The organism is Dermacoccus sp. Ellin185, assembly GCF_000152185.1.
In the GTDB taxonomy this organism is placed as follows: domain Bacteria; phylum Actinomycetota; class Actinomycetes; order Actinomycetales; family Dermatophilaceae; genus Dermacoccus; species Dermacoccus nishinomiyaensis.
The window spans coordinates 1-111,346 of sequence record NZ_AEIQ01000088.1 but is presented as its reverse complement, the minus strand read 5'-3'; the positions used below and the strand labels follow the sequence as shown (position 1 = coordinate 111,346).

General features: G+C 67.7%; 111 protein-coding genes, 4 tRNA genes and 1 pseudogene. 82 read left to right on the top strand and 34 right to left on the bottom strand.

The window, feature by feature from the left end; translation table 11 throughout:
* Nucleotides 1–49: 49 nt before the first annotated feature.
* From HMPREF0321_RS09940 to HMPREF0321_RS09925, 4 genes are all read right to left on the bottom strand, one after another.
* Nucleotides 50–502 (bottom strand): MaoC family dehydratase, encoded by a 453-nt coding sequence (locus HMPREF0321_RS09940; protein ID WP_006946159.1) that lies wholly within the window; start codon nucleotides 500–502, stop codon nucleotides 50–52.
* Nucleotides 503–522: 20 nt separating this feature from the next.
* On the bottom strand, nucleotides 523–1,275 hold the full coding sequence (gene fabG, locus HMPREF0321_RS09935) for a 3-oxoacyl-ACP reductase FabG (RefSeq protein WP_006946283.1): 753 nt from the start codon (nucleotides 1,273–1,275) through the stop codon (nucleotides 523–525).
* Between the two features lie 106 nt (nucleotides 1,276–1,381).
* A complete protein-coding gene (locus HMPREF0321_RS09930; RefSeq protein ID WP_006946150.1) occupies nucleotides 1,382–2,143 on the bottom strand; it encodes an SDR family oxidoreductase in 762 nt (253 codons plus the stop codon).
* A gap of 54 nt (nucleotides 2,144–2,197) precedes the next feature.
* Nucleotides 2,198–3,727: an AMP-binding protein gene (locus HMPREF0321_RS09925; protein WP_006946288.1), complete on the bottom strand. Its 1,530-nt coding sequence runs from the start codon at nucleotides 3,725–3,727 to the stop codon at nucleotides 2,198–2,200.
* 258 nt (nucleotides 3,728–3,985) lie between these two features.
* On the opposite strand from HMPREF0321_RS09925, the pseudogene HMPREF0321_RS17430 reads away from it, so the two are divergent.
* Nucleotides 3,986–4,159, top strand: a pseudogene (locus tag HMPREF0321_RS17430) (cysteine hydrolase family protein); the annotation flags it as partial.
* Nucleotides 4,160–4,218: 59 nt separating this feature from the next.
* Nucleotides 4,219–4,518 (top strand): isochorismatase family protein, encoded by a 300-nt coding sequence (locus tag HMPREF0321_RS17070; protein ID WP_006946100.1) that lies wholly within the window; start codon nucleotides 4,219–4,221, stop codon nucleotides 4,516–4,518.
* Between the two features lie 154 nt (nucleotides 4,519–4,672).
* On the opposite strand, the gene HMPREF0321_RS09915 is transcribed toward HMPREF0321_RS17070, so the two are convergent.
* Entirely contained in the window at nucleotides 4,673–5,827 is a 1,155-nt protein-coding gene (locus HMPREF0321_RS09915; protein WP_006946057.1) for an acyl-CoA dehydrogenase family protein, read from the bottom strand.
* Between the two features lie 239 nt (nucleotides 5,828–6,066).
* On the opposite strand from HMPREF0321_RS09915, the gene HMPREF0321_RS09910 reads away from it, so the two are divergent.
* Both HMPREF0321_RS09910 and HMPREF0321_RS09905 read left to right on the top strand, forming a co-directional pair.
* A complete protein-coding gene (locus HMPREF0321_RS09910) occupies nucleotides 6,067–7,116 on the top strand; it encodes a hypothetical protein (protein WP_006946190.1) in 1,050 nt (349 codons plus the stop codon).
* Nucleotides 7,117–7,215: 99 nt separating this feature from the next.
* A complete protein-coding gene (locus HMPREF0321_RS09905; RefSeq protein WP_006946299.1) occupies nucleotides 7,216–8,904 on the top strand; it encodes a TIGR03767 family metallophosphoesterase in 1,689 nt (562 codons plus the stop codon).
* A gap of 82 nt (nucleotides 8,905–8,986) precedes the next feature.
* Here the strand turns inward: HMPREF0321_RS09905 and HMPREF0321_RS09900 are convergent, their stop codons facing one another.
* Nucleotides 8,987–9,487 (bottom strand): YajQ family cyclic di-GMP-binding protein, encoded by a 501-nt coding sequence (locus HMPREF0321_RS09900; protein ID WP_006946198.1) that lies wholly within the window; start codon nucleotides 9,485–9,487, stop codon nucleotides 8,987–8,989.
* Between the two features lie 222 nt (nucleotides 9,488–9,709).
* Between HMPREF0321_RS09900 and HMPREF0321_RS09895 the strand changes: the two genes are divergently transcribed.
* Nucleotides 9,710–9,793, top strand: a tRNA-Tyr gene (locus tag HMPREF0321_RS09895).
* Between the two features lie 78 nt (nucleotides 9,794–9,871).
* Here HMPREF0321_RS09895 and HMPREF0321_RS09890 read toward each other — a convergent pair.
* The gene (locus HMPREF0321_RS09890; RefSeq protein ID WP_006946117.1) at nucleotides 9,872–10,225 is read right to left on the bottom strand and encodes a DUF952 domain-containing protein; all 354 of its coding nucleotides are present in this window, start codon (nucleotides 10,223–10,225) and stop codon (nucleotides 9,872–9,874) included.
* Nucleotides 10,226–10,256: 31 nt separating this feature from the next.
* Between HMPREF0321_RS09890 and HMPREF0321_RS09885 the strand changes: the two genes are divergently transcribed.
* Nucleotides 10,257–11,141: an SDR family oxidoreductase gene (locus tag HMPREF0321_RS09885; RefSeq protein ID WP_006946298.1), complete on the top strand. Its 885-nt coding sequence runs from the start codon at nucleotides 10,257–10,259 to the stop codon at nucleotides 11,139–11,141.
* 160 nt (nucleotides 11,142–11,301) lie between these two features.
* On the opposite strand, the gene HMPREF0321_RS09880 is transcribed toward HMPREF0321_RS09885, so the two are convergent.
* Both HMPREF0321_RS09880 and HMPREF0321_RS09875 read right to left on the bottom strand, forming a co-directional pair.
* Nucleotides 11,302–13,344 carry an acyl-CoA dehydrogenase gene (locus HMPREF0321_RS09880; RefSeq protein ID WP_006946147.1) on the bottom strand — a complete coding sequence of 681 codons (2,043 nt, stop codon included), beginning with the start codon at nucleotides 13,342–13,344 and terminating at the stop codon, nucleotides 11,302–11,304.
* Between the two features lie 71 nt (nucleotides 13,345–13,415).
* The gene (locus HMPREF0321_RS09875; protein WP_006946275.1) at nucleotides 13,416–14,267 is read right to left on the bottom strand and encodes a TetR/AcrR family transcriptional regulator; all 852 of its coding nucleotides are present in this window, start codon (nucleotides 14,265–14,267) and stop codon (nucleotides 13,416–13,418) included.
* Between the two features lie 130 nt (nucleotides 14,268–14,397).
* On the opposite strand from HMPREF0321_RS09875, the gene HMPREF0321_RS09870 reads away from it, so the two are divergent.
* From HMPREF0321_RS09870 to HMPREF0321_RS09830, 9 genes are all read left to right on the top strand, one after another.
* Entirely contained in the window at nucleotides 14,398–15,678 is a 1,281-nt protein-coding gene (locus tag HMPREF0321_RS09870) for an acetyl-CoA C-acetyltransferase (RefSeq protein ID WP_006946239.1), read from the top strand.
* Nucleotides 15,678–17,042, top strand: coding sequence for a 3-oxoacyl-ACP reductase (locus HMPREF0321_RS09865; protein ID WP_040014812.1), 1,365 nt, complete (start codon nucleotides 15,678–15,680; stop codon nucleotides 17,040–17,042). The genes HMPREF0321_RS09870 and HMPREF0321_RS09865 overlap by 1 nt, the downstream gene beginning before the upstream one ends.
* Before the next feature lies 1 nt (nucleotide 17,043).
* Complete coding sequence (locus tag HMPREF0321_RS09860) at nucleotides 17,044–17,904, top strand: MaoC/PaaZ C-terminal domain-containing protein (protein ID WP_006946143.1); 861 nt, start codon at nucleotides 17,044–17,046, stop codon at nucleotides 17,902–17,904.
* A 249-nt stretch (nucleotides 17,905–18,153) separates the two neighbouring features.
* A tRNA-Thr gene (locus HMPREF0321_RS09855) sits at nucleotides 18,154–18,226 on the top strand.
* A 32-nt stretch (nucleotides 18,227–18,258) separates the two neighbouring features.
* Nucleotides 18,259–18,335, top strand: a tRNA-Met gene (locus HMPREF0321_RS09850).
* A gap of 60 nt (nucleotides 18,336–18,395) precedes the next feature.
* Nucleotides 18,396–18,566: a 50S ribosomal protein L33 gene (gene rpmG / locus HMPREF0321_RS09845; protein WP_006946127.1), complete on the top strand. Its 171-nt coding sequence runs from the start codon at nucleotides 18,396–18,398 to the stop codon at nucleotides 18,564–18,566.
* Between the two features lie 233 nt (nucleotides 18,567–18,799).
* Nucleotides 18,800–19,255: a MaoC family dehydratase N-terminal domain-containing protein gene (locus HMPREF0321_RS09840; RefSeq protein WP_006946228.1), complete on the top strand. Its 456-nt coding sequence runs from the start codon at nucleotides 18,800–18,802 to the stop codon at nucleotides 19,253–19,255.
* Nucleotides 19,252–19,686: a MaoC/PaaZ C-terminal domain-containing protein gene (locus HMPREF0321_RS09835; RefSeq protein WP_006946241.1), complete on the top strand. Its 435-nt coding sequence runs from the start codon at nucleotides 19,252–19,254 to the stop codon at nucleotides 19,684–19,686. The genes HMPREF0321_RS09840 and HMPREF0321_RS09835 overlap by 4 nt, the downstream gene beginning before the upstream one ends.
* 11 nt (nucleotides 19,687–19,697) lie before the next feature.
* The gene (locus HMPREF0321_RS09830) at nucleotides 19,698–20,810 is read left to right on the top strand and encodes a UDP-N-acetylmuramate dehydrogenase (protein ID WP_006946263.1); all 1,113 of its coding nucleotides are present in this window, start codon (nucleotides 19,698–19,700) and stop codon (nucleotides 20,808–20,810) included.
* 77 nt (nucleotides 20,811–20,887) lie between these two features.
* Here HMPREF0321_RS09830 and HMPREF0321_RS09825 read toward each other — a convergent pair whose 3' ends face one another.
* The gene (locus tag HMPREF0321_RS09825; RefSeq protein WP_006946103.1) at nucleotides 20,888–21,940 is read right to left on the bottom strand and encodes an adenosine deaminase; all 1,053 of its coding nucleotides are present in this window, start codon (nucleotides 21,938–21,940) and stop codon (nucleotides 20,888–20,890) included.
* A gap of 145 nt (nucleotides 21,941–22,085) precedes the next feature.
* Between HMPREF0321_RS09825 and HMPREF0321_RS09820 the strand changes: the two genes are divergently transcribed.
* From HMPREF0321_RS09820 to rplA, 5 genes are all read left to right on the top strand, one after another.
* Nucleotides 22,086–22,158 (top strand) — tRNA-Trp (locus HMPREF0321_RS09820).
* Between the two features lie 30 nt (nucleotides 22,159–22,188).
* A complete protein-coding gene (secE, locus tag HMPREF0321_RS09815) occupies nucleotides 22,189–22,440 on the top strand; it encodes a preprotein translocase subunit SecE (RefSeq protein WP_006946054.1) in 252 nt (83 codons plus the stop codon).
* A gap of 113 nt (nucleotides 22,441–22,553) precedes the next feature.
* The gene (gene nusG / locus HMPREF0321_RS09810) at nucleotides 22,554–23,387 is read left to right on the top strand and encodes a transcription termination/antitermination protein NusG (RefSeq protein ID WP_006946230.1); all 834 of its coding nucleotides are present in this window, start codon (nucleotides 22,554–22,556) and stop codon (nucleotides 23,385–23,387) included.
* A 126-nt stretch (nucleotides 23,388–23,513) separates the two neighbouring features.
* Nucleotides 23,514–23,942 carry a 50S ribosomal protein L11 gene (rplK, locus tag HMPREF0321_RS09805; protein ID WP_006946271.1) on the top strand — a complete coding sequence of 143 codons (429 nt, stop codon included), beginning with the start codon at nucleotides 23,514–23,516 and terminating at the stop codon, nucleotides 23,940–23,942.
* 466 nt (nucleotides 23,943–24,408) lie between these two features.
* Nucleotides 24,409–25,128: a 50S ribosomal protein L1 gene (rplA, locus tag HMPREF0321_RS09800; protein WP_006946194.1), complete on the top strand. Its 720-nt coding sequence runs from the start codon at nucleotides 24,409–24,411 to the stop codon at nucleotides 25,126–25,128.
* 130 nt (nucleotides 25,129–25,258) lie between these two features.
* On the opposite strand, the gene HMPREF0321_RS09795 is transcribed toward rplA, so the two are convergent.
* From HMPREF0321_RS09795 to HMPREF0321_RS09785, 3 genes are all read right to left on the bottom strand, one after another.
* Nucleotides 25,259–27,661, bottom strand: a complete 2,403-nt coding sequence (locus HMPREF0321_RS09795) for a lamin tail domain-containing protein (protein WP_006946262.1) — start codon at nucleotides 27,659–27,661, stop codon at nucleotides 25,259–25,261.
* A gap of 223 nt (nucleotides 27,662–27,884) precedes the next feature.
* Nucleotides 27,885–28,400 carry a hypothetical protein gene (locus HMPREF0321_RS09790; protein WP_006946155.1) on the bottom strand — a complete coding sequence of 172 codons (516 nt, stop codon included), beginning with the start codon at nucleotides 28,398–28,400 and terminating at the stop codon, nucleotides 27,885–27,887.
* Between the two features lie 409 nt (nucleotides 28,401–28,809).
* Nucleotides 28,810–29,577: a DUF6318 family protein gene (locus tag HMPREF0321_RS09785; RefSeq protein ID WP_006946119.1), complete on the bottom strand. Its 768-nt coding sequence runs from the start codon at nucleotides 29,575–29,577 to the stop codon at nucleotides 28,810–28,812.
* 397 nt (nucleotides 29,578–29,974) lie between these two features.
* Here HMPREF0321_RS09785 and rplJ point away from each other — a divergent pair, with 397 nt between their 5' ends.
* From rplJ to tuf, 9 genes are all read left to right on the top strand, one after another.
* Nucleotides 29,975–30,565, top strand: a complete 591-nt coding sequence (gene rplJ, locus HMPREF0321_RS09780; RefSeq protein WP_040014839.1) for a 50S ribosomal protein L10 — start codon at nucleotides 29,975–29,977, stop codon at nucleotides 30,563–30,565.
* A gap of 105 nt (nucleotides 30,566–30,670) precedes the next feature.
* Entirely contained in the window at nucleotides 30,671–31,057 is a 387-nt protein-coding gene (gene rplL / locus HMPREF0321_RS09775) for a 50S ribosomal protein L7/L12 (protein WP_006946083.1), read from the top strand.
* Nucleotides 31,058–31,255: 198 nt separating this feature from the next.
* A complete protein-coding gene (locus tag HMPREF0321_RS09770) occupies nucleotides 31,256–34,726 on the top strand; it encodes an ABC transporter ATP-binding protein (RefSeq protein WP_006946251.1) in 3,471 nt (1,156 codons plus the stop codon).
* Nucleotides 34,727–35,120: 394 nt separating this feature from the next.
* Entirely contained in the window at nucleotides 35,121–38,606 is a 3,486-nt protein-coding gene (rpoB, locus tag HMPREF0321_RS09765; protein ID WP_006946069.1) for a DNA-directed RNA polymerase subunit beta, read from the top strand.
* A 165-nt stretch (nucleotides 38,607–38,771) separates the two neighbouring features.
* Nucleotides 38,772–42,668: a DNA-directed RNA polymerase subunit beta' gene (locus tag HMPREF0321_RS09760; RefSeq protein WP_006946156.1), complete on the top strand. Its 3,897-nt coding sequence runs from the start codon at nucleotides 38,772–38,774 to the stop codon at nucleotides 42,666–42,668.
* 381 nt (nucleotides 42,669–43,049) lie between these two features.
* Nucleotides 43,050–43,424 carry a 30S ribosomal protein S12 gene (gene rpsL / locus HMPREF0321_RS09755; protein WP_006946105.1) on the top strand — a complete coding sequence of 125 codons (375 nt, stop codon included), beginning with the start codon at nucleotides 43,050–43,052 and terminating at the stop codon, nucleotides 43,422–43,424.
* On the top strand, nucleotides 43,424–43,894 hold the full coding sequence (gene rpsG / locus HMPREF0321_RS09750; RefSeq protein ID WP_006946238.1) for a 30S ribosomal protein S7: 471 nt from the start codon (nucleotides 43,424–43,426) through the stop codon (nucleotides 43,892–43,894). The genes rpsL and rpsG overlap by 1 nt, the downstream gene beginning before the upstream one ends.
* A gap of 103 nt (nucleotides 43,895–43,997) precedes the next feature.
* Nucleotides 43,998–46,112: an elongation factor G gene (gene fusA, locus HMPREF0321_RS09745; RefSeq protein ID WP_006946174.1), complete on the top strand. Its 2,115-nt coding sequence runs from the start codon at nucleotides 43,998–44,000 to the stop codon at nucleotides 46,110–46,112.
* A 117-nt stretch (nucleotides 46,113–46,229) separates the two neighbouring features.
* Entirely contained in the window at nucleotides 46,230–47,426 is a 1,197-nt protein-coding gene (tuf, locus tag HMPREF0321_RS09740) for an elongation factor Tu (protein ID WP_006946303.1), read from the top strand.
* A gap of 98 nt (nucleotides 47,427–47,524) precedes the next feature.
* On the opposite strand, the gene HMPREF0321_RS14950 is transcribed toward tuf, so the two are convergent.
* Nucleotides 47,525–48,379, bottom strand: coding sequence for a hypothetical protein (locus HMPREF0321_RS14950; RefSeq protein ID WP_139023619.1), 855 nt, complete (start codon nucleotides 48,377–48,379; stop codon nucleotides 47,525–47,527).
* A gap of 208 nt (nucleotides 48,380–48,587) precedes the next feature.
* Between HMPREF0321_RS14950 and HMPREF0321_RS09730 the strand changes: the two genes are divergently transcribed.
* The 33 genes from HMPREF0321_RS09730 (at nucleotide 48,588) to truA (ending at nucleotide 68,059) form a co-directional block, all read left to right on the top strand.
* On the top strand, nucleotides 48,588–49,856 hold the full coding sequence (locus HMPREF0321_RS09730; RefSeq protein ID WP_006946274.1) for an aminotransferase: 1,269 nt from the start codon (nucleotides 48,588–48,590) through the stop codon (nucleotides 49,854–49,856).
* Nucleotides 49,857–50,193: 337 nt separating this feature from the next.
* Nucleotides 50,194–50,502 carry a 30S ribosomal protein S10 gene (rpsJ, locus tag HMPREF0321_RS09725; RefSeq protein WP_006946210.1) on the top strand — a complete coding sequence of 103 codons (309 nt, stop codon included), beginning with the start codon at nucleotides 50,194–50,196 and terminating at the stop codon, nucleotides 50,500–50,502.
* A gap of 15 nt (nucleotides 50,503–50,517) precedes the next feature.
* Nucleotides 50,518–51,174, top strand: a complete 657-nt coding sequence (gene rplC, locus HMPREF0321_RS09720; RefSeq protein WP_038567101.1) for a 50S ribosomal protein L3 — start codon at nucleotides 50,518–50,520, stop codon at nucleotides 51,172–51,174.
* Between the two features lie 2 nt (nucleotides 51,175–51,176).
* The gene (rplD, locus tag HMPREF0321_RS09715; protein WP_006946139.1) at nucleotides 51,177–51,821 is read left to right on the top strand and encodes a 50S ribosomal protein L4; all 645 of its coding nucleotides are present in this window, start codon (nucleotides 51,177–51,179) and stop codon (nucleotides 51,819–51,821) included.
* Nucleotides 51,818–52,117, top strand: coding sequence for a 50S ribosomal protein L23 (rplW, locus tag HMPREF0321_RS09710; RefSeq protein ID WP_006946188.1), 300 nt, complete (start codon nucleotides 51,818–51,820; stop codon nucleotides 52,115–52,117). The genes rplD and rplW overlap by 4 nt, the downstream gene beginning before the upstream one ends.
* 51 nt (nucleotides 52,118–52,168) lie before the next feature.
* A complete protein-coding gene (rplB, locus tag HMPREF0321_RS09705; RefSeq protein ID WP_006946059.1) occupies nucleotides 52,169–53,005 on the top strand; it encodes a 50S ribosomal protein L2 in 837 nt (278 codons plus the stop codon).
* A gap of 15 nt (nucleotides 53,006–53,020) precedes the next feature.
* The gene (rpsS, locus tag HMPREF0321_RS09700; protein WP_006946113.1) at nucleotides 53,021–53,302 is read left to right on the top strand and encodes a 30S ribosomal protein S19; all 282 of its coding nucleotides are present in this window, start codon (nucleotides 53,021–53,023) and stop codon (nucleotides 53,300–53,302) included.
* Between the two features lie 46 nt (nucleotides 53,303–53,348).
* Complete coding sequence (gene rplV / locus HMPREF0321_RS09695) at nucleotides 53,349–53,717, top strand: 50S ribosomal protein L22 (RefSeq protein ID WP_006946292.1); 369 nt, start codon at nucleotides 53,349–53,351, stop codon at nucleotides 53,715–53,717.
* The gene (gene rpsC, locus HMPREF0321_RS09690; RefSeq protein WP_006946142.1) at nucleotides 53,717–54,544 is read left to right on the top strand and encodes a 30S ribosomal protein S3; all 828 of its coding nucleotides are present in this window, start codon (nucleotides 53,717–53,719) and stop codon (nucleotides 54,542–54,544) included. The genes rplV and rpsC overlap by 1 nt, the downstream gene beginning before the upstream one ends.
* Nucleotides 54,544–54,963 carry a 50S ribosomal protein L16 gene (gene rplP, locus HMPREF0321_RS09685; protein ID WP_006946267.1) on the top strand — a complete coding sequence of 140 codons (420 nt, stop codon included), beginning with the start codon at nucleotides 54,544–54,546 and terminating at the stop codon, nucleotides 54,961–54,963. The genes rpsC and rplP overlap by 1 nt, the downstream gene beginning before the upstream one ends.
* Complete coding sequence (rpmC, locus tag HMPREF0321_RS09680; RefSeq protein WP_006946167.1) at nucleotides 54,963–55,199, top strand: 50S ribosomal protein L29; 237 nt, start codon at nucleotides 54,963–54,965, stop codon at nucleotides 55,197–55,199. The genes rplP and rpmC overlap by 1 nt, the downstream gene beginning before the upstream one ends.
* 2 nt (nucleotides 55,200–55,201) lie before the next feature.
* The gene (gene rpsQ, locus HMPREF0321_RS09675; protein ID WP_038567110.1) at nucleotides 55,202–55,492 is read left to right on the top strand and encodes a 30S ribosomal protein S17; all 291 of its coding nucleotides are present in this window, start codon (nucleotides 55,202–55,204) and stop codon (nucleotides 55,490–55,492) included.
* Nucleotides 55,493–55,680: 188 nt separating this feature from the next.
* Entirely contained in the window at nucleotides 55,681–56,049 is a 369-nt protein-coding gene (gene rplN / locus HMPREF0321_RS09670) for a 50S ribosomal protein L14 (protein WP_006946197.1), read from the top strand.
* 3 nt (nucleotides 56,050–56,052) lie between these two features.
* Nucleotides 56,053–56,415 carry a 50S ribosomal protein L24 gene (gene rplX, locus HMPREF0321_RS09665; protein ID WP_006946282.1) on the top strand — a complete coding sequence of 121 codons (363 nt, stop codon included), beginning with the start codon at nucleotides 56,053–56,055 and terminating at the stop codon, nucleotides 56,413–56,415.
* A complete protein-coding gene (rplE, locus tag HMPREF0321_RS09660; protein ID WP_006946222.1) occupies nucleotides 56,415–56,978 on the top strand; it encodes a 50S ribosomal protein L5 in 564 nt (187 codons plus the stop codon). Before rplX ends, rplE begins: the two co-directional genes overlap by 1 nt.
* A gap of 2 nt (nucleotides 56,979–56,980) precedes the next feature.
* Complete coding sequence (locus HMPREF0321_RS09655) at nucleotides 56,981–57,166, top strand: type Z 30S ribosomal protein S14 (protein ID WP_006946078.1); 186 nt, start codon at nucleotides 56,981–56,983, stop codon at nucleotides 57,164–57,166.
* A 91-nt stretch (nucleotides 57,167–57,257) separates the two neighbouring features.
* Nucleotides 57,258–57,656, top strand: coding sequence for a 30S ribosomal protein S8 (gene rpsH / locus HMPREF0321_RS09650; protein WP_006946236.1), 399 nt, complete (start codon nucleotides 57,258–57,260; stop codon nucleotides 57,654–57,656).
* Nucleotides 57,657–57,679: 23 nt separating this feature from the next.
* Nucleotides 57,680–58,219, top strand: coding sequence for a 50S ribosomal protein L6 (gene rplF, locus HMPREF0321_RS09645; protein WP_006946061.1), 540 nt, complete (start codon nucleotides 57,680–57,682; stop codon nucleotides 58,217–58,219).
* Between the two features lie 3 nt (nucleotides 58,220–58,222).
* Nucleotides 58,223–58,597, top strand: coding sequence for a 50S ribosomal protein L18 (rplR, locus tag HMPREF0321_RS09640; protein ID WP_006946162.1), 375 nt, complete (start codon nucleotides 58,223–58,225; stop codon nucleotides 58,595–58,597).
* A gap of 37 nt (nucleotides 58,598–58,634) precedes the next feature.
* Nucleotides 58,635–59,282: a 30S ribosomal protein S5 gene (gene rpsE, locus HMPREF0321_RS09635; RefSeq protein WP_006946277.1), complete on the top strand. Its 648-nt coding sequence runs from the start codon at nucleotides 58,635–58,637 to the stop codon at nucleotides 59,280–59,282.
* Nucleotides 59,282–59,464 carry a 50S ribosomal protein L30 gene (rpmD, locus tag HMPREF0321_RS09630; protein WP_038567114.1) on the top strand — a complete coding sequence of 61 codons (183 nt, stop codon included), beginning with the start codon at nucleotides 59,282–59,284 and terminating at the stop codon, nucleotides 59,462–59,464. Before rpsE ends, rpmD begins: the two co-directional genes overlap by 1 nt.
* Nucleotides 59,465–59,466: 2 nt before the next feature.
* Complete coding sequence (gene rplO / locus HMPREF0321_RS09625; protein ID WP_006946289.1) at nucleotides 59,467–59,931, top strand: 50S ribosomal protein L15; 465 nt, start codon at nucleotides 59,467–59,469, stop codon at nucleotides 59,929–59,931.
* Between the two features lie 197 nt (nucleotides 59,932–60,128).
* Complete coding sequence (gene secY, locus HMPREF0321_RS09620; RefSeq protein WP_006946158.1) at nucleotides 60,129–61,442, top strand: preprotein translocase subunit SecY; 1,314 nt, start codon at nucleotides 60,129–60,131, stop codon at nucleotides 61,440–61,442.
* Nucleotides 61,442–62,020 carry an adenylate kinase gene (locus tag HMPREF0321_RS09615; protein ID WP_006946273.1) on the top strand — a complete coding sequence of 193 codons (579 nt, stop codon included), beginning with the start codon at nucleotides 61,442–61,444 and terminating at the stop codon, nucleotides 62,018–62,020. Before secY ends, HMPREF0321_RS09615 begins: the two co-directional genes overlap by 1 nt.
* The gene (locus HMPREF0321_RS09610; protein ID WP_006946128.1) at nucleotides 62,020–62,943 is read left to right on the top strand and encodes a M24 family metallopeptidase; all 924 of its coding nucleotides are present in this window, start codon (nucleotides 62,020–62,022) and stop codon (nucleotides 62,941–62,943) included. The genes HMPREF0321_RS09615 and HMPREF0321_RS09610 overlap by 1 nt, the downstream gene beginning before the upstream one ends.
* 216 nt (nucleotides 62,944–63,159) lie before the next feature.
* Nucleotides 63,160–63,381: a translation initiation factor IF-1 gene (infA, locus tag HMPREF0321_RS09605; protein WP_006946284.1), complete on the top strand. Its 222-nt coding sequence runs from the start codon at nucleotides 63,160–63,162 to the stop codon at nucleotides 63,379–63,381.
* Between the two features lie 88 nt (nucleotides 63,382–63,469).
* The gene (rpmJ, locus tag HMPREF0321_RS09600; RefSeq protein ID WP_006592630.1) at nucleotides 63,470–63,583 is read left to right on the top strand and encodes a 50S ribosomal protein L36; all 114 of its coding nucleotides are present in this window, start codon (nucleotides 63,470–63,472) and stop codon (nucleotides 63,581–63,583) included.
* Between the two features lie 267 nt (nucleotides 63,584–63,850).
* Nucleotides 63,851–64,225 (top strand): 30S ribosomal protein S13, encoded by a 375-nt coding sequence (rpsM, locus tag HMPREF0321_RS09595; RefSeq protein ID WP_006946278.1) that lies wholly within the window; start codon nucleotides 63,851–63,853, stop codon nucleotides 64,223–64,225.
* A gap of 65 nt (nucleotides 64,226–64,290) precedes the next feature.
* Nucleotides 64,291–64,698 (top strand): 30S ribosomal protein S11, encoded by a 408-nt coding sequence (gene rpsK, locus HMPREF0321_RS09590; RefSeq protein WP_006946182.1) that lies wholly within the window; start codon nucleotides 64,291–64,293, stop codon nucleotides 64,696–64,698.
* A gap of 44 nt (nucleotides 64,699–64,742) precedes the next feature.
* A complete protein-coding gene (gene rpsD / locus HMPREF0321_RS09585) occupies nucleotides 64,743–65,351 on the top strand; it encodes a 30S ribosomal protein S4 (protein ID WP_006946058.1) in 609 nt (202 codons plus the stop codon).
* A gap of 155 nt (nucleotides 65,352–65,506) precedes the next feature.
* Nucleotides 65,507–66,526: a DNA-directed RNA polymerase subunit alpha gene (locus HMPREF0321_RS09580; protein WP_006946192.1), complete on the top strand. Its 1,020-nt coding sequence runs from the start codon at nucleotides 65,507–65,509 to the stop codon at nucleotides 66,524–66,526.
* Nucleotides 66,527–66,604: 78 nt separating this feature from the next.
* Nucleotides 66,605–67,120: a 50S ribosomal protein L17 gene (gene rplQ / locus HMPREF0321_RS09575; RefSeq protein WP_006946084.1), complete on the top strand. Its 516-nt coding sequence runs from the start codon at nucleotides 66,605–66,607 to the stop codon at nucleotides 67,118–67,120.
* A 90-nt stretch (nucleotides 67,121–67,210) separates the two neighbouring features.
* Nucleotides 67,211–68,059, top strand: a complete 849-nt coding sequence (gene truA, locus HMPREF0321_RS09570; RefSeq protein WP_006946202.1) for a tRNA pseudouridine(38-40) synthase TruA — start codon at nucleotides 67,211–67,213, stop codon at nucleotides 68,057–68,059.
* Nucleotides 68,060–68,180: 121 nt separating this feature from the next.
* On the opposite strand, the gene HMPREF0321_RS09565 is transcribed toward truA, so the two are convergent.
* The gene (locus HMPREF0321_RS09565) at nucleotides 68,181–68,750 is read right to left on the bottom strand and encodes a helix-turn-helix domain-containing protein (RefSeq protein WP_006946201.1); all 570 of its coding nucleotides are present in this window, start codon (nucleotides 68,748–68,750) and stop codon (nucleotides 68,181–68,183) included.
* 285 nt (nucleotides 68,751–69,035) lie between these two features.
* On the opposite strand from HMPREF0321_RS09565, the gene rplM reads away from it, so the two are divergent.
* The 4 genes from rplM to HMPREF0321_RS09545 all read left to right on the top strand — a co-directional run bounded on the left by rplM (nucleotide 69,036) and on the right by HMPREF0321_RS09545 (nucleotide 72,844).
* On the top strand, nucleotides 69,036–69,485 hold the full coding sequence (gene rplM, locus HMPREF0321_RS09560) for a 50S ribosomal protein L13 (RefSeq protein ID WP_006946227.1): 450 nt from the start codon (nucleotides 69,036–69,038) through the stop codon (nucleotides 69,483–69,485).
* Nucleotides 69,486–69,516: 31 nt separating this feature from the next.
* Nucleotides 69,517–70,026 (top strand): 30S ribosomal protein S9, encoded by a 510-nt coding sequence (gene rpsI, locus HMPREF0321_RS09555; RefSeq protein WP_006946115.1) that lies wholly within the window; start codon nucleotides 69,517–69,519, stop codon nucleotides 70,024–70,026.
* A gap of 115 nt (nucleotides 70,027–70,141) precedes the next feature.
* Complete coding sequence (glmM, locus tag HMPREF0321_RS09550; protein ID WP_006946295.1) at nucleotides 70,142–71,497, top strand: phosphoglucosamine mutase; 1,356 nt, start codon at nucleotides 70,142–70,144, stop codon at nucleotides 71,495–71,497.
* 162 nt (nucleotides 71,498–71,659) lie between these two features.
* Nucleotides 71,660–72,844, top strand: coding sequence for an aminotransferase class I/II-fold pyridoxal phosphate-dependent enzyme (locus HMPREF0321_RS09545; protein WP_040014837.1), 1,185 nt, complete (start codon nucleotides 71,660–71,662; stop codon nucleotides 72,842–72,844).
* A gap of 140 nt (nucleotides 72,845–72,984) precedes the next feature.
* On the opposite strand, the gene HMPREF0321_RS09540 is transcribed toward HMPREF0321_RS09545, so the two are convergent.
* From HMPREF0321_RS09540 to HMPREF0321_RS09530, 3 genes are all read right to left on the bottom strand, one after another.
* A complete protein-coding gene (locus tag HMPREF0321_RS09540; protein WP_006946296.1) occupies nucleotides 72,985–73,968 on the bottom strand; it encodes a malate dehydrogenase in 984 nt (327 codons plus the stop codon).
* Nucleotides 73,969–74,190: 222 nt separating this feature from the next.
* On the bottom strand, nucleotides 74,191–74,811 hold the full coding sequence (locus tag HMPREF0321_RS09535; RefSeq protein WP_006946116.1) for a carbonic anhydrase: 621 nt from the start codon (nucleotides 74,809–74,811) through the stop codon (nucleotides 74,191–74,193).
* 30 nt (nucleotides 74,812–74,841) lie between these two features.
* Nucleotides 74,842–76,575 carry a fumarate hydratase gene (locus tag HMPREF0321_RS09530; RefSeq protein ID WP_006946265.1) on the bottom strand — a complete coding sequence of 578 codons (1,734 nt, stop codon included), beginning with the start codon at nucleotides 76,573–76,575 and terminating at the stop codon, nucleotides 74,842–74,844.
* A gap of 267 nt (nucleotides 76,576–76,842) precedes the next feature.
* On the opposite strand from HMPREF0321_RS09530, the gene HMPREF0321_RS09525 reads away from it, so the two are divergent.
* From HMPREF0321_RS09525 to HMPREF0321_RS09510, 4 genes are read left to right on the top strand one after another with little or no spacing between them, the layout of a single operon-like run.
* Nucleotides 76,843–78,156 (top strand): extracellular solute-binding protein, encoded by a 1,314-nt coding sequence (locus tag HMPREF0321_RS09525; RefSeq protein WP_040014836.1) that lies wholly within the window; start codon nucleotides 76,843–76,845, stop codon nucleotides 78,154–78,156.
* Between the two features lie 14 nt (nucleotides 78,157–78,170).
* Nucleotides 78,171–79,127 (top strand): carbohydrate ABC transporter permease, encoded by a 957-nt coding sequence (locus HMPREF0321_RS09520; protein WP_006946255.1) that lies wholly within the window; start codon nucleotides 78,171–78,173, stop codon nucleotides 79,125–79,127.
* Complete coding sequence (locus HMPREF0321_RS09515) at nucleotides 79,127–79,993, top strand: carbohydrate ABC transporter permease (protein ID WP_006946055.1); 867 nt, start codon at nucleotides 79,127–79,129, stop codon at nucleotides 79,991–79,993. The genes HMPREF0321_RS09520 and HMPREF0321_RS09515 overlap by 1 nt, the downstream gene beginning before the upstream one ends.
* Nucleotides 79,994–80,020: 27 nt before the next feature.
* Nucleotides 80,021–81,289 (top strand): ABC transporter ATP-binding protein, encoded by a 1,269-nt coding sequence (locus HMPREF0321_RS09510; protein ID WP_006946297.1) that lies wholly within the window; start codon nucleotides 80,021–80,023, stop codon nucleotides 81,287–81,289.
* A gap of 260 nt (nucleotides 81,290–81,549) precedes the next feature.
* Here HMPREF0321_RS09510 and HMPREF0321_RS09505 read toward each other — a convergent pair whose 3' ends face one another.
* Together HMPREF0321_RS09505 and glpX are read right to left on the bottom strand one after the other, a co-directional pair.
* Nucleotides 81,550–82,482 (bottom strand): carbohydrate kinase, encoded by a 933-nt coding sequence (locus HMPREF0321_RS09505; RefSeq protein ID WP_006946224.1) that lies wholly within the window; start codon nucleotides 82,480–82,482, stop codon nucleotides 81,550–81,552.
* Nucleotides 82,483–82,535: 53 nt separating this feature from the next.
* The gene (glpX, locus tag HMPREF0321_RS09500) at nucleotides 82,536–83,540 is read right to left on the bottom strand and encodes a class II fructose-bisphosphatase (RefSeq protein ID WP_006946101.1); all 1,005 of its coding nucleotides are present in this window, start codon (nucleotides 83,538–83,540) and stop codon (nucleotides 82,536–82,538) included.
* A 188-nt stretch (nucleotides 83,541–83,728) separates the two neighbouring features.
* Between glpX and HMPREF0321_RS09495 the strand changes: the two genes are divergently transcribed.
* Nucleotides 83,729–84,289: a DUF4245 family protein gene (locus HMPREF0321_RS09495; RefSeq protein ID WP_081873592.1), complete on the top strand. Its 561-nt coding sequence runs from the start codon at nucleotides 83,729–83,731 to the stop codon at nucleotides 84,287–84,289.
* A gap of 75 nt (nucleotides 84,290–84,364) precedes the next feature.
* Here HMPREF0321_RS09495 and HMPREF0321_RS09490 read toward each other — a convergent pair whose 3' ends face one another.
* Both HMPREF0321_RS09490 and xseA read right to left on the bottom strand, forming a co-directional pair.
* Complete coding sequence (locus HMPREF0321_RS09490) at nucleotides 84,365–84,706, bottom strand: exodeoxyribonuclease VII small subunit (RefSeq protein ID WP_006946291.1); 342 nt, start codon at nucleotides 84,704–84,706, stop codon at nucleotides 84,365–84,367.
* Nucleotides 84,703–86,142 carry an exodeoxyribonuclease VII large subunit gene (xseA, locus tag HMPREF0321_RS09485; RefSeq protein WP_006946237.1) on the bottom strand — a complete coding sequence of 480 codons (1,440 nt, stop codon included), beginning with the start codon at nucleotides 86,140–86,142 and terminating at the stop codon, nucleotides 84,703–84,705. Before xseA ends, HMPREF0321_RS09490 begins: the two co-directional genes overlap by 4 nt.
* Nucleotides 86,143–86,306: 164 nt before the next feature.
* On the opposite strand from xseA, the gene HMPREF0321_RS09480 reads away from it, so the two are divergent.
* A complete protein-coding gene (locus tag HMPREF0321_RS09480; RefSeq protein WP_040014810.1) occupies nucleotides 86,307–87,332 on the top strand; it encodes a 4-hydroxy-3-methylbut-2-enyl diphosphate reductase in 1,026 nt (341 codons plus the stop codon).
* Nucleotides 87,333–87,430: 98 nt separating this feature from the next.
* Here the strand turns inward: HMPREF0321_RS09480 and HMPREF0321_RS09475 are convergent, their stop codons facing one another.
* Both HMPREF0321_RS09475 and HMPREF0321_RS09470 read right to left on the bottom strand, forming a co-directional pair.
* Nucleotides 87,431–88,630 (bottom strand): DNA recombination protein RmuC, encoded by a 1,200-nt coding sequence (locus HMPREF0321_RS09475; RefSeq protein ID WP_006946157.1) that lies wholly within the window; start codon nucleotides 88,628–88,630, stop codon nucleotides 87,431–87,433.
* A gap of 115 nt (nucleotides 88,631–88,745) precedes the next feature.
* Nucleotides 88,746–89,762: a DUF389 domain-containing protein gene (locus tag HMPREF0321_RS09470; RefSeq protein WP_006946074.1), complete on the bottom strand. Its 1,017-nt coding sequence runs from the start codon at nucleotides 89,760–89,762 to the stop codon at nucleotides 88,746–88,748.
* Between the two features lie 84 nt (nucleotides 89,763–89,846).
* On the opposite strand from HMPREF0321_RS09470, the gene ychF reads away from it, so the two are divergent.
* Nucleotides 89,847–90,920 carry a redox-regulated ATPase YchF gene (gene ychF / locus HMPREF0321_RS09465; protein ID WP_006946293.1) on the top strand — a complete coding sequence of 358 codons (1,074 nt, stop codon included), beginning with the start codon at nucleotides 89,847–89,849 and terminating at the stop codon, nucleotides 90,918–90,920.
* 97 nt (nucleotides 90,921–91,017) lie between these two features.
* Here ychF and HMPREF0321_RS09460 read toward each other — a convergent pair whose 3' ends face one another.
* Nucleotides 91,018–91,962: a DMT family transporter gene (locus HMPREF0321_RS09460; RefSeq protein WP_006946079.1), complete on the bottom strand. Its 945-nt coding sequence runs from the start codon at nucleotides 91,960–91,962 to the stop codon at nucleotides 91,018–91,020.
* The gene (locus tag HMPREF0321_RS09455; protein WP_006946191.1) at nucleotides 91,959–92,525 is read right to left on the bottom strand and encodes a TetR/AcrR family transcriptional regulator; all 567 of its coding nucleotides are present in this window, start codon (nucleotides 92,523–92,525) and stop codon (nucleotides 91,959–91,961) included. The genes HMPREF0321_RS09460 and HMPREF0321_RS09455 overlap by 4 nt, the downstream gene beginning before the upstream one ends.
* Nucleotides 92,526–92,953: 428 nt before the next feature.
* Between HMPREF0321_RS09455 and HMPREF0321_RS09450 the strand changes: the two genes are divergently transcribed.
* Entirely contained in the window at nucleotides 92,954–94,294 is a 1,341-nt protein-coding gene (locus tag HMPREF0321_RS09450; RefSeq protein ID WP_006946161.1) for a DUF262 domain-containing protein, read from the top strand.
* A gap of 1 nt (nucleotide 94,295) precedes the next feature.
* Complete coding sequence (locus HMPREF0321_RS09445; RefSeq protein WP_006946302.1) at nucleotides 94,296–96,341, top strand: DUF262 domain-containing protein; 2,046 nt, start codon at nucleotides 94,296–94,298, stop codon at nucleotides 96,339–96,341.
* Nucleotides 96,342–96,494: 153 nt separating this feature from the next.
* Here the strand turns inward: HMPREF0321_RS09445 and HMPREF0321_RS09440 are convergent, their stop codons facing one another.
* Entirely contained in the window at nucleotides 96,495–97,655 is a 1,161-nt protein-coding gene (locus HMPREF0321_RS09440) for a cation:proton antiporter (RefSeq protein WP_006946151.1), read from the bottom strand.
* A 13-nt stretch (nucleotides 97,656–97,668) separates the two neighbouring features.
* A complete protein-coding gene (locus HMPREF0321_RS09435; protein ID WP_006946179.1) occupies nucleotides 97,669–97,968 on the bottom strand; it encodes a hypothetical protein in 300 nt (99 codons plus the stop codon).
* Nucleotides 97,969–98,426: 458 nt separating this feature from the next.
* On the opposite strand from HMPREF0321_RS09435, the gene HMPREF0321_RS09430 reads away from it, so the two are divergent.
* The 5 genes from HMPREF0321_RS09430 (at nucleotide 98,427) to HMPREF0321_RS09410 (ending at nucleotide 105,639) form a co-directional block, all read left to right on the top strand.
* A complete protein-coding gene (locus HMPREF0321_RS09430; protein WP_006946148.1) occupies nucleotides 98,427–98,735 on the top strand; it encodes a nucleotidyltransferase family protein in 309 nt (102 codons plus the stop codon).
* 232 nt (nucleotides 98,736–98,967) lie between these two features.
* The gene (gdhA, locus tag HMPREF0321_RS09425; RefSeq protein ID WP_006946086.1) at nucleotides 98,968–100,317 is read left to right on the top strand and encodes an NADP-specific glutamate dehydrogenase; all 1,350 of its coding nucleotides are present in this window, start codon (nucleotides 98,968–98,970) and stop codon (nucleotides 100,315–100,317) included.
* 90 nt (nucleotides 100,318–100,407) lie between these two features.
* Nucleotides 100,408–102,177 (top strand): circularly permuted type 2 ATP-grasp protein, encoded by a 1,770-nt coding sequence (locus tag HMPREF0321_RS09420; protein WP_006946063.1) that lies wholly within the window; start codon nucleotides 100,408–100,410, stop codon nucleotides 102,175–102,177.
* Between the two features lie 89 nt (nucleotides 102,178–102,266).
* Nucleotides 102,267–104,366 carry a prolyl oligopeptidase family serine peptidase gene (locus HMPREF0321_RS16785; protein ID WP_006946135.1) on the top strand — a complete coding sequence of 700 codons (2,100 nt, stop codon included), beginning with the start codon at nucleotides 102,267–102,269 and terminating at the stop codon, nucleotides 104,364–104,366.
* A complete protein-coding gene (locus HMPREF0321_RS09410; protein WP_006946214.1) occupies nucleotides 104,359–105,639 on the top strand; it encodes an amidohydrolase in 1,281 nt (426 codons plus the stop codon). Before HMPREF0321_RS16785 ends, HMPREF0321_RS09410 begins: the two co-directional genes overlap by 8 nt.
* A gap of 134 nt (nucleotides 105,640–105,773) precedes the next feature.
* Here HMPREF0321_RS09410 and HMPREF0321_RS09405 read toward each other — a convergent pair whose 3' ends face one another.
* From HMPREF0321_RS09405 to HMPREF0321_RS14945, 6 genes are all read right to left on the bottom strand, one after another.
* Nucleotides 105,774–106,838 (bottom strand): acyl-CoA dehydrogenase family protein, encoded by a 1,065-nt coding sequence (locus HMPREF0321_RS09405; protein ID WP_006946075.1) that lies wholly within the window; start codon nucleotides 106,836–106,838, stop codon nucleotides 105,774–105,776.
* 3 nt (nucleotides 106,839–106,841) lie between these two features.
* Nucleotides 106,842–108,002: an acyl-CoA dehydrogenase family protein gene (locus HMPREF0321_RS09400; protein WP_006946290.1), complete on the bottom strand. Its 1,161-nt coding sequence runs from the start codon at nucleotides 108,000–108,002 to the stop codon at nucleotides 106,842–106,844.
* 122 nt (nucleotides 108,003–108,124) lie between these two features.
* Nucleotides 108,125–108,298 (bottom strand): hypothetical protein, encoded by a 174-nt coding sequence (locus HMPREF0321_RS16525; RefSeq protein WP_175282484.1) that lies wholly within the window; start codon nucleotides 108,296–108,298, stop codon nucleotides 108,125–108,127.
* A gap of 17 nt (nucleotides 108,299–108,315) precedes the next feature.
* A complete protein-coding gene (locus HMPREF0321_RS09390) occupies nucleotides 108,316–108,627 on the bottom strand; it encodes an MBL fold metallo-hydrolase (RefSeq protein ID WP_006946233.1) in 312 nt (103 codons plus the stop codon).
* Nucleotides 108,628–108,648: 21 nt separating this feature from the next.
* A complete protein-coding gene (locus HMPREF0321_RS09385; protein WP_006946085.1) occupies nucleotides 108,649–108,933 on the bottom strand; it encodes a hypothetical protein in 285 nt (94 codons plus the stop codon).
* A 116-nt stretch (nucleotides 108,934–109,049) separates the two neighbouring features.
* Complete coding sequence (locus HMPREF0321_RS14945) at nucleotides 109,050–109,928, bottom strand: siderophore-interacting protein (protein ID WP_006946106.1); 879 nt, start codon at nucleotides 109,926–109,928, stop codon at nucleotides 109,050–109,052.
* A gap of 130 nt (nucleotides 109,929–110,058) precedes the next feature.
* Here HMPREF0321_RS14945 and HMPREF0321_RS09375 point away from each other — a divergent pair, with 130 nt between their 5' ends.
* Nucleotides 110,059–110,841 carry an NAD-dependent deacylase gene (locus HMPREF0321_RS09375; RefSeq protein WP_006946279.1) on the top strand — a complete coding sequence of 261 codons (783 nt, stop codon included), beginning with the start codon at nucleotides 110,059–110,061 and terminating at the stop codon, nucleotides 110,839–110,841.
* Nucleotides 110,842–110,876: 35 nt separating this feature from the next.
* Nucleotides 110,877–111,346, top strand: a 470-nt coding sequence (locus HMPREF0321_RS09370) for a transposase (RefSeq protein WP_006946130.1), incomplete at its 3' end; no start/stop codon positions are given.

Genomic DNA, 111,346 nt, shown 5'->3' with positions numbered 1-111,346 from the left:
GTCACCCGCCATCGTGTGCGCTCGAACACGAGCGCAGCGGCGCCGATCGTCAGGGCACGATGACGCTCAGCGTCTGCGCGACGCACGCGGGTCGCTCTTGACCCTCGATCTCGACGGTCAGCGTCATGGCGACCTGGGCGCCCTTGGGGCTCTCGTCGACGCTGTCGAGCACGATGCTGCCGCGCACCCGCGATCCCACGGGCACGGGCTGCGTGAAGCGCACCTTGTTCGAGCCGTAGTTGACGGCCATCGTGATGCCTTCGATCGTCCAGATCTCCGACGACAGCATCGGCGCGAGCGACAACGTCAGGTAGCCGTGCGCGATGGTCGTGCCGAACGGGCCGCTCTTGGCGCGTTCGGGGTCGATGTGGATCCACTGGTGGTCGCCGGTGGCGTCCGCGAACTGGTCGACCATCTTCTGCGTGATCTCGTGCCACTCGCTCGTGCCGAGATGCTCGCCGACAGCCGTCTTGAGCTCGTCGAGTCCGTTGAACGTTCGCATGGTGTTCTCCTCGTCCCGGTTCAGCAGAGCGGTCCGCCGGCGACGTACAGCACCTGCCCGGAGACGTACCCGGAGCGCTCGTCGCAGAAGAACGACGCCGCGTTGGCGATGTCGTCGGGCTGTCCGGCCTTCTTGACGGCCGTCATCTCGGCGGCGCCCTTGATGAAGTCCTCGAACGGCACGCCGACACGCTCCGCGGTCGCAGCCGTCATGTCCGTCTCGATGAAGCCCGGGGCGATGGCGTTCGCCGTCACGCCGAACTTGCCGAGCTCGATGGCGAGCGTCTTCGTGAAGCCCTGCAGCCCCGCCTTCGCGGCCGAGTAGTTCGCCTGGCCGCGGTTGCCGAGCGCGGAGCTCGACGACAGGTTGACGATGCGGCCGAAGCCTTCCTTCGTCATGTGCGCCTGGCACTCGCGCGACATGAGGAACGAGCCGCGCAGGTGCACGTTCATCACCATGTCCCAGTCGTCGGCCGACATCTTGAACAGCAGGTTGTCGCGCAGGATGCCGGCGTTGTTGACGAGGACGGTCGGCGCGCCGAGCTCGTCGGCAACGCGGGCGACGGCGCCCTTGACGCTCTCCTCGTCGGCGACATCGCAGCCGACGGCCAGGGCGTCGCCGCCGGCGGTCTTGATGGCCTCGACCGTTGCCGCGCAAGCGGATTCGTCGAGGTCGAGGACGGCGACCTTCATGCCGTCCGCAGCGAGGCGCTTGGCGACGGCGGCGCCGATGCCGCGCGCGGCTCCGGTGACGATGGCGGTTCGCTGGGTCATGGGGAAGTCCTTTCGTGGAGCGGGGGGTCGTTCAGGTTTCGTGGCTCATCTACTCGCGTGCACGTGCACGCAAACAGCGACGGCCAGCAGTAGCCGGCAGCAGGTCTCAGACGAGCCCGCCGGTGACGGTGATGCCGCCGTCGACGACGAGCGTCTGGCCCGTCATCCACGCGGCGTCGTCGGAGGCGAGGAACGCGACGGGCCCCGCGATGTCCTCCGGCGCGCCGAGGCGCTTGAGCGGGTAGGGCTTGGCGACGGATTCCTCGCGGCCCTCGTACAGGGCCTTCGCGAAGTCGGTCTTGACGACGGCGGGGGCGACGGCGTTGACGCGCACCTTCGGGCCGAGTTCGGCGGCGAGCTCCTCTGTCATGTGGATCACGCCGGCCTTCGTCACGCCGTAGAACGCGATGCCGGGTGCGGCGCGCAGCCCGGCGATGCTCGCGAGGTTGACGACCGAGCCGCCGTTGTCCTTCATCCACGCGTTCCAGACGGCGCGCGTCCACGACAGCGTCGCGAGCAGGTTGACGTCGGCGATCTTGCGCGCCGCGTCGTCGTCGAGGTCCATGAGGCCGCCGTAGACGGGGTTGATGCCCGTGTTGTTGACGAGCACGTCGATGCGGCCCCAGCGCTCCATCGCGGTGCGCACGACCTCGTCCTGGTGCGCCTTGTCTTGCGCCTTGCCGGCGACGGCGACGGCCGCGTCGCCGAGCTGCGCGACGGCCGCGTCGAGCGTCTCCTGGCCGCGCGCGGTGATGATGACGTTCGCGCCCTCGTCGACGAAGCGCTGGGCGATGGCGAGGCCGATCCCGCGGCTCGCGCCGGTGACGATCGCGACCTTGCCGGTGAAGCGGCTGGCCTGTGCAGTCATGAAGCATTCCTCTCGAAAGACGCACGCAACGCTATTGAGCGTTGCTCAACAACACTATGCCCCTTCGGCGTACCTCGTGCGAAGTTCGCGCTTGAGCACCTTCATGCTCGGCCCGAGCGGCAGCGCCTCGACGATGTCGACGCGGCGCGGGTACTTGTGCGATCCGAGCTGCTCCCGGCTCCAGGTGACGAGCGTCTCCGCGTCGAGCGCAGCGTCGTCGGACGGCACGACGACGGCCATGATCTCCTCGCCGTACTGCTCGTCGGGCACGCCGATCACGGCGACCTGCGCGACGCCGTCATAGCGCATCAGCGTCTCCTCGACCTCGCGCGGGTAGACGTTGTACCCGCCGCGGATGACGAGATCCTTCGTTCGGTCGACGATGCGCATCCGCCCCGTCTCGTCCTGGATGCCGATGTCGCCGGTGCGGAACCATCCGTCCTGCAGGGCTTCGGCGCTCGCGGCCGGGTTGTTCCAGTAGCCGGCGAAGATGGCGTGGCCGCGGCAGACGACCTCGCCGCGTTCGCCCGGCGGCAGCAGCTCGACGCGTTCGGGCACCGTCAGGTCGGCGATGCCCATGTCGATGCCCCACAGCGCGTGTCCGACGGTGCCCGGTTCGACGCCGAGCGCCTCCTGGTTCGACGTGATCGACGGCGAGGTCTCGCTGAGGCCGTAGCCCTCGTGGATCTTCGTCGAGAACACCCTCTCGAACTTCTCGAGCACGGCTACGGGCAGCGACGCGCCGCCGCTGATGGCATCGGCGAGCTGCGGGACGGGGATCTCGGGGTGCTCGCCGACTGCCTTGAGGAGCTGGATGTACATCGTCGGGACGGCGCAGATCATCGTCACGCCCTCGGCGTTCATGAGGCGCAGCGCCTCCGTCGCGTCGAAACGCGGCTGCAGGACGACGGTGACGCTGCGCCGGAACGCCGCGTTGAGCGAGACGGACTGACCGAAGATGTGGAACAACGGCAGGCACCCCAGGACGACGGCGCCCGCCGCGACGCCGTTGCCGTCGAACGCGCTGACCGTGCAGTTCATCACCAGGTTGAGATGGGTGAGGATCGCACCCTTGGGCTTGCCCGTCGTGCCGCTCGTGAAGAAGATGACGGCGGGGTCGAGCGGCTCGCGTGCCACGAAGTTGCTGATGGGTTCGGCGCTGGCCGCGTACGTCGTGATGTCGACCGCGGGGACGCCGGTGATCTCCGACGCCTTCGTCGCCGTCGCCGCGACAGCCGGGTGGTGGAGCAGGCGGCTCACCTCGGCCGTCTCCAGGAGGTAGGCGGCCTCGCGCCCTTGCAGCAGCGTCGGCACGGGGACGACGACGCCACCCGCCGCGAGGATGCCGTAGTAGCTCGTGACGAACTCGACGACGTTGGGCGCCAGCAGCGCGACGCGGTCGCCGGGCGTGACGCCGTCCGCGATGAGTTGCGCGGCGACCGTGCGCGCCTCGCGCCAGACCTCCGCGTACGTGAGTCGACGCTCGCCCTCGATCAGGGCAAGAGCGTCAGGGGTGCGGCGCGCCGGTTCGGCGAGCACGCTGGCGAGGGAGAGCGTGGTGGAGACGAGGGGCAGCTCGGACATGTGCACTCCAGACGTTGATTGTGCTGTGCATCACATCACACCACACCGACAACGCTCCTGGGGCATCTTGTTGAGCATTGCTCAACAACTGGATGGCGTTGTCCTGCGCACTGCCCGTCAGGCCTGATGACTTCCCCACATGGCGCCACCTGACATGAAGTGGGACGTCCGCGGGCCGCCGCGTCCCCACCTGGCGTCGTTCTGCATCGAGTGGGACGTCCGGGCAGCGTTGTCACCGGGGCCACCTACGCTGACTGCATGAGCGAAACAGCACTTCTCGTCGTCGATGTGCAGAACGATGTCATGGCCGAATCCGTCAACAGCGACGACGTCATCGCGAAGATCTCATCGCTCGTCGATCGGGCGCGTGAGCAGGGTGTGCCCGTCTTCTGGGTGCAGCACTCCGACCCGGGGATGCCGCGTGACAGCGACGCATGGCAGGTCGTCCCGCAGCTTGTTCCGGCACCTGGCGAACTGGTCGTCCACAAGACGTGGGTGATGCGTTCGTCGAGACCGACCTCGCCGAACGTCTGCAGGAGCGCGACGTCAAACGCATCGTCCTCTGCGGCGCCCAGACCGACGCCTGCATCCGCTCGACGTTCTACGGCGGCATCCACCGCGGCTACGACATGACGCTCGTCGAAGACGCGCACACGACCGCCGACATGCGCGAAAATGGCCTGCCCTACGGCCCGGACGAAGCCATCCGCGTCCTCAACGCCCAAGCGTCCTGGACGAAGCAGCCTGACGCGGTGGGCTCGACGACGACAGCCGCCGACGCGTTCGCCTGACGGGTGGCAGCCGCTCCCACGAGGGTTGTGGAGGTTCGTGCTCTGGGTAGCACGAACCTCCACAACCCTTCGCCGGACGCTCACCTACGGTCGAGGGCCATGGCGATCGCGCTGCGCGCGATCGCCATGGCCCTCGACCTTCGGTATTCGCTCGTCACAAACCCAGGTCACGCCCGATGATCATCTTCATGATCTCGTTCGAACCGGCCCAGATCTTGTGCACGCGAGCGTCACGCCACGCACGTGCCACGCGGTACTCGTTCATGTAGCCGTAGCCACCGTGCAACTGCACGCACTCGTCGAGCACGTCGCACTGCACCTGGGCGGCCCACCACTTCGCCTTTGCGGCGTCGACGGCCGTCAGCTTGCCCTCGGCGTGCGCGGCGACACAGTCGTCGATGTACGCCTCGGAGACCTCGATCTTCGTCACCATCTCGGCGATCTTGAACGTGTTGTGCTGGAACGAGCCGATCGGCTGACCGAACGCCTTGCGGTCCTTGCAGTACTGGATCGTCTCGGCGAGGATCTGCTTCGCGTTCGCGATGTTCGCGATGGCGTTGCCGATGCGCTCTTGCGGCAGGTGCTTCATCATCGCGATGAAGCCGAGGTCCTGCGGGCCGAGCAGCGCGTCGGCGGGCAGGCGCACGTTGTCGAAGAACAGCTCGGAGGTGTCGGACTCGACCTGGCCGACCTTGTCGAGCTTGTTGCCCTTCGTGAAGCCCTCCGTGCCGGCCTCGACGAGGAACAGCGAGATGCCCTTGGCGCCCTTGCTCGGGTCCGTGCGTGCCGCGACGACGGCGACGTCGCACTGGTGGCCGTTCGTGATGAACGTCTTCGAGCCGTTGAGGATCCAGTCGCCCGAACCGTCGTCAGCCTTGACGGCCGTCGACTTGAGGTTGGCGAGGTCCGAACCGCCCGACGGCTCCGTCATGCCGATCGACAGGATCAGCTCACCCGTCGCGACGCGCGGCAGGTACTTCTGCTTCTGCTCCTCGGTGCCGAGGCTGACGATGTACGGCGCGGTGACATCCGAGTGGATGCCGAAGCACGACGCGACGGCGGCGGTGAACTTGCTGATCTCTTCGGCGAAGATCGCGTTGAAGCGGTAGTCGTCGATGCCGGCGCCGCCGTACTCCTCCGGGATGCACAGGCCGAAGAAGCCCTGCTTGCCGGCCTCGAGCCAGATGTCACGCGCGATGACGTGATCGCGGATCATCTCCTCGGCACGCGGGGCGAGGGTGCGCTCGACGAACTCGCGGGCGGAAGCGCGGAACGCCTCGTGGTCTTCGTCGTAGATGTTGCGGGGCATGGGACGCCGCCTTTCTCAACTCATGGGTAGCTTGATCGCTCTTTGCATGGTACGCCCCGTCACAGGTACTTGTCGCCGGGCTGCGATGCTTACCTTTACGTAACCGCTGTGATGGTCTCGGCGCCGTCGCGATGCGCACCTCATCCACGGTTCGAGGAACGCCGTAGGAGCTGGCCGTCAGGCGCGAGCATGAGAAAAAGTGTGGACGGGGTGAGCAGGCGCCCCATAGCGTCAATGCCATGACCCGGGACGAGACGCGAAGCGCTGACTACCTCATCGACTGGCGATCGTGGCGCGGCCCGAAGCAGTTCGGGTGGCACGAACTGTCAGCCCCGCGATGGTGGCCGCGCGGCGAGCGGGCCCGCTTCCCACTTCTCTTCGTGACGGCGCTCGCCGTCAAGACCCGGTTCGCGCTCTTCCCGCCCACGCCGGATGTCACGGAGGACGACGTCGACGAGGCAGAGCTCGAGGCCCTTCTCGACGAGATGCTCGGAACCCTGCCGATGGAACTGGCCCCGGCTGGGCAGCGTGCCGGCGCGGTGAGAGTCGGTTTCTCCGTCGATCCCGACGCCGATCTCACGCCGGCGCAGCGCCTCGTCGCAGAGCGAGGCGTCCGAGTTCGCGCGGATCACTGGAGCGACGGGTTCGCCCTTCACCCCGTCGATGTGCTGGCCTGGCAACCGTCCTTCGGCGGGTTCTCGACGGTCGACGGGCTCGTCGGGCGCGGATTCGACGCGTATGCCCGCATCCTGCACCCGATCGAGAAGCGCGACGGCGACATCACGCGCCTGCGATGGAGTGCCCTGCCCGACGCCCGACTCGACGAGCCGGGCTGGCGCCCCGATCGTCGTCCTGATGGTTCGATCGACTTCGACTTCGAGAGCGAACGCGGCGTCGAGCTCGTCGAGGGGGTCATTCCGGAGCCCGAGCGCCGTGTCATCCATCAGCTGTTGCGCGACGATCTCAGGCGGCGTGCCGATGCGTCCCGCATCGTCCAGGGGATCTGGGCCGGCATCGGCGGGTTGGGCGTCGAGGGCGCCACACAATGTCGCATCGACCAACCGGAGCGAGAGATCGTGCCATTCACCGGCGCTTTCGACGAGATCGTCCTCGTCGACGACTGGCACACGGTCTCGATCGTCTACCCCGAGAGCGGCGCGTGGTGCCTGGCGAACGACACCGATCTCGTGAGCACCTACCTCGCCGCCGACGCGTCGTTGGCCCAGCGGTTCCTCGATGATCCGCGCCTCGAATGCCTCGTCGTCGGGCCCGAGAATCAGGTCGGTTGAGGAGCTACGAGTTCACGCCCCATTCAGACGCCCGTCACGTGCGCGCCGCTGGCCGTGGGCACCCTGGCACCTCCTGACCCCCGACGGAGAGTTGTCGTCATGCCTCGCCCCACACGTCGCGCGTTCCTCAAGGGCGCCTCCGGCTCCCTCGTCACCGCAGCGCTCGCCGCGACGAACGCCCAACTCGCGCAGGCCGCGGGTCGTTCGGTCTATACCCGCGGCACGACGCTCGAGCAGGCTGCGGCCCCGCTCGCGACGAGCGGCTACACGCGTCTGACGGCCGGGCCGGGCTACCCCCTCGTCGTGCGGGCCGACCTCGCCGAGCCGCGTCCTTCTCGCGACGACACCCGCACAGGCCTCGCGAGCATCGTCCAGTTCACCGACCTGCACGTCGTCGACGCGCAGAGCCCGGTGCGCTTCGAGTTCCTCAACACGGTCAACTCGAGCGCGTGTCGCCCGCAGGAGGCTCTCGGCACGCAGGGCGCGGCTCAGTTGGTCAAACGCATCAACGACCTCGCGAAGGGCCCGTTCACCGGGCGCCGGTTCGACTGCGTCGTCTCGACGGGTGACAACACCGACAACCACGAGCACGTCGAGCTCGAGTGGTACCTCGCAGTCATGAACGGCGGCGTCATCACCCCGAACACGGGCGCGAGCGACCGGTGGGAGGGTGCGCAGACGAGCGGCAACCCGCAGTACTACAACGTCGAGAATGCCTCCGTCCGCGACCGGTACGTCAGCGCAGGCTTTCCGGTCCTCGACGGCTTCTTCCGCCGCGCCACGGCAGCGCACCGCAGCCCGGGGCTGAACGTGCGATGGTTCTCGGTCTTCGGTAACCACGACGACTCCGTCAGCGGCGTCCTGCCGTCCGACTGGGGTGCACTGGCCGCGATGTACACCGGCGACGTGAAGTTCACCGGCTTCACCTCCGGCACGTCCGATGCGGCACTGCGACGCACCTTCACGAACGGCAGCACGGCGATCAAGGGCGTCAGCAGCAGCACCAAGAACACCTGGCACGTCACACCCGATGAGCGCCGTAGGCCGTTCACCCCGACGGAGTACATGCGCGCGCACCTGCCGAGCGGCGGCCACGGCTTCACGGACGAGAACGTGGCGACCGGGCGCGGCTACTACACGTTCCGCATCGCCGACGGTGTCACGGGCATCTCGCTCGATTCGACGAACCGCGCCGGATTCACCGAGGGCAGCCTCGGGCACGAGCAGTTCCTGTGGTTGCAGCGTGTCCTCACCGCGGGCAGCAGCACGTACGTCGACTTCTGGGGTCGCACACAACGCCATGCCGTGGCCGACGAGATGTTCGTCATCTTCAGCCATCACACGAGCACGACGATGACGAACGTGCTGCTCGACCCGGCCACGCCCGAACTGCGGCACGCCGGGCGCGAGGTGCGCGACACGCTCATGCGCTTCCGCAACGTCGTGGCGTGGGTCAACGGGCACACGCACGAGAACCGCATCACTGCGCATCGTCACGCCGATCCGCGACGGTCGTTCTGGGAGATCAACACGGCGAGCCACGTCGACTTCCCGCAGCACGCGCGCATCATCGAGCTCTGTGACAACGCCGACGGCACGCTCAGTCTGTTCACGACGCTGGTCGAGTCGGCCGCGCCGTACGCAGCGTCGACGACAGGGCAGGACCAGGCGGATCTGGCGTCGCTGTACCGCGAGCTGTCCTACAACGATCCGAACCGCTCGGCCGCCCTCACGGGCGCCGACGCCGACCGCAACACCGAACTGATCCTGCGCCACCCCTGGCGCTGACGTCGAGGATGCCGACGACGAGGCCCCGCGCCGAGCGAATCGGTGCGGGGCCCTCGTCCATCGGGTCGGTGAAGTACGCCGGTCAGCGGTAGTTCGTGAACTGCAGTGCGACGTCGAGGTCGGAACCCTTGAGCAGGGCCTGCACCTCCTGCAGGTCGTCGCGGCTCTTGCTCGTGACGCGCAGTTCGTCACCCTCGATGCGTGCCTTGACGCTCTTGGGGCCCTCGTCGCGGATGATCTTGCTGATCTTCTTCGCGTTCTCGCTCGAGATGCCCTCCTTGAGCTTCGCCTCGAGGCGGTATTCCTTGCCGGAGAGTTTCGGCGTCGGGTCGTCGTCGCCGTAGTCGAGTGTCTTGAGCGAGACGCCACGCTTGATGAGCTTCGTCTGCAGCACGTCGAGGACGGCGAGCGTGCGCTCCTCGGAGTTGGCCTTCATGACGATCGACTCGCCGGAGAGTTCGACGGACGCGCCGACGTTCTTGAAGTCGTAGCGCGAACCGATCTCCTTCGCGGCCTGGTTGACCGCGTTGGCGACCTCCTGCTTGTCGATCTTGCTGACGATGTCGAACGAGCTGTCTGCCACGGTTTCTCCTTCGTTGAACGCGGGCGCTTCCTGCGCCTCATTATGCCGTGACGCCGATCCCGTGCTGTCGCGCCACCGTCCCGCCCGCGGTCGAGCCGACGTCCCAGCCAGCGTCATGCCTTGACGGCGATGCCGCCACGCCGCCGTCACCTCGCGCACCCGCGCGTGTCCTGCCGATTGGCTCAACGGCGCGTGCTCTTGCTATGGTTTCCGAGCACGCGCGCCAGGTTGCCCGAGCGGCCAATGGGAGCGGACTGTAAATCCGTCGCGAAAGCTACGAAGGTTCGAATCCTTCACCTGGCACCACAGGTGCACCGAGAGCCCTGCAGATTCGTCTGCGGGGCTCTTGCCATGTCCAGGCCGTGCGTCGACCGGGTGCGGCGCTCACGCAGCCGGCGGCTGCTCGATCGGCTCGACGTTGCTCACGCATGACGTCGGCAGGGCGCCACCGTAGACGTGCGGAAACTTCTCGCTGTCGTCCTCGCCCGGCACCGCGGGTTCGACGCGAACCTCGAGCCCCGCCGCGACGATGGCGTCGGTGTCCAACGTCAGCAGCACGAGCGGAGCGTCGACGTCCGCGTAGAACCGCTCGAGCGTCGGTCGCACCTGCTCGGGAAAGCTCGCATGCAGGTAGCCAACCTGTTCGATCGTCATCCCGCGCGTCGACCAGATGTACTCGCCGCTCTCGAGCGCGTCCTGCCACTCGTCGGCCACCGCGATGTGCTGAATCGTTCTCATGCGCGCCACGATAGACGGGCATGATGGGCACATGGCCTTTCGCGCAGATTCCACCACGCTTCCCCGCATCGGTGTCACCGGTGTGACGGGTGCCGTCGGCGGCGCCGTCGCGCGCCTCGTCTCGGCGCCGGGGCGTCCGGTTCGCTTTCTCCTGCGCGACGTCTCGCGCCTGCCACATCTCGGTGACGTCGACGGTGAGAGCGAGGTCGCCGTCGCCGAGTACGGAGCCTCCGACGCGGCCGCAGCGCTCGAAGGCGTCGGCACCCTGTTCATGGTGTCGGCGGCCGAGAGCCCCACGCGCGTCGAGGAGCACCGCAACTTCGTCGACCAGGCCGCGAAGGCGGGCGTGCAGCACATCGTGTACACCTCGTTCCTCAATGCGGCGCCTGATTCGACGTTCACGCTCGGGCGCGACCACTTCGCGACGGAGGAGCACATCAAGGCCTCCGGCATGGTGTGGACGTTCCTGCGAGACAGCTTCTACGCCGACGTCTTCGAGCACTTCGCCGACGAGGACGGCGTCATCCGTGGCCCGGCGGGTGACGGACGCGTCGCGCCCGTCGCCCGAGCGGACGTCGCCCGTGCCGCGCACGCGGTGCTCCTCGCACCGGGCGAGCACGCGGGCCGCACGTACGATCTCACCGGCCCGCAGGCCCTGACGCTGGACGAGATCGCCGCCATCCTCAGCGCGGGTCGCGACCGCGACTTCCGCTACGAACCCGAGACGATCGAGCAGGCGCGCGCGTCACGGCAGAAGTACGACCCGCAGCCGTTCGAGATGGACGCATGGGTGAGCACCTACACGGCGATCGCCGCGGGGGAGCTCGACGTCGTCAGCAACGACGTGCGACTGCTCACCGGGCAGAAGGCGATGACGTTGGAACAGCTCGTCGCCTCCAGCGAACCGGTGCGCTGAGCCCCGGGACGCCCCCGCGTGCGGCCAGGCACATCACCAGACGCGCGGACAGAACGCCTGACGGGCGCCCCACCAGCCAGGTGAGGCGCCCGTCAGCATTCGCGCCGCGATGCGTCGGCCGCCGAAGCGCCCTGTAACCCGCGACGCGTCGAACCCGTCGTCAGGCCGTCACACCCGCGCGGTCCTGACCGAGGTCGATGAGGTCGTTCTCGAGCCACGACTCGGGGATTCCGAACGCCTTCGTCAGGTCGACGGCGTGGGGACGCAGCTCGGCGCACAGCTCGTTGATGCGCGTCGTGACGGCCTTCGAACGTGACGTCGTGATGCGACCGTGCTCGATGAACCAGCCCTTGTCCTCCTCGATCGACGCCAGTGCGTAGAGGTCGAACACCTTCGCCATGAGCTTGCGCGCCTCGCCCTCGGGCATGGCCTCGAGGCCTTCCTTGAACGCTTCGAAGATCCGCAGGTCGATGTCGGCCTTCGCCGCGGCGAGGATGTGATCCTGGGCCGCGTTGAACACGGCGAACCCGTCGCTCTTGCCCGCCTTGCGCAGCCGCATCGCGGCCGTCTCGAGCAGGTGCGACGCGCGCTCGGAGAACATCGACTCCTGCCAGCCGCGCGAGTCGAGCGCCGTCTCGTCGTTGCGCGGCGTCGCGCCGTCGATGAGGCGCTGCAGGCCGGCACGCTTCAGCGTGTTCTCGACGAGTCCCTCGACGGTCTGCGCGGTGACCTTCGCGATCGTCCCCGCGATGTCGAGATCGCCCCACTGGTCCTTGTACTCCGTCAGCAGCCCCTTCGCGACGAGCTGCATGAGGACGGTGTTGTCGCCCTCGAACGTCGCGAACACGTCGATGTCCGCGCGCATCTGCGTCAGCCCGTTGGTCGCCATGTACCCGGCGCCGCCGCACGCCTCGCGGCACGCCTGGATCGTGTCGAGCGCATGCCAAGTCGTCTGCGCCTTCATGCCGGCGACCCACGCCTCGAGCTCACGCTGAGCGTCCTCGTGGTCGGCGCCGGGCGTCTCCTTCTCCGACGACGTCGCTGCGTCCTCCAGTTCCTGCAGGCGCGCCGTCATGGCGTTCTGCGTGAAGCGCAGCGCGAACGACTTCGCGAGGCGCGGCAGCAGCTTGCGCTGGTGCGCGAGGTAGTCGAGGACGACGAGTTCGTCGGGCGAGCCGGGAGCGGAGAACTGACGCCGCTGTTCGCCGTAGCGGACGGCGATGGCGAGCGCCTTCTGCGCCGCCGCACCCGCGCCACCGCCGACGCACACACGGCCGCGCACGAGCGTGCCGAGCATCGTGAAGAAGCGCCGGTTGATGTTGTCGATCTCCGAGACGTAGGTGCCGGTCTCGTCGATGCCGCCGAACTTGTCGAGCAGGTTCTCGCGGGGCACACGGACGTGGTCGAACGCGATCGTGCCGTTGTCGACGCCGGGCAGCCCGCCCTTGACGCCGTTGTCGCCGATCGTGACGCCCGGCATCGGGTTTCCGTCTTCGTCGCGGATCGGCACGACGACGACATGGACGCCCTTGCTCGGGGTCTCCTCCTCGCCGTCGGCGACGTCACCGACGCTCGGGACGACGAGCTGCGCGAACACGGCGGCCGCGCGTCCGTCCTTGGCGGCGTTGCCGATGTACGTCTTCGTCGCGGAGACGGTGGGGGAGTGCACGACGATCTCGTCGGTCTGCGCGTCGTATGTCGCGGTCGTCTCGACGGCGGCGACGTTCGAGCCGTGCCCGACCTCCGTCATCGCGAAGCAGCCCATCAGTTTGCCGCTCATGATGTCGGGCACGTACGCGGCGAGGTGCTTGTCGGTGCCGAGGCGCGAGACGGCGCCGCCGAACAGACCGAACTGGACGCCGTTCTTGATGAGCAGCGACAGGTCGCCGTACGCCTCCATCTCGAACGCGACGCAGGACGCGCCGTAGTCGAGCGTGCCGCCGTACTGCGTCGGGAAACCGATCGAGCCGTACCCCTTGTCGGCGAGCGCGAGCACCTGACGCGTCACTCGCTCGCGCTGGGCCTCGATCGACTCGCCGGGCGTGCCACTGATGGCCTCCCACGGCAGCTCGCCGCGGATCCGCTCGCGCAGGTCGCGCCACGGCCCGTCGAGCGCGATGCGCATCTGCTCGACGACGTCGTTCGTCGCGGGCGCGGGCGCGGGCGGAGTGTTCTCGGTCGTGGTCTCGGGAGTCGTGCTCATGTCGTCCTCCTTGTCGGCCGCGGGCGCCGCGGTGCGGCCTGCGGGTGAGAGCTGCCTCGGAACGGATCGTGTCATCCGGCCGGGTCGAACGTCGGTGTTTCGTCGGATCGGGCAGTGTCGTCGTGGATGCTTCGCTCGTCGCGTCCGGTGTCGGCGGGGCGGTCGGGTCGGTCGACGCCGCCGGGGCCATCAGTAGCGATGTGCGCATCGGCCGGCCCTGGCACGTCTCGCGCCAGCGCCCCGGCGAGGCCGCCGTGGGCGAGCGCGGCGAGGTGGGCGGCGAGCTGCGCGCGACTCAATCCGCCGGGGTTCTCCAGCCACCGGTCGGCCGATTCCTTGACGAGGCCGACGACGCCCCACGCGAACGCTCGCGCTCTCCCGCGAGCTTCCTGGGTGCCGGGGCCGAAGGCCAGCAGGAGGTCGAAGAGGTTGTCGGCGATCCGTCCCGAAAGGCCGGTGACGGGATCGCCAGGACCCTCCGGCAGCGTCACGTCCGGGCGCCTCACGACGAACCGGTACACCTCGGGATCGCGTTCGACGAGGCGCAGGTAGGAGTCGATGACGGCGCCGAGCATCGCGGGCCCGGGCGGCGTGCGTCGCGCGGACGAGCCGGTGGCGCGGGCCTCGCCGTCACCATCCGACGTGGCGCTCGCGGCGGCGTCGATCTCGGCGAGGATGAGCGCGTCGACCGATTCGCACACGGCGAGGTAGAGCCCCAGCCGGTCGCCGAGGTGGCGGTAGATGACGGTCTTGCTCGTGCCGGCCTCGGCCGCGATCTCGTCCATCCCCACTCCGGCGCCGTGACGGCGGATGGCGCGCAGGGCGGCGTCGACGAGCTCGCGACGGCGGGCGACGCGATGGGCGGCCCAGCGCGCGTCGCGTCCGTCGGGTTGGGCGCTCGTTGCTCGGGTGGTGGTGGACATGCCTGACACGGTATCGCGTACGCGTCGTACCTGCTACTGTCCGTATCGGTAAGTTTTGACGAGTGCTCACGTCCGCGCGGCCTCGTCATCGGCTCGCGCACGACCCACCACGACTCAACCGGAGCGATTCATGACCACGATCCGTGACGCCTACGTCATCGGCGGCAACCGCATCCCGTTCGCCCGCTCGGGCGGCGCCTACCTCAAGGCCTCCAACCAGGACATGCTGACGGCGGCCCTCGACGGCCTCGTCTCGCGCTTCTCCCTCTCGGGTGAGCGCCTCGGTGAGGTCGTCGCCGGTGCCGTCATCAAGCACTCGCGCGACTTCAACCTCACCCGCGAATCCGTCCTCGGCAGCCACCTCGCGCCGACGACGCCGGCCTACGACATCCAGCAGGCCTGCGCGACGGGTCTCGAGGCCGCGATCCTCGTGACGAACAAGATCAAGCTCGGCCAGATCGACTCGGCGATCGCCGGTGGCACGGACACGACGTCCGACGCGCCGCTCGCACTGAACGAGGGTCTGCGCAAGACGCTCATGAAGGCGAACTACGCGAAGACGACGCCGGATCGCCTCAAGGCGTTCGCCTCGATCCGCCCGAACCAGCTCGCGCCCGAGCAGCCCCGCAACTCGGAGCCGCGCACCGGCCTCGCGATGGGCGACCACATGGCCATCACGGCCAAGGAGTGGGGTATCACGCGTGAGGCTCAGGACGAGCTCGCCGCCGCGTCGCACCAGAAGATGGCCGCCGCCTACGAGCGTGGCTTCTTCGACGACCTCGTCACGCCGTTCCTCGGCCTCGCCAAGGACAACAACCTGCGTCCCGACAGCACGGTCGAGAAGCTCGCGAAGCTCAAGCCGGTCTTCGGCAAGGGCGAGGGCCTGACGATGACCGCCGGCAACTCGACGCCGCTGACGGATGGCGCCTCGGCCGTGCTGTTCGGCAGCGAGGCGTGGGCGAAGGAGCGCAATCTGCCGCTGCTCGCCCGTTTCGTCGACGGTGAGGCCGCCGCGGTCGACTACGTCGACGGCAAGGAGGGCCTGCTCATGGCCCCCGCGTACGCGGTGCCGCGCCTGCTCGCGCGCAACGGTCTGAGCCTGCAGGACTTCGACTTCTACGAGATCCACGAGGCGTTCGCCTCGACGGTGCTCGCCACGCTCAAGGCCTGGGAGAGCCCCGAGTTCTGCAAGGACAAGCTCGGTCTCGACGCGCCGCTCGGCTCGATCGAGCGCAGCAAGCTCAACGTCAACGGAAGCTCGCTCGCCGCGGGCCACCCGTTCGCGGCCACCGGTGGCCGCATCATCGCGCAGCTCGCCAAGCAGTTGCACGAGAAGGGCTCCGGCCGCGGCCTCATCTCCGTGTGCGCCGCTGGTGGCCAGGGCGTCGTCGCGATTCTGGAGGCAGTGTGATGGCTGACGGTTACTCGAACTTCGTCAACAACGGTTTCGGCAAGAAGCTCGCCAAGCAGATCGGGCTGCCGCAGCCTCCCGTCCTGCGCCGCTACGAGGTCGGTCAGGACCTGCTCGACGGCCCCGCCGCCGTCGGCACGGTCGGTTCCGGCGTCGTCGGTTCGACGGCCGCGGCGATCCTGCGCGGCTCCGGCGCCGACGTCGTCGACGCCACCGCAGAGGCGACGTACTCCGACAAGCTCGGCGCGTTCGTCATCGACGTCACCGCGGCGACGAAGCTGAGCGACCTCGAGACGTTCCGCGAGATCGCGATCCCGGCGGTCAAGGCGCTCGGCAGGTCGGCGCGCGTCATCGTCATGGCGACGACGCCGTCCGCGCTCGACGACGTCGAAGCCGCCGCGACGGCGCAGGCGTTCGAGGGCATCACGCGCTCGATCGGCAAGGAACTGCGCGCCGGCGGCTCGGCGAACCTGTTCTGGATCGACCCCGACGCCCAGGGCGACGCGGCCGTGCTGGAGGCGCCGCTGCGCTTCTTCGGCTCGAGCCGCTCGGCGTACGTGTCGGGTCAGCCGATCCGCATCCGCAAGCACGCCGTCACCGAGGTCGCCGACTGGCACCAGCCGTTCGCAGGCCAGGTCGCCGTCATCACGGGTGCGGCGCGCGGCATCGGCGCGCAGATCGCGCGCGTGTTCGCCCGCGCCGGTGCACACGTCATCGCCGTCGACATCCCGGCCGCCGGCGACGCGCTGAGCAAGGTCGCCAACGAGATCGGCGGCACCTCGCTCGGGCTCGACATCACCTCACCCGACGCGGGCGCGAAGATCGCCGAGGCCGTCGCCCGTCACGCCGACAAGCTCGACGTCATCGTCCACAACGCTGGCATCACGCGCGACAAGCTGTTCGTCAACACCGACGAGGCGCGCTGGAACTCGGTCGTCGACGTCAACCTCGGCGCGCAGTTCCGCATCAACGCGGTGCTGCTCGACCCGGCGACGAAGGGTGGTCTCAAGGACGGCGGACGCATCGTGTCGGTCGCCTCGACCTCCGGCATCGGCGGCAACCGCGGTCAGGCGAACTACGCGGCGTCGAAGGCCGGCGTCATCGGCATGGTGCGTGAGCTCTCGGAGAAGCTGGCCGACCGCGACATCACCGTCAATGCCGTCGCGCCCGGCTTCATCGAGACCGACATGACGTCCAAGATTCCGATGGCGACGCGCGAGGTGGGCCGCCGCCTCAACTCGATGATGCAGGGCGGCAACCCGATCGACGTCGGCGAGGCCATCGCGTTCTTCGCCGAGCCGGGCTCGGCGGGCGTCACCGGCCAGGTGCTGCGCGTGTGTGGGCAGAGCCAGATCGGAGCCTGACATGACGCGCATGATCGAGCTGAAGGGCGAGCCGAAGCTCGGCCCCATGTTCGCGAAGGCCGTCGTCACCGGGTCGAAGCGCAAGGGGCGGACGCTGCCCGACCTCGAGGTCGTGCGACGCGACGTGACGCCGAGCGTCGCGGACGTCGCCGACTACGACGCGGTCTGCGGGTTCGCGCTGAGCAACCGGGTGCCGAGCACGTACCTGCACGTGCTCGTCTTCCCGCTGCAGGTCGCGCTCATGTCGGATCCGGGTTTCCCGTTCGCCCTCATGGGTTCGGTGCACCTCGAGAACACGATCCGTCAGCACCGTCCGGTGCTGTTGGGCGAGACGCTGGAGCTGCGCGCGCGGGTCGAGAACCTGCGTCCGCACTTTCGTGGTGCGCAGGCCGACCTCGTCGGTGAGGTGTACGTCGACGGCGAACTCGTGTGGGAGGACCGCTCGACGTACCTCTTTCGCGGCGCGAAGGTCGACGGAGAGGTGCCGCCGAAGGTCGACGAGCCGGACGCCATCGACGGTTTCGGTGCGACGTGGCGCCTCGCCGGCGACCTCGGACGCCGATACGCGAAGGTGTCGGGCGACGTCAACCCGATCCACATGAACCCGCTCGCAGCGAAGGCGCTCGGCTTCCCGACGACGATCGTGCACGGCATGTGGAGCAAGGCCCGCATGCTCGGCGCGCTCGAGAACCGGTTGCCCGACGCCTACGAGGTGAACGTTGCGTTCAAGAAGCCGGTGCTCATCCCGTCGACGGTGCGTTTCATCGCGCAGTCCGCGGGCGGGCCGGGGTCGTTCGACCTCGCGCTGCGCAACGCCAAGAAGGGCACGGAGCACGCTCGGGGCACGATCCGTCCGCTGTGAGGCACACCCCTGAGACGCGGGATCCCGAGGCATGACGTGCCGTCGGGATCCCGCGTCTCAGGGGTGACACGTCTCGGCGCCGGGACGGTGACGACGACCCGATCCCGCCGTCGTGGGGCGAGCCGCGGCGGCACCGCGTCCGTAGCCGTGGGCTCGTCGATTTCGTGTTCGTTCGGGCGCCGTGTAAGGTGTTCCTCGCGCCTGAAACGCGCCGAGCAGCTGAAACAGCCTCGGCGGCAGTGGCGTGAGGCCCCTATAGCTCAGTCGGCAGAGCGTCTCCATGGTAAGGAGAAGGTCAACGGTTCGATTCCGTTTGGGGGCTCGCGTGAGCGCCGGAGACGGCGATCATGGCATGGCGGGGTAGCTCAGCTGGTTAGAGCGCACGACTCATAATCGTGAGGTCGCGGGATCGAGTCCCGCTCCCGCTACCAAGTTTTTCCCGACAGTCTGTCTCGCGACAGTTTCGACTTTTTTGAGAGTAGGTGTAGGACATGGCCTCGAAGAGCGCTGACGTTCGCCCGAAGATCACGATGGCTTGCACCGAGTGCAAGGAGCGCAACTACGTCACCAAGAAGAACCGTCGGAACAACCCCGACCGTCTCGAGCTGGCGAAGTACTGCAAGCGCTGCACGAAGCACACGGCTCACCGCGAGACCCGCTGATCTCGTCTGAACCACACGTCACGGCCGTCACCCCTCCAGGGTGACGGCCGTTTCGCAACCCCGCCCATCTGCGATTCACGTCCCCATCGGCGAATCCTGCCCACCTTCGCGGTTCTCGTCCCCATCTGCGATTTTCGGTCACATTCGTCTGACGTCCGTCGTGCTGCCGACTGCCAGCCTCGGCGCGCATCGCCGACTTCCGAGTAACGCCGAAGCACCTCTAGCGTCGAGACATGCCAGTGAACCCGGCGGTCGAGGGCCGCACCTACCGCATGCCGCAGGCGCACGTCGTCACGCGCGATGAGATCGTGACGTTCGCCCGCGCCGTCCGCGCGAGCGACGACCGTTGCCTCGACGTCGACGCCGCCCGCGTCGCGGGCCACACGAACGCCGTCGCGCCGACGACGTTCGCCGTCACGCTCGCCCAGCAGGCGGAGGCGCTCTTCATGCGCGATGAGGAGGCCGGCGTCGACTTCTCGCGCCTCGTCCATGGCGAGGAGACGTTCACGCATCACGCGCCGATCGTCGCGGGGGAGGCGCTCATCGCCGAGACGACCGTCGCGCGCGTTCGGTCGGCCGGTGGACACGACATGGTCACGCTCGCCACCGCCGTCACCACCGCTGACGGGTCGCGTCGAGCTGACATGACGAGCGTCGTCGTCATCAGGGCAGAGGAGACGCACGCATGAGCGAGCACGAACACCGCAGCGTCGACCTCACGTCCGCGAGCGCGGGCGACACGTTGCTCGAGACGAGCGAAACGCTTCGACGCGCCGATCTCGTCGCCTACGCCGACGCCAGCGGCGATCAGAACCCGATCCACCAGGACGAGGCGTTCGCCAAGAGCGTCGGCCTGCCCGACGTCATCGCCCACGGCATGCTGACGATGGGGCTGGTCGCCTCACGCATCGAGGAGCTGGCGCAGGGGCACTTGATCGTCTCCTTCGGCACCCGCTTCGCCGCGCCCGTCGTCGTGCCTGCCGGCGGCGATGCACGCGTCGACATCGTCGTCTCGCTGTTCTCGCGCGACGACGACGCGGGCAGGGTGACGCTGGACGCGGCGGTGTCGGTGGCAGGCACTAAGGTCTTGAGTCGAACGAGAGCAGTCATCCAACTCTGATCGAGGTCTTCATGCAGGAGCAGTTCGACGTCCCGCTCGCGAGCCTGACGACGATGCATGTCGGTGGCCCTGCTCGACGTCTCGTGGTCGCGGAGACGATCGACGAGATCGTCGACGTCGTGCGCGAGGTCGATGACGCCGAGGAGCCGCTGCTCGTGCTCTCGGGCGGTTCGAACCTGCTCATCGCGGACGAGGGTTTTCCCGGCACGGTCGTCAAGATCGCGAACGACACCCTCGAGGTCGAGCACGACTCCGACTGCGGGGGCGTGACGGTTCGTGTCAGTGCCGGCATGGTGTGGGACGAGTTCGTCGCGTACGCTTGCAGCCACGACTGGTCCGGCATCGAGGCGTTGTCGGGTATCCCGGGGCTCGTCGGCGCGACGCCCGTGCAGAACGTCGGCGCGTACGGCCAGGAGGTCGCGCAGACCGTCGCGAGCGTACGGACGTACGACCGTGTCACCCAGCAGATCAAGACGTTCGCCAACGCCGACTGCGACTTCACCTACCGTCACAGCATCTTCAAGAACACCCCCTTCCGTGACGGCGACGCGAGCGGTCGCTACGTCGTGCTCGACGTGTCGTTCCAGCTGCGCAAGGCCGATCGCAGCCAGCCCATCGCGTACGCGGATCTCGCCGCGGGGCTCGGCGTCGAGCAGGGCGATCGCGTTCCGCTCGCCGACGCCCGCGAGGCCGTCCTCGCCCAGCGTTCCAAGCGCGGGATGGTCGTCGTCGAGGCCGATCATGACACCTGGTCGTGCGGTTCGTTCTTCACCAACCCGATCGTCTCCGAACGCGTCATGGCGCGCATCCGCGAGCGAGCGGCCGAGCGCCTCGGCGCCGACGGACCCACACCGCCCGAGTTCCCCGCCGGCGCGGCGCACCCGGGGTTGCTCAAGACGTCGGCGGCCTGGCTCATCGACAAGGCCGGCTTCGGCAAGGGGTACAACATGCCCGGCCCGGCGGCGTTGTCGACCAAGCACACGCTCGCTCTGACGAACCGTGGCGATGCCAGCGCATCGGACGTCGTGGCCCTCGCCACCGAGATCGTCGACGGCGTCGAGGCCGCGTTCGGCGTGCGTCTCGTGCCCGAGCCCGTGTGGGTCGGGCTCGAACCGATCGCCTGACCCGCTCCGCCCACCTCCGGCGTCCGCGCACTCGATGCTCGAGCGCGACGCAGCAATCTGGGAGGCCGGCTGAGCGCTCAAGCAGGCGGTGCGGCGAGCCAGGCGTCGATGTCGGCGTCCGCGGCCGCGACGACGTCCGCCGGCGCGTTCGAGATCGTGAAACTGTCGCGCGCGAGCTGGGCGAGTTCGGCGTCGCTGAATCCGTGGACGTCGCGCGCGGTGCGGTACTGATCCGTGAGGCGTGAGCCGAACAGCAGCGGGTCGTCGGCGCCGAGCGCCATCCGCGCGCCTGCGTCGAACAAGGGACGCAGGGGCACCTCCGGGGCGCTCTCGTACACGCCGAGTGCCACATTGCTGCCGGGGCACACCTCGAGCCCGACGCCGGCATCGACGACGCGCGCCAACACCTCAGGCGATTCCGCGGAACGCACCCCGTGCCCGAGCCGCGTGGGGTGCAGCGCGTCGAGCGTCTCGCTCACGGCGTCGGCGCCGAGCAGTTCGCCCCCGTGGGGCAGTGAGGCGAGGCCCGCGTTGCGCGCGATGCGGAACGCCGGCGCGAACGCGGAGGTGTCGCCGCGGCGTTCGTCGTTGCTCAATCCGAAGCCGACGACACCGCCGGCGTTCTTCGCCGCGAGCCGGGCCAACGTCCGCGCGTCGAGGGGATGCCGTAGCCGTGACGCCGCGACTACGACGCCCACCCCGATGCCGTGACGCTCACCGGCCCGCGCAGCTTCGTCGAGCACGATCTCCAAGGCGGGTGTGATGCCGCCGACGAACGGTGCGTAGGACGTGGGGTCGACCTGGATCTCCAACCATCGTGAGCCCTCACGCGCATCGCTCGCGGCGGCCTCGTCGACGATGCGGCGCATGTCATCCTCGCTACGCACGCAGGCGCGGGCGGCGTCGTAGAGGCGTTGGAAGCGGAACCAACCCCGCTCGTCGCGGGCCGATGCGAGCTGAGGAGGCCAGCTGCGCCTCAGGCTGTCCGGCAGCCGGACGCCGTGCGTCACGCTCATGTCGAGCAGGGTGTCGAACGCCATCGAGCCGGTGAAGTGCAGGTGCAGGTGCGCCTTCGGCAGGGCGTCGAGGTCTCGCCGGGAGCGGCTGGGGGAGGTGTCGCGACTCGTCACCCGCTCATCCTGTCACCGCCCTCGCGCGACGGCTGCCGCGCATCACGCACGGGGGAGGGCCAGATTTCCGTTCGAGCGTCGTCGTCCCGTACAGTTGGGGGTCGACACGGCACTCAACCGCCGCGTCGCGCGGGTTCGCTCGCGAAGGGCACTAGCTCAATTGGCAGAGCACCGGTCTCCAAAACCGGGGGTTGGGGGTTCAAGTCCCTCGTGCCCTGCACAGCGTATTGATCCGAGAGGGCGGGGCCGTGGCAGATTCCGATGTCGTGACGGGGGCTTCCGTCGCGGGTGAATCTGAGCGCCGCGGTTTCTTCGGCCGCATCCTGTTGTTCATCCGGCAGGTCATCGGCGAGATGCGCAAGGTCGTTTATCCGACGCGTGACGAGTTGACGACGTACACGATCGCGGTCCTGGTCTTCCTCGCCGTCATCATGGCGTACGTCAACGGTCTAGACTGGCTGTTCACGCGTGCGGTCTCCTGGGTCTTCGGTTCGAACTGAGTCCCGGGCCCATCTCGAAGATTCGCCGCCTGAGCGCCCCCGCGGGGGCCGCGCGGGCGGCGTTCGTGTGAGAGCACGCGACGTACGTCCCCACATGTGAAGGAAGCAGGTCGATGACCGAGCAGAACCCCGAGCAGCTTTCGCCGGCTGCGGCGGAAGAGGCCGAATTCGCGGCGGGCGCTGTGCGCACGCCTGACGCTGACCTGGCGCCCGAGCAGGGCGAGGTCGGCGAACTGCCGAGCGCCGCCGAGGCCCACGCCGACGACGCCGAGCGCGAGGTGGAGCAGGAGGCCGTCGTCGACGCCGAGGTCGCCCCGGCCGAGCAGGCTGACGCGGTCGACCCTCGCGAGGCGTTCATCGCGGAGCTCAAGTCGCAGTTCGGTGACTGGTACGTCATCCACTCCTACGCGGGCTACGAGAAGCGTGTGAAGACGAACCTCGAGCAGCGCATCACGAGCCTCAACATGGAGGATTACATCTTCCAGATCGAGGTTCCGATGGAGGACTACACCGAGATCAAGAACGGGCAGAAGAAGTCGGGTACGCGCGTGCGCATCCCGGGTTACGTGCTCGTGCGCATGGATCTGACGGACGAGTCGTGGGGCGCAGTGCGTCACACCCCGGGTGTCACGGGCTTCGTCGGCAACGCGCACCAGCCGTACCCGTTGTCGATCGACGAGGTCGTCACGATGCTGAACCCGACGTTCGAGGAGCCGGAGGCTTCGGCTGAGGGTGCGGCCGCGTCGAGTGGCTCCGCGTCGTCGGCGTCCGCGGATGTCGACTTCACCGTCGGCGAGTCCGTCACCGTCATGGAAGGCCCGTTCGAGACGTTGCCCGCGACGATCTCCGAGATCAACGCGGACACGCAGAAGATCAAGGTGCTCGTGTCGATCTTCGGTCGCGAGACGCCGGTCGAACTGGGCTTCAACCAGGTCGCGAAGATCTGATCCTTCGACCTGCCGCGCGTTTCGTCGCGGCGGTCGTCATCAACCTCTCATCGCCTGTCCGGGTGGTGAGGATGCAACCGGGTCATCGCCCACGGCGTCGGCCCATGACAGGAAAGAGGTGGCTTCATGCCTCCGAAGAAGAAGGTTTCCGGTTTCATCAAGCTGCAGATCCAGGCCGGTGCGGCGACGCCGGCTCCGCCGGTCGGTCCGGCGCTGGGTCAGCACGGTGTGAACATCATGGAGTTCGTCAAGGCGTACAACGCTGCGACGGAGTCCCAGCGCGGCAACGTCATCCCGGTCGAGATCACGGTCTACGAGGACCGTTCGTTCACGTTCATCACGAAGACGCCGCCGGCTGCTGAGCTCATCAAGAAGGCTGCGGGCGTCCAGAAGGGTTCCGGCGAGCCGCACAAGACGAAGGTCGCGCACCTGTCGGCGGATCAGGTTCGTGAGATCGCGCAGCAGAAGATGCAGGACCTCAACGCGAACGATCTCGACATGGCGTCGCGGATCATTGCGGGTACGGCGCGTTCGATGGGGATTACCACCGACTGAAAGTGCACCGCCGGTACGGGCAGTGATGTTCGTACTGCCGTGACGTTCCGGCGGGGTGCGTTCAGTCGAGGAAAAGTGTCTGAGAGTGCATCCTCGGTACGGGCAGTGATGTTCGTACTGCCGTGACGTTCCGGCCGGGGTGCGTTCAGTCGAGAAGAAGTGTCTGAGAGTGCACCTTCGGTACGATCGATGATGTTCGTACTGCCGTGACGTTGCGGCGGGGATCGATCAGTCGAGAAGAAATTGTCTGCCGGTTCGACGCAAGCCCCTGGCCCTCACCTGGGTCAGGGGCTTCGTGCGTCCGTCGCCGATTTCACCCCACCCCCGCACGTCACGTAGAATCGTCTGGTTGCCTGTGTGGCATCGCGGCGTCAGGATCGACCTGGTGTCGGGGGCGCGGAGCCCGAAAGTGGTTGGGCCGGCGCTGGCTCGTAGAACCACGATCTCCCTGTTGAAGGAGTTTGAGATGAAGCGCAGCAAGACGTACCGCGCGGCGGAAGAGAAGATCGAAGAAGGCAAGCTGTACTCGCCGCTCGAGGCTGTTCGCCTCGCGAAGGAGACGGCCGGCACGAAGTTCGATTCGACGGTCGAGGTTGCGATGCGCCTCGGTGTCGACCCGCGCAAGGCGGACCAGATGGTTCGTGGCACGGTGAACCTGCCGAACGGCACGGGTAAGACGGCTCGCGTCCTCGTGTTCGCCAACGGTGACAAGGCTGCGGCGGCCGAGGCTGCCGGCGCCGACTTCGTTGGTTCGGATGACCTGATCGCCAAGGTTCAGGGTGGCTGGACGGACTTCGACGCCGTCGTCGCGACGCCCGACCTCATGGGCAAGGTCGGTCGCCTGGGTAAGGTGCTCGGTCCGCGTGGTCTCATGCCGAACCCGAAGACGGGAACGGTGACGATGGACGTCGCGAAGGCCGTCGGAGACATCAAGGGCGGAAAGATCGAGTTCCGTGTCGACAAGCACGCGAACCTGCACTTCATCATCGGCAAGTCCTCGTTCGACGAGAAGGCTCTTGTCGAAAATTATGCGGCTGCGCTCGATGAGATCCTGCGTCTGAAGCCGTCGGCGTCGAAGGGTCGTTACATCACGAAGGCCACGATGGCCACGACGATGGGCCCTGGCATCCTGATCGACCAGTCGCGCACGCGCAACCTCATGGAGGACGGCGCCGAGCAGGCCTGATCGGCTTCTCGCTCGATCGCTCTACGTGAGCGGTCGACGCTTCTCGACGGGCGAGGCCCGCATCCCGATTCGTTCGGGGTGCGGGCCTCGCCTGTTGTGCCGTCCAGATCACATGGCCGGCCGCATGACCTCAGAACGGGGTGACGGTCATGCGGACGATCTGCGGGTCGTGGTCGGAGTCCTGGTCGGGGAACTCGCTGTTGGTGTGGACGATGTCGTAGTTGAACAGCGGCTTCGCGAGGCCGAGCCAGGGCTGGGCGAGCTTGGGGCTGAGCAGGATGTGGTCGAGGATCTGGCTGTTGCCCTCGTACACGTACGAGTACCGCTCGTTGGCGGGCAGGGTGCGCGGCAGGTCCGTCATCGCTGTCTTGCGGTTTCCGACGAGGATGTCGGTGGTCCGGCTGAACTCGAAGTCGTTGAGGTCACCGAGCGTCACGATGCGAGCGTTGGGGTCGGCGGCGAGCAGCTTGTCGATGAATCCGCGCACGACGGTGGCCTGCGCGTGGCGCTGCGTCTCGGACGAGCGCACGGGCTGCTGCCAGCGGCCGAAGAGCGGGTCGTCGCCGCCCTTGCTGTTGAAGTGGTTGGCGATGACGTACACCTTCGTCCCGCGGAACTTGAACTCGCCGACGAGCGGCTTGCGCGAGTCGGTGAAGGCGGTGTTCGTCGGGTCGATGCGGCCGGGCGAGACGGTGAGGTCGGTGAACAGGCCACGCCCGGTGACGCCGGTGGCCGTCGTCGCGCCGGGGGTTCCCTTGTCGACGAACGACGTGCCGCGGTCGGTGCGGTAGAGGAACACCTGGCGGATGTTGCCTCCGGGCTGGCCTCCGTCCTTGCCGTTCTCGGGGTCGACCCAGCGCGCCTGGTACGTCGGGCCGCCGGCGGCCTTGATGGTGTCGACGAGCTTCTTGACGGTCGTGGACGAGTCGACGGTGCCGTCGTTCTGGGCGCCGTTGTTGTCCTGGATCTCTTCGAGCGCGAGGACATCGGGGGAGTGCAGGTTGCCCGTGATCTGGCCGGCGAGGCGGTCGTACTTCGTCTGGGGGTCGCTGGGTGCGAGGTTCTCGACGTTGAATGTCGCGACGGCCATCTCGAACAGGCCCTGGGCCTTCGTCGTCTCGCGCTTCAGGCCGGCGCTGCGGTGCCCCGCGACGTCGGTGACGTGCACGTGCGGCATGGCGAAGGAGTAGTCCATGATGCCGGTGGTGCGGCCGGTGTAGACGTCACCTACGGTGCTGACGGGCAGCGGGTTGGCGGGCTTGGCCTGGTCGTCGAGGATGACGCGCATCGCGTTCGGGTGGTCGTAGCCGGAGTAGAGCACGCCACCGCGCGGCGTGGTCAGCGCGTCGACGTTCTGGCCGGGCACGACCGGGGTCTCGCGGTACTTGGGGTTGGTCGGGCCGACGGCGCGCGCATCGTCGAGGGCGACGCGCATGCCTTCGAGCGACTCGTCGAAGTCGATCGCGTTCTTCGTCGGGTCGAAGGTGGCCGCTGCCGATTCGACGTTCTTCGGGTCGCCCGACTCGACGTTCTGCTGTGGGGCGATGCGGTCCTTGCCGAGGACGGCAGGCGCCGGCAGCGCTTGCCCGGACGCGGTGACGGTGACGACGGGGCTCGTCAGCTGCGTCGTCGTCAGGTTGTCGTTGCCCGAGGCGCCGCCCGGTCGGAATTCGGAGACGGTGGCGTCGACGCTGACGGCGTCACCGACGACGGCGGTGGGCGCGGTCTTGGTGTAGACGAAGACGGCGTCGCTCGTCGCGTCGTCGTCGTCGCTCGGGGCCTGCATCCAGAACCCGGTGGCATTGATGGCGGTGACGACACCGCTGACCTTGCTGACGCGCTCGTCCCTGAGCGGCGAGAGGTGCGAAAAACCCTGGATCTGCTGGATCGTCACCGTCGACGGCTCGTGCGGCGCCTGCGGGGTGCAGGCCGTCGCGCCGGCCGCCGACGACGTCGGCGTCGGGGTGCCGACGGTGAAGTCGACAGCGTTGTCGTCGGTGTCGGTGCACTCGCTCTTGCGGAAGACGGATGTCGAGTTCGTCGTCGCGGGGGCAGGGGAACCCTCCGCGACGCTCGCCCCGCCCCAGCCGACGAGGTCGACGGTGGCGCCGTTCGGGTCGACGATGGCGACGCGGCCCGCGGTGCCCGACATCGCGATCGTGCCCGTCACGTCAGGATTCTCCAGGGCGGGCGCGGACGCGTTCGCGCCGTCGGCTTCCTTGACGAGGAAGTGGTGTCCCGGTGCGACCTGGCCGCTGAGCGGAGTCTTCTGGGCGCTCGTGCCCGACGCGGACCAGTACTGGACGCTCCAGCCGGTGAGGTCGACGGGCGCGCTCGAGGTGTTGTAGAGCTCGACGAAGTCGCTGCGCAGCGGTGCGCCGCTGTTGCCGCCTCCGCCGAACACCTCGCTGATCGTGACGGTGGTCGACGCAGCCTGCGCCGAACCTGCGGTGGACAGCGAGAACGACGTCAGCCCCGCGACGGCTGCGGCGACGGTGACGATGGCGGTGGGGCGCTGGGGAAGCAGTGGCATGAGGGGCTTTCGTTAGTTCAGCAACAGGACGAGCTGACAGTAGGCGGCGGGCCGCGGCGCGCAGGGTGCGTCATCGTGGCCAGTGGGTGAACAGTTGGTGCAGCGACTCTGCTGGGGACTTGTGCACCCACACGGGGAACGTGCGCGCAGTCGCGCATTCGTGGTGCAGCTGGCGGGTGGGTGCGAGCGGTCGGGCGGCGGGTGTGTTCTCTGGGTGCGGTGGTCAGTGGTGGAGGCGTGATTGGAGGGTGGCGATGGTGAGCCGTTGAGGCTGTCCCGTGATCGTCGTGGCGCCGGGGATGGTGCGCCAGGGGCCGTTGTTCTCCTGGTACTGGCCGCTGAGGGTGGTGTCGATGCGGGTGGTGACGGTGCCCTTGGTGGGGTAGGTGTGAGTGACATTGCCGGTGGGGTAGGGCCCGCCCGCGTCGGTGGTGGGGCCGTAGGTGGCGGTGTCGCCGTAGTGGTAGGTGTAGGTGACGTCGGTGGGGCGCAGGGTGATGGTGTGTCCGAGCAGGGTGACTGTGGTCGTCTCACCGGGGGCGAGACCATCGGGGCCGTAGGTCGCCTGGAAGTAGGTGGGCAGGCCCGTGAGCGTGGTGTTGCCGGCGGGTTGGATGGCGACGGTGGCCTTCGTGAAGGTCTGAGTCGTCCAGGCCTGGGTGGCTGCTTGCTCGGCGGTGTAGGTGGGCGCGGCCGGAGCTGCTGGCGCTGTGGCGGTTCCTGATGCGGGGGTGGTCATCGTGGGTGCAGGTGGCGCGGGGGTGTAGTTGACGCACGACAGCTTCGGGGTCTGCCCCTCGCCCGTCGCGCACGGCGTGTCAGCGGGGCGTGCGTGGACTGACGTCGTTGAGATGCCACCTGTTGTGGCCCAGAGCGGAACGGTAGGTTCATGACTGCCTGCGGGCGGTGGTGGCGGCACAATGCGGGATGGCTTTGATGAGCCGCCGCTTTCTGGATCGGTGTCGCGGGGGCCGGGTGGGCGTGGAGCCGCGGTCGCGATGCCCCCACCTTTCTTTACGACGACGGAGACCGTGTCGCCATTGTGGCAAGCCAGAGCCTGCTGGCAGGGCAGGTCCGCGGACGCCGTAATGGGCTCCGCGATCAACAGCGCCCATCCGGTGAGAGGTAGCAAGGCCAGCTTGCAGAGGTCAGTTCTGGTCAGCACCAGACTCACCGAGCCTCCAGGTGTTGCCAACCCAGTCCGCTCGTGCCGCCACCTTTAGACTCGTCTTGGGCAATATCGCGCGCTTACCGTCGGCTGACACCTTGGTCGCCGGGGGAGCCGCCTGATGGAAGGTCACGATGACAGAGTCGTTGGTGGAATCGCTCCGAATCGACACATTGCTCAGGTGAGGGCTGGCGGCATCGATGTGACTGCCATCGCGCACCATGGTCGCGATCGTATTGCGCTGCGAGATGCACGACTGGCAATCAGACGCGGCCAATTGCTCTAACACGCCGACTTTGGGTGCCGCGTCCAGTTTGTCGAGGGTTTCCCAGTAGAACTTCACGAAGGCCTTGGCGCCGTCTTTGGTGTGGGCCTTGGCGGCGTCGGGGATGACGACTGCGGCGGCGCCGGCCTTGGATGTCGTCCCGGATGCGCTCGACGCGACCGAAGCACTCCGCGAGGTCGCGGGCGCAGACGAGGCGGCGCTGCGCAACGACGTAGAAGGGTCAGTCGAACTGGAACGCGGCGTGTTGCCGGCCGCGATGCGGCTCATGTCGGAGGGGGCGATGGTGCTCGTCGAGGCATCGGCCGTCGAGTCGTCGCCGCACCCACTCACCGCCGTCGTCACGGCCGCGGCCAGGGCGATCGCGGCGACCCCACGTGGCGCGAGATGGCGCCCGGCAAGTCCACGACGTGCGGTCGCGCCATCGTCGGGTAGAGCAGCTGCGGGGGTGGGTGCGTCGGGCATGCTTGGTCCTTCGGTAGGCGGTGAGGCAGCGCCCGGTGCGTCACCGGCCACTCCTCGAGTCTCACCAGCCCGGCGCGTGTCGCACCCGATCGCGACGGTAAGTTTTTCGTCAGGTTTCCGCGGCCTGTGCACCAGTGCCCACCGGCGTCGATCGCACCGATTTGGCCGCCCGCCGCCCGCCCGGTACATTGGGAGGACCAATGACCGCCGGTTGTTGCACTCTGCCTCTGGGTGGATGTGACCGAAGGCCTCACGTCAGTGAGCGTCCGGCGCAGGTGAGCTTCAGTCGATGATCGTGCTGTTCGTCAGCATGTTTTCAGAGCCTCAGCGCGCCTGCGCCGAGGCTCTTTTTTCGTGTCGCCCGAGCGACTGGCACTCACCACCGAAGGAGGCGCGCATGGCTACCGCCGCTAAGGATGCAGCCATTGCCGAGCTTGCGGACAACTTCCGCAACTCGGATGCTGCCGTGCTGACGGAGTACCGCGGTCTCACCGTGGCGCAGATCACCGATCTGCGTAACTCCATTCGTGAGCACGCCACCTACGCCGTGGTGAAGAACACGCTGACCGCCCGTGCGGCTGCCGAAGCCGGCGTGACGGCTTTCGACGGCCAGCTCCAGGGCCCGTCCGCTATCGCCTTCGTCACCGGTGACCCGGTGGAGACGGCGAAGAAGCTGCGTGACTTCGCCAAGGCCAACCCTCTCCTCGTCATCAAGGGCGGCGTCCTTGACGGCAAGGCCATGTCGGCCGAGGAGATCAACAAGCTCGCGGACCTCGAGTCCCGCGAGACCCTGCTCGCCAAGCTGGCCGGGGGCCTCCAGGCCTCGCTCAGCCAGGCTGTCTACCTCTTCGCGGCCCCGCTGTCGCAGGCCGCTCGCACCGTCGACGCCCTGCGTGCGAAGGTCGAGACCGAGGGACCGGCCACCGACGCAGCCCCGGCTGCCGAAGCGGCCACCGCAGACGTCGCCGAGGGTGGCGACGAGGCCTGATCCGGTCCCGACCGGCATCAGCGCAAACCCACCACAACGCCACTCACGGCACGGATCCCACGACCACATCGGTCCGGGTCCGACAGAACAGAAAGGACGCCCATCATGGCGAAGCTCTCCAACGACGAGCTCCTCGAGGCTTTCAAGGAAATGACGCTCATCGAGCTCTCCGAGTTCGTGACGCTCTTCGAAGACACCTTCAACGTCACCGCTGCTGCTCCGGTTGCTGCCGCGGCTGCTCCGGCTGCAGGCGGCGGCGACGCCGGCGCTGCCGAGGAGAAGTCCGAGTTCGACGTCATCCTGGCCTCGGCCGGTGACAAGAAGATCCAGGTCATCAAGGAGGTGCGCGCCCTCACGTCCCTCGGTCTCAAGGAGGCCAAGGACCTCGTCGACGGCGCCCCGAAGCCGGTTCTCGAAGGTGTCGCCAAGGACGCTGCCGACAAGGCCAAGGAAGCCCTCGAAGGCGCCGGCGCCACCGTCGAGGTCAAGTGATCTCTGCCCGGGCACTGCCTGGGCACTGATCGCGAGACATCGCGTCGAAGCGGGTCGCACCATCACGGTGCGGCCCGCTTTCGCATGCCGGCAGACCTGGCGTCGCGCCAAAGGAACCCTGCCGAGGCCGGTGCCGCCGATGACGCGCGCGATATTCGAGTGCGGTTGTCGGTGTTCACCCGTAGCCTGTGACGTGCCATGACGACACCACCCGCGCCGCACGCCTCGCCATCCCGCCAGATCGGATGGCGACGCATCGCCGTCCCCAGTACGTGGGCCGCCGTCATCCTCGCGGCCGTCACAGCGTTGGCGACGACGGCGGCGTCCGTCATCGCGGGCCGGCTGGCCGAGCACACGAGCGCTCGCCTCGTGACGCTGCTGGCCGTCACCGTCCTCGGTGGGGCGCTCGTCGACACCGCGGGGCGCTTCCTGTGGGCGGGCATGGTCGATCGTGCCGCCGGGCAGCTGCGTCGCGACCTCGTCGACGCGGTGCTCGCGCAACCGCTCGAGGCCCTGTCGGAGCAGGCGGGCGGTGAGATCCTCGACCGTGTCGACGACGACACCCACGAGATCTCGAACCTGCTGCGACAGCAGATCTGGATGGTGCTGCGGATGACGCTCGCCATGGTGCCGATGTGGATCGTCGCGGGTATCACGTGGTGGCCGGCCTGGGTGCTCTTCCCGCTCTTCGCGGCGCTGACGTGGGTGCTCATGCGTTCCTTGCTCGCCCCGATCGCGGCGGGCAAGGTGCTCGAGGAGGCCGCCTGGACGGAGCACGCCGCCATCTTCGAGGAGGGCGTCGCGGGCCGCGACGACATCCGCACGAGCCTCGGCCAGCCGTTCGTGGTCGCGCGCCTCGCCAAGCTGTCGGCGCGCGTGCACGAGCGGTTCCTGGCCGTCGTGCGCCTCGAGGTCAAGCTGCTGCTGCGCACCGGCCTGTCGCTGCACCTGCTGCTCGTCCTCGTCGTGCTCGCCGGTGTCGCGCTCGCCTCGCGCACGTCGATGTCGGTCGGTGATCTCGTCACGATGTTCCTCGTCACGAGCACGTTCGTCGGCATGCTGGCACGGGTCGCCGAGCAGTTCCCGGACATGCAGGCGGGCCTCGGCGCCATCGTGCGCCTGCGCGCCCTCCTGGCCGTTCCGGCCGAACCCGAGGGCGGACGAGCGCTGCCGGAGGGCCCGCTGGATCTCGACGTACGTCACCTCGACTTCAGCTACGGCACCGGCACGTTCGCGCTGCAGGACGTCGACCTGCACGTGCCGGCCGGGTCGACTCTCGCCCTGGTGGGACGCACCGGATCCGGCAAGTCGACGTTGGCCTCCCTCGTCTCGCGCGCCGTCGAGCCGCCGCCCGGTTCGCTCTTCCTCGGCGGCGTCGACGTGCGCGACCTCGACCTGGAGGCGCTGCGCGGGGGCGTCGGTGTCGTCACGCAGCGCACCGAGATCCTCGCCGGCACGCTGGCGGAGAACATCACCGTCTTCGAGCCGCTGCCGCGCGCTCAGATCGAGGACGTCGTCGAGACGCTCGGTCTCGGCCCGTGGGTCTCGACCCTGCCCGACGGCCTCGACACGGTGCTCGGCCCGGGTGGCGTGAGCCTGTCGGCCGGCGAGGAACAGCTGCTGGCGTTCGCCCGTCTGCTCGCACGCGACGTGCGCGTCATCGTGCTCGACGAGGCGACCGCCCGCATGGATCCGGTGACGGAGGCCCGCGTCGTCGCGGCCTCTGCACGGTTGCTCGAGGGGCGCACCGGCATCCTCATCGCGCATCGTCTCGGCACCATCGAGCGGGCCGACTTCATCGGCGTCATGGAGCGCGGGCGCCTCGTGCAGTTCGGTCGCCGTGACGAACTGCTCGAGACACCCGGTTACTTCCGCGACCTCACCGAAGCCGCCGGCGCGTCCGCCGTCCCCGCCCCGGACCACGAGGCCCCGCACGTCGCGCACGCGCGACGCACGGGCGCGGCGCCCGTCACGCGCGACATCCCCGAGGGTTCGTCCCTCGCACGCGCGATCATCAACGCGCTGAAGGTGCGGCCCGAGTGGGGCGTCGTGGCCATCTTCGCGTTCCTCGCGTTCTCCATCTTCGGTGCCATCGGCAGCGTCACGGGCTGGGCTTGGGGTCACACCGTGCAGGCCCTGGCGGACGGCACCCCCGCATGGGGTTGGGCCGCAGCGGTCGCGGTGTGCGTGATGCTCGGCCCGGTCTCGCTCGCGGTGGCCGTCATCCGTTACCCGCGGTGGTGGATCGAGATCTCCCTGCGGGTGCGCATGCGCGTGCTCATCGGACAGACGGGGCAGCACCGGCTGCCGCGCACGCCTCCCGGCGAGGTCGTCGCGCGCGCGATGGATTCGGATCGCTTCGTCCGCTATGCCGACCGGTGGATCGACTTCACCAACGGTTTCGTCATCGTCGTTCTCACCGCTGTGCTCGGTGGCACCTGGCTCGCGGGTCTCGTCCTGCTCGTCATCATGGTCGGCTCGGCGCTGGCCTCCGCCCTCGGACGGCGCGTGGCGGGCCGCTCCGCCGCGCGGGCGTCGGCGTCCCGTGCCCAGTTCGGTCGCGCCCTCGTCTCCTCGCTCGAAGCAGCGCGCACCATCAAGCTCGCGGGTCGCACCGGGCGCATCCGCGAACACCTCGCCGCCGTCGACCGCACGCGCGTCGAGGCCGCGGTGCGCGAGCACCGAGTCGCCGCCGTGCTCGACGGCGTCCCGACGCTCATGGTGCAGGCAGGCATCGTGGCAGCCTGGGCGGGGGCGCTGTACGGCACCTGGGGCCTTGCGACGGCGCTGCTCGTCGTCAACGCGGCGTCCAACTTCGACTGGTTCGGCCGGGTCGCCGGGTCGGTCGTCACCGAGGCGCCCGGAACGCGGGCCTGGCTCAGGGCGACGAGCGAACTCGCCGGCGGGGCCGATCTCGTCGACCTCCCGGCTGGCCTCGACCTGCCCTCCGGTGCGGCACCTCAGGTACCTGAGACGCCGAGGGAGCCCTTGCGCGAACTGGCGTTGCGCGACCTCGCCGCCCTGCACGATGACGGGACGGTCGGCGTCGAAGGCGTGGATCTCACCGTCGGGCAGGGCGAGCTCGTGCTGCTCCTGGGCGCCGTGGGCTCCGGCAAGTCGAGCCTGCTGGCGGCACTCGCGGGGCTCGTGCACCACACCGGCTCGCTCACGTGGAACGGACGAGAGGTGAGCGAGCCAGAGCTCTTCCTCCGCCCCGGCCAGGTCGCCTACGTCGCCCAGACGCCCCGAGTGCTCTCCGGCTCCTTCGCCGAGAACGTGCTCCTCGGTCACGAGCGCGAGTTCGACACTTCCGTCGACGCTGCGCGTCTCACCCCCGACATCGACAACGCGGGCGGCCGGGACAGTCTCGTCGGCCACCGCGGGGTGCGCCTGTCCGGTGGGCAGGTTCAGCGGCTGGCGCTCGCGCGAGCCCTGTCGACGGAGGCCGAACTGCTCCTGGCCGACGACGTCTCGAGCGCGCTCGACGCGCGCACCGAGCTCGAGCTGTGGGACGCGTTGCGTGCGCGTGGCAGCGCCGTCGTCGGGGCGACGTCGAAGCGTTCGGCTCTCGCCCGGGCCGACCGCGTCGTCGTCCTGGAGGCGGGCAGGGTTGCGGACGCCGGCCCGTGGCGTGAGCTCGAGACGCGCTGGTCGCACCTGGCGGGGTGACGGGCGACCGGCGCGTCGCTGCTTGACTGTGCGCCCGCCCTGCGTCATTCTCGTGGGGTCAAGACGGCGCCGGGGGAGGCGCCGGATCATAGCGGTCGATGCGGTCCACCCGGGCTCGTCAGGATGGGCGCGCGGTGCGACAGACTCGGGTTCCGAGTTCGTCGGCTTGCATCCTTCTTCTCTGGGTACTATCCTGCTATTTTGCGCTGCCCTGTCTGCGCCTGCCCCCGACACCCGATCCGGATTCCGCGTCAAGACGCCACCACGAAGAGCTGCCCGCTCTGCTTGGTCGCGACATCATGACGCCGGCCGTCCGAGGAGCGTCGAGGGGGGAGGACCCGTACGGCAGGTGGCGCGCACTGCCGATCTGTAAGGCCTCTGGAAGGGACCCTCCTTGGCTGCCTCGCGCACCGCGACCCAGACTCTGTCCTCGGCGAAGACTGCCTCCGGCCGTCTCACCTTCGCCAAAATTCGTGAGCCCCTCGAAATCCCGGATCTGCTCGCGCTGCAGACCGAGAGCTTCGACTGGCTTCTCGGCAACGAGAAGTGGCAGGCCCGCGTGGCCGCCGCCAAGTCGGAGGGCCGTGTCGACGTGCCCGAGCGCTCCGGTCTGGAGGAGATCTTCGAGGAGATCTCGCCGATCGAAGACTTCTCCGGCTCGATGTCGCTGAGCTTCCGCGACCACCGATTCGAGGACGTCAAGTACTCCATCGAGGAGTGCAAGGAGCGCGACATGACGTACGCGGCTCCGCTGTTCGTCACGGCTGAGTTCATGAACGCCGAGACGGGCGAGATCAAGAGCCAGACGGTCTTCATGGGCGACTTCCCGCTCATGACGGACCGCGGCACGTTCGTCATCAACGGCACCGAGCGCGTCGTCGTCTCGCAGCTCGTCCGTTCGCCGGGCGTCTACTTCGAGCGCTCCATCGACAAGACCTCCGACAAGGAGATCTACACGGCGAAGGTCATCCCCAGCCGTGGTGCGTGGCTCGAGTTCGAGATCGACAAGCGCGACATGGTCGGTGTCCGCGTCGACCGCAAGCGCAAGCAGTCCGTGACGGTGCTGCTCAAGGCGCTGGGCTGGACCGAGGCTCAGATCCTCGAGGAGTTCGGCCAGTACGAGTCGATGCGCGCCACCCTGGAGAAGGACCACACGGCCGACCAGGACGCCGCGCTGCTCGAGATCTACCGCAAGCTGCGCCCGGGCGAACCGCCGACGCGTGAGGCTGCCCAGCAGCTGCTCGACAACCTGTACTTCAACGGCAAGCGCTACGATCTCGCGAAGGTCGGCCGCTACAAGGTCAACAAGAAGCTGGGCGTCGACGGCGGGCTCGAAGACTCGACGCTCGGCATCGACGACATCGTCGCCACCATCAAGTACATCGTCGCGCTGCACGCCGGCGAGGAGACGATGAAGGGCACGCGTCACGGCGAAGAGATCGACGTCCGCGTCGAGATCGACGACATCGACCACTTCGGCAACCGCCGCCTGCGCAACGTCGGTGAGCTCATCCAGAACCAGGTTCGCACGGGCCTGTCCCGCATGGAGCGCGTGGTTCGTGAGCGCATGACGACGCAGGACGTCGAGGCCATCACGCCGCAGACCCTGATCAACATCCGCCCCGTGGTGGCGTCGATCAAGGAGTTCTTCGGAACGTCGCAGCTGTCGCAGTTCATGGACCAGAACAACCCGCTCGCCGGTCTGACGCACAAGCGTCGTCTGTCGGCGCTGGGCCCCGGTGGTCTCTCGCGGGACCGCGCAGGCATGGAGGTCCGTGACGTCCACCCGTCGCACTACGGCCGCATGTGCCCGATCGAGACGCCGGAAGGCCCGAACATCGGTCTCATCGGTTCGCTCGCGTCGTTCGGTCGCATCAACCCGTTCGGTTTCGTCGAGACGCCGTACCGCAAGGTCGTCGACGGCCAGGTCACCGACGACGTCGACTACTTGTCGGCGGACGAGGAGGACACGTTCGTCATCGCGCAGGCGAACGCGCCGCTGACGCCGGACAACCACTTCGCCGAGGACCGCGTCATGGCGCGCACCAAGGGCGGAGAGGCGAGCGACGTCGCGATCGAGGACGTCGACTACATGGACGTCTCGGCGCGTCAGATGGTGTCGGCCGCGACCGCACTCATCCCGTTCCTCGAGCACGACGACGCCAACCGCGCCCTCATGGGTGCCAACATGCAGCGTCAGGCGGTGCCGCTCGTTCGTTCGGAGGCTCCGCTCGTCGGTACCGGCATCGAGTACCGTGCGGCACTCGACTCGGGTGACGTCGTGCGAGCCACGAAGGCGGGTGTCGTGCAGGAGGTCTCCGCCGACCTCGTCACGGTCGCCAACGACGACGCGACGTACTCGACGTACCGCATCGCGAAGTTCACGCGCTCGAACCAGGGCACCTGCTACAACCAGCGTGTCGTGGTCAACGAGGGTGAGCGCCTCGAGGAGGGCGCCGTCATCGCTGACGGCCCCGCCACCGACGGCGGCGAGATGTCGCTCGGCAAGAACCTGCTCGTGGCGTTCATGCCGTGGGAGGGCTACAACTACGAGGACGCGATCATCCTGTCGCAGCGCCTCGTGCAGGACGACACGCTCTCCTCGATCCACATCGAGGAGCACGAGATCGACGCCCGCGACACGAAGCTGGGCCCGGAGGAGATCACGCGGGACATCCCGAACGTCTCCGACGAGGTGCTGGCCGACCTCGACGAGCGCGGTATCATCCGCGTCGGCGCCGAGGTTCGTGACGGCGACCTGCTCGTCGGCAAGGTCACGCCCAAGGGTGAGACCGAGCTGACGCCGGAGGAGCGCCTGCTGCGCGCCATCTTCGGTGAGAAGGCCCGCGAGGTCCGCGACACGTCGATGAAGGTTCCGCACGGTGAGACCGGCACGGTCATCGGCGTCAAGGTCTTCGACCGTGACGAGGGCGACGAGTTGCCCCCGGGCGTCAACCAGCTCGTGCGTGTCTACGTGGCGAACAAGCGCAAGATCACCGACGGTGACAAGCTCGCCGGCCGTCACGGCAACAAGGGCGTCATCTCGAAGATCCTGCCGGTCGAGGACATGCCGTTCCTCGAGGACGGCACGCCGGTCGACGTCGTGCTCAACCCGCTCGGTGTTCCCTCGCGAATGAACCCCGGTCAGGTGCTCGAGCTGCACATGGGCTGGGCCGCCTCGCGTGGTTGGAAGATCGAGGGTGACCCGGAGTGGGCGGCCAAGATCCCGGCCGATGCACGTGAGACGGGCCCGAACACCCGTATTGCGACGCCCGTGTTCGACGGTGCGCGCGAGACGGAGATCCGTGGCCTGCTCGAGTCGACGAACACGACGCGCGACGGCGTGCGCCTCATCGGCGACTCCGGCAAGGCGCAGCTGTTCGACGGCCGCTCGGGTGAGCCGTTCCCGGAGCCGGTCTCCGTCGGGTACATGTACATCCTGAAGCTGCACCACCTCGTCGACGAGAAGATCCACGCGCGTTCGACGGGTCCGTACTCGATGATCACGCAGCAGCCGCTCGGTGGTAAGGCGCAGTTCGGTGGTCAGCGCTTCGGTGAGATGGAGGTGTGGGCCCTCGAGGCCTACGGCGCCGCATACGCCCTGCAGGAGTTGCTGACGATCAAGTCGGACGACGTGACGGGCCGCGTCAAGGTGTACGAGGCCATCGTCAAGGGCGAGAACATCCCCGAGCCGGGCATCCCGGAGTCGTTCAAGGTCCTCATCAAGGAGATGCAGTCGCTCTGCCTCAACGTCGAGGTCCTGAGCAGTGACGGCACCGCCATCGACCTGCGCGACTCGGAGCAGGAAGTGTTCCGGGCCGCGGAGGAGCTGGGCATCGACCTGTCGCGCCGCGAGCCGAGCAGCGTCGAGGAAGTCTGATCACGGCGCCCGACACGCGGTGGGTCGATCGAGATGATCGCCCGGCCCACCGCGTGTCGGATCAGCCGGCGCAGACGTAGGTCCGCGGCTCGAACGAGCCGACCGGACAACCACAACAGCAACGATCAGACTTTTCAGATTTAGGCGAGAGAAGGAATCAGCAACGTGCTGGACGTCAACTTCTTCGACGAGCTTCGCATCGGCCTCGCGACCGCGGACGACATCCGCGAGTGGTCGCACGGCGAGGTCAAGAAGCCCGAAACCATCAACTACCGCACCCTCAAGCCCGAGAAGGACGGACTCTTCTGCGAGAAGATCTTCGGCCCGACGCGCGACTGGGAGTGCTACTGCGGCAAGTACAAGCGCGTCCGTTTCAAGGGCATCATCTGTGAGCGCTGCGGCGTCGAGGTCACGCGTTCCGCGGTTCGTCGCGAGCGCATGGGCCACATCGAGCTCGCCGCGCCGGTCACGCACATCTGGTACTTCAAGGGTGTCCCGAGCCGTCTGGGCTACCTGCTGGACCTCGCGCCGAAGGACCTCGAGAAGGTCATCTACTTCGCGGCCTACATGATCACCTCGGTCGACGAGGAGCAGCGTCACGCCGACCTGCCGTCGCTCGAGAACCAGATCGAGGTCGAGAAGAAGGAACTCGAGAACCGTCGCGACGCGGACATCAACACGCGTTCGACGAAGCTCGAGGCCGACCTCGCCGAGCTCGAGAAGGAGGGCGCCAAGGCTGACGCCCGCCGCAAGGTCCGCGAGTCGGCCGAGCGCGAGATGACGCAGATCCGCAAGCGCGCGGATCAGCAGATCGAGCGCCTCGAGCAGGTCTGGGATCGTTTCAAGAACCTCAAGGTCCAGGACCTCGAGGGCGACGAGATCCTCTACCGCGAGATGCGTGACCGTTTCGGTCTGTACTTCGAGGGCGGCATGGGCGCTGCGGCGCTGCAGAAGCGTCTCGAGAACTTCGACCTCGACGCCGAGGCGGAGCTGCTGCGCGAGATCATCGCGACGGGCAAGGGCCAGAAGAAGACGCGTGCGCTCAAGCGTCTGCGCGTCGTCACGGCCTTCCAGCAGACCGAGAACAAGCCGGCCGGCATGGTTCTCGACTGCGTCCCGGTCATCCCGCCGGACCTGCGCCCGATGGTGCAGCTCGACGGTGGCCGTTTCGCGACGTCCGACCTCAACGACCTGTACCGCCGTGTGATCAACCGCAACAACCGACTCAAGCGTCTGCTCGACCTCGGTGCGCCGGAGATCATCGTCAACAACGAGAAGCGCATGCTTCAGGAGGCCGTCGACGCGCTGTTCGACAACGGCCGTCGTGGTCGACCGGTGACCGGTCCGGGCAACCGCCCGCTCAAGTCGCTGTCCGACATGCTCAAGGGCAAGCAGGGTCGTTTCCGTCAGAACCTGCTCGGCAAGCGAGTCGACTACTCGGGTCGTTCGGTCATCGTCGTCGGTCCGACGCTCAAGCTGCACCAGTGCGGTCTGCCCAAGCAGATGGCGCTCGAGCTGTTCAAGCCGTTCGTCATGAAGCGCCTCGTCGACCTCGAGCACGCGCAGAACATCAAGTCGGCGAAGCGCATGGTCGAGCGTGCCCGCCCGGTCGTGTGGGACGTCCTCGAAGAGGTCATCCGTGAGCACCCCGTGCTGCTCAACCGCGCGCCGACGCTGCACCGTCTGGGCATCCAGGCGTTCGAGCCGCAGCTCGTCGAGGGCAAGGCCGTCCAGATCCACCCGCTCGTCTGCTCGGCGTTCAACGCCGACTTCGACGGTGACCAGATGGCCGTCCACGTGCCGCTCAGCTCCGAGGCGCAGGCCGAGGCCCGCATCCTCATGCTCTCGAGCAACAACATCCTCAAGCCCGCCGACGGTCGTCCCGTGACGATGCCGACGCAGGACATGATCATCGGTCTGTTCCACCTCACCTCCGAGGTGCTCGACGCCGACGAGATGAAGGACGAGGACATCCGCGCGTTCGCGACCGTCGCCGAGGCCCGCATGGCCTTCGACGCGGGCGAGATCAAGATCGGCACGCCGATCTCGGTGCGTCTTCGCGACTTCGTCCCGACGGCCGGCACGGTGCTGCCCGACGGCGTCGAGGCGGACCAGAACGGCTTCGTCTCCGAGCTGCGGATCCGTACGACCCTGGGTCGCGCGATCTTCAACGGCACGCTGCCGGAGGACTACGAGTACATCAACAAGCCCGTCGACAAGAAGGTCCTCTCGGCCATCGTCAACGACCTTGCGGAGCGTTACTCGAAGGTCCAGGTCGCGGCGTCGCTCGATGCGCTGAAGGAGACCGGTTTCCACTGGGCCACGCGCTCGGGCACGACCGTCGCCATCTCGGACGTCGTCATGCCCTCGAACAAGGACGAGATCCTCGAGAGCTACGACGCCAAGGCCGCGAAGGTGCAGCTGCAGTTCGACCGTGGTCTCATCACGGACGACGAGCGCCGTCAGGAGCTCATCGAGATCTGGACGCAGGCGGCGAACGAGGTCTCCAAGCAGATGGAGAACAACTTCCCGAAGGACAACCCGATCTACCGCATGGTCAACTCGGGTGCCCGTGGTAACTGGTTCCAGCTGCGCCAGCTCGCGGGTATGCGAGGCCTCATGGCCAACCCGAAGGGCGAGATCATCCCGCGTCCGATCAAGGCCAACTTCCGTGAGGGCCTGTCGGTGCTGGAGTTCTTCATCTCGACCCACGGTGCACGAAAGGGTCTGGCCGACACCGCTCTGCGTACGGCCGACTCGGGTTACCTGACGCGTCGTCTCGTCGACGTCTCGCAGGACGTCATCATCCGCGAGGAGGACTGCGGCACGAAGCGCGGTCTCGTCCTGCCGATCGCGCAGCGCAACTCTGACGGCCAGCTGGTCGAGCACGAGGACGTCGAGAGCTCGGTCTACGCCCGCAACGTGGCGCAGACGGTCGAGATCGACGGCGAGACGTTCCTGCAGGCCGGTGACGACCTCGGTGACGTCGCGCTCAGCAAGCTGATCGACGCCGGCATCGAAGAGGTCAAGGTCCGCTCGGTCCTCACCTGTGAGTCGCGCGTCGGGACGTGTGCGAAGTGCTACGGCCGTTCGCTCGCGACCGGCAAGCTCGTCGACATCGGCGAGGCTGTCGGCATCATCGCGGCGCAGTCGATCGGTGAGCCGGGCACGCAGCTGACGATGCGTACCTTCCACACCGGCGGTGCCGCGGGTGACGACATCACGCAGGGTCTGCCCCGAGTCGTCGAGCTCTTCGAGGCTCGCACGCCGAAGGGTGTCGCCCCGATCGCGGAGGCATCCGGAAAGATCGAGATCGAGGAGACCGACAAGGCTCGTCGCATCAACCTCATCCCGGACGACGGCTCGGAGCCGCACGCCTACCCGGTGAGCAAGCGTGCGCGCCTGCTCGTCGAGGACGGCCAGCGCGTCGAGGTCGGCACGCTACTCGTGCAGGGTGCGATCGACCCGAAGCAGGTGCTGCGCATCCTCGGCCCGCGTGAGGTGCAGAAGCACCTCGTCGACGAGGTCCAGGGCGTGTACCGCCAGCAGGGTGTGTCGATCCACGACAAGCACATCGAGGTCATCGTGCGTCAGATGCTGCGCCGCGTGACGATCATCGAGGCGGGTGACACCGACCTGCTCCCGGGTGAGCTGGCCGACCGCGCGCGCTTCGAGGACGCCTCGCGCAAGGCGATTGCCGAGGGCGGACGTCCGGCGTCGGGTCGTAGCGAGCTCATGGGTATCACGAAGGCTTCGCTGGCCACCGAGTCGTGGCTGTCGGCGGCATCGTTCCAGGAGACGACGCGCGTCCTCACCGAGGCCGCGATGAACGTCAAGAGCGACCCGCTGCTCGGCCTCAAGGAGAACGTCATCCTCGGAAAGCTCATCCCGGCGGGTACCGGCCTCAGCCGTTACCGCAACGTCAAGGTGGAGCCGACGGAGGAGGCGAAGGCCGCGATGTACGCGCTGCCGGACTACCAGCCGTACGACTACCCGGTCTTTGGCCCGGGCTCGGGCGAGGCCGTCCGACTGGACGACGCGACGCTCGGCTTCGACAGCTGATCGACGCAGATCCACGCCGCGAGGGGCATCTCCTGCACAGGCAGGGGGTGCCCCTCGCGGTCTCCTCAGGTTCGTCGGCGTGTCGCGTTGCGGTCGGAACGTGCATGCTCCCGCGATTTGGCCGGGGCCCGGGAGAGTCGGTAAACTACTCGGGTGCATGGCAGGAGTCTGTCCGGACTCCACTCATGATCACACCCTCGCCGGGCAGTCGCCGCGATGGGCCGGGCACGGCGTCTCGAACGTCGTGCATGCGCCCCGCGACGAAAGTGCAGGGGAGGGGTCGCGCCTGTTGCGCCCTTCGGCGCACGATCCGCGACGAGACCAAGGAGCCTGCGATTCATCCTGCAGGCAGAACAGATACGACACGTTCGGAGAACTAGGTTGCCTACGATCAACCAGCTCGTCCGCAAGGGTCGCCAGGACAAGGCCACGAAGGCCTCGACTCCGGCTCTCAAGGGCAGCCCCCAGCGACGCGGTGTGTGCACCCGCGTCTACACCACGACCCCGAAGAAGCCGAACTCGGCTCTGCGAAAGGTCGCCCGTGTGAAGCTCACCTCTGGCATCGAGGTCACGGCTTACATCCCGGGCGTCGGCCACAACCTGCAGGAGCACTCGATCGTGCTCGTGCGTGGTGGCCGTGTGAAGGACCTTCCCGGTGTGCGCTACAAGATCATCCGCGGCGCGCTCGACACCCAGGGTGTCAAGGGCCGCAACCAGGCTCGTAGCCGCTACGGCGCCAAGAAGGAGAAGAAGTAATGCCTCGTAAGGGTCCTGCTCCTAAGCGTCCCCTCGTCGTCGACCCGGTCTACGGTTCGCCGCTCGTCACGCAGCTCGTCAACAAGATCCTGCTCGACGGCAAGAAGTCCATCGCCGAGCGCATCGTGTACGACGCCCTCGAAGGTTGCCGTGAGAAGACGGGTACCGACCCGGTCGTGACGCTGAAGCGCGCTCTCGACAACATCAAGCCGGCCCTCGAGGTCAAGTCCCGCCGCGTCGGTGGTGCGACCTACCAGGTGCCGATCGAGGTCAAGCCGGGCCGCGCGACGACGCTGTCGCTGCGCTGGCTCGTCGGCTACTCGCGTCAGCGTCGCGAGAAGACGATGACCGAGCGTCTGATGAACGAGATCCTGGACGCCAGCAACGGTCTGGGTGCCGCGGTCAAGCGCCGCGAGGACACGCACAAGATGGCCGAGTCGAACAAGGCCTTCGCGCACTACCGCTGGTGATCGCGGTTGGGTCGGCGGCCCGTCCTCTCCGTAGGATGGGTTCGGGCCGCCGTCCCGGCTCGCTCCAGCTACTCACACTGAACTTCGAACGAGAAGAGACACCGTGGCACAGGACGTGCTGACTGACCTCAAGAAGGTCCGCAACATCGGCATCATGGCGCACATCGACGCCGGCAAGACGACGGTGACCGAGCGGATCCTGTTCTACACCGGCGTCAACCACAAGATCGGTGAGACGCACGACGGTGCGTCGACGACCGACTGGATGGAGCAGGAGAAGGAGCGTGGCATCACGATCACGTCTGCTGCTGTGACGTCGTTCTGGAACGGCACCCAGATCAACATCATCGACACGCCGGGCCACGTCGACTTCACCGTCGAGGTCGAGCGTTCCCTGCGCGTGCTCGACGGCGCCGTCGCCGTCTTCGACGGCAAGGAGGGCGTCGAGCCCCAGTCCGAGACGGTCTGGCGTCAGGCGGACAAGTACGACGTTCCGCGCATGTGCTTCGTCAACAAGATGGACAAGATGGGCGCGGACTTCTACTTCACCGTGCAGACCATCAAGGACCGTCTGGGCGCCGAGCCCCTCGTCCTCCAGCTCCCCATCGGTGCGGAGAACGACTTCATCGGTGTCGTCGACCTCGTCGAGATGCGGGCGCTCGTGTGGCCCGGCGACGCCAAGGGTGACGTCACCATGGGCGCCAAGTACGAGATCCAGGAGATCCCGGCCGACCTGCAGGCCAAGGCCGATGAGTACCGTAACGCGCTCGTCGAGCGCGTCGCCGAGTCGGACGACGACCTCATGGAGAAGTACCTCGGTGGCGAGGAGCTCACGACGGCTGAGCTCAAGGCCGGCATCCGCAAGCTCACGGTCAACTCCGAGCTGTACCCGGTCATGTGTGGTTCGGCCTTCAAGAACCGCGGTGTCCAGCCGATGCTCGACGCCGTCGTCGACTACCTGCCGAGCCCGCTCGACGTCCCCCCGATGATCGGCCACAAGCCGGGCGACGAGGAGACCGAGATCACGCGCAAGCCGGCTCTCGACGAGCCGTTCTCGGCTCTGGCGTTCAAGGTCGCCGCGCACCCGTTCTTCGGTTCGCTGACCTTCATCCGCGTCTACTCGGGCAAGATCTCCGCCGGCTCGGCCGTCGTCAACTCGACGAAGGGCAAGAAGGAGCGCGTCGGCAAGCTCTTCCAGATGCACGCCAACAAGGAGAACCCGGTCGAGGAAGCACAGGCCGGTCACATCTACGCGGCGATCGGTCTCAAGGAGACCACCACCGGTGACACGCTGTCCGACGTGAACGAGCAGATCGTTCTCGAGTCGATGACGTTCCCGGAGCCCGTCATCTCCGTGGCCATCGAGCCCAAGACGAAGGGTGACCAGGAGAAGCTCTCCACGGCCATCCAGAAGCTGGCTCAGGAAGACCCGACCTTCCAGGTCGAGCTCGACGAGGAGACCGGTCAGACCATCATCCGAGGCATGGGCGAGCTCCACCTCGACATCCTGGTCGACCGCATGAAGCGCGAGTTCAAGGTCGAGGCAAACGTCGGTGCGCCGCAGGTCGCCTACCGCGAGACGATCCGCAAGGCCGTCCCGAAGTACGACTACACGCACAAGAAGCAGACCGGTGGTTCGGGCCAGTTCGCGAAGGTCCAGATCACCTTCGAGCCCCTGGACACGGCCGAGGGCGAGCTCTACGAGTTCGAGAACGCCGTCGTCGGTGGTCGCGTGCCGCGCGAGTACATCCCGTCGGTCGACAACGGCATCCAGGATGCGATGCAGCAGGGTGTCCTCGCGGGCTACCCGCTGGTCGGCATCAAGGCGATCCTCGTCGACGGTGCCTACCACGACGTCGACTCCTCGGAGATGGCGTTCAAGATTGCCGGTTCCATGGCGCTCAAGGAGGCCGTCCGCAAGGCCGACCCCGTGCTCCTCGAGCCGATGATGGCTGTCGAGGTCCGTACGCCCGAGGAGTACATGGGTGACGTGATCGGTGACATCAACTCCCGCCGTGGCCAGATCCAGGCCATGGAGGACGTCAGTGGCGCCAAGGTCGTTCGCGGCCTGGTTCCGTTGTCGGAGATGTTCGGGTACGTTGGCGACCTCCGTTCCAAGACGCAGGGTCGTGCCAACTACACGATGCAGTTCGACTCGTACAGCGAGGTTCCCCGGAGCGTCGCGGACGAGATCATCAAGAAGATCCGGGGCGAGTGAACGGGTTCATCCCCGTCGATTGACCCGTACACCACCTGTAACCAACAGACGCGTCCCGGCGCCTTCACCCGAAGGCGACACAGCGTTTGACCAACACAAGTCCTGAGGAGGACCCAAGTGGCGAAGGCAAAGTTCGAGCGGAACAAGCCGCACGTCAACATCGGCACCATTGGTCACATCGACCACGGCAAGACGACGCTGACGGCAGCAATCTCCAAGGTTCTGCACGACAAGTACCCCGAGCTCAACCCCTTCACGCCGTTCGACGAGATCGACAAGGCGCCCGAGGAGAAGCAGCGCGGCATCACCATCTCGATCGCGCACATCGAGTACCAGACGGAGCAGCGTCACTACGCTCACGTCGACTGCCCCGGTCACGCTGACTACGTGAAGAACATGATCACGGGTGCGGCGCAGATGGACGGCGCCATCCTCGTCGTCGCCGCGACCGACGGTCCGATGCCGCAGACGAAGGAGCACGTCCTCCTGGCTCGCCAGGTCGGCGTTCCCTACATCGTCGTCGCGCTGAACAAGGCTGACATGGTCGACGACGAAGAGATCATGGAGCTCGTCGAGATGGAGGTCCGCGAACTGCTGTCCTCCTACGACTTCCCGGGTGACGACCTGCCCGTCGTCCAGGTCTCGGCGCTCAAGGCGCTCGAGGGCGACGCCGAGTGGGGCGACAAGCTCATGAACCTCATGAACGCTGTCGACGAGTCGATCCCGGAGCCGGAGCGCGACATCGACAAGCCTTTCCTCATGCCCGTCGAGGACGTCTTCACGATCACCGGTCGTGGCACCGTCGTCACCGGTCGCATCGAGCGCGGTGTCCTGAACGTCAACGAGGACGTCGAGATCGTCGGTATCCACGAGGGTCCGGCTGCCAAGACGACCGTCACGGGCATCGAGATGTTCCGCAAGCTGCTCGACGAGGGTCGCGCGGGTGAGAACGTCGGTCTGCTCCTTCGCGGCATCAAGCGCGAGGACGTCGAGCGTGGCCAGGTCGTCGTGAAGCCGGGTTCGATCACCCCGCACACGGACTTCGAGGCTCAGGTCTACATCCTGTCGAAGGACGAAGGTGGCCGTCACACGCCGTTCTACGACAACTACCGTCCGCAGTTCTACTTCCGTACGACGGACGTCACGGGTGTCGTGCACCTGCCCGAGGGCACCGAGATGGTCATGCCCGGCGACAACACCGACATGACGGTGGAGCTCATCCAGCCCATCGCCATGGAGGAAGGCCTCAAGTTCGCCATCCGTGAGGGTGGTCGTACGGTCGGCGCCGGTCGCGTCACCAAGATCATCAAGTGATCTCGCTCCCGTGAGGGAGTGACATCATCGAAGAAGGGCCCGGGCACCGTGAGGTGCTCGGGCCCTCCTGCGTTCCCGATGGTGCGCTGCGACGGGTGTCAAGCACCACTGCCGCTCTGGCCGACGAAGCACTGCGTGGGGTGCCAGTGGCTTGGGGCGGCGCCGAGATCGAGGGTGAAGGTACCGCTCTTCGCGCCACCGTCGTCGGCCATGCCGTTGCCGACGACGACACGTCCGCTCGCGCGCTCGTAGCACACCGCGTTGAAGCCATAGACCTGCGACTCGGGGCCGGCCGCATATTTGCCGGTGATGCGGGGTCGAAAACCTTCGTACCCGTCCGGAATGACCTTGACATCGGAAACCGCGATGTCGTCTGCGTGCGGGTTGGGCTCCACCTTGGTGATGCGCATGCGCACCTTGACGCTGCCGGCGGGCGCCTTGCTCAGGCCGTTGTCGACCTTGGTCATCTGGCGGCCCTTGCCCACGTTGATGGAGCTCTCAGCCGTCGCGAGCACCTTGTTGTCGCCGTCCAGCATCTCGTACTGGATCGTGGCGACGCCGGGGCCGGTACCATCGATCTTCCAGACGCTGTACAGCTTCGCGTACTGGGAACTCGGTTCGGATTTGTATCCGCCCGCCATGACGACGCTCGCGTTCGTCATCACGGAGCCCGCGGGCGGCGTCACCTTCTCGGGTGCCTCGGGACGGGCGCCGGTGGGGCCGGCGGCCGCAGCGTCACTGCCGGCGGAGGCGGACGGCGGTGCCGAAGAGGGTGAAGTCTCGGCGGCACTCGACGACGACGATGTGGGGGAGGACTCCGTTGCCGTGGACGCAGACGACGTCGGGGACGAGGCCGAGCCCTTGGTGGTCGCGGCCTGCTCGTCCTGACATGCCGTGAGGGACAGCGCGGCGGCGAACGTCAGGGCCGCTGCTGCCATGCGGGGGGTCTTCATCGTGCTCTCCTCTGCCTCGGGTCCGTTCGTGGTCTCGAACGCGTTCATGGCTGTGACGGCACCGGCGACCGAGCGGTTCCGTGGCCCTCATGAGCGGGCCGTTCGACGAAGCCCGCGATGTGGACCACCAGAGCGCGCCGGCCCCGTGGGGGACGCGCCCGCCGTGAAAGGATGGTGACAAGACCGACCGCAGCACCTAGGAGACATCGTGTCACTCGCCGACCTCACCCGCGCCGAGCGTGATGAGCTGTTGAAGCGCGTCCAGGCCGACTACGAACAGTTACGTGCGCGCGGGCTGAGTCTCGATCTCACGCGCGGCAAGCCGTCGTCAGCGCAGCTCGACCTGTCGAACGCGCTACTGTCGTTGCCCGAGGGGACGAAGGATGCGTCAGGGGTCGACGTCCGCAACTACGGGGGGTTGCCCGGTCTCGTGGAGATCCGAAGCATCTTCGCCGACCTGCTCGGGGTCGACGTCGATCAGATCGTTGCGGGCAACAACTCGAGCCTGACGATGATGCACGACGTTCTCGTCTATCACCTGCTGCGAGGCGGCCTCGGCTCGCCGCGCCCGTGGTCACAGGAGGGAAGCGTCAAGTTCCTCGCACCCGTGCCCGGGTACGACCGCCACTTCGGGCTGCTCGAGAGCCTCGGCATCGAGATGATCAACGTGCCGATGCGTGAGGACGGGCCCGACGCGGACGAGTGCGCCCGCCTCGTCGCGCACGACCCGAGCATCAAGGGCATGTGGATCGTGCCGACATACGCCAACCCCACCGGCGCGATCTGCTCGCAGGAGGTCGCGGCGAAGCTGGCGGCGATGCCGGCCGCCGCGCCTGATTTCCGCATTTTTTGGGACAACGCGTACGCCGTGCACCATCTCAGCATGAACGAGGCGAAGTCGGCCGACATCGTGAGCCTGGCCCAGGCGTCGGGCCATCCCGATCGCCCGATCATGTTCGCCTCCACGTCGAAGATCACCTTCGCCGGTGCCGGCGTCGCGTTCCTGGCCGGCTCGCGCGAGACGGTCGGCTGGTACTTGGCGAACCTCGGGCACGGCTCCATCGGCCCGGACAAGGTGAACCAGTTGGCCCACGCGCAGTTCTTCGGCGACGCAGAGGGGGTGCGCGAGCACATGCGCAAGCACGCCGCCATCATGGCGCCCAAGTTCGCTGCCGTCGACGCAGCCCTCAGCGAGCGGCTGGGTGAGTACGGGGTCGCACGCTGGAACAAGCCGGAGGGCGGCTACTTCGTCAACCTCGACGTCGTGCCCGGCACCGCGAGCCGCGTCGTCGAACTCGCCAAGGAGGCGGGCATCGCCCTGACACCGGCAGGCGCCTCGTTCCCGTACGGCAAGGACCCGTTGGACGAGAACATCCGGCTCGCGCCCAGCCTGCCGCCCCTGGCCGAGGTCGAGGAGGCCATGGCGGGCGTGGCCCTGTGCGTCCTCATCGCGGCGCTCGAGCACGCGCGGGATTGAGACGCCGCGACCGCCGCACTATGCCCTCGCCATCAGCGCCCCCGACGCCCCGATTTGGAGGCGGCGGGGGCGATCTGGCACTATGGACAAGTTGCTTGACGCGTGGTGAAGGTCCGTACCTGCACTGCCGCCTCTGAAACGCACTTGTTCGCACTTCCCTCACGAAGTGCACACGTTCTCATGGAACGGCGTGCGTCCAGGGAAGCGCAAGCACCGGCTGAAAAGCCTCCAGATCTTCCTGCCGGAAGATCGCGCCCGGAGGGCGCGCGACACGCCCGAGCGCGTGGGTGGGGGAGCCGGACACGAACATGATCGGCGAGAAGAGAGACTCACGCGAATGGCGGGACAGAAGATCCGCATCCGACTGAAGTCGTATGACCACGAGGTCATCGACAGCTCGGCGCGCAAGATTGTCGACACGGTGACCCGTGCAGGCGCAACGGTCGTTGGACCGGTGCCGCTGCCGACGGAGAAGAACGTCTTCTGCGTCATCCGGTCGCCGCACAAGTACAAGGACAGCCGCGAGCACTTCGAGATGCGTACGCACAAGCGCCTCATCGACATCGTTGACCCGACGCCGAAGGCGGTGGACTCGCTCATGCGACTCGACCTCCCGGCCGACGTCAACATCGAGATCAAGCTGTAAGCGAGGGTTTGACTCATGACTGCAACCACTGAGCGCCCCGTGAAGGGCCTCCTCGGCGAGAAGCTCGGCATGACCCAGGTCTGGGACGCCGACAACCGCCTCATCCCCGTCACCGTCGTCGCCGTCGGCCCGTGCGTCGTCACGCAGCTGCGCAGCGAAGGCGTCGACGGCTACAACGCGGTTCAGATCGGCTACGGCCAGATCGACCCGCGCAAGGTCACGAAGCCGCTGACCGGCCACTTCGAGAAGGCCGGCGTCACGCCGCGCCGCCACCTGGCCGAACTGCGCACCTCCGACGCCGGCGAGTACTCGCTCGGCCAGGAGCTGACGGCAGAGGCTTTCGAGGCCGGCCAGAAGGTCGACGTCGTCGGCCGCACCAAGGGCAAGGGTTTCGCCGGTGTCATGAAGCGTCACGGCTTCGCCGGTGTCTCGGCCTCGCACGGTGCGCACCGCAACCACCGCAAGCCGGGTTCGATCGGTGGCTGCGCCACCCCGGGTCGAGTCTTCAAGGGCATGCGCATGGCCGGTCGCATGGGTGGCGTTCGCCAGACGACCCAGAACCTCCAGATCCACGCCGTGGACGCTGAGAAGGGCCTGCTGCTCATCAAGGGTGCCGTTCCCGGCCCCGCGGGCGCTGTCGTTCTCGTGCGCACGGCCATCAAGGGAGCCTGAGCATGACTACCGTTGACATCCTGAGCCCCGAGGGCAAGACGTCCGGTTCTGTCGAACTGCCGGCCGACATCTTCGATGTCGCCACCAACGTCCCGCTGATCCACCAGGTCGTGGTGGCGCAGCTGGCCGCAGCTCGTCAGGGCACGCACAAGACCAAGACCCGCGGCGAGGTCCGTGGTGGTGGGCGCAAGCCGTACCGCCAGAAGGGCACCGGTCGCGCCCGTCAGGGTTCGACCCGCGCGCCGCAGTTCGCCGGCGGTGGCACCGTCCACGGCCCGCAGCCGCGCGACTACAGCCAGCGCACGCCCAAGAAGATGAAGGCCGCCGCCCTGCGCGGAGCCCTCTCGGACCGCGCCCGTTTCGAGCGCATCCACGTTCTCGAGTCCGTCGTCGCCGGTGAGGCGCCGTCGACGAAGGCTGCCGCGAAGTTCCTCGGCACGCTCTCGGACCGCAAGAACCTCCTCGTCGTCATCGACCGCATGGACTCGGTCTCCGAGCTCAGCGTTCGCAACCTGCCGAACGTCCACGTGCTCTGGAGCGACCAGCTCAACACGTACGACGTGCTGTGCGCCGACGACATCGCGTTCACGAAGGCTGCGTTCGACGCATTCGTCGCCGGCGGCCAGAAGTCGGAGGACACCAAGTGAGCACCCTGAACAAGGACCCCCGCGACGTCATCATCCAGCCCGTCGTCTCGGAGAAGTCCTACGCACTCCTCGACGAGGGCAAGTACACGTTCATCGTGGACCCGCGTGCGAACAAGACGGAGATCAAGATCGCCATCGAGCAGATCTTCGACGTCAAGGTCGCGTCGGTGCACACGCTGAACCGCAAGGGCAAGACGCGCCGTACACGTTTCGGCATGGGCAAGCGCAAGGACACCAAGCGCGCCATCGTCTCGCTCACGGAAGGCAACATCGACATCTTCGGTCAGGCCTCCTGACCCTCGATGACGATCGCCGAATCAATCCAAGACTGAGGACGACTTAGACCCATGGCTATTCGCAAGTACAAGCCCACGACCCCCGGTCGTCGTGGCTCGAGTGTGGCCGACTTCGTCGAGATCACTCGCTCCACGCCCGAGAAGTCGCTGGTGCGCCCCCTGACCAAGACCGGTGGCCGCAACGCCTCCGGACGTATCACGACCCGTCACATCGGTGGTGGCCACAAGCGCGCCTACCGTGTGATCGACTTCCGCCGCGCGGACAAGGACGGCATCCCGGCCAAGGTCGCTCACATCGAGTACGACCCCAACCGCACCGCCCGCATCGCGCTGCTGCACTACGCCGACGGCGAGAAGCGCTACATCATCGCGCCGAACAAGCTGAAGCAGGGCGACCGCATCGAGAACGGTCCCGAGGCCGACATCAAGCCCGGCAACAACCTGCCGATGCGTAACATCCCCGTCGGTACCGTCATCCACTGTGTCGAGCTGCGCCCCGGTGGCGGCGCGAAGATCGCCCGTTCCGCGGGTGTTCGCGTCCAGCTCGTCGCGAAGGACGGCCCCTACGCCCAGCTGCGCATGCCCTCCGGTGAGATCCGCAACGTCGACGTCCGCTGCCGCGCGACGATCGGTGAGGTGGGCAACGCCGAGCAGAGCAACATCAACTGGGGCAAGGCCGGCCGCATGCGCTGGAAGGGCAAGCGCCCGACCGTCCGTGGTGTCGCGATGAACCCGGTGGACCACCCGCACGGTGGTGGTGAGGGCAAGACCTCCGGTGGTCGTAACCCGGTGAGCCCGTGGGGCCAGAAGGAAGGCCGCACCCGCCGCCCGAACAAGGACAGCGACAAGCTCATCGTGCGTCGCCGTCGTACTGGCAAGAAGCGCTGATAGGAGCCTTTCGAAATGCCTCGTAGCCTCAAGAAGGGCCCCTTCGTCGACGAGCACCTCGCGAAGAAGGTCGATGCCCAGAACGAAGCCGGCACGCAGAGCGTCATCAAGACGTGGTCGCGCCGCTCGATGATCACCCCGGACATGCTCGGCCACACCCTGGCCGTCCACGACGGTCGCAAGCACGTTCCGGTCTTCGTGACCGAGAGCATGGTCGGCCACAAGTTGGGTGAGTTCGCTCCCACTCGTACCTTCAAGGGTCACGAGAAGGACGACAAGAAGGGTCGCCGTCGCTGACGCGGCGGGGTAACCCAACATGACGAACGAAAGTAAAGGGACAGCGATGGAAGCCAAGGCGCAGGCGCGGCACGTCCGCGTGACGCCGATGAAGGCCCGCCGCGTCGTGGACATGATCCGTGGCAAGCAGGCCGCTGACGCGATCGCTCTGCTGCAGTTTGCTCCGCAGACTGCCAGCGAGCCCGTTCTCAAGACGCTCAACAGCGCCATTGCGAACGCGCGTTTCACGGCGGACAAGAACTCCGCACCCTTCGACGAGAACGCACTGGTCGTCACGACCGCGTTCGTCGACGAAGGTCCGACCATGAAGCGATTCCGCCCGCGTGCCCAGGGCCGCGCGAGCCGCATCCTCAAGCGCACGAGCCACATCACCATCGTTGTGGGCGAGCGCGACTCGAAGGGAGGTAACCGCTGATGGGTCAGAAGATCAACCCGAACGGTTTCCGCCTCGGCATCACGACCGAGCACAAGAGCCGCTGGTTCGCCGACTCGACGAAGCCGGGCCAGCGCTACAGCGACTACGTCAAGGAAGACGTCGCGATCCGCAAGCTCCTGTCCGAGGGCATGGAGCGCGCCGGTATCGCACGCGTCGACATCGAGCGCACGCGTGACCGTGTTCGCGTCGACATCCACACGGCGCGTCCGGGCATCGTCATCGGCCGCCGCGGCGCCGAGGCCGACCGCCTCCGCTCGCGCCTGGAGAAGCTCACGGGCAAGCAGGTTCAGCTGAACATCCTCGAGGTCAAGAACCCCGAGGCCGACGCTCAGCTCGTCGCGCAGGGCATCGCCGAGCAGCTCTCGGCGCGCGTGTCCTTCCGTCGTGCGATGCGCAAGGGCATCATGTCCGCGCAGCGCGCCGGCGCCAAGGGCATCCGTGTCCAGTGCTCCGGTCGTCTCGGCGGCGCCGAGATGTCGCGCTCGGAGTTCTACCGCGAAGGTCGTGTGCCGCTGCACACGCTGCGCGCCAACATCGACTACGGCTTCTACGAGGCGCGTACGACGTTCGGCCGCATCGGTGTCAAGGTCTGGATCTACAAGGGCGACCTGACGGCCAAGGAGCTCGCTCGTGAGCAGGCCGCCGCCCCGCAGCGTCCGGCCCGTGGCCGCCGCAACGACGGCCCGCGCGGCGACCGTGGTGAGCGCGGGCGCGGTCGTGGCCAGCGCGCCGAGCAGACCGCTGTCACCAGCGAGACGACGACCGAGGTCACCGAGCCCGCCAAGACTGAGGGAGGCGAAGCCTGATGCTCATTCCCCGTCGAGTGAAGCACCGCAAGCAGCACCACCCGAAGCGCAGCGGCACCGCCAAGGGCGGCACGCAGGTCACGTTCGGTGACTACGGCATCCAGGCTCTCGAGCCGGCTTACGTCACGAACCGTCAGATCGAGTCCGCTCGTATCGCGATGACCCGCTACATGAAGCGTGGCGGAAAGGTGTGGATCAACATCTACCCGGACCGTCCGCTGACGAAGAAGCCCGCCGAGACCCGCATGGGTTCCGGTAAGGGTTCGCCGGAGTGGTGGGTCGCCAACGTCAAGCCGGGCCGCGTCATGTTCGAGGTCAACGGTGTGTCCGAAGAGGTTGCGCGCGAGGCCATGCGTCTCGCGATGCACAAGCTGCCGATGAAGTGCCGCTTCGTCGCGCGTGAAGGTGGTGACATCTGATGGCCAAGGGTTCGGAAGACCTGCAGCCGAAGGCACTGCGCGAGATGACGGACGAGGTGCTGACGCAGAAGCTCGCAGAGGCGAAGAAGGAACTCTTCAACCTGCGCTTCCAGTCGGCCACCGGCCAGCTCGAGAGCTCGGCCCGTCTGCGTTCCGTTCGCACGGACATCGCGCGCATCTACACGGAGATGCGTGAGCGCGAGCTCAACATCGGCCGTGATGAGAAGGTTGGCTGACCATGACTGACAAGCAGGAGACCGCTGTGACCGAGCAGGCAGAGCGCAACTACCGCAAGACGCGTCAGGGTTACGTCGTCAGCGACAAGATGGACAAGACCGTCGTCGTCGAGGTCGAGGACCGCGTCAAGCACGCCCTGTACGGCAAGGTCATGCGCCGCAGCAGCAAGGTGAAGGCCCACGACGAGAACAACAGCGCCGGCATCGGCGACCGCGTTCTCATCATGGAGACCCGCCCGCTCTCGGCAACGAAGCGTTGGCGCGTCGTCGAGATCCTCGAGCGCGCCAAGTAAGCCGCGAGGCACGCGCGTAGCCGGGAAGTCCACGCCCGTCATCGGTGGGGCGGCGATCTCGTCGTCGCCCCACCGGCGCGGGGGACTCTCCCGGTTTTCGCGTGCGCCGATCGGTGTGAGACCATTAAACGTTCCGCAAGGCTCGCTCAGATCGGGCGAGAACCAGTGAGACGACAGGAGTAGAAACTGTGATTCAGCAGGAGTCGCGACTTCGTGTCGCCGACAACACCGGTGCCAAGGAGATCCTGTGCATCCGCGTGCTCGGCGGTTCTGGCCGCCGGTACGCCGGCATCGGTGACACCATCGTGGCCACCGTCAAGGACGCCATCCCCGGTGGCAATGTCAAGAAGGGTGACGTCGTCAAGGCCGTCATCGTTCGCACCAAGAAGGAGCGCCGTCGTGCAGACGGCTCCTACATCCGCTTCGACGAGAACGCGGCAGTCATCCTCAAGGGTGACGGCGACCCGCGTGGTACGCGCATCTTCGGCCCCGTCGGCCGTGAACTGCGCGACAAGAAGTTCATGAAGATCATTTCGCTTGCCCCGGAGGTGCTCTGAACCATGGTGGCCAAGATGAAGATCAAGAAGAACGACCTCGTCCAGGTCATCAGCGGCCGTTCCGAGAAGAATGGCGGCGACAAGGGCAAGCAGGGCAAGGTCATCGCCGTGTTCCCGGAGACGCAGCGCGTCCTCGTCGAGGGCATCAACCGCGTCACGAAGCACGTCAAGGCCGGTCAGCCCGGTGCCGGCACTGGCGGCCTCACGGTCGTCGAGGCGCCGATCCACGTCTCGAACGTGGCCCTCGTCGACCCGGAGACGAACAAGCCCACCCGTGTGCGCACCCGCGTCGAGCAGGTCGAGCGCGACGGCAAGACCAAGACCGTGCGTACCCGCGTGTCCGTGCGTTCCGGTAAGGACCTGTGATGTCTGAGACCACAAAGACCACCCCGCGTCTGAAGACGCGCTACCAGGACGAGATCAAGGGCCAGCTGCAGGGCGAGTTCAACTTCGCCAACGCGATGCAGGTTCCGGGTGTCGTCAAGGTCGTCGTCAACATGGGTGTCGGCGACGCCGCGAAGGACAGCAAGCTGATCGAGGGCGCCATCCGCGACCTCGAGGCCATCACCGGCCAGAAGCCGGCTGTCACCAAGGCACGCAAGTCGATCGCCCAGTTCAAGCTGCGTGAGGGCATGCCGATCGGCGCGCACGTCACGCTGCGCGGCGACCGCATGTGGGAGTTCCTCGACCGCCTCGTTTCGGTTGCGCTGCCGCGTATCCGCGACTTCCGCGGCCTGTCGCCGAAGCAGTTCGACGGCAACGGCAACTACACGTTCGGTCTGAACGAGCAGTCGATGTTTCACGAGATCGACCAGGACAAGATCGACCGCGTCCGCGGCATGGACATCACCGTCGTGACAACCGCCGCGAACGACGACGAAGGCCGCGCCCTGCTGCGCGCCCTCGGATTCCCGTTCAAGGAGAAGTGACGATGGCGAAGACCGCACTGATCAACAAGGCGAACGCCAAGCCGAAGTTCAAGGTTCGTGGCTACACGCGCTGCCAGCGCTGCGGCCGCCCGCACTCGGTCTACCGCAAGTTCGGCCTGTGCCGCATCTGCTTGCGCGAGATGGCACACGCCGGCGAACTGCCGGGCGTGACCAAGTCCAGCTGGTAAGAACCCACCACTTTCATTAGTTCGTTCTACACCGTAGGTCGACCCAACACACGCGGGTTGAAACCCCGGTGAGGAAGGGCGGAGAAGCCCAATGACCATGACCGACCCGATCGCGGACATGTTGACGCGAGTCCGGAACGCCAACTCGGCGCACCACGACTCGACGTCCATGCCGTTCTCGAAGCTGAAGTCCCACATCGCTGAGATTCTCGAACGCGAGGGTTACATCGCCGGCTGGACCGTCGAAGAAGCCCGCGTCGGCCAGACGCTCACGATCAACCTGAAGTACGGCCCGAACCGTGAGCGCTCCATCGCCGGAGTGCGCCGCGTCTCGAAGCCCGGCCTTCGCGTCTACGCCAAGTCCACCAACCTCCCCAAGGTTCTCGGTGGCCTCGGCATTGCCATTCTTTCCACGTCCTCCGGTCTGCTCACCGACAAGCAGGCGGCGGCCAAGGGTGTTGGCGGGGAAGTCCTCGCCTACGTCTGGTAATCAGGAATTAGGAGGAGAAACAGATGTCACGTATTGGACGTCTCCCGGTTCCTGTCCCGTCCGGTGTCGAGGTGACCATCGACGGCCAGGACGTCACGGTTAAGGGCCCCAAGGGCAGCCTTGACCTGACGGTTCCCGCGCCGATCACCGTCGCCAAGGGCGAGGACGGATCCGTCGAGGTGACGCGACCCAACGACGAGCGCGACGCTCGCGCCCGTCACGGACTGACGCGGAGCCTGATCAACAACATGGTCGTCGGTGTCACCGACGGCTACACCAAGAAGCTCGAGATCCACGGCACGGGTTACCGCGTCACGGCGAAGGGCAGCGACCTCGAGTTCGCGCTCGGCTACTCGCACCCGATCCTCGTGAAGGCCCCCGAGGGCATCACGTTCGTCGTCGAGAACCCGACCCGCTTCTCGGTCTCCGGTATCGACAAGCAGCTCGTCGGTGAGGTCTCGGCCAACATCCGCAAGCTGCGCAAGCCCGACCCGTACAAGGCGAAGGGTGTCCGCTACGAAGGCGAGCACATCCGCCGCAAGGTCGGAAAGGCTGGTAAGTAAGCCATGGCAAAGATCGTCAAGCGTTCGACGAGCAAGTCCGCAGCTCGCGGCCGTCGTCACCTGCGCCTGCGCAAGAAGGTCACGGGGACCGCGGTTCGCCCGCGCCTGGTCGTCTCGCGTTCCAGCCGTCACGTCTTCGTCCAGGTCGTCGACGACACGGTCGGCAAGACCGTCGCGTCCGCGTCCACCATGGAAGCCGACCTGCGCACGTTCGAGGGTGACAAGTCCGCCAAGGCCCGCAAGGTCGGCGAACTCGTGGCCGAGCGTGCGAAGGCCCAGGGCATCGAGGCAGTCGTGTTCGACCGTGGCGGCAACCGCTACGCCGGCCGCGTCGCCGCGATCGCCGACGGCGCCCGCGAAGGTGGCCTGAGCCTGTGATGACCAACCAGAACAACGCCGAGAAGAGGAATGTCTGATGGCTGGACCCCAGCGTCGAGGCGCCGGTACCGCCCAGACGGGCGGCGAGCGCGACAACAACCAGCGTGACAACCGCCGCGATGGCGGTCGTCGTGACGGCGGCCGCGGCCGCGGTCGCGAGGAAGAGCGCAACCAGTACGTCGAGAACGTCGTCACCATCAACCGTGTCGCCAAGGTCGTCAAGGGTGGTCGTCGCTTCAGCTTCACCGCCCTCGTCGTCGTCGGTGACGGTGACGGCACCGTCGGTGTCGGCTACGGCAAGGCCAAGGAAGTTCCCGCGGCCATCGCCAAGGGTGTCGAGGAGGCGAAGAAGAACTTCTTCCGCGTCCCCCGCATCCAGGGCACGATCCCGCACCCCGTTCAGGGTGAGGCTGCGGCGGGCGTCGTCCTGCTGAAGCCGGCATCGCCCGGCACCGGTGTCATCGCCGGTGGTCCGGTACGCGCCGTCCTCGAGTGCGCGGGCATCCACGACGTGCTGTCGAAGTCCCTGGGCTCCGACAACTCGATCAACATCGTCCACGCGACGGTCGCGGCCCTCAAGGGTCTCGAGCGTCCGGAGGCCGTGGCCGCTCGCCGTGGCCTGCCGATCGACGACGTCGTCCCCGCTGCGATGCAGCACGCGATGGCCGAGAAGGCAGGTGCGTGATGGCTCAGCTCAAGGTGACCCAGATCCGTTCCGAGATCGGTGGCAAGCCGCAGCACCGTGAGACCCTGCGTTCGCTGGGCCTCAAGCGCATCGGCCACACGGTCGTCAAGGAGGACCGCCCCGAGTTTCGGGGCATGGTCCGCGCGGTCGCGCACCTCGTGACCGTCGAGGAGGTTGACTGAAAATGCCTGACACCAAGGCCAACGGGTCGGCCCTGAAGATCCACAACCTGCGTCCCGCCCCGGGTGCCAAGACCGCGAAGACCCGTGTGGGTCGCGGTGAGGGCTCCAAGGGCAAGACCGCGGGTCGTGGTACCAAGGGTACGAAGGCTCGCTACCAGGTTCCCGCTCGCTTCGAGGGTGGTCAGACGCCGCTGCACATGCGTCTGCCCAAGCTCCGCGGCTTCAAGAACCCGTTCAAGGTCGAGTACCAGGTCGTGAACCTGGACAAGATCTCCACCTTGTTCCCCGAGGGCGGCGACGTCGACGTCGCGGCGCTCGTGGAGAAGGGTGCCGTCCGCAAGGGCCAGCCCGTCAAGGTGCTCGGCACTGGCGACATCACCGTCAAGGTGAACGTCACGGCGCAGAAGTTCTCGGCCACGGCCAAGGACAAGATCGAGGCCGCAGGCGGTTCCGTCACCGCTGAGTGACGCGTCTGAGACAGGACCCCGCCGGGGTGCCACGATGTGGTGCTCCCGGCGGGGTTCTTTCGTCGTCGGGACGCGGGGGAGGGTATCGTCTATTCGTTGATGGTGGTCGCCCGCGTCGGGTGCGACGCCGTCGTCGGGGCCACCCGGCAAGCCCTTTACGTATTCAGCCGTGACGCGTCACGGCTCAGGAGGTTTTTGTGCTGACCAGTTTTGGACGCGCCTTCCGGACGCCCGAACTGCGCAACAAGATCCTGTTCACGCTGGCCATCATGGCGTTGTTCCGGCTCGGTTCGCACATTCCGACGCCGGGGATCAGCTTCGATCTCGTGGCCAAGTGTCAGGCCGCGGCCGGTGGTTCGAACAGCCTCCTCGGGCTCGCGAACCTGTTCTCAGGTGGCGCGCTGCTCCAGCTGTCGATCTTCGCGCTCGGCATCATGCCCTACATCACCGCGTCGATCATCATTCAGTTGTTGACGGTCGTCATCCCGCGTTTCGAGACACTCAAGAAGGAGGGCCAGAGCGGGCAGGCGAAGATGACGCAGTACACCCGCTATCTCGCGATCGCGCTAGCGCTCCTGCAGAGTTCGACGCTCATCACCGCCGCTCGTAGCCCGTGGACGATTCTCGGTGGTAGCCCGACCACGTGTTCGACGATCATGACGGACGACTCGATCCCGACCGTCCTGCTCATGATTCTGACCCTGACGGCCGGCACCGGCCTCATCATGTGGCTCGGTGAGCAGGTGACGGAACGGGGTATCGGCAACGGTATGTCGCTGCTCATCCTGACCGCCGTTGCCGCTCGCGTGCCCCAGAGTCTGTGGGCGATCCACAACCAGGGCTGGGGGCGTTTCATCGCCGTGGTCATCATGTGCTTGGCCGTGACGACCGCCGTCGTTTTCGTGGAGAACAGCCAGCGACGCATCCCCGTCCAATACGCGAAGCGCATGGTCGGACGTCGCTCCTACGGCGGGACGACGACGTACATCCCGCTGAAGGTCAACATGGCCAACGTCATCCCGATCATCTTCGCGACGTCCTTGCTCTCCCTGCCCGTCATGGTTTCGCAGTTCGCGGCGAACAAGACGAATCCGCCCGGTTGGGCGCAGTGGATCAACACCTACCTGGCGCGCGGCGACCACCCCGTCTACATGGCGATCTACACGGTCCTGATCCTGTTCTTCACGTTCTTCTACGTGTCGATCACCTACCAGCCCGACGAGGTGGCGGACAACCTCAAGCAGGCCGGCAGCTTCATTCCGGGCGTTCGCGCCGGCTCCGCGACGGCCAAGTACCTCAACTACGTCCTGACGCGCATCACCACCGTCGGCGCCATCTACATCGCGTTCCTCGCGCTGCTACCCCTGATCGCGCTGGCGCTCTTCGACGCGAACCAGAACGTTCCGTTCGGTGGCGCGTCCATCCTCATCCTCGTCGGCGTGGGTCTGGAGACCGTCAAGCAGGTCGACTCCAAGCTGCAACAGCACAACTACGAAGGGTTCTTGCGGTAATGCGACTCATCATTCTCGGACCCCCCGGGGCAGGCAAGGGAACGCAGGCGGAGCGTCTGGCCGAAAGTCGGGGCATCCCGCACATCTCGACCGGCGATATCTTCCGCACCAACATCAAGAACGAGACCGAGCTGGGTCTCAAGGTCAAGGACATCTTGGCCTCCGGCGGTTACGTCACGGACGAGATCACGAACGAGATCGTCAAGAACCGTCTCGACGAGGCGGACGCCGCGAACGGCTTCCTGCTCGACGGATACCCGCGCACCGCGGGCCAGGTCGTCGCGCTCGAGGAGATGCTCGCGGCGAAGGGCCAGGCCCTCGACGCGGCCCTGGAACTCACCGTCGATGGCGAGGAGCTCGTGCAGCGCCTGCTCAAGCGCGCCGAGACGTCGGGCCGTGCGGACGACACCGAAGAGGTCATCCGCGAGCGTCAGGAGCTCTACGTGCGCGAGACGGCGCCGCTGGCCGCCGCCTACACCGAGCGTGGCCTCCTCGTCCAGGTCGACGGCATGGGTTCGATCGATGAGGTCGAGGCGCGCATCAACGCCGCCCTCGACGAGGTGGCGGCGAAGAACTGATGTTCGGACGCACCCGACTGGATTTCAAGTCGAGTGACGACATCCGCGCGATGCGCCGGGCCGGTCTCGTGACCGGCTCGGCGCTTCGCGCGTCGGCACTCGGAACGCGCGCGGGCATGACGACGAAGGACGTCGACGCCATCGCCCACGCCCACATGCTCGAACGCGGTGCGACGCCGTCGTTCCTCGGGTACCACGGCTTTCCTGCCACGTTGTGCATCTCGGTCAACGACGAGGTGGTCCATGGCATCCCGGGGGAGCGTGTGCTCCACGACGGTGATGTCGTGTCGCTCGACTGCGGTGCGATCGTCGACGGGTGGCACGGCGATTCGGCGCTGACGTTCGTCGTCGGGGCCGACGAGTCGTCGCCGGTGGGCGCGACCCGCGTGGCGGCGCGGCATGCGGGTGAGGGGGCGCAGTTCGGCGTCGAGGATGTCGTCGCGACAGGCGAGGGGGATCCCGTTGCAGCGCTCGTGCTCAGCACCGAGCTGTCGATGTGGCACGGCATCACCTCGGTGATCCCAGGCCACCGACTCAATGACGTCGGCACGTCGGTCGAGGACTGCCTGCGCATTCACCTCGGCGCGCTGGCTGACTTCGAGATCGTGGACGGGTACACGGGGCACGGCATCGGGCGCGAGCTGCACCAGGAGCCGACGGTCTACAACGAAGAGGTGCCAGAGCGGCTGCCCAAGGTGAAGCCCGGTCTCGTCGTCGCCGTTGAGCCGATGGTCACACTCGGCACGTACGAGACGCACGAGCTCGCCGACGGTTGGACCGTCAAGACCGACGACGGCTCCCTCGCCGCGCACTTCGAGCACACCGTGGCGGTGACGGAGCGGGGCCTGTGGGTGCTGACGGCGCAGGACGGCGGACGTTCGCGTCTCGAGCCGCTCGGGTTGTACGGCGGCCTCGACGACTGAGGGCCCACGTGGACGCGGCGCCGTCGAGGTCGCCGTCGCTCGAGCCCCTCTCATCGGACTGGAGGTGGGTCGACGCGATTTGGGGAAGCCGTGCGCGTCTCGTAGACTGAGGGACGGTCTGTCGTGGTAGGTGACGCCCAGCGTCACGCGGTGCGACGGGCCGGCCAACAGATTCCGCCCATCCGGGGCGGTTTCGTGAAGCGAAATGCGGAGGCTATGGCCAAGAAGGACGGTGTCATCGAGATCGAGGGCACGATCGTCGAGGCTCTCCCGAACGCGATGTTCCGGGTCGAGCTCACGAACGGTCACAAGGTTCTCGCTCACATCTCGGGCAAGATGCGTCAGCACTACATCCGGATCCTCCCCGAGGACCGGGTCGTCGTCGAGCTCTCGCCCTATGACCTGACCCGCGGCCGTATCGTCTTCCGTTACCGCTGATTCAACCCAGTTCTCGCTCCCCGCGCTGCGTCCGCATGGTCGCAGCGTGTCGGTGTGTCGAGAGCGCGATCGACAAGACAGCAGGCAGATGAAGGTTCAGCCGAGCGTCAAGAAGATCTGTGACAAGTGCAAGGTGATTCGCCGCAACGGCCGAGTCATGGTGATCTGCGAGAACCTGCGCCACAAGCAGCGCCAGGGCTGATCCACCGAGCACCAGCTCACAGCGTCTTCACCAGGACGCAACACATGAAAACTGCAGCACCCGGCCCCACTGGGCTCTGACGAGGATCCGACAGGATGAATCGTCGAGATCTCTCAGAGCGATCTGATCCAGAGACACGCCAGTGGACGTCACCCTCGGCGCGGAGGCCGAGGACCCGCGAGTCCCACCGCTCATCACGAGCATCGAGGCTCACGCCATAGCGGGAACGGTGCTGCCCCAGACCTCCGCTCATGATCAGGAGAACACATGGCACGTCTCATCGGTGTCGACCTGCCGCGCGAGAAGCGCGTCGAGGTCGGCCTCACCTACATCTTCGGCGTCGGGCGTACCCGTGCCCAGGAGACGCTGGCCGCGACCGGCGTCAACCCGGACACGCGCGTCCGCGACCTCACCGAGGAAGAACTCGTCAAGCTGCGTGACCACCTCGAGGCAAGCTTCCGCCTCGAAGGTGACCTGCGCCGTGAGATCGCCGCCGACATCCGCCGCAAGGTGGAGATCGGAAGCTACGAGGGTCTGCGCCACCGCCGTGGCCTGCCCGTGCACGGTCAGCGCACCAAGACGAACGCTCGTACCCGCAAGGGCCCGAAGCGCACCGTGGCCGGCAAGAAGAAGGCCAAGTGAGTCGAGCAGCTTCGGCTGATCACGACTACTTCCTCAACTGAGCGTCGAAACAGGAGATTCGAACTATGCCTCCCAAGAGCCGTATGGCCGCGGGCGCCAAGAAGGTGCGCCGCAAGGAGAAGAAGAACGTTGCTGCGGGCCAGGCCCACATCAAGAGCACGTTCAACAACACCATCGTTTCCATCACGGACCCCACCGGCGCCGTGATCTCGTGGGCGTCCGCCGGCCAGGTCGGCTTCAAGGGCTCCCGCAAGTCGACCCCCTACGCAGCGCAGATGGCCGCCGAGGCCGCTGCGCGTCGTGCCATGGACCACGGCATGCGCAAGGTCGACGTCTTCGTCAAGGGCCCGGGTTCCGGTCGTGAGACCGCCATCCGCTCGCTCACCGCGACCGGCCTCGAGGTCGGCGCGATCAGCGATGTCACGCCCACGCCGCACAACGGCGTCCGCCCGCCCAAGCGTCGCCGCGTCTGATCACCCAGACACCGCGAACGAAGACGAACTAGGAGACACCCCACATGGCCCGTTACACCGGCCCGATCACCAAGAAGTCGCGTCGACTCAAGACCGACCTCGTCGGTGGTGACAAGAACTTCGAGATGCGCCCCTTCCCGCCCGGCCAGCACGGCCGCGGTCGAATCCAGGAGAAGGAGTACCTCCACCAGCTGCAGGAGAAGCAGAAGGCCCGCTTCACCTACGGCGTCATGGAGAAGCAGTTCGTCCGGTACTACAAGGAGGCGGCGCGCCGCCCCGGCAAGACCGGTGAGAACCTGCTCATCATCCTCGAGTCCCGCCTCGACAACGTCATCTACCGCGCCGGCCTCGCCCGCACGCGTCGCGCTGCTCGCCAGCTCGTCACGCACGGTCACTTCGAGGTCAACGGCGTGCGCGTCGACGTCCCGTCCTACCGCGTCGAGCAGTACGACATCATCACGGTCCGTGAGAAGTCGCGCGAGGCGTTCCCGATCCAGCTCGCTCGCGAGACGTTCGGCGAGCGTCCCGTTCCGGCGTGGCTGCACGTCGTCCCGGGCACGCTGCAGGTGCTGATCCACCAGCTCCCGACGCGCGAGCAGATCGACAGCCAGCTCACCGAGCAGCTCATCGTCGAGCTCTACTCGAAGAACTGATCCGAGCTTCGCATCGGAAGGTGGCGCTTCGCGCCGCGTGAGGCGCCACCTTCCACCTGCCGGTCCGAGAGACAGAGCTCGCACCGGCGCAGGACTCGATTCCTGCTCGTTCACCCGGCGTCAAATAGTGGTCGCCGTAGGAAAGGACAACGAGAGTGCTCATCGCACAGCGCCCCACGCTCTCCGAGGACGTGGTTTCCGAGAGCCGTTCGCGGTTCGTCATCGAGCCCCTGGAGCCGGGTTTCGGCTACACGCTCGGCAACTCGCTCCGCCGCACCCTGCTCTCGAGCATCCCGGGTGCCGCCGTCACCAGCATCCGCATCGACGGCGTCCAGCACGAGTTCTCGACGATCCCCGGCGTCAAGGAAGACGTCACCGAGGTCATCCTCAACATCAAGGGTCTGGTCGTCTCCTCGGAGCACGACGAGCCCGTCGTGATGTACCTGCGCAAGCAGGGCGCGGGTGTCGTCACCGCTGCTGACATCGCGCCCCCGGCCGGTGTCGAGGTGCACAACCCCGACCTCGAGATCGCGACGCTGAACGACAAGGGCAGCATCGAGATGGAGCTGACGGTCGAGCGCGGCCGCGGCTACGTCTCGGCGGCGCTGAACAAGTCGGCGGAGCAGGAGATCGGCCGCATCCCGGTCGACTCCATCTACTCGCCGGTGCTGGCCGTGACCTACAAGGTCGAGGCCACGCGTGTCGAGCAGCGCACCGACTTCGACAAGCTCATCGTCGACGTCGAGACGAAGAACTCGATGGCCCCGCGTGACGCCATGGCTTCGGCCGGCTCCACGCTCGTCGAGCTGTTCGGTCTCGCGCGCGAGCTCAACGTCGAGGCCGAGGGCATCGACATGGGTCCGTCCCCGACCGACGCAGCGCTCGCCGAGGACCTCGCTCTGCCGATCGAGGACCTCGACCTCACCGTCCGCTCCTACAACTGCCTCAAGCGCGAGGGCATCCACACCGTGGGTGAACTCGTGTCCCGCAGCGAGGCCGACCTGCTCGACATTCGCAACTTCGGTTCGAAGTCGATCCACGAGGTCGCCGACAAGCTGCGCGACATGGGCCTTCAGCTGAAGGACAGCCCGCCCGGGTTCGACGCCAGCGTCATCGCCGACCGCTACGACGAGGACGCCGACGGCGCGGACCTCGCCGAGGACGAGCAGTACTGAGCAGCTTTTCGGTACAGCGGTGAGCCTGCTCGCTGAGTTGAGCATTCTCGCAGCTGACCGGTAGACCAAGGAGAAAACATGCCTACCCCCACGAAGGGCGCCCGCGTCGGCGGCAGCCCGTCGCACGAGCGGCTGATCATGGCCAACATGGCCACTCAGCTGTTCACCCACGACCGCGTCACGACGACGGAGGCGAAGGCCAAGCGCCTGCGTCCGTACGCCGAGCGCCTCATCTCGTTCGGCAAGCGCGGCGACCTCGCCTCGCGTCGACGCGTGATGCGCAAGATCTCGGACAAGTCGGCCGTGCACCGTCTCTTCACGGAGATCGCACCCGACATGGCCGAGCGTCCCGGCGGCTACACGCGCATCACCAAGATCGCGCCGCGCAAGGGCGACAACGCCCCCATGGTCGTCATCGAACTGGTTCGCGAGGCCTACTCCGCGAAGCAGTCGACGGTCAAGGAGGCCGAGGCCGCCACGCAGCGCGCGGTCAAGGAAGACGCTGCGGCCGCTCCGGCAGCGGACGTCACGCCCGAGACCCCTGCCGCGACGGAGACGTCCGGCGGTGCCTCGAAGGCTGACGGCGACGCCTGATCGACCTGTCACGCACGATGCCCGCTTCCTCCTCGGGGGAGGCGGGCATCGTCGCGTCCGGGCTCGAGTTCGCGGGATAGGTTGGGCGGCATGCGTTTCAGGATCGACTTCGCCTACGACGGCACCGACTTCTCGGGGTGGGCCCGCCAGCCCGGACGTCGCACTGTCGAGGAAGAACTGACGGGTGCGCTCACGCGCGTCCTGCGCCGCGAGGACGTCCGGCTGACGGTGGCCGGGCGCACCGACGCCGGCGTCCACGCGCGCGGTGGGGTGTGCCACGGCGACATCGACGCCGACGCGTGGGCTGCGCTGCCGGGGCGAAGCGAGCGTGCGCCCGCGCAGGCGCTCGTCACGCGCCTCAACGGCGTCCTGGCGGGGGACGTCGTCGTCAAGGCCGCCAGTGAGCAGCCCGCGAGTTTCGATGCTCGCTTCTCGGCGCTGAAGCGCCGCTACAGCTATCGCCTGCTCGACGATGCGGCGCGCCTCGACCCGCTTCGCCGGCGCGACACCGTCGTCGTCAAGCGAACCCTGGACGTCGACGCGATGAACGCCGCGTCGGCCCTGCTCATCGGGTTGCACGACTTCGCGGCCTACTGCAAGCCCCGCGAGGGTGCGACGACGATCCGCACGCTGCTCGACTACGCGTGGACGCGCGAGGCGGACGGCGTGCTAACCGCGCGGTTGGAGGCCGACGCGTTCTGCCACTCGATGGTGCGGGCCCTCATCGGCGGCGTCGTGCCCGTGGGGGAGGGGCGTCGCCCGATCGACTGGCCCGCGCAGGTGCTGACGGCGGGGCGACGCGACCCGGGCGTCGTCGTGATGCCGCCGCACGGGCTGTGCCTCGAGGAGGTCAGCTACCCGAGCCCCGATCAGTTCGCGGCGCGCGATGCGGCGTCGCGCGTCATGCGTTCGGCGGCTGACCTCGATGGGGCATCCTGAGCCCATCGCGACCGTTGCCTCGACGTCAACGCGGTGAATGCGAGCGGAGTGGCCGGACGCACGGATTCGGCCCGTTCGCTCGCATTCATCGGCCGGTCATGGAGCTCGCCTGGGCCAGTGCTCACGTGACGTTCGGCAACGGCAGCGGGACGACGGTGACGGCGACCCGTCGCGCACCCGGGGTGCCTGCGCCGGCTCGGCGATACCGCGTAAGAAGCGCCTCCATCTCGGAGCGCAGAGCGCTCATCTGCTCCTCGCTCACGAGGACGGGGGAGTCGAATGCGCGGCACTCGTCCTGCCACACGTAGGGCCAGGCGTCCTGCTCGTCGACCCAGGCGTGGGCGCGCTCACTGACGTGCGTGATGAAGTCGTGCTCGAGCCAGCGCGCGTCGTCGGCGTCGGCGTCGTCGAGGAACTCGAGGGCATCGCTGGGATTCGCGTCATCGGTGTCGTCCGATTCGTCGACGAGAGCCCAGACGCGCGTCTTCGCGTTGCCGAGCCCGGTGTCCTCGACGAGGCCTGCGCTCTCGAGCACGCGCACGTGGTAGCTCGTCGCCCCGGTGTGCGTGCCGAGGGCTCGGGCCAGTTCGGCAGACGTCGAACCGCCGTGCAGACGCAGGTGGGCGAGGATGCGCGAACGCATCGGATGGGCGATGACGCGGTAGGGGTCGCTGCCCGCGGCCGTGTTCATGGCCCGAGGCTACCGGAGTCGACAGCGCGACGACGGAGGCGTCCATTTTGCACAATTGTTGTGCGATCGACCCGGAGTGCGTCGATCGACGGGTGTGGCGATCCGTGAAAGACATTGCGGCGCAAGGGGATACGTCATGACTGCACAATTTCGACCGGGTGTGCATCTGCCGTAGACTGGATGACTGTTGCTTCGTCGCAGCTGGTCGCATGCGGGCTGTCGCCCGGGCGGTGACCGCGCACGAAGTGGCCGCCCATCGTCAACGACAGAACGAAGGGAACGACCGTGCGTACGTTCACCCCCAACCAGGAGTCGGCTCAGGCTGACCGCACCTGGCACGTCATCGACGCCACCGACGTCGTTCTGGGTCGCCTCGCGTCCCAGACTGCATCGCTGCTGCGTGGCAAGCACAAGCCCACGTTTGCGCCGCACATCGACACCGGTGACTTCGTCATCATCATCAACGCCGACAAGGTCGCCCTCACCGGCGCCAAGCTCGAGAAGAAGAAGGCCTACCGTCACTCGGGCTTCCCCGGCGGTCTGACCTCGACCTCCTACACGGAGCTCATGGCGAAGGACCCGGAGAAGGCCGTCGAGAAGGCCGTCCGAGGCATGCTGCCCAAGACGAAGCTGGGCCGCGCCCAGATCGCCAAGCTCAAGGTGTACCGCGGTGCCGAACACCCGCACGCCGCGCAGCAGCCCAAGCCGTTCGAGATCACCCAGGTCGCGCAGTAATCGCGCGCGCTGCTGAATTCTTAGGAGAACCGTGGCAGACCAGAACGTTGAGCTCGACGTCCTCGAGACGGACGAGCCGCAGCTGACCGAATACACGAGCGAGTCGACCGGCCCCGTCGGCGAGAACGGCGAGGTTCGTCGCCCGTCCGCTTCCGCGCCCGGCGCCGCGACCGGCCGCCGCAAGCAGGCTATCGCCCGCGTCCGCATCGTCCCCGGTACGGGCGAGTGGAAGATCAACGGCCGCACCCTCGAGGAGTACTTCCCGAACAAGGTGCACCAGCAGATCGTCAACGAGCCCCTCACGGTGCTCGAGCTGGACGGTGCGTACGACGTCCTCGTGCGCGTGCACGGCGGTGGCCCCTCGGGCCAGGCCGGTGCCGTTCGCCTCGGCGTCGCCCGTTCGCTGAACGGCGTCGACGAAGAGCTGAACCGTCCGATCCTCAAGAAGGCCGGCTTCCTCACGCGTGACGCACGCGTTCCGGAGCGCAAGAAGGCCGGTCTCAAGAAGGCCCGCAAGGCGTCGCAGTTCAGCAAGCGCTGATCCACGCGCTGCACTGCTCGAATCGCTCCGTATCCGGCCCATGCGCCGGGTGCGGAGCGATTCGCGTACCGCCGCGTATTGTGGAGAGAGATTCCGAAGACCTCAGGAGGGGCACATGGGCCGCATGTTCGGCACTGACGGTGTGCGTGGCGTCGCCAACCAGGACGTCACGGCAGAGCTCGCACTCGGGCTGTCCGTCGCAGCAGCACGGGTACTCGTCGAGGCCGGGGAGGTCTCGGCCGATCACGAGCGTCCTGTCGCCGTCGTCGGACGCGACCCGCGCGCGTCGGGGGAGTTCCTCGGTGCGGCCACCGTCGCCGGGCTCGCGAGCGCGGGCGTCGACGTCTACGACGCGGGCGTGCTGCCGACGCCGGCCATCGCCTACCTGACGGCGACGATGAACGCCGACCTCGGCGCGATGCTGTCGGCCTCGCACAACGCGATGCCCGACAACGGCATCAAGTTCTTCAGCCGCGGCGGCCACAAGCTGCCCGACGCGCTCGAGGATGCGATCGAGGCGCACCTGCATGAGGAGTACGAGCGTCCGACGGGTGCGTCGGTCGGGCGTGTGCATTCCTACGCCGAGGGCGGTGAGAAGTACATCGGTCACCTGCTCGGCGCGCTTCCGCACCGCCTCGAGGGCCTCAAGATCGTCGTCGACTGCGCGCACGGCGCGGCCTCCGTCGTCGGGCCCGAGGTGTTCCGCCGCGCGGGCGCGGACGTCGTCGTCATCGGTGCGACGCCGGACGGGCTCAACATCAACGACGGCTACGGCTCGACGCACCTGGAGAAGCTGCAGGAAGCGGTCGTCGCGAATGGAGCCGACTTCGGTGTGGCCTTCGACGGTGACGCGGACCGCTGCCTCGCCGTCGACGGAACGGGTGAGGTGGTCGACGGTGACCAGATCATGGCGATCCTCGCGCTCGACCTCAAGGAGCGCGGCGTGCTCGCCGAGGACACGCTCGTCGCGACGGTCATGAGCAACCTCGGCATGATCAAGGCGATGGAGCGCGAGGGCATCGCCGTCAAGCAGACCGGTGTCGGCGACCGCTACGTGCTCGAGGAGATGCGCCGCGGGTCGTACTCGCTCGGGGGCGAGCAGTCGGGGCACGTCATCGCACTCGATCACGGCACGACCGGTGACGGCGTGCTCACGGGCCTGCTCCTTGCTGCCCGCGTGGCCTCGAGTGGGCGCTCGCTCGCCCAGCTCGGCGCCGTCATGCAGCGGATGCCGCAGAAGCTCATCAACGTCAAGGGCGTCGACAAGTCGGCCGTCGATTCGCACGACGGCGTGCAGGCCGCTGTGCGCGCCGCCGAGAGCGACCTCGCCGGCGCCGGGCGCGTGCTGCTGCGCAAGTCGGGCACCGAACCGGTCGTGCGCGTCATGGTCGAGGCCGACACCGCCGAACGCGCGCAGGCCGTCGCGACGCACCTCGCCGACGTCGTCAAGCGCGAGCTGTCGATCGACTGAACTGCCGGCTGCGCGCTTTCGTCCTGCGCCCAGATGCACCCTGGTGCATCTGGGCGCAGTCGTGTGCCTCCCAGTCGTGTGGTGGCCCGGCGAGTTGTCGACGGGAGCTGACGGACAGCGCCGACGGCCGTCACGCGTGCGGGGTGTGTCACAGTGGCAGGCATGAGCCTGCCAGCCGCCCAGCCGAGTCGACGCAGCGACGTCGAGCCGTTCCACGTCATGGAGGTGCTCGCCGCGGCAGCGGAACGTCAGCGTACGCACGGCGACGTCATCAGCCTGTGCGCCGGCCAGCCCTCGACGGGCGCGCCGCGCGCAGCCCGGGAGGCGGCCGTCGCGGCGATCGAGGCCGATGCGCTCGGGTACACCGAGACGGTCGGCATCCGGCCGCTGCGTGAGGCGATCGCCGCGTATCACCGCGGCCTCGGCGTCGACGACGTGAGTGCTGACGACGTCGTCGTCACGACCGGGTCGTCGGGCGCGTTCACGCTGCTGTTCCTCGCTGCGTTCGACGGCGGCGACGAGGTGTGGATGACCCGCCCGGGCTACCCCGCCTACCGCAACACGCTGCGGGCGCTGGGGACGTCCGTCGTGGAGCTCGCGTGCGGCGCCGAGGTGCGCTACCAACCCACCGTCGCGATGCTCGAGGCGGAACGTGTCGCGCGCGGCGCCGCGCCGAAGGGGCTCGTCGTCGCGAGCCCCGCCAACCCGACGGGCACGATCATCGACGCTGACGAACTCGCAGCCATCGCGCGCTGGTGCGACGCGCACGGCGTGCTGCTCGTCAGCGACGAGATCTACCACGGCATCTCGTTCGGGCGCGCGACGTCGAGCGCGTGGCAGACGTCGCGCCAGGGCGCCGTCATCGGTTCGGTGTCGAAGTTCTTCTCGATGACGGGTTGGCGCGTCGGGTGGATGCTCGTGCCCACGCACCTGCGCCGACGCGTCGCCATTCTCGCCTCGAATCTCACGATCTGCCCGCCGGTCGTGTCACAGCATGCGGCGCTCGCGGCCCTCGGCGAGGCGGCACGCGGTGAGCTGGAGGAGCACGTCGAGACGTACCGGCGCAATCGTGAGTTGGTGCAGCGGCGCCTTCCCGAGATCGGGGTGACGACCTACGCGCCACCGGACGGCGCGTTCTACGCCTGGTGCGACGTCGCGCACCTCACCGACGACTCCGCGCGCTGGTGCGCCGACGTGCTCGCCGCGACGGGCGTCGCCATCACCCCCGGGATCGACTTCGACCCCGTCGACGGGCAGCGGTTCATGCGGATGAGCCTCGCTGTCGCGAGCGATGAGCTCGACGAGGCGTTCGACCGGATGGTGAGGTTCGTCGATAGCTCGTCATGACGCTGTGACGTCCTGCAGTTCACCAGTCGTGCCGGCTACGTCAGACGGCCCCGGTCGCTCGGGCCCTACTGTTCGTGGGATGCACGTCGGCGCGTCAGGAACCCCCTGGTCTCCTGACGCGCCGCCGCGAGTCGTTGGGCTCAGATGAGCCCGAGTGCGCGGACGGCGTCGCGCTCGCTCTCGAGCTCGGCGACGCTCGCGTCGATGCGGGTGCGGCTGAACTCGTCGATCGTGAGGTCGGGAACGATCCGCCAGGCGCGCTCGGTGACGGTGACGGGGAAGCTCGACACGAGCCCCTCGGGCACACCGTAGGAGCCGTCCGACGGCACGGCCATGGAGACGATCTGGTCGGTGCCGAGAGCCCAGTCGCGGGCGTGATCGATCGTCGCGCTCGCGGCGCTCGCCGCTGACGACGCGCCTCGGGCGTCGATGATCGCGGCGCCGCGCTTCGCGACCGTCGGGATGAAGACGTCGTTGAGCCAGGCGTCATCGCCCACCTCGAGGCGCGCGGCACGGCCGTGGATCGTCGCGTGCGTGACGTCCGGGTACTGCGTCGCGCTGTGGTTGCCCCAGATGATGACGTCGTGGATGTCGGTGACGCTCGCACCCGTCTTCGCGGCGAGCTGCGCGACGGCGCGGTTCTGGTCGAGGCGCGTCAGCGCGCTGAAGCGTTCGTTCGGGATGTCACGTGCCGCATGCATCGCGATGAGGCAGTTCGTGTTCGCCGGGTTGCCGGTGACGGTGACCTGCACTTCATCGGCGGCAGCGTCGTTGAGCGCCTCTCCCTGCGGGCCGAAGATGTGGCCGTTGACCTCGAGCAGGTCGCCGCGCTCCATGCCCGGCCCGCGCGGCTTCGCGCCGACGAGCAGCGCGTGACTGACGCCGTCGAACATGCGGCGCGCGTCGGAGCCGGTCTCCGTGCCTGCGAGCATTGGGAACGCGCAGTCCTGCAGCTCCATGACGGTGCCCTCCAGCTTGCGGAGCGCTTCGTCGACCTCGAGCAGGCGCAGCTCTACGGGCTGGTCGGGGCCGAGCAGTTCACCCGCGGCGATGCGGAAGAGGAGGCTGTAACCGATGGCGCCAGCGGCTCCGCTGACGGCAACGCGAACGGCGGGCTTGGGCATGACGGCTCATTTCGTCGGCGGGTTCCCGGACGAGACGTCGGGTCACCACTGACGGTAGGCCGAGCCGGCCCGCCGCGTCAGGGCCGAACGTCCCTGCGGGCCCTCCCGAGGCCCCGGAGTGTGCGAGTGGCCCGGGAGGGGCGCACAGCAGCCTGTGCGTGCCGCGACATCAGGCGTGCCGCCACCCGCTGGGGGTGGCGGCATGGCGACAGCGGCGGACGATCAGGCCGTGATGTCACCCAGGGTGCCGACGACGTGCGCCTCGCCCTCACCGATGTCGTAGTGCACGGCGACGACGGCGAGCCGGCCGGCGTCGATGCGATCACGGATCAGCTGACTGCGCTGGGGGAGGAGCTCGCTCGTCGCCCGGGCATGCTCGGCCTCGAACTGCTCGCCGGTCGTCAGCCCGTGCTTGCGCCCGTGCAGGATCGACGGCATGACGCGCTCGATGATCGTGTGGAGGTACCCCGGCGGCATGTCGCCGGTCTCCTCGGCGGCGAGCGTCGCGTTGATGGCGCCGCAGCTCTTGTGCGCGAGCACGACGACGAGCGGTGCGCGCAGCACCTCGGTGCCGAACTCGATCGAGCCGAGCACGCTGGGGTCAAGCACGTGGCCCGCGGTGCGCACGACGAACAGATCGCCGAGGCCCTGGTCGAAGATCATCTCGGCCGGCACGCGGGAGTCGCCGCACCCGAAGATGACGGCCTGGGGTGCCTGCCCGGCGACGAGCTCGCGCCGGCGCTCGCCGTCACTGTGCGGGCGCTGCGTCGTGCCGGAGACGAAGCGTCGGTTGCCCTCGACGAGGGTGTCCCAGGCCTGCTGCGGCGTGAGGGTGCTGCTCATGGTGGCTCCTTGGTGATGACGTCGGCGCCGTCAGCTCAGGCCGGGGCGGGTGGTGATGGTCATGGCGGTGGGCTTCGCCGTGGCGGCGAAGAAGTCGTTGCCCTTGTCGTCGACGACGATGAACGCGGGGAAGTTCTCGACCTCGATCTTCCACACGGCCTCCATGCCGAGCTCAGGGTATTCGAGCACCTCGACCTTCTTGATGCAGTCGAGGGCGAGACGCGCGGCCGGGCCGCCGATCGAGCCGAGGTAGAACCCGCCGTACTCCTGGCAGGCCTCCGTCACCTGGGCGCTGCGGTTGCCCTTGGCGAGCATCACCATCGAGCCGCCGGCGGCCTGGAACTGCTTGACGTACGAATCCATGCGCCCGGCCGTCGTCGGCCCGAACGAACCGGACGCCATGCCCTCCGGCGTCTTCGCGGGGCCTGCGTAGTAGACCGGGTGGTCCTTGAGGTACTGCGGCATCTCCTCGCCGGCGTCGAGGCGCTCCTTGATCTTCGCGTGCGCGATGTCGCGCGCGACGACGAGCGTCCCCGTCAGCGAAAGGCGAGTCTTGACGGGATGCTTGCTCAGCTCGGCGCGGATCTCGTCCATCGGGCGGCTCAGGTCGATGTCGACGGCGGCGCCCTTGCCGGTCGAGCCCGCGCCGGTTGCCTCGTCGCCGCTCTCGATGAGGTGCGCCTCGGTGACGTCGGGCAGGAACTGCGCCGGGTCGGTCTCGAGCTGCTCGATGAACACGCCCTCGCGCGTGATCTTGCCGAGCACCTGACGGTCGGCCGAGCAGCTGACGGCGATCGCGACGGGCAGCGACGCGCCGTGGCGCGGGAGGCGGACGACGCGCACGTCGTGACAGAAGTACTTGCCGCCGAACTGCGCGCCGATGCCGAAGTTGCGCGTCAGTTCGAGGATCTGCTCCTCGAGCTCCGGGTCGCGGAAGCCGTGGCCGGTGGCGGCGTCACCGGACGTCGGCAGCTCGTCGAGGTACTTCGCGCTCGCGTACTTCGCGGTCTTGAGCGCGAACTCGGCGCTCGTGCCGCCGATGACGACGGCGAGGTGGTACGGCGGGCACGCGGCGGTGCCGAGGCTGCGCAGCTTCTCGTCGAGGAACTCGAGCATGCGCTTGGGGTTGAGGATCGCCTTCGTCTCCTGGTGCAGGAACGACTTGTTGGCGCTGCCCCCGCCCTTGGCCATGAAGAGGAACTTGTAGGTGGTCTCGTGGCCCGGCTGGCTGTCGGCGTAGATCTCGATCTGCGCGGGCAGGTTCGAGCCGGTGTTCTTCTCGTCCCACATCGTCAGCGGTGCCATCTGGCTGTAGCGCAGATTGAGTTTCGTGTACGCGTCGTAGACGCCCTTCGCGAGCGACGCCTCGTCGGGCGCGGGGTGGTGTTCGTCACGCGCGACGAGCACCTGCGAACCCTTCTTGCCCATGACGATCGCCGTGCCCGTGTCCTGACACATGGGCAGGACGCCCGCCGCCGCGATGTTCGCGTTCTTGAGCAGGTCGAGCGCGACGAACTTGTCGTTGTTGCTCGCCTCGGGGTCGTCGAGGATCTTGCGCAGCTGCGCGAGGTGAGACGTACGCAGATAGTGCGCGATGTCGTGCATCGCGGTGGCCGACAACGTCTCCAGGGCCGAGGGGTCGACCTCGAGGAAGGTACGCCCGCCGGGGCCCTCGAGCGTGCGCACCCCGTCGCTCGTCAGCTTGCGGTAGGTGGTCGTGTCCTCGCCGGTGGGCAGCAGGTCGGAGTACGCGAAATCAGCCATGCGTGGAGACTATCGGAGCGCGACGCGGCTGCGGCCCGACGAGCCGGCGGCGCCGCCGTCAGGGCATGCGCGGGTGGGGTGTGAATGCTGACGAAAATCGCAGATGTGGACGCAGATCGCAGGCGGGGAGGGCGAACGTAGCACCCCTGATCGCGCGATCGTGTAACGGCTCAATAACCGTTTGGTCTCCCTGGCGGTGCAAGTATGGCGTCCATCACAGCGTGCGTGGATGATGAGTTGTCGATTAACAAGGATGGAGCGGTGTTCATGAACACATCCAAGTCACGCAGGCGAGTGGCTGCCGCAGCATCGATGGCGATGCTCGCGACGACCGCGCTCGCCGGGTGCGGTGGCGACAGCGGGGGCGGCACGCCCACGCTGACCTGGTACATCAACCCGGACGTCGGCAACTCCGACGCCTCCAAGGGTGGCCAGGCCACACTCGCCGCGAACTGCACGAAGGCCTCCGGCGGCAAGTACAAGATCAAGGTCGAGCTGCTGCCGAACTCGGCCTCCGACCAGCGCACGCAGCTGCTGCGTCGCCTCGCCGCGGGCGACAGCTCGATGGACCTCATGAGCACCGACCCGGCGTTCGTCACCGAGTTCGCTGCTGCGGGCTACCTCGCGCCCGTGCCGGAGTCGATGCAGAAGAACTTCACGGAGGACCGCGTCCAGAGCTCCATCGACGCCTCGATGTACAAGGGCAAGCTGACGTCCGTGCCGTTCTGGGCGAACACGCAGCTGCTCTGGTACAAGAAGTCGGTCGCGCAGAAGGCCGGTCTCGACATGAGCAAGCCGGTGACGTGGGATCAGGTCATCGACGCCGCGAAGAAGACGAAGACGAACGTCGGCGTCCAGGGCAAGCTCTACGAGGGCTACGCCGTGTGGATCAACGCGCTCGTCGCGGGCGGCGGCGGCAAGATCGTCGAGGACCCGAGCGCGACGTACGAGAACATCAAGCTCGGCCTCGACTCGGACGCCGGCAAGAAGGCCGCGTCGATCATCAACAAGGTCGCGACGTCGGGCGTCGGCGGCCCCGCGATCGGTTCGTCCGACGAGACGGCGTCGCTGACGCTGTTCCAGTCGCCGAGCGGCGGTTTCCTCGTCAACTGGCCCTACTCCTACGGTGCCATCCAGAAGGCCGCGCCGAAGGTGGCCGAGGACGTGGCGGCCGCGGTCTACCCGCGCACCGACGCCTCGCACGACGCCGCGCCTCCGTTCGGTGGTATCCAGCTCGCCGTCGGCAAGAACTCGAAGCACACCGACCTCGCCTACCAGGCGGCGGAGTGCATCACGAACGAGAAGAACACGACGGCGTACATGGTTGCCTCGGGCAACCCGAGCAGCCGCAAGGCCTCGTACGACTCGGCGGACGTCAAGAAGGCCTTCCCGAACGGGATCGCCGCCCAGATCCGCACCTCGCTGGACAAGGCCGTGCCGCGTCCGCTCTCGCCCTACTGGGGTGACATCTCCGGGGCTCTGCAGCAGCAGTTCTCGCCGCCGTCGAAGGTGACGCCGAACACTCCGGCCGAGGCCCAGAAGTTCATCCTCGACGTCCTGAAGGGGAAGGCCCTGCTGTGAGTACCGCTGCATCCATGGAGAAGAGTGCGGCCACCGGTGTCGCAACGGGGGCGAAGCGCAAGAAGGCGCCGCTCTCCGATCGCGCACGCGCCGAGCGCAACCTCGGGTGGAAGCTCGCGGGGCCGGCGTTCGTCGTCATGTGTCTCGTGACGCTGTACCCGATCCTCAACGCGCTGTACCTGTCGTTCTTCAAGTACCGCCTCACCGACCCGGCGGGCAAGAAGTTCGTGTGGTTCCAGAACTACGCCTCCGCGCTCAAGGACTCGCTGTTCTGGAACGCCATGGGCACGACGCTCATCATCACGATCGTCACGGTCGTCGTCGAGCTGATCCTCGGCTTCGCCATCGCGATGCTCATGAACAAGATCGTCATGCCACGACGCACGCTGCGCACCGTCGTCCTGCTGCCGTACGCGATCATCACGGTCGTCTCCGCGTTCGCGTGGAAGTTCGGCTTCGACGTCAGCACCGGCTTCGTCAACCACTGGCTGCACACCCTGACGTTCGGCTCGTTCCCGCTCGACTACGACTGGTTCGGTCAGCGGGGCAGCTCGCTGTTCGTCATCTGCCTGTCGGAGATCTGGAAGACGACGCCGTTCATGTCACTGCTGCTGCTGACGGGCCTCGCACAGGTCGACTCCTCGATGGAGGAGGCCGCCAAGGTCGACGGCGCCACCTGGTGGCAGCGCCTCACGAAGGTGATCCTGCCGAACATGAAGGCCGCCATCATGGTCGCCCTGCTGTTCCGCACGCTCGACGCCTTCCGCATCTTCGACAACCCGTACGTCATGACCGGCGGCGCCAACGACACGACGAGCCTTTCGATGCTCGTCTCCCGTGAAGCGATCGATCGCGTGGAGATCGGCATGGGCTCTGCCCTCGCTGTCATCCTCTTCCTCTGCGTGCTCATCATCGCGGCGATCTTCGTCAAGGGCTTCAAGGTCGACCTCGCTGCCGGGAGGAACAACTGATGGAAACCAACGTCTCGAACAAGGCCAAGTGGGGGATGTTCGGTTTCGCCATCCCCGTCATGATCTGGACGCTGCTGCCGCTCGTGTGGATCTTCGCGCTGTCGCTCAAGAGCGACGCAGCCCTCACGGACACGACGGGCAAGGAGAACAGCTTCGGCAACTTCTTCCCGACGCACCCGAGCTGGGACAACTACGAGTTGATCCTCAAGGGGGGAGCGTCCGACCTGTTCATGCCGGCGCTGTGGCACTCGATCGTCGTGTCGCTGCTCGCCACGCTGATCTCTGTCATCCTCGCGACGTTCTGCGCCTACGCGATCGCCCGCCTCGACTTCCCGGGCAAGAAGATGATCCTGACGATGGCGCTCGCCGTCTCGTTCTTCCCGGTCATCGCGATGGTGACGCCGCTGTTCAACATGTGGCGTCAGATCGGGCTGTTCGACACGATCCCCGGCCTCGTCATCCCGTACCTCGCGCTGACGCTGCCGCTGGCGATCTGGACGCTGTCCGCGTTCTTCCAGCAGATCCCGTGGGAGATGGAGCAGGCCGCCCAGGTCGACGGTGCGACGTCGTGGCAGGCGTTCCGCAAGGTCATCGCGCCGCTCGCCGGCCCGGGTGTCTTCACGACGGCCATCATCACGTTCTTCACGGCGTGGAACGACTTCGTGTTCGCCATCTCGCTGACGTCGGGCAACGCCCGCACGGTGCCCGCCGCGCTGAGCTTCTTCACCGGCGCCAGCCAGTTCACGCAGCCGACGGGCGCCATCGCCGCGGCCGCCGTCATCGTGACGATCCCCGTCATCATCCTCGTCCTGATCTTCCAGCGTCGGATCGTCTCCGGCCTCACCTCCGGCGCCGTCAAGGGCTGACGCCCGCCTCTTTAGGAGAGACACCTCATGTCCAGCATCCAGCTCAAGAACATCGTCAAGAAGTACGGCGACGGATTCCCGGCCGTCAACGACGTCAGCCTCGACATCGCCGACGGCGAGTTCATGATCCTCGTCGGCCCGTCCGGCTGCGGTAAGTCGACGCTGCTGCGCATGGTCGTCGGCCTCGAGGACATCACCTCCGGTGACCTCGAGATCAACGGCAAGCGCGTCAACGACCTCGCACCGCGCGACCGCAACCTCGCGATGGTGTTCCAGAACTACGCCCTCTACCCGCACCTGACGGTGTTCGAGAACATCGCGTTCCCGCTGCGGCTCAACAAGGGCAAGGTGAGCGATGACGAGATCCAGCGCAAGGTGCGCGAGGCGAGCAAGATGCTCGAACTCGACGAGCACCTCGAGCGCAAGCCCGGCAACCTCTCCGGTGGTCAGCGTCAGCGTGTCGCGATGGGCCGCGCGATCGTCCGCGACGCCGACGCGTTCCTGTTCGACGAGCCGCTGTCGAACCTCGACGCCAAGCTGCGCGGGCAGATGCGGACGGAGATCGCGCGCATGCAGCGTCGCCTCGGCATCACGACGATCTACGTCACGCACGACCAGACCGAGGCCATGACGCTCGGTGACCGCGTCGCCGTGCTGAAGAAGGGCGTGCTGCAGCAGTGTGCGAGCCCGCGCGAGCTGTACGAACAGCCCGCCAACCTCTTCGTCGCGGGCTTCATCGGCTCGCCGCCGATGAACTTCGTGCCCGCACGGGTCGAGGACACCACGCTGCGTCTGCCGTTCGCGACCGTGCCGATGACGGAGCAGCTCGCCCGTGACGTCGCGGGCAAGGACATCGTCATCGTCGGCATCCGCCCCGAGTACATCAAGGACGCCGAGGTCAACCCGGTCTCCGGTGGCGCGACGTTCAAGGCCGTCGTCGACCAGACGGAGTGGCTCGGCAACGAGCAGTACGCCTACATCCCGTTCGAGCAGGACCCGGCCGCGAAGCAGCACCTCGACGCGCTCGAGAAGGACCTCGACGGTGAGGGCGCTCGCAGCCAGCTCGTCGTCAACCTCGACGCTCGCTCGCAGATCTTCGAGGGCGACGAGGTCGAGTTCGCGTTCGACCCGGCACACATGCACGTGTTCGACCCGGAATCGGGCCACAACTACACGCGCAACGAGGAGAAGGCCACCCAGATCGCGGCGAACTCGGAGAAGCAGCGCAAGGCCGCGCTGCAGCGTGCCAAGGAGCGTGACGCCCGCGGCGCCATCTCCGGAGGAACGGACGTCTGAGCGTTTGATGTGAGCCTCATGCTCGGGTTCACCCCGAGCATCGGTTGAGGTCACGCTCCAGTAGAGGTCGAGGGCCCGCATCGGTGACGATGCGGGCCCTCGTGCTGTGTTCGTGCGGCATCCGAATACTGCGCGGTGGGGCTGCGTTGCAAGGACGCTGCCCTCGCAAGGACGGTGCTCGGCATGGCTGTGCTGTGTCGCCGTCGGGCCGTGGTTGTGCGCCGGGTGCACTGGCGCAAGCGTCGAGACCTGGTGCGAGCTCAGAGGCCGGCGATCTCTTCACGCGTGGGCGGGTTCGAGCCGGCGCGCGTCACCGTCGCCGAGGATGTGGCGATGGCGCGCGCGAGGGCGGGGCGCACGTCGTCCTCGCGGGCGTGCGCGAGGCGCTGACGGGCCTCGACACCGCCGAGCAGCCCGAGGTCGAGCAGCCCCGAGATGAGCCCTGACATGAACGAGTCGCCGGCGCCGACGGTGTCGGCGACCTCGACGGAGCGCCCGGCCACCTCGAAGGTGCCGCTCTCGGCGAGGCGGACGTGCGCTCCGTCACCGCCGCGGGTGATGATGACGAGTCGCGGCCCGAGGCCGGCCCACAACTCGGCGACCTCCTCGACGCTGCGGCCCGGGTAGAGCCACTGCGCGTCCTCGTCGGAGGACTTGATGACATCGACGTACCCGCAGAACTGCTCGACGCGCTCGCGCTCGTCGTCGGGGCTGCCCATGAGGGAGGGGCGCACGTTCGGGTCGAACGACGTCGTCGCGGACGCGTGAGCGGCCTTCAAAGCCTCGAAGACCGACGCGGAGCCCGGGGTGAGCGAGGCGCCGATCGAGCCGGTGTGGACGTGCGCGACATCCGTCGGCAGGCCCGTGACCGCCGGCCAGTCGATGGCGAAGTCGTACGTTGCGGCGCCGTCGTCATCGAGGTGGGCCTGAGCTGTCGACGTGGCGTCGAGGTCGAAGCTCGCGACCGTCAGCTCGACGCCCTCGTCGGTGAGCAGGCGCTGGATGCGGTGACCCCGCTCGTCCTCGCCGAGGTGCGTGGCGAGGACGGCGGGGTGGCCGAGGCGCGACAGCCCGACCGCGACGTTGAGCGGGCTGCCACCGACGTGTTCCGCGCTCTCGCCGTCGCGAGGATGGACGACGTCGATGAGGGCCTCACCGATGACGAGCGTGGTGGCGGTACTGGGCTGGGTCATGCGTCGGCTCCTGGCGTCTCGTCGCCGCGGCCGGCGTCATGCGCTGCCCCGACTTACTGGTACTGCTCCGAAGCGTATTCAGCCACCTTGCTCAGGCGGTGCTCGGCCTCGATGGTTCGTACGGTACCGCTCTTGCTGCGCATGACGAGCGAGCTCGTCGTGCAGCCGTTCTCGCGGTAGCGCACACCCTTGAGCAGTTCACCGTCGGTGATGCCCGTCGCGACGAAGAAGCAATTGTCGCCGCGGACGAGGTCGTTCGTCGTCAGCACACGATTGACGTCGTGGCCCGCGTCGAGGGCGCGCTGCTTCTCCTCGTCGTCCTTCGGCGCGAGACGGCCCTGGATGACGCCGCCGATGCACTTGATCGCGCACGCGGTGATGATGCCCTCAGGCGTGCCGCCGATGCCGAGCAACAGGTCGACACCCGTGTTGGGGCGGGCAGCCATGATGGCGCCGGCGACGTCGCCGTCGGAGATGAACTTGATGCGCGCGCCGGCGTCGCGGATCTCCTGCGCGAGCGGCTCATGGCGCGGGCGATCGAGCAGCACGACCGTGACGCCGTTGTTCGTCGTGTTCTTCGCCTTCGCGATGCGGCGGATGTTCTCGGCGACGGGCAGGCGGATGTCGACGACGTCCGCGGCCTCGGGGCCGGTGACGAGCTTGTCCATGTAGAACACGGCACTCGGGTCGTACATCGAGCCGCGCTCGCTGACGGCGAGGACGGAGACGGCGTTCGGCATGCCCTTCGCCGTCAGCGTCGTGCCGTCGATCGGGTCGACGGCGACGTCGACGTCAGGGCCCGTGCCGTCGCCCACCTGCTCACCGTTGAACAGCATCGGGGCCTCGTCCTTCTCGCCCTCGCCGATGACGACGGTGCCGTTCATGCTCACCGTCGAGATGAGGGTGCGCATCGCCTCGACGGCGGCGCCGTCCGCGAGGTTCTTCTCACCGCGACCGACCCAGGGGCCGGCGGCCATGGCGGCCGACTCGGTGACGCGCACGAGTTCGAGCGCCAGGTTGCGGTCGGGGATCTGGTAGGTGGGCAGCTTCGATGTCACGGTCGGTGTCTCCTCGATGTCGCACTGGTGTGGCGGCTGGCTCCCGCGGTGCTCGAGGCGGCGTGGCCGGGGCGGCGGACCGCCCCGGTTTCCGCTGACGCGGGTGCGTCGGCGAACATGGGGGAGTGAGTACCCCGCACGAGAAGGCCACGACCACCGAGCCGACACAGCCTGCGTCAGCGCCGGCCATGCCCCCGCCCCCTCCGCCGAAGCGGCGCGGGATGCAGGGAAACGCCAAGAGCATGGTCCTGTCCATGATCGCTTGTATCGCCGGCTGTTTGGTGATTTTGGCCCTCATTCCTCGTCAGGGGGCCACGAAACTGCCCACCGTGCAGGCGTCACAGATCGCGCGCGAGGTGTCGTCGACGAAGCACTGGGACGTCGCCGTCGCCGACGGGCTCGGTTCGCCGTGGCGTGCCGTCAACGTCGCGATCGTGCCGGGCGACAAGGATCACGCGGAGCGTTGGCGCGCGGGCTATCAGGGTGACGGTGAGGACTACGTCTCGATCCAGCAGCGCAAGGACGGCGGCGCGGCGTGGATCAAGGACGTTGCATCCGGCTCTGATGCCGGCAGCGTCGACCTCGGGGGCGTGAGCTGGCGCAAGGTCGAGATGCAGTCGGGCCAGAAGGGGCTCGTGCGCTCGCAGCCGCTCGCCGGGCTCGACACCGTCGTCACCGGCAAGGGCTCGTGGGCCCAGTTGCAGCAGATCGCCACGGCGGCCAAGCCGTACAGCCAGATCGCGAAGTGAGCGAACGCGAGCGTCGGGAACGCTGAACTCGGACGCGCTCAGGCCGGGCGCGCGTAGTGCCCGGCGCGCGGCGCGTCAGGCTCGTTCGCTGCCGTTCTCTCGGCGCGCGACGGCTTCTTCGATGCGCGACTGTGCCCCGTCGAGCCACCGCGTGCAGTGATCGGCGAGGGCCTCGCCGCGCTCCCACAGCCGCATGCTCTCCTCGAGCGGCGCGCGACCACCTTCGAGCGTCGTGACGATCTGGGCGAGCTCGTCGCGAGCCTGTTCGTAACCCATGCTCGCGATGTCGGCGTTTGTGGCATCGGTCGCGCTCGCGGGCACGGTGCCAGGGGTGCCGGCCTGGGCGGCATCGGTCGAGTCGTGGTTCATGACGTCGTCGGACGCCTCGTTCGCGGGTGCCTCGTGCGAGTCGCTCATGCGTCGTCCTCGGTGGTCTCGGATCGGGTGGTGGTGGGCGCCGCGTCGTCGCCAGCCGTCGCCGGTGCAGTCTTCTTCTTGGCCTTCGGGGCATCGGACGCGCGTCCCTGCGTCGCTTTCTTCGACGATGCAGCCGTGCGCGCCTTCGTTGTCGTCGGCGTACCCGCTCGGCGCGTCCGCGGTTTGCCGCTGTAGGGCGTGACGGCGAAGTTGCCCTGCGACACGGTCACCTTGAGGATGTCGTCGACGCTGACGTCGTCGCGGGCCATGACGAGGGAGCCGTCGGCGTGTTGGACGACGGCGTACCCGCGGTCGAGGGTCTTCTGCGGGGACAGGGCGACCACCTGGGCGCGCCCGTGAGCGATCTGGTCGCGCGCGCGGGTGAGACGCTGCCGCATCGCGTAGGCGCTGCGGTTCGTGAGGCGGTCGACCTCGTCGCGTTGCTGGGTGACGAGGGTGCCCGGTTCGCGCAGCACGGGCCGCCCGACGAGGGAGTTGAGGTGGCGCCGTTCGGCGGCGAAGCGGCCGCGCAGGCCTTGGCTGAGCCGCGCGCGGTGTTGCGCGAGGGCGGTCTGTTCGGCGGCCAGATCCGGTACGACGAGCTTGGCGGCGTCCGTCGGGGTCGAGGCGCGTCGGTCGGCGACGTGATCGAGCAGCGGCGTGTCGACGTCGTGCCCGATAGCGCTGACGACGGGAGTGCGCGCGGCGCTGACGGCCCGCACGAGCGTCTCGTTGCTGAACCCGAGCAGGTCCTCGAAGGAGCCGCCGCCGCGCGCGATGACGATGACGTCGACGTGGTCGAGACCGTCGAGTTCGCGCAGGGCGCCGCTGACGGCGGTGACGCAGTCGGGGCCCTGGACGGGAACGTGGCGGATCTCGAAGTGGGCGGCCGGCCAGCGCCGTCGCGCGTTCTCGACGACGTCGTTCTCGGCTGCGCCCTCGCGGCCGGTGATGAGCCCGATGACGCGGGGCAGGAACGGCAGCGGCCGTTTGCGGTCGGGGGCGAACAGGCCCTCTGCGTCGAGCGTGCGCTTGAGCTGTTCGAGGCGCAGGAGCAGCTCGCCCTCGCCGACGGGCCGCATCGTGCGGCCCTCCATCATGAGGCTGCCGCGCTTCGTCCAGAACGTCGGTTTGGCGTGCACGACGACGCGCGCCCCTTCACGAACTGCGGGGCCCATAGCGTTGAGCGTGTTCGTCGGAACGGTGAGGGAGAGGGACATGTCGACGTCGGCGTCCCGCAGCGTCAAATACGCGGTGCGGGCGCGGACGTTGAGTTGCACGATCTGCCCCTCGACCCACAGCGGCGACATGCGATCGACGTACTGCGCGATCTTCATGCTGAGCACGCGCACCGGCCACGGCTGCTCGGCGGTCGTGTCGCCCGCGAGGGCCGGAAGGCCCGCCGGCGTGCCCGTGCCTGGGGGTGTGCTCGTCACGGGGCAACTCTACGGGGGCGAGGCGCCCGGCTCGGGCGCGAAGGACGAATGCGGCGGTGAGGTGCGCTCTGCGGGAGCGAACAGTCTGCGGCACTCGCGTTCGCGACCCCACGACGCGTGATGCCGCTCCCACTCGCTCGGCCTCGGAGGCCGTGGTCGTTACGATGGTGGGCGTGGATACCCAGACGAAGCGAGTTCTCCTGGCCGCGCCGCGCGGATACTGCGCGGGCGTGGATCGGGCCGTCATCACCGTCGAGAAGGCTCTCGACCTCTACGGCCCGCCGGTGTACGTGCGCAAGGAGATCGTCCACAACAAGCATGTCGTGACGACGCTCGAGAAACGCGGCGCGATCTTCGTCGACGAGACCGACCAGGTGCCTGAGGGCGCGACCGTCATCTTCTCTGCGCACGGGGTCGCTCCCGTCGTGCACGAGGAGGCGAAGGCGTTGAGCCTCAAGACGATCGACGCCACATGCCCGCTCGTCACGAAGGTGCACCGCGAGGCCACGCGCTTCGCGAGCCAGGACTACGACATCCTGCTCATCGGGCACGAGGGGCACGAGGAGGTCGTCGGCACTGCGGGTGAGGCGCCCGAGCACATCACGCTCGTCGACGGGCCCGACGATGTCGTCAACGTCGATGTGCGCGACCCGGAGCGCGTCGTGTGGTTGTCGCAGACGACGCTGAGCGTCGACGAGACGATGGAGACGGTGCGCCGGCTGCGCGAGAAGTTTCCGCACCTGCAGGATCCGCCGAGCGACGACATCTGCTACGCCACGCAGAACCGTCAGCTCGCCGTCAAGCAGATGGCGCCCGAGTGCGACCTCATGATCGTCGTCGGCTCGCGCAACTCGTCTAACTCGGTCCGTCTCGTCGAGGTGGCGCTGGAGCACGGTTCGCGCGCCGGGCACCTCGTCGACTACGCCGATGAGCTCGACGAGGCATGGCTCGACGGGGTCACGACCGTCGGTGTGACCTCGGGGGCGTCGGTGCCGGAGATCCTCGTGCGCGGGGTGCTCGACTACCTCGCCGCGCGCGGCTATGAGGACGTCAAGCCGATCGTCGCCGCCGAGGAGAGCCTGCTGTTCGCGCTGCCGAACGAACTGCGCCGTGACCTCAAGGCGCGCGGCATGTCCGACTCGATGCGCGGCGGCGAGCAGGTCGCCCAGGGCGCCGACTCGCTTCACTGAGACATGCCGCCGCGCTGACGCGTGCGGGCGTCGGGCCCTCGCTCCATGTCGGAGCGGGGGCCTTCGACATCCCGTCCAGCATGCCCGGCCGCGCACCGTCAGCCCCGCTCGTCCGAGGGGTTGCCCGGCGCGGGTTCGGCCGGCGTGGGTTCGGCCAGCACGGGCTCGAGCAGCGCCTCGTGGGTGAGCGGGCGCGGCGTCACGTCCAGGGGTGCGACGCCCCGCGGCGGGGTGGCGGAGACGTCGAGGTCGTGCATCCGCCGCGCCGTGACGAGGACGCGGCTCTCGAGCGAGCCGACGAACAGGTTGTAGGCCTCGACGCTGCGTCGCAACGAGCCGCCGAGGTCGTGGGTGTGCTTGGCCAGCACTCCGATGCGCTCGTACAGTTCCCGCCCGAGCGTGAGGAGTTCGCGGGCGTTCTCCTCGAGCGTCGCCTGCTGCCACATCGCGCTGACGCTGCGCATCGTCGCGATGAGGGTGCTCGGCGAGGCGAGCACGACGTGACGCTCCATCGCCTCCTCGAGCAAACCGGGGTCGGCATTGAGCGCTGACGCGAGAATCGCGTCGCCCGGCACGAAGCAGATGACGAACGCGGGCGCCTGCGGCAGTGCCGTCCAGTAGCGCTTCGAGGCGAGCGTGTCGACGTGCGAGCGCAGCTGCTTGGCGTGGCGCCCCAACGCGGCGCTGCGGGCGCGTTCGTCGAGGTCCGCCTCCTGCGCCGCGAGGAACGCACTCAGCGGCGCCTTGGCATCGATGACGAGCGAACGCTCGCCCGGCAGATGGACGACGACGTCGGGGCGCACGTCGTCACCGGTGTCGTTGCGCCCGCGCCACTGCTCGTCGAAGTCGCAGCGACGCAGCATGCCCGACAGCTCGAGGATGCGCCGCAACTGCGATTCGCCCCACTGCCCGCGCACGCTCGAGGCGTTGAGCGAACCGGCCAGCGATGAGGTCTCGCGCCGCAGCTCGTCGGTCGTCGCGGTGACGCGCCGCAGGGCGACGTCGACGGAGCTGAACTGCTCGACACGGTCGCGTTCCAGCGTCGCGACCTGGCGCTCGACGCGGCTCAGGGCGTCACGCAGGGGCCCCAGAAGTGCGGCCGTCTGCGCGTCGTCGCTCACCGTCGCCTCGAGGTCGACGATGCGTTCGCGCAGCACGTCGCGTTCGGCCTGCGCCGCGGCGAGCTGTGCGACGTCGTCCGTCGGGGTCACGGCCGTGCGTCGCAGGGCGACCCACATGGCGAGGGCTCCGAGAGCGAGACCGGCGACGAACGTCACGAAGATGGCTGTTGTCTGCACGGGTGAAACTCAAGCATCTGCCACCGACAACCCCGGAGCGGCGAGGTTTGTCGGTGCGCTGCGTGTGCGGTGGAGGTGCCAGGTCGGCGCCTGTCACCACCGTGCGGTGGCGGCGTCAGTGCTCCCGTGGGGCGACGGCGGCGGGTGAGGTCGGGCTCGGGCCGAGTTGCGCGCGTAGCCGCCGTTCGGAGGAACGGTGGCGCATGGCGTCGCTGAGGTGGCGCCAGACGAGGCGTTGCACGACGAGCGTCAGCACGCCCGCGATGATCATTCCGGCGAGGTTCATGGCGAGCTGCGCGGCGGATCCGGTGATCTCGGCCGCGTCGAAGATGGCGAGGCCGAGGGCGAGGTTTCCGGCGGCGGGCACCGTCGTGACGGAGATGAAGACGCCCACCATGGCGCTCGTCTTGTCGGTCGCCAGGGCGAGCACCCCGGCCGTGCCGGCGAGCAGCGCCACGATGAACGACCACAGGTCGGGGCGCCAGATGAAGCCCGTCTGAGGGCGGGGGCGTGTCACGTCGGCGGCCGAGACGACGTCGAGCGATGCCGCGAGCAGGGCGGCGAGCATGATGACGACGATGGCGAACGCGAATGTCCACAGCAGGGTGGCGGCGCTGCGCGCGGCGAGGCGCCAACGTCCGAGGGCGATGCCGGTGCAGATCGCGGCGATGACGGCGAACTCGGGCCCGACGACCATCGCGCCGACGACGAGGACGGCCGAGTCGGTGATGACGGCGATGCTCGCGAGGGCCGTTGCGATGCAGAGGAACACGAGGTAGGTCGCCGTCGGTGAGCTCGCCTTCTCTGCCTCTCGTTCGACGAGGTGCCAGATCACGGCGTCGTCCGGGTCGCCGTGCGCGGCTTCTTCGACGTCGTGCGCGGCGTCGAACGGGGTGCCGAGGGGTTGGCCGATGACGATGCCGCCGCGGTGGCCGAGGCCGACGGCGTTGAGGTCGTCGAGGACGGCGGTGGCGGCTTCGCGGGCGACGTCGGCTTCGAAGACGTCGCCGGCCGGTTTGAGGGACGCGCCGCGCAGGTGGGTGAGGTTGGTGAGGCGGGCGTCGTCGCTCAGGGTGTCGCGGACGGCGTCGGTGAGGTCCGTCGGCACGTTGAGACGCAGGTGCACGAGCATGGCGTCATTGTGTCAGCGCCGCTGATGTCGAAGGCGTCCGTCGGATGAAGCCGGCGCGGGCGGTGGCACGTAGACTCTTCTCTCGTGGCTCTTACCATCGGAATCGTCGGTCTCCCCAACGTCGGCAAGTCGACCATGTTCAACGCTCTGACGAAGAACAACGTGCTCGCTGCCAACTATCCCTTCGCAACGATCGAGCCGAACGTCGGTGTCGTGCCGTTGCCGGATCCGCGGTTGAAGAAGCTCGCGGAGATCTTCGGTTCGGCGGCGATCCTGCCGGCGACGGTGTCGTTCGTCGACATCGCGGGCATCGTCAAGGGTGCGTCCGAGGGGGAGGGGCTGGGGAACAAGTTCCTCGCCAACATTCGTGAGGCGGACGCGATCTGCCAGGTCGTGCGCGCGTTCGTCGATGACGACGTGCACCATGTCGACGGCAAGGTGTCGCCGAGTTCGGATCTGGAGACGATCAACACCGAGCTGATCCTCGCCGATCTGCAGACGCTGGAGAAGGCTGTGCCGCGTCTGGAGAAGGAGGTCAAGGGCAAGAAGACCGAGAAGTCGGTCTATGACGCTGCCCTGGCCGCGCAGAAGGTGCTCGAGGAGGGCAAGACGCTGAGCTCCGTCGGTTTCGACACGAGCGAGATCCGCGAGCTCGGGCTGCTGACGGCGAAGCCGTTCATCTATGTGTTCAACGTCGACGAGTCGCAGCTGACGGACGAGGCGTTCCAGGCCGAGATGCAGGCGCTCGTCGCGCCGGCGGAGGCGATCTTCCTCAATGCGCAGCTCGAGTCCGAGGTCGCCGAGCTCGACGAGGACGACGCGAAGGAGCTGCTCGAGTCGGTCGGTATCACCGAGCCGGGCCTGGAGCAGCTCGCGCACAAGGGTTTCAACACGCTCGGGCTGCAGACGTATCTGACGGCCGGGCCGAAGGAGACGCGCGCCTGGACGATCGGCAAGGGCTGGACGGCGCCCATGGCCGCCGGCGTCATCCACACCGACTTCCAGAAGGGCTTCATCAAGGCTGAGATCATCTCATTCGACGATCTCGTCGAGTGTGGTTCGGTGGCCGAGGCTCGCGCGAAGGGCAAGGCCCGCATGGAAGGCAAGGACTACGTCATGCAGGACGGCGACGTGGTGGAATTTAGATTTGCGCTTTAGCCTCTCCACAGAGCTATTTGGGCCGCACCAAGTGATTTGATCCCGGTCCTGGGCGGATCTCCAGGTCTTGCCCGACGTCTATCTCAGGCCGACTGATTCAGACTTCCTGACCTATCGGGAGCTCGCTAGAACGCGACGGTTCGGCGGCACGCGCCTGTGTCGCAGGTGCGAGCGAGAGGACCAGGAGCGAGGCGCAGATGCCCGCCAGTCCAACCCAGCCGAGGGCGGGGAGGCGCTCACCGACGATGACCACCGCCAGGAGGGCGGCGATTGCGGGTTCAGCGAGGGTGAGCGTTGTCGCGGCGCTTAGAGTGACGCGCGTGAGGCCGTACCCGAAGAGCAGATAGCCCAGGAACATCGGGACCATTGCCATGTAGAGCCCGACCATCATGGGCTGGGCGGAAGCGATGAGTGGTGCGCCGGTGAGCATGAGTACGGGCATCAGCGCAATGCCGCCCAGACCGAAGACAGCGCCCATCGCTGCCGCGCGCCCGACGCCGCGGTTCATGAGGCGGTGAGCGCTCCACGAGTACATGGCGTAGGTTGCGCCAGCAACCAGGCCGAGGATGACGCCGGCGACCGTGGGGAGCGTCTCGCTCGGCGAGTCGTGCATCTTCGCAGCGCACAGTACTGCGCTGCCCGCGATGCCGAGCGCTACGGCGAGCATCCACCAGCCGCTGAGTCTGCGTCGCTCGATCACTCGTTCCAGAAGGCCCGAGGCGATGGGGGCAGAGCCGAGGGACACAACAGTGCCGACCGCGACGCCAGCCAGATGCATCGAGCTGTAGAAGGCCAGCGGGTAGATCAGCACGGCTGCGGCTCCGACGAGCACTGTCCCACGTTGCGAAGACAGTGCGGGTCGTTCCCGGCGGAGCGAGGGGGCCGCGATGGCTGCCTGCAGGATCCCGCCGATGCCGAGCGCGGCCGCGCCCATGGCCAGCGGGCCGACTGTCGGTGCGAACGTCGCCGCAGTCCCCGTGGTACCCCACAGGAGGGCGGCGGCGAGCACCGCGAAGATGCCGGTGGGGGAGCCTCGCTTCACAGTGCGGCCAGCATCCGCGATGCGATGGCTCGGGCGTGCTCCAGGCGCGCCGGGGTGCCCTCGAGACCTGCCCGTGCGACGGCTCCTTCGAGGAGGAAGCTGAAGTGCTCGGCCAGCTCCAGCGCCTCGGCGTCGGTGGCCATGACTTCCAGGTTCTCGACGAGAATCCGCTCCACCTGCTCCTTGTGCGCGCGCACGGCCGAGCGAGCAGGGTGTCCGGCCGGGAACTCGGCGGCCGCATTGAGCAGCCCGCATCCCCGGAAGCCCTTGCCGTAGGCATCGTTCGCGTGGTCGATGTAGGCGTCGAACACTGCCAGCACTCGGTCTGCTGCCGTAGACGCCTTCACCGCACGTGCCTGGTGGAGGCCGAGCCACTCCTCGTGGCGGGAATCGATATAAGCGCTGACGAGCTCTGCCTTGGACGAGAAGTTGTTGTAGAGGCTCTTCTTCGCGACCCCGGCCTCAGAAGTGATCGTGTCGATCCCTGTCGCGTGCACGCCGTCCTCGTAGAAGCGTCTCGCTGCGGCATCGAGCAGCCGCTCTCGCGCTGATCCTTGATTCATGTCGCCCTCCGGTAGTAGGTAGGTCAGTCTACCTACTACCGAGAGTTGTCTCAATCTCTGTGCGCTTGGATGCTTACGAGCACGGGCGCGAGGTCCTAACAGCCTGCGTGAGCCCGAGATGGGGATCGTTCTTCGCGACTGGGCTGTGGGGAGACGGCATGACGGGGTCCAGGAAGCTGTGCACGCGCAGAGGTTGGTATGTGCGGCGACGTGGTGGAATTTAGGTTCAATGTGTAGTCGAGTTCCGGTCTAACCTAAGGGGGCTCAGTGATCCAGCTCTGGAGTGTTATCGCAGTTGCGATCTTGACCGTTTTGTCGTTGTTGCCCGCACACCATGCTCCTGCATGCACTCCAGCACTGACTGCACGATGCAATTTCGGATCCCGACCCCTGGTACAGCGTCCTACCTATCGATTACCGTCGACACCATGACGATCAACACCGAGATGCTGCAGTTCGTCTCCGTCGACGAACTGCTCGGCACTCAAGGTCCCGACCTGCGCATACCGGATTTCCAGCGCCCGTACTCCTGGTCCCCACGCATCGCGGCACAGCTGTTCACGGATGTCGCGGAGGCTCTCGATAGCAGGCCGGAGCATTCGTACATCATGGGCACCGTCATCCTCCTGAGGCGTCCCCAGGAGTCGCATTTCGAGGTGGTCGATGGACAGCAGAGAATCCTGACCCTCCATCTGCTGCGGGCGCTTCTGCGCGGCCAGAGAATCCCCCATCTCCAATCAGGGGACACCCCGATCCACCACGTCCATCAGGAACTCTCGCGACGGGTCGCCGACCTCGAACGTTCTCCGGGGCGCCTCGACAGGTACCGGGAATTCCTCGACGCCGAAGCCAAAGTTCTGAAGATCGTCACCGATGACGAGGATGAGGCATTCCAGTTCTTCGACTCGCAGAACTTCCGAGGCAAATCACTGCGCCCGCACGACCTGCTCAAGGCCTTCCACCTGCGCGAAATGGCAGATGCCAGCACTGCCGAGCAGCGCGCCGTGGTCGAGCAATGGGAGAAGGCCGACGAGAACGAGCTGGACCGGCTCTTCGGCACCTACCTGGCCCGCATCCACTGGTGGAGCCGCAACATGCCAGCGCATGCATATACCACCGATGACCTCGACCTCTTCAAGGGAGTCGGCAGATCCACTCGCCGCCTGCCGGGGGCCGAATACCATCGCGCTGCCAAGGCGGTGCTTCCCGGCCTGCAGGAGTGGTCCTATCCTGATGCCGACTCGGTGACCCGCAGAGATCTCAAGCGGGCCCAGCACCAGCTCGATGCTCCGGTCGCTGCGGGTAAGTCCTTCTTCGACTACGCCGCGTTCATGCTCGAGGAGTATGAGCGGCTGGACGAGGAACTCTTCTCCGACGCCAACACAGCCGGTCTCACGACTGCGGATCGCACGGTCTTCCACGACGGGGCGCGATTCAGGTACTGCCGGGAGCTGTACGTCGCCGCGGTCCTGTACTACACGAACAAGTACTCCGAGGCCGATATGCCGCAGGTACGACGCCACCTCTTCCGCTGGGCATACTCCCTCCGCTTGGCGTACGAGCGTCTGGGCTGGAGAACCACGGACAACTACGCACGAGGGATCAGCACCAATATGGACGGCCTGAACAAGGTGAACCTGTTCTCCGCCATCCGCGACAGTCTCGATCCGCGGGAGATCGAGCTGGAGAACATGAGCGCCCCGCGCACGGCGCGGACTGACAACCCGGAGGATGCACGGCTCCTCACCCTGCTGAAGGAGTCCCGCTGAGATGACACAGACCATCGCTCAGGATGACGTCCAGGCCATCCCCGTCGGGCAGCTCTTCAGCCCGGACGCTCCCAGCTATTCGATTCCCCTCTACCAGCGCAATTACACCTGGGGCGAGGAGCAGATACACCGCCTGATCCACGACGTCTTCGACGAGGCCGAGCAGGAGGAGGCCAAGGACTACTTCCTTGGCAACCTCGTGGTCGCCCCTCCGCAACGGGCCGATGAGCCGCTCGACGTGATCGACGGACAGCAGCGCCTGACCACCTTGTATATCCTGCTGGTCAAGCTCTCTTCCCGGCCGGGTTTGAAGGACCGCATCGGTCCGCTTCGGCCGCTCACCTACGAGGCTCGGGAGAAGGCCACCCGCGCTCTCCGCGGCGTCGCCGATACGATCGATGAGCCGGCGGAGGATGAGAAGGATCGAGAGGACTCCGGCATCCTCCGCGCATCGATGATTATCGAACAGCTACTGGACGGCGGGGCCGACGGTGACCGTTTACAGACTCCCCAGGTGATCGACTATCTGCTCACCAGGGTCCTCGTCGTCCGCATGCCGATCGACCGGAGCACCGATCTGAATCGGTACTTCGAGATCATGAATACGCGCGGTGCGCAGCTCAGTCCCGTGGACATCGTCAAGGCGCGACTCCTCCGATACCTGTCTGACCCCCTCGATCGCGCCCTGCTGAACCGCGTCTGGACAGCATGCTCCGACATGGAGCACTACGTGGGGATGAGCGCCACTGCCGGAAACACCTCCCAACGCGCAGAAGTCTTCGGCCCCGACTGGGACCAGATGCCGACAGCAGATTTCTCCCGCTTGCGTGCACAACTCATCGACACCACCTCCGAAGCGGCCTCGCCCGCCGCCGACGACGCTTCGAACACACCCGAATCCACCGCGCTGACCCTCGACGATGCGGTGGCTGCCTACTCCCAGACCACGGTCAGGACCGAGTCGGAAGATGCCGACGGCGGCGAGCGATTCACATCGCAGATCACGTTCCCGACTCTGCTGCTGCAGGTTCTCGCGGTGGAGGGAGCAGGCAGGGGCTCCGCACGGGAGGATGATCGTCAGCTCGACGACAAACTGCTAGTGCAGCGCTTCTCTGCACGCGTCGATTCACTACCGCCGCCGGAGCGGATTGACTGGGTGCGCAAGTTCACCACGGACCTGCTGCGCATCCGCTACCTGTTCGATCATTTCATTCTCAAGCGTGATGCGACGCTGACCACCGGGCACGAATCCACCACGGACGAGGAACCTGGCAGCTGGTCGTTGTACCGGCTCGCGCGAGGATCGTCCCGTCGCGGCAACAACGGGCAGGACACTCCCCGGTACCCCTCGACCTTCGCCGCTGACGAATCCGGTGCCGGCCCGCGCAGCCTGCACCGACGGATCCTGCTGCTACAGTCGGCGCTGCGCATCACCTACACCTCCCCGCGCACGATGCACTGGATGACCGATGCACTTCGCTACGTCACCGAGCTCACCGATCACGATGAGCCGATCACAGCTCAGGGCTTCCTCCACTGTCTCGAGTCCCATGCCCACGAGCGCCTGCGCGAGGCGGTGACCCCGGACCCGGACAAGGAGGAGACCGGCCCGGATGGGATGGCGCTCGGCTTCGCCATCCCGCGCATCGTGTTCACGTACCTGGACTACCTGCTGGTGGAGGAGATGAACCAATGGGACTTCACCTTCAGCTACCGCACCTCCGTGGAGCACTTCTCCCCGGGCACCGAGGACATCGAGCACTCCTCCTTCGCATACCGCCTGGAGGATCCGCACCTTCTCGACTGGTTCGGGAACTTGGCGCTGGTCACTGTGAGCACCAACTCGAAGTTCAGCAACTACCTCCCAGCGCAGAAGGCGAACAACCACGATGCTCGCCGGCAGAGCCTGAAACTCGAGCTGATGGCACGGCGGGCGGAGACCGGGAGTTGGAACGACGCAGATGTGCGCACTCATCATGAGGAGATGGTGGAGTTGTTGCGCCGGGCGCTTGCAGGAGAGCGAGCGCGATCAGATTCTGACATCTGATCGCCCCCTGTCCCCGTGAGAAGTACGTCAGGTCGAAGAATGGTAACGGGGTCTGGACCGAGCTACGGCATTGGGTGCCGCTCGGGGATGATGTGGAGCGGTGGGTCGAGAGGTTATTCGGCTACGGAACGTGGTCGAGTTCCGCTTCAATGTTTAAGGGGTGGGTGGCGGATCGACGCGGCCGTCCTGCTGCGCCACCTTCGCCAGCGGGCCACTGAGGGCCGCCGTCGCGACGATCGTCACGAGCGCGCCGAGCAGCATCGCCGTGTCCTCGCCAGGTCGCAGCACACCGAGATGCGTCCCCGTCGTCGCGGCTGCCACGGGCACACCCATCTGCGCCGCGGTCGTGACGGCGACCGGCCACGGCTGCTTCGTCACCGCCATCGCGCCGTGCACGACGAGGGCGCTCAACCCCAGCGTCACACCGAGCGCGACGGCGTCCGGGTGCGCCGCGAGGTCACGCAGATTGAGCGACGCCCCGAGCCATACGAAGAAGATCGGCGCGAACAGCCCGTCCGTCAGCGCGAACACCTGCTTCGCGACGCGCTTCGGCTCACCGACACCGGCGACGGCCAACCCCACGCAGAACCCGGCGAGCATGATCGACACGTGCCGCCACTGCGCGAGCGCCGCGACGGCGAACAGGATCGTCAGCGTCACCCGCAGCTCGAGCGCCAGCCCGCGATCCTCCGACACCTCGTGCACCCGCCGTCGATACCCGCGCTGCTCGACGAACCGCAGCACGAAGAACACGACGAGCGACACCGCCACGACCGCCGCAGCGCCGATCGCCGCCCGCGACATGTGCGCCGGATCGATCGCGAACGGCAACGCGACGATGCACGCCGCGTCCGCGAGCGCCAACTGCGGCAGCATCGCGACGATCGAGGGCCCCGTCAGCGGCATACCCTGCAGCGCCGGCATGACGATCGACGCCGAAGAACTCGCCAGCAGCACCGCGTACAGCCCCGCGTGCCCCGTGCCGAACACGTGCGCGATCGCCCATCCTGCGGGCGCGGCGAGCACCCCGACGGCGACCGCCCGCGCCACGCCGATCGACGCACCCGTGCGCAGCGCCTTGTCGCGCACCGGCACGTGCGTGCCGGCGACGAACATGACGAGCGCGAACCCGACGTCCGCGAGAAACGCGAACGTGCCGTCATGCGGGTCGAGCACCCGCGCGCCGGTCTGCCCGAGCGCGAGCCCGACGACAAGCTCGCCGATGACGACCGGCAACCTCACCGCGCGCGGCAACGACAACAGCGGCCCGAGCACCGCGACGAGACAGATGAGAGCGAGTTGCGCGAAGTTCACGTCCGTCGCGACCTCAGGCGGAACGGTGCGCGAGGTCGACGATGCGCACAGGCACGTCGGTGTTCTCGTCCGTGTGATAACTCGCGCAGACCCGGTGATAACCGTCGGCGATGATGGCGTCGCGTCCGCTCGTCGCGTCACCACGCACGAGCAGCACCGGGCTGAGCGCCCTGCCGTCGGCGATCTTCTTCAGATCCGACGTGACGTGCGGGTTGTCCGTCGGCAGCAGGGCGAAGCGCGAGGCGCCCAGAATGTCCTTCGCCTTGAAGTGCGCCGATTCGACGTTCTCGAACGCCTCGACGGTCGTCGTCATCGTCGCCTCACCGGCGAGCAGCGACAGATACGCCGCCGCCGACGTGCCTCGGGGCCAGCCTGAGCATGTACACGTCCGATTCCCCGTTTCATCGTGCGGTGTCACACGATATCGGTCGTGAGTTGGCTGCGCACCTCACTTCTATCGGCGAGGACGAGTCTCTGAGGAGTGCGCTCGACGATGGTGGGCGGAGCGGGAGAATGGTTAGGCAGAGAATCCACACGGGCTATTCTTGCCCCCAATGCAGGCGTGGGAAGAACCGCGAAATCCGGCAGGCGTTCGCACGCAAGCTGCGGCGCCGGCAGAGGGTGCAACTGCTGACACTCGGCGACATCGACGACGTCGACATGAGCATCGGCTACACGGACTGACTCGATCCCTGTGGTGGACGCAGGCGACCCGTCGCGGGCGTCCGCCGGTGCTGTGGTCGATCCAGCCTGCGGTGCGATACGCAGGGCATGCCTTCCGTCGTGAGCCTGGACCACGAGGCGATCAGCCGCGTCGCAGAACGTCACGGCGTGGCCGAGTTGTCCCTGTTCGGCTCAGCTGCTGCGGGGACTTCTCATCACAACAGCGACGTCGACTCTCTGGTCGATTTCCTCCCTGATCGCCCCGATCCGCTGGAGGACTTCTGCGCCCTCCGTGACGACAGGAGCAGGATCCTCGAACGCGATGTTGACCTCGTGGTGAAGCGCGCCATCCGCAACCCGTATTTCCGTGACTCAGCTCTCGCGCAGGCGGAGGTTGTCTATGTTGCCGACGTCTAGAGCGCGTCTATGGAATGCGAAACATCCTTGCCATGAGTACGGGGTGATCGATCACGCGATCGTGTGGGCGGTCGTCGATTCGCGTCTCACTCCGTTGGCGCAGAACTGGCAAGGCTCCTCGGCGAGTCGTGACTCACCCACACTCGAGTGGAGTTCCGAACCGGGCCAACGTCACATGGCCGTCACAGGCATCCGCTCGTAAGGTGGCGGGACACCACGATGAGGAGAACACATGCCTGAGCGGCTCGAACCCCAGCTCGAAACCGTGCGCGAGACGATCCTGCGCCGCAACCCCGGAGAGGCTGAGTTCCACCAGGCTGTCGACGAGGTGCTCGCCAGCCTGGGCCCGCTGCTGAAGCGACGCCCCGACTACGTCGAGTCGAGCATCATCGAGCGTCTGGCGGAGCCCGAGCGTCAGATCATCTTCCGCGTGCCGTGGGTCGACGACGACGGCCGCGTGCAGGTGAACCGCGGATTCCGCGTCGAGTTCAACTCGGCGCTCGGACCGTACAAGGGTGGCCTGCGCTTCCACCCCAGCGTCTACCTCGGCATCGTCAAGTTCCTCGGCTTCGAACAGGTCTTCAAGAACGCGCTCACCGGTATGCCCATCGGCGGCGGCAAGGGCGGCTCCGACTTCGACCCGAAGGGCCGCTCCGACGCCGAGATCATGCGTTTCTGCCAGTCGTTCATGACGGAGCTGTACCGCCACATCGGTGAATACACGGACGTGCCCGCCGGCGACATCGGCGTCGGCGGCCGCGAGATCGGCTTCCTCTTCGGCCAGTACAAGCGCATCACCAACCGCTACGAGGCCGGAGTGCTCACGGGCAAGGGCCTCACCTGGGGTGGCGCCCAGGCGCGAACCGAAGCCACCGGGTACGGCCTCGTGTTCCTCACCGAACGCATGCTCGCGACGCAGAACCGTTCCTTCGACGGCGCGAAGGTCGTCATCTCCGGCTCCGGCAACGTCGCCGTCTACGCCGCACAGAAGGTCACCCAGCTGGGCGGCACCGTCGTCGCGATGAGCGACTCCGGCGGGTACGTCGTCGACGAGCGGGGCCTCGACATCGACGCCATGCGCGAACTCAAGGAATCCAGGCGCGGACGCATCAGCGAATACGCGGACGAGCACGAGGGCGCCCGATTCGTCTCCGAAGGAAGCATCTGGGACGTGCCGTGCGACGTGGCCCTGCCCTGCGCCACCCAGAACGAGCTCCCGGACGACGCGGCGCGCACCCTCGTGTCGAACGGCTGCATCGCCGTCGCCGAAGGCGCCAACATGCCGACGACGCCCGCAGCGACCGCCCTGCTGCAGGAGGCCGGCGTCCTCTTCGCGCCCGGCAAGGCGTCGAACGCCGGCGGCGTCGCGGTGAGCGCCCTCGAGATGCAGCAGAACGCCTCCCGCGACTCGTGGTCGTTCGACCACACCGAAGAACGCCTGCGCGCCATCATGAACGGCGTCTTCCGCACCTGCGAGGAGACGGCCGACGCCTACGACGTGCCGGGCGACTACGTGCGCGGCGCCAACATCGCGGGCTTCGTCAAGGTGGCCGACGCGATGCTCGCGCTCGGCGTCGTCTGATCGTCGTCCGAGCATCGAACGCCCCGAATCGGTGTGGTGGAAAAGCCGATTCGGGGTCTGCGCGGTCCGGCGGCGGCGTATAAACGAGGCATGCCCGCCTCTGAGAACGACCCGTCGTCAGGCCTGTCGAACGAGGGCGCGCTGCTCGGGCTGCACGACAACGGCCCCACCGACGTGCACCCGGGCGCGAACGCCGAAACGCAGACGCTCGAAGCCACCGAAGCCGGCCTCACGTCGGTCGCGAAGGCCTGGGACGAAGCCGTCGACGCGGACGGCGCGCCCCGCCTCGCCTACGTCGCAGCCCTGGCAGCAATCGCTGCGCTCAGTGATGACGAGCGGGCGGCCCGGCAAGAACGAGCAGAGGCCATGGAGACGGCTGAGGGCATCACCTTCCGCGTCAGCGGTGAGGACGAACCCCGGATCTTCCCGACGGACTTCATCCCCCGCATCATCGACGCTGATACGTGGGCCGACCTGAGCGCGGGCCTCGAACAACGCGCCCGCGCCCTCAACGCGTTCCTCGACGACATCTACGGGCCGCGACGCATCATCGAGGCTGGGGTCGTCGACGCCGACGACATCGAACGCTCACCGGGCTACGTCGACGAAGGCCGCCTCCAACCCTCCGGTTCCGTGCGAGCCCATATCTGCGGCATGGATCTCGTGTGCGCCGACGGGCGATGGCTCGTCCTCGAGGACAACCTTCGTGTTCCCTCCGGCGTGGTGTTCTCGCACTTCCTTCGCGCGATGGCGAACGACACGTTCGCCGACGTGATCAGCGAGTACGACCTGCTCGAGCCCCGCGACGGATTCGCGATGCTGCGCGAGACGCTGCAGGCCGCGGCACCTGCGCACGCCGCGAACCCCGACGACCCAGGGCTTGCGCTCGTCTCGACGGGCGAGGGCGACTCCGCCTGGTTCGAGCACCGCCGCATCGCCGAGTTCGTCGGCATGCCCGTCTGCACGCCCGCGGACCTCTGCGTCGTCGACGGGCGCCTGCACCTGCAGGACGCGACGACGCTGCGCCCACTCGACGTCGTCTACGCGCGCATCGAGAAGGATCAACTGTTCGCAGCCCTCGGTTGCGACGGTCAACCACTCGGCCCCGGACTCGAGGACGCCCTCGCCCACCACCGTCTCGCGTTCGTCAACGCATTCGGCAACGGCGTCGGCGACGACAAAGCCGTGTACGCGCTCGTGCCCGACATGATCCGGTTCTACCTCGACGAGGAGCCCCTGCTCGAACAGGTCCCCACCGATCTGTGCCACAAACCCGGCAAGGTCGAGGAGGTCATCGCACGGCTCGACGAACGCGTCGTCAAACCCGTCGACGGCTACGGCGGCGCCGGCATCACCATCGGGCCGGAGTGCTCCCCAGCCGAGCTCGACGAACGCGCCGAGCAGCTGCGGGCGCATCCCGACCACTTCATCGCGCAGGACATCGTGCGCCTGTCGACGCTGCCCACCTACGCCGCCGACGAGAGCGGACGCACCTGCATCCACCCGCGGCACGTCGACCTGCGGGCGTTCGTGCACGTTCGCGCCACCAAGCAGCCCGGGAGTGCGCCCGGCGAGTCGGGGGAACCCAGCGTCCTCGATGCGCGCAAGCTGAGCGCCCACACCGTCCCTGCCGCCCTCACCCGAACGGCCCCGGCTGGTTCGCTCATCGTCAACACCTCCCGCGGCGGTGGCGGCAAGGACACGTGGATCCTGCGCTCACCTGCACCGACAGCGCCGGCTGCAGCCTCGTCGCAGACCCCATCCGAGACCGCGGTGGGCGCCGATCGCGGTGACGCTGCCACGGCCGCGTCAGGTGATGTTCCTGGCCCCGACGACTCCGCGGCACCACGTCGATCATGACCCGCGAGGTCGGTTCTCCGGCATCCGGAGACGAACCAGGCGCGCTCGCTCTGGAGGTCTGGCCCCCCGGGCGCCTAGGATCGGCTGACGTGAACGACGTCAGCCCGCCCGAACCCGAGCATGCCCACGTCCTGACCTCCTACGCGCCACCCGCCGAGCACCGCGCCCCGCCACGCCCGCGCACGCTGGACCGGTACGTCAAGGACCCTGCGCTCTCGCCCGACGGGCGGCTGCTCGCGTGCGTCGTCGTCGAACAGGACCGTTTTCCCTTCGCACTGCAGATGCCGCTCGACGACGACGGGGTTCCGATCGTCGGCGAGGAGCGCGAGGTGCGTCTTCCCGTCGAAGGTGGTGTGCGGCGCGTCCTGTACTCACCCGACGGGCACTGGCTCGCCTGCGAGGTCGCACCCGACGGTGGTGACCGCGAGCAGATCTGGTTCGTCACCTCCGACCCGGACGACGCGAACTCGTACACCGTCGACCTCGCCGCGTACGAGACGGTCGAGCTCGTCAGCTGGGACGACGACTTCGTCGCCGTCTCCGTCTTCGACCGCGAGGGCACCGTCGAGGGCCGCCTGTTCAATCCGGTGACGGGGGAGACGCGCGTCGTCGACCGGCGCACCGGCGGCGCCCTGACGCACTCGCGTGGCAACGTCTCGTTGTTCCGCGTCGGCTCGCGCGGCAACCGTGAGCTCCTGGCCATCGACGACGACGGCACCTGGCGCCCCCTCATGCCGGTCGACAACGGCTCGACCACCGACCGCGGATTCGTCACGTTCGACGGGGATCGCCCCAGCTTCATCGTGCGCAGCGACCACAGCGCCGAACGCTTCCGACTGCTGCGGCTCACACCCACCGAGCACGCCCACGACGTCGAGGTGCTCCTCGAACGTGAGGACGCCGACGTCGAGGAGTTCGCCGTCTCCCTCGACGGTTCCGTGGCGGCCGTCCTGTGGAACGACGAGGGGTGGTGCGACCTGCAGATCGTGGACCTGACGGGTGGGCGCGCCCGCGTCGTCGACCTGCCCGAGCTGCCGTCGCTCATCGCGACGACGCCGTCGCTGACGGCGGACGGGTCGCTGCTCGCCCTCACCGTCGCCGGACCCGAGTTTCCGCCCACCGTCGTCGTCTACGACGTGGCCGCCCGACGCTGGGTCGGCGACGAGTTCCGCGCTGTCGCAACGGCGGTCGACGACGCGGTGAGCGACGCCGTCGGTGAGAGCGTGGCCGAGAACCGTCCCCGTGAGAGCGGCTCGGACGACGAGACGGCCGGGCACGCAGCGACCGGTGACGACGTCGGCGCGAGCGGCGCTGACGCACTGGCCGACCAGGACGGCCTCGACACGATGTCACCCGCGCGCCCGACGGACGAACGTGGCCGGCCGGTGTTGTCCGCGTGGGGCGAAGCGGACATCATCCCCGAATTGCTCCACTACGAGGCGCGCGACGGCATGCGCTTGTCCGGGTGGCTCTACCGGGCCGTCGGGCCCGCGCGGAGCGAGCCCGCCCCGACGATCGTCTACTTCCACGGCGGCCCCGAGGGACAGGCTCGCCCCGACTACAACAACGTGCTGCGCAAGCTCGCGGCGACCGGGCACTCGGTGTTCCTGCCGAACGTGCGTGGCTCAGCAGGACGCGGGCGGCGCTTCTCACAGGCCGACGACCGTTACGGCCGGTTCGCGGCGATCGACGACGCCGAGGACACGCTCGACCACCTCATCGACGCCGGGATCACCCGCGACGGCCAGGCCGTCATCATGGGCCGCTCGTACGGCGGATACCTCGTGCACGCGTCGCTCACCCGGCACGCCGGGCGTTGGGCCGGCGGCATCGCGGCGTGCGGCATGTCGGATCTCGAGACGTTCTACCGTGACACCGACCCGTGGATCGCCTCCGCGGCGATGCCCAAGTACGGCGACCCCAAACTCGACCGGCACCTGCTCGCGCAAGCCTCCCCGCTGCGTCAGTTCTCCCGCGTCGACGTGCCCGTGATGTTCATCCACGGCCAGCTCGACTCGAACGTCCCCGTCTCCGAGGCCTACCAGGCGATGGGCGTGCTCGCGTCACGGGGAGTGCCGACGGAGATGCTGTTGTTCCCCGACGAGGGGCACGAGTTCGAACGTCTCAACAACCGCTGGGACATGGAACAGCGGGTCTTGGCCTTCTGCGAAAGGATCTTCGGTGAGTGACTCCGACAAGAACGACGCGAACACGGGTGGGAAGAACTCCGAGCCCGACGTCGACGCGGCACACGAGGCCGCCATGGCGTACGACGGCATCGACGACGACCTGCGTGACAAGCTCGTCGAGTGGCGCCGCCACCTGCACACCAATCCCGAGCTGAGCTATGAGGAGAAGGCGACGACGGACTACGTCGCCGAACAGCTCGAAGGTCTCGGGTTCGAGGTGCGACGTTTCTCCGTCGGCAGCGGCTTGATCTGTGACGTGCCCGCCGCCGACGACGCGACGGCCGACGACCTCGTCGCGTTGCGCGCCGACATCGACGCGCTGCCGATGGATGAGGAGACCGACCTCGAGTTCGCCTCGACGAACGAGGGCGTCAGCCACTCCTGCGGCCACGACGCGCACACGGCGATGCTGCTCGGCGCCGCGACGCTGCTCGCGAAGAACCCGCCGCCGCGCCCCGTCCGCCTCATCTTCCAGCCCGCCGAGGAGCAGATGCCCGGCGGCGCCGTCGACTGCGTCGAGGACGGCGCGATCGAGGGCGTCGACCGCATCATCGCGCTTCACTGCGACCCGCACCGCGTCGTCGGTGACGTCGGTGTGCACGCGGGCGCTATCACGTCCTCGAACGCGAAGATCGAGGTGACGCTGACCTCCGACGGCGGGCACACCGCGCGTCCGCACGAGACCGGCGACCTCATCTACGCGCTCGCGAGCATCGCGACGGGCGCGGCTCAGGTCATCGACCGCCGCATCGACCCGCGCTCGGGCACCGTCATGACGTGGGGCTCGATCGAGGCCGGCGGCAGCGCCGCGAACGTCATTCCGTCGAAGGGGACGCTCGTCGGCACCGTCCGCTCCGCGAGCCGCGACACGTGGGCGCAGCTGCCCGACGTCGTGCCGCCCGCGATCTCGGGCGTCGCCGAGCTGTACGGCGTGAAGGCCGAGGTCAACTACGTGCAAGGTGTGCCGCCGGTCGTCAACGACGAGGCGTGCGCGCAGCTCGCAGCCCAGGCGGTCACCGACGTCCTCGGCGAGGACGGCGTCGGCGAGGCCGACCAGTCGTCCGGTGGCGAGGACTTCGGCTGGTACACCGAAGAGATCCCCGGCATCTATCTGCGCCTCGGCGTCTGGGATGGCGACAGCGACGAGACCGACCTGCACCACCCCGCGTTCATGCTCGACGAGCGCGCTCTGCCCATCGGTGCGGCCGTGTTCGACCGGTTCGCGCGCCTCGACCGCGATGCCGCGAGCGACGAGTCGTCGAACGCGTCGTGATGACGCGCGGCTGACGCAGCGCCGCGGCGCTGGTTTGTCGGCGACGAGCGCATGACACACGAACGGCGGGACGAGCTTGGATGCTCATCCCGCCGTTCGTCATTCGCCGCCCGGCGTTCGTCGTGCGAGCAGTCTCAGACGACGTCGACCGACGTGTGCCCGCCGACGCCGGCCGCCAGGGCCGCGAGGTGCTGACGGGTGTCGCCGAAGGTTCGCTCGATCGTCGCGAGCCGCGAGGTGTAGTGGCCGACGGCGTACTCGGCCGTCATGCCGATGCCGCCGTGCAACTGGATCGCCTCCTGGCCGACGAGCCGGCCGTAGGTGCCGACGAGGTACTTCGTCCGCGACACGATGGCGTCGAGGTCGAGCGCGTCGTCGCCCTCACCGGGGTCGGCGAGCGCCATCGCCGCGTAGAGCACGGCGCTGCGCGTCAGCTCGACGCCGACGTACATGTCGGCGGCGCGCTGCGTGAGGGTCTGGAACCGCATGATCGGCACGCCGAACTGCTTGCGCGTCTTGAGGTACTCGACCGTCAGTGTGAGCGCGGCTCCCATCGCTCCGAGCGCCTCGCCGCACTGTGCGACGTTGCCCAGTGCGAGCGCAGCGTCGAGCACCTCGCGGCCGCCGAGCCGCGTCGCGGGGGCGCCGTCGAGCGTCACCTTCGGGCCGTCGACGGTGGGGGATTCGACGAGGTAGACCCCGACGTCGTCGCCCGTGCCGGCGGTCGTGACGATGGCGTCCGCCGCCGACAGGTCGGTGTTGCCGCGAGCCTCACCCGCCAGCTCGCTACCCGACGCGGTGCGGGCGCTCGCGGCCGGTGACCACGTCGCACCCGACTCGCCGAACGCGGTGAGCACGAGCTTCTCGCCGCTGATGACGTCGGCGAGCAGCGGCGAGTTCGCCGCGTCGAGGGCCGCCGCAGCCGCCATCGCATCGGCGTAGGGGAGCGTGACGCGAGCCGCGCCGAGCTCGACGGCGGCGAGCGTCACCTCGATGGCCGACGCGCCGAAACCACCCTTGTCCTCGGCGAATGCGAGCCCGAGCAGGCCCATCTCGGCGAGCTTGCCCCAGGCGTCCGCGTCAAACGGCTGCGGGCCGGCGGGGGCGCCGGATCCGGTGTCCTTCGGCGTGAGGCTCGAGGCGAGGTCGCGCACCGCGCTCTGCAACGCGCGCTGTTCTTCGGTGGGTGTGAAGTCCATGATTCAGCCCTTCAGTCCAAGGATGCCGCCGGAGATGATGTTGCGCTGAACCTCGTTGGAACCGCTGTAGATCGACGCCTTGCGGTAGTTGAGATACCGCGGCAGCGTCTCGCTGCCCCACTCGCCCGTGTACCAGGTGAGGGCGTCGACGCCGGCCACGTCGACCATGAGTTCGTAGACGTCCTGCTGCAGCTGGCTGCCGCGCAGCTTGAGGATCGACGACGCCGGGTCGGGGCGCCCGTCACGCGAGTCACCCGCGACGCGCAGCACCGTCAGTTCGAGCGCCATGACCTCGGCCTCGAGCTGGGCGAAGCGCGCGGCGAGCAGTGGCTCGTCGAGGGCGGTGCCGTGCGGGCTGCGTGTGGCCTTCGCGTGCTCCTTCGCCGCGGCGAGCGCCGCCTTGATCGAGCCGACGGGCGCGGCGCTCGTGCGCTCGTTGCCGAGCAGGAACTTCGCGTAGTCCCAGCCGCGGTTCTCCTCGCCGACGAGCTGGTCGGCGGGCACGCGGACGTCGTCGAAGAACACCTCGTTGACCTCGTGACGGCCGTCGATCAGCTTGATCGGGCGCACCGTGAGGCCGGGGGAGGACATGTCGATGAGGAGAAAGGAGATGCCCTTCTGCGGCTTGTCGGCGCTCGGGTCGGTGCGCACGAGGGTGAAGATCCAGTCACCGAACTGCCCGAGCGTCGTCCACGTCTTCTGTCCGTTGACGACGTACTCGTCGCCCTCGCGCACCGCTGTCGTGCGCAGGGACGCGAGGTCGGAGCCGGCGTCCGGCTCGGAGAAGCCCTGCGACCACCAGATCTCGCAGCTCTTCGTCTTCGGCAGGAAACGCTCCTTGAGTTCCTGCGAGCCGAACGCGGCGATGACGGGGCCGACCATGCTCGTGTTGAACGCGAGCGGCATCGGCACGCCGGCACGCTGCAGTTCGGAACGGTAGATGTGCAGCTGCAGTTCGTCCCAGCCGCGCCCACCCCATTCGGTCGGCCAGTGGGGTGCGGCCAGGTCGGCGTCGTCGAGGATGCGCTGACCTTCGCGCAGCAACTCGGGCACCACCTCGCCGTCAGCGATGTATCCGGTCTTGATGTGGTCGGGAAAGCTCTCGGCAAAGGCGCGCAGCTCGCGCTGCAGGGCCTTGTCCTCGTCTCGTAGTGTCCGTTGCACCGTGGCTCCTTGCTCGGGGACGTGGCGCCGTGACGCGCCTCACCCTGTCTATCACTCTTGTTGAGCATCGCTCAATAGGGCGGGGCTCAGCGGTGACAGACCTACGGTGTCGGAGAAGGGGCTCAGGCGAGGTCGGAGTGCGACTTCATGAGTTCGGCGTGCGTCGTCGAGGCGTCGTGGCCGTTGTATCTGCGCGTATCCGAGGGGAACGTCAGCTTCTTGAACTTCGCGATCGGCGCGGTGCGTGAGGCCTCGATGCCGCCCGGGAGCGAGGCGCTGCCGATCTGCGTGCTCATGACCGTGTCGCCGCCGATCATCGTGTTGTCGTCCGGGAACCAGAAGATCGTGCTGCCCTCGGTGTGGCCGGCAGGTGGATGGGCGGGACGCGGTGGCCGGCGATCGTCGTCGTGGACTCCTTGAAGGTGGAGGTCTTCGCGTCGGTCGTGCGCGAGGTGCCCTCCGCGATGGAGCAGTTGCGCTTCGGATCGTGCAGGTAGGGCTGGTCGAGTTCGTGGATCAACGCGACGGCCTTCGCATTCGTCTTCATCTCCACGGCGAGGCCGCGCAGCTTGTCGCAGTGCCCGTGGGTGATCATGATCGCGTCGACGCCGCCGATCGACTTCACGTGGTCGGCGACCTCCGCGTCTTACATGCCGGGGTCGACGAGGATGTTGCCGGCCGGCGAGCTGAGCACCTGGAACGTGGCCGTCCAGCCCGAATCGCTGGTGCTGTCGAACTGCGTGACGGTGAACGCCGACTGCTTGTTCGTGCTCGACGCGCTGATCGCCGGCGTGACGGGCAGCGACGACGCAGCCGCAGCCCTGGGGGACGCACTGCTGGGCGACGAATCCGCCGCGTCCGTTCCGCGGGCCGTCAGGGTGAGCCCGCCGATGAGGATGAGGGCTGAAGCATTGCGACGAGTGTCGCGCATGGGGTCTGCATCCGAGTGTGTGAGGTGTTGCTCACATCATGGTCGTCGCGCTCGGTGTGCATGGCTATGTCGCCCCACATGATGAGATGCCCAGCGCCGGCCGCATGGGCGAGGCCTCACGGGCGCGGGCGGCCCACCGACCAGAAGCCACTCGCCGTGATGGCGCGCCGTGACAGGCCGCGCTCTTTCGTCAGGTGACGCTTGATCGCGGCCACCGCGCCGCCCTCCGCACACACCCACGCGTAGTCGGCGTCGTCGACGTCGAGGTCTGCGAGTGCCGCGACGGCGGCCGAACCGGACGCATCCGTGCCGCGCTGCACGACGGTGATGCCGGCGTCGGCGACCTCCGGGTGCAGGTATGTCGCATCAGGGACCTCGACGACGCAGGTGAGGCGGGGTTGCGTGTTCTGCGAGTCTTCACCTTTTCCAGTCGCCCGTTCGCGGGCTGCGTCGACGATGGCGAGCATGCCGGGCAGGCCCGTCTCGTCGGCGACGAGCACGTGATGCCCGCCCGCGGGCGCCGCGCTGTAGAGCGCAGACTGGACGCGCACCCCGACCTCGTCACCGACCCTGACGTCGCGCAGCCAGCGCGCGCCGGGCCCGTCGTGGCCGACGTCCACGATGTCGACGTCGATCTCGGCGTGCTCGGGGCGCAGCATCCGGATCGTGTACCAGCGCAGCTGCGGGCGCACGGCATCGTCCATGGCGGCGACGGCGCTGCGGGGGTCGCGTTCGTCATCAGGCGGGGTGACGACGGGTGCGCCGGCCGGCGGCATGAAGAGGCCGAAGTACTCGTCGGGACCGGTGAGTTCGAGCGTGCGGAACATCTCGGCGTGCAGGGTGACGCGGGTGAAGGCCGGGCACAGCGCTTCGACGGCGCGCACCTCGGCGGGTGTCGTCGGCCAGGTCTCGCGCTCCGGTGGCAGGGCCATGGTGAGCGAGGCGGCCGCCGAGTACGCGGCATGCAGCCCGCGTTCGATCGTCCTGAGTGGCATGAGAGCCTCCGCGTCGTCGCGATGAATGAGGTCTACCTAACCTAGGCGATCGTCTGGTCTGGGGCACGTTCGGTCGGGCATCTCGGCGGCGCGGGCGACCTCGCAGCTGGGGTGGCGCCTACGCTGAGGCATGCCCACGCCAGCTTCGGAACCCCTCGACGCAGTCCTCGACCTGGCGCGCGATGCACGTGACGTCGTCGTCCTCACGGGCGCGGGGATGAGCGTCGAGAGCGGCATCCCCACGTTCCGCGACGCGCACACGGGCCTGTGGGAGCGCCACGACCCGGAGGAGCTCGCGACGATCGACGCGTGGGAGCGCGACCCCGACTTCGTCTGGGCCTGGTATCGCTGGCGGGCCAAGCTCATTCGCGATGTCCAGCCCAACGTCGGCCATCGCGCACTCGCCGACTGGGCCGACGCCGAGCGGGCGAACCTGTGGATCGTCACGCAGAACATCGACGACCTCCACGAACGCGCGGGCAGCAGTGTCCTCGCGCACCTGCACGGCAGCATCTTCGCGTTGCGCTGCTCTGAGTGCGACACCCCCTTCGACGAAGCCGACGACGCCGCACTCGCGCTGCCGTCCGACCCCGTCGAGCGGTTGGCCCCGCCGCGTTGCCCGGTGTGTGGCGCAGCGGTGCGCCCCGGCGTGGTGTGGTTCGGCGAAGAACTGCCGCAGGAGCCGTTCGCGCACGCCGAGGCCGCGCTCGAGCGCGCCGATCTCGTCCTCAGCGTCGGCACGTCCGGGGTCGTGCAGCCCGCGGCCGGGCTGCCGTACCGGGCGCTGACGCGGGGCGTGCCCGTCGTCGAGATCAACCCCGCCGAGACCGAACTGAGGCGACGACGCGACGCTCGTCTGGCGTGCGCCCGCCGCCGCCGCGCTGCCCGCGCTCGTCTCGGCACTCCGGGGTAAGGCGTGACGCGTCGGGGCGCCCGCTGGTCAGTGCAGTGCAGTGCAGGGCCGGGCCGACGCTGCGCGTCGCGGGCCACGCGGCAGGCTCGATCCACCTGAAGGCGCACCGTCACGACCTCGCGTACGTCGGGCTCGTCATCAGCCTGCATGTCGGCGCGATGTATCTGCCGTCGCTGCCGACGCGTCGCCTCGTCGACAGGGTCGGCCCGATTCCGATGGCGTGGGCGTCCGGCGGCATCCTCGCGGCTGCGGCGCTCATCGCCGCCGTTGCGCCCGGTGACTCGTTGGCGGCGCGTGGCCAGCACGGCACGCCCACGACGGGCCGCATCAAGGCTCGGGCTCGTCTGGCGCGGGAGCACGCCGCCGTCGCCCAACACCGCGCGAGCACCCTGCACGCCATCACCAAGCAACTCGCGACCTCGCACGCCGTCGTCGCTGTCGAAGACCTCAACGTCGCCGGCATGACACGCAGCGCACGAGGCACCATCGACAAGCCTGGCCGCAA

Bases quoted from the DNA above. Each gene is read 5' to 3' on its own strand.
- rpmD (WP_038567114.1), top strand. From the start codon at position 59,282: ATGGCTCAGCTCAAGGTGACCCAGATCCGTTCCGAGATCGGTGGCAAG.
- HMPREF0321_RS09565 (WP_006946201.1), bottom strand. From the start codon at position 68,750: ATGAACACGGCCGCGGGCAGCGACCCCTACCGCGTCATCGCCCATCCG.
- HMPREF0321_RS09470 (WP_006946074.1), bottom strand. From the start codon at position 89,762: ATGCTCGTGCACCTGCGTCTCAACGTGCCGACGGACCTCACCGACGCC.
- rplK (WP_006946271.1), top strand. From the start codon at position 23,514: ATGCCTCCGAAGAAGAAGGTTTCCGGTTTCATCAAGCTGCAGATCCAG.
- rplC (WP_038567101.1), top strand. From the start codon at position 50,518: ATGACTGCAACCACTGAGCGCCCCGTGAAGGGCCTCCTCGGCGAGAAG.
- HMPREF0321_RS09445 (WP_006946302.1), top strand. From the start codon at position 94,296: ATGACACAGACCATCGCTCAGGATGACGTCCAGGCCATCCCCGTCGGG.
- HMPREF0321_RS09545 (WP_040014837.1), top strand. From the start codon at position 71,660: ATGAGCCTGCCAGCCGCCCAGCCGAGTCGACGCAGCGACGTCGAGCCG.
- rplX (WP_006946282.1), top strand. From the start codon at position 56,053: ATGGTGGCCAAGATGAAGATCAAGAAGAACGACCTCGTCCAGGTCATC.
- HMPREF0321_RS09430 (WP_006946148.1), top strand. From the start codon at position 98,427: ATGCCTTCCGTCGTGAGCCTGGACCACGAGGCGATCAGCCGCGTCGCA.
- HMPREF0321_RS09385 (WP_006946085.1), bottom strand. From the start codon at position 108,933: ATGCGCGACACTCGTCGCAATGCTTCAGCCCTCATCCTCATCGGCGGG.
- rpsG (WP_006946238.1), top strand. From the start codon at position 43,424: ATGCCTCGTAAGGGTCCTGCTCCTAAGCGTCCCCTCGTCGTCGACCCG.
- HMPREF0321_RS09795 (WP_006946262.1), bottom strand. From the start codon at position 27,661: ATGCCACTGCTTCCCCAGCGCCCCACCGCCATCGTCACCGTCGCCGCA.
- HMPREF0321_RS14950 (WP_139023619.1), bottom strand. From the start codon at position 48,379: ATGAAGACCCCCCGCATGGCAGCAGCGGCCCTGACGTTCGCCGCCGCG.
- HMPREF0321_RS09455 (WP_006946191.1), bottom strand. From the start codon at position 92,525: ATGAATCAAGGATCAGCGCGAGAGCGGCTGCTCGATGCCGCAGCGAGA.
- infA (WP_006946284.1), top strand. From the start codon at position 63,160: ATGGCCAAGAAGGACGGTGTCATCGAGATCGAGGGCACGATCGTCGAG.
- rpsH (WP_006946236.1), top strand. From the start codon at position 57,258: ATGACCATGACCGACCCGATCGCGGACATGTTGACGCGAGTCCGGAAC.
- HMPREF0321_RS09655 (WP_006946078.1), top strand. From the start codon at position 56,981: ATGGCGAAGACCGCACTGATCAACAAGGCGAACGCCAAGCCGAAGTTC.
- fabG (WP_006946283.1), bottom strand. From the start codon at position 1,275: ATGACCCAGCGAACCGCCATCGTCACCGGAGCCGCGCGCGGCATCGGC.
- rplA (WP_006946194.1), top strand. From the start codon at position 24,409: ATGAAGCGCAGCAAGACGTACCGCGCGGCGGAAGAGAAGATCGAAGAA.
- HMPREF0321_RS09870 (WP_006946239.1), top strand. From the start codon at position 14,398: ATGACCACGATCCGTGACGCCTACGTCATCGGCGGCAACCGCATCCCG.
- rplL (WP_006946083.1), top strand. From the start codon at position 30,671: ATGGCGAAGCTCTCCAACGACGAGCTCCTCGAGGCTTTCAAGGAAATG.
- HMPREF0321_RS09540 (WP_006946296.1), bottom strand. From the start codon at position 73,968: ATGCCCAAGCCCGCCGTTCGCGTTGCCGTCAGCGGAGCCGCTGGCGCC.
- HMPREF0321_RS09905 (WP_006946299.1), top strand. From the start codon at position 7,216: ATGCCTCGCCCCACACGTCGCGCGTTCCTCAAGGGCGCCTCCGGCTCC.
- truA (WP_006946202.1), top strand. From the start codon at position 67,211: ATGCGTTTCAGGATCGACTTCGCCTACGACGGCACCGACTTCTCGGGG.
- HMPREF0321_RS09530 (WP_006946265.1), bottom strand. From the start codon at position 76,575: ATGGCTGATTTCGCGTACTCCGACCTGCTGCCCACCGGCGAGGACACG.
- HMPREF0321_RS09420 (WP_006946063.1), top strand. From the start codon at position 100,408: ATGCCCGCCTCTGAGAACGACCCGTCGTCAGGCCTGTCGAACGAGGGC.
- rpsM (WP_006946278.1), top strand. From the start codon at position 63,851: ATGGCACGTCTCATCGGTGTCGACCTGCCGCGCGAGAAGCGCGTCGAG.
- HMPREF0321_RS09520 (WP_006946255.1), top strand. From the start codon at position 78,171: ATGGAGAAGAGTGCGGCCACCGGTGTCGCAACGGGGGCGAAGCGCAAG.
- HMPREF0321_RS09835 (WP_006946241.1), top strand. From the start codon at position 19,252: ATGAGCGAGCACGAACACCGCAGCGTCGACCTCACGTCCGCGAGCGCG.
- HMPREF0321_RS09930 (WP_006946150.1), bottom strand. From the start codon at position 2,143: ATGACTGCACAGGCCAGCCGCTTCACCGGCAAGGTCGCGATCGTCACC.
- HMPREF0321_RS09525 (WP_040014836.1), top strand. From the start codon at position 76,843: ATGAACACATCCAAGTCACGCAGGCGAGTGGCTGCCGCAGCATCGATG.
- rpmC (WP_006946167.1), top strand. From the start codon at position 54,963: ATGGCCAAGGGTTCGGAAGACCTGCAGCCGAAGGCACTGCGCGAGATG.
- HMPREF0321_RS09890 (WP_006946117.1), bottom strand. From the start codon at position 10,225: ATGAGAACGATTCAGCACATCGCGGTGGCCGACGAGTGGCAGGACGCG.
- rplQ (WP_006946084.1), top strand. From the start codon at position 66,605: ATGCCTACCCCCACGAAGGGCGCCCGCGTCGGCGGCAGCCCGTCGCAC.
- HMPREF0321_RS14945 (WP_006946106.1), bottom strand. From the start codon at position 109,928: ATGCCACTCAGGACGATCGAACGCGGGCTGCATGCCGCGTACTCGGCG.
- rpsK (WP_006946182.1), top strand. From the start codon at position 64,291: ATGCCTCCCAAGAGCCGTATGGCCGCGGGCGCCAAGAAGGTGCGCCGC.
- rpsQ (WP_038567110.1), top strand. From the start codon at position 55,202: ATGACTGACAAGCAGGAGACCGCTGTGACCGAGCAGGCAGAGCGCAAC.
- HMPREF0321_RS09495 (WP_081873592.1), top strand. From the start codon at position 83,729: ATGCCCCCGCCCCCTCCGCCGAAGCGGCGCGGGATGCAGGGAAACGCC.
- rpsC (WP_006946142.1), top strand. From the start codon at position 53,717: ATGGGTCAGAAGATCAACCCGAACGGTTTCCGCCTCGGCATCACGACC.
- HMPREF0321_RS16525 (WP_175282484.1), bottom strand. From the start codon at position 108,298: ATGAGCACGCAGATCGGCAGCGCCTCGCTCCCGGGCGGCATCGAGGCC.
- HMPREF0321_RS09610 (WP_006946128.1), top strand. From the start codon at position 62,020: ATGTTCGGACGCACCCGACTGGATTTCAAGTCGAGTGACGACATCCGC.
- rplP (WP_006946267.1), top strand. From the start codon at position 54,544: ATGCTCATTCCCCGTCGAGTGAAGCACCGCAAGCAGCACCACCCGAAG.
- rpsD (WP_006946058.1), top strand. From the start codon at position 64,743: ATGGCCCGTTACACCGGCCCGATCACCAAGAAGTCGCGTCGACTCAAG.
- HMPREF0321_RS09435 (WP_006946179.1), bottom strand. From the start codon at position 97,968: ATGACGACGACCGTCGAGGCGTTCGAGAACGTCGAATCGGCGCACTTC.
- HMPREF0321_RS09885 (WP_006946298.1), top strand. From the start codon at position 10,257: ATGGCCTTTCGCGCAGATTCCACCACGCTTCCCCGCATCGGTGTCACC.
- rplO (WP_006946289.1), top strand. From the start codon at position 59,467: ATGCCTGACACCAAGGCCAACGGGTCGGCCCTGAAGATCCACAACCTG.
- rpsS (WP_006946113.1), top strand. From the start codon at position 53,021: ATGCCTCGTAGCCTCAAGAAGGGCCCCTTCGTCGACGAGCACCTCGCG.
- HMPREF0321_RS09490 (WP_006946291.1), bottom strand. From the start codon at position 84,706: ATGAGCGACTCGCACGAGGCACCCGCGAACGAGGCGTCCGACGACGTC.
- HMPREF0321_RS09910 (WP_006946190.1), top strand. From the start codon at position 6,067: ATGACCCGGGACGAGACGCGAAGCGCTGACTACCTCATCGACTGGCGA.
- HMPREF0321_RS09915 (WP_006946057.1), bottom strand. From the start codon at position 5,827: ATGCCCCGCAACATCTACGACGAAGACCACGAGGCGTTCCGCGCTTCC.
- rplV (WP_006946292.1), top strand. From the start codon at position 53,349: ATGGAAGCCAAGGCGCAGGCGCGGCACGTCCGCGTGACGCCGATGAAG.
- HMPREF0321_RS09860 (WP_006946143.1), top strand. From the start codon at position 17,044: ATGACGCGCATGATCGAGCTGAAGGGCGAGCCGAAGCTCGGCCCCATG.
- rpmJ (WP_006592630.1), top strand. From the start codon at position 63,470: ATGAAGGTTCAGCCGAGCGTCAAGAAGATCTGTGACAAGTGCAAGGTG.
- rplF (WP_006946061.1), top strand. From the start codon at position 57,680: ATGTCACGTATTGGACGTCTCCCGGTTCCTGTCCCGTCCGGTGTCGAG.
- HMPREF0321_RS09450 (WP_006946161.1), top strand. From the start codon at position 92,954: ATGACGATCAACACCGAGATGCTGCAGTTCGTCTCCGTCGACGAACTG.
- HMPREF0321_RS09790 (WP_006946155.1), bottom strand. From the start codon at position 28,400: ATGACCACCCCCGCATCAGGAACCGCCACAGCGCCAGCAGCTCCGGCC.
- HMPREF0321_RS09375 (WP_006946279.1), top strand. From the start codon at position 110,059: ATGCCCACGCCAGCTTCGGAACCCCTCGACGCAGTCCTCGACCTGGCG.
- HMPREF0321_RS09515 (WP_006946055.1), top strand. From the start codon at position 79,127: ATGGAAACCAACGTCTCGAACAAGGCCAAGTGGGGGATGTTCGGTTTC.
- rplR (WP_006946162.1), top strand. From the start codon at position 58,223: ATGGCAAAGATCGTCAAGCGTTCGACGAGCAAGTCCGCAGCTCGCGGC.
- HMPREF0321_RS09535 (WP_006946116.1), bottom strand. From the start codon at position 74,811: ATGAGCAGCACCCTCACGCCGCAGCAGGCCTGGGACACCCTCGTCGAG.
- gdhA (WP_006946086.1), top strand. From the start codon at position 98,968: ATGCCTGAGCGGCTCGAACCCCAGCTCGAAACCGTGCGCGAGACGATC.
- HMPREF0321_RS09940 (WP_006946159.1), bottom strand. From the start codon at position 502: ATGCGAACGTTCAACGGACTCGACGAGCTCAAGACGGCTGTCGGCGAG.
- rplD (WP_006946139.1), top strand. From the start codon at position 51,177: ATGACTACCGTTGACATCCTGAGCCCCGAGGGCAAGACGTCCGGTTCT.
- HMPREF0321_RS09405 (WP_006946075.1), bottom strand. From the start codon at position 106,838: ATGGACTTCACACCCACCGAAGAACAGCGCGCGTTGCAGAGCGCGGTG.
- HMPREF0321_RS09480 (WP_040014810.1), top strand. From the start codon at position 86,307: ATGGTGGGCGTGGATACCCAGACGAAGCGAGTTCTCCTGGCCGCGCCG.
- rpmG (WP_006946127.1), top strand. From the start codon at position 18,396: ATGGCCTCGAAGAGCGCTGACGTTCGCCCGAAGATCACGATGGCTTGC.
- HMPREF0321_RS09770 (WP_006946251.1), top strand. From the start codon at position 31,256: ATGACGACACCACCCGCGCCGCACGCCTCGCCATCCCGCCAGATCGGA.
- rpsJ (WP_006946210.1), top strand. From the start codon at position 50,194: ATGGCGGGACAGAAGATCCGCATCCGACTGAAGTCGTATGACCACGAG.
- nusG (WP_006946230.1), top strand. From the start codon at position 22,554: ATGACCGAGCAGAACCCCGAGCAGCTTTCGCCGGCTGCGGCGGAAGAG.
- HMPREF0321_RS09830 (WP_006946263.1), top strand. From the start codon at position 19,698: ATGCAGGAGCAGTTCGACGTCCCGCTCGCGAGCCTGACGACGATGCAT.
- HMPREF0321_RS09840 (WP_006946228.1), top strand. From the start codon at position 18,800: ATGCCAGTGAACCCGGCGGTCGAGGGCCGCACCTACCGCATGCCGCAG.
- HMPREF0321_RS09510 (WP_006946297.1), top strand. From the start codon at position 80,021: ATGTCCAGCATCCAGCTCAAGAACATCGTCAAGAAGTACGGCGACGGA.
- rplJ (WP_040014839.1), top strand. From the start codon at position 29,975: ATGGCTACCGCCGCTAAGGATGCAGCCATTGCCGAGCTTGCGGACAAC.
- HMPREF0321_RS09880 (WP_006946147.1), bottom strand. From the start codon at position 13,344: ATGAGCACGACTCCCGAGACCACGACCGAGAACACTCCGCCCGCGCCC.
- rplE (WP_006946222.1), top strand. From the start codon at position 56,415: ATGTCTGAGACCACAAAGACCACCCCGCGTCTGAAGACGCGCTACCAG.
- HMPREF0321_RS09505 (WP_006946224.1), bottom strand. From the start codon at position 82,482: ATGACCCAGCCCAGTACCGCCACCACGCTCGTCATCGGTGAGGCCCTC.
- rpsE (WP_006946277.1), top strand. From the start codon at position 58,635: ATGGCTGGACCCCAGCGTCGAGGCGCCGGTACCGCCCAGACGGGCGGC.
- HMPREF0321_RS09785 (WP_006946119.1), bottom strand. From the start codon at position 29,577: ATGCCCGACGCACCCACCCCCGCAGCTGCTCTACCCGACGATGGCGCG.
- HMPREF0321_RS09615 (WP_006946273.1), top strand. From the start codon at position 61,442: ATGCGACTCATCATTCTCGGACCCCCCGGGGCAGGCAAGGGAACGCAG.
- HMPREF0321_RS09875 (WP_006946275.1), bottom strand. From the start codon at position 14,267: ATGTCCACCACCACCCGAGCAACGAGCGCCCAACCCGACGGACGCGAC.
- HMPREF0321_RS09925 (WP_006946288.1), bottom strand. From the start codon at position 3,727: ATGTCCGAGCTGCCCCTCGTCTCCACCACGCTCTCCCTCGCCAGCGTG.
- glmM (WP_006946295.1), top strand. From the start codon at position 70,142: ATGGGCCGCATGTTCGGCACTGACGGTGTGCGTGGCGTCGCCAACCAG.
- rplB (WP_006946059.1), top strand. From the start codon at position 52,169: ATGGCTATTCGCAAGTACAAGCCCACGACCCCCGGTCGTCGTGGCTCG.
- HMPREF0321_RS09865 (WP_040014812.1), top strand. From the start codon at position 15,678: ATGGCTGACGGTTACTCGAACTTCGTCAACAACGGTTTCGGCAAGAAG.